This is a genomic window from Pseudomonas sp. Gutcm_11s, from assembly GCF_028649395.1.
Classification (GTDB): domain Bacteria; phylum Pseudomonadota; class Gammaproteobacteria; order Pseudomonadales; family Pseudomonadaceae; genus Aquipseudomonas.
In genome coordinates, this window is sequence record NZ_JAQSUW010000012.1 from 111960 (window position 1) to 198351 (window position 86392).

The 86392-nt window shown below is 66.9% G+C and carries 78 protein-coding genes and 1 pseudogene; 36 read left to right on the forward strand and 43 right to left on the reverse strand.

The genetic code is table 11. The features are described from left to right. Positions 1-10: 10 nt before the first annotated feature. Entirely contained in the window at positions 11-1498 is a 1488-nt protein-coding gene (locus PTT45_RS09445; RefSeq protein ID WP_273812921.1) for an amino acid permease, read from the reverse strand. Positions 1499-1883: 385 nt separating this feature from the next. Here PTT45_RS09445 and mpl point away from each other — a divergent pair, with 385 nt between their 5' ends. Genes mpl through PTT45_RS09460 form a run of 3 tightly spaced genes read left to right on the forward strand, consistent with a single transcriptional unit; the run spans position 1884 to position 4165 of the window. After that, positions 1884-3236 (forward strand): UDP-N-acetylmuramate:L-alanyl-gamma-D-glutamyl-meso-diaminopimelate ligase, encoded by a 1353-nt coding sequence (gene mpl / locus PTT45_RS09450; protein WP_273812922.1) that lies wholly within the window; start codon positions 1884-1886, stop codon positions 3234-3236. A 3-nt stretch (positions 3237-3239) separates the two neighbouring features. Further along, positions 3240-3872, forward strand: a complete 633-nt coding sequence (gene ubiX, locus PTT45_RS09455) for a flavin prenyltransferase UbiX (protein WP_273812923.1) — start codon at positions 3240-3242, stop codon at positions 3870-3872. Next, the gene (locus tag PTT45_RS09460; RefSeq protein WP_273812924.1) at positions 3872-4165 is read left to right on the forward strand and encodes a YceK/YidQ family lipoprotein; all 294 of its coding nucleotides are present in this window, start codon (positions 3872-3874) and stop codon (positions 4163-4165) included. Before ubiX ends, PTT45_RS09460 begins: the two co-directional genes overlap by 1 nt. Here PTT45_RS09460 and PTT45_RS09465 read toward each other — a convergent pair whose 3' ends face one another. The 5 genes from PTT45_RS09465 to PTT45_RS09485 form a co-directional block, all read right to left on the reverse strand. Beyond that, positions 4166-4633 (reverse strand): YbaK/EbsC family protein, encoded by a 468-nt coding sequence (locus PTT45_RS09465; RefSeq protein WP_273812925.1) that lies wholly within the window; start codon positions 4631-4633, stop codon positions 4166-4168. Between the two features lie 64 nt (positions 4634-4697). Continuing rightward, positions 4698-5309, reverse strand: coding sequence for a class I SAM-dependent methyltransferase (locus tag PTT45_RS09470; protein WP_273812926.1), 612 nt, complete (start codon positions 5307-5309; stop codon positions 4698-4700). Then, on the reverse strand, positions 5309-5950 hold the full coding sequence (locus PTT45_RS09475) for an oxidoreductase (RefSeq protein WP_273812927.1): 642 nt from the start codon (positions 5948-5950) through the stop codon (positions 5309-5311). Before PTT45_RS09475 ends, PTT45_RS09470 begins: the two co-directional genes overlap by 1 nt. A 69-nt stretch (positions 5951-6019) precedes the next feature. After that, entirely contained in the window at positions 6020-7723 is a 1704-nt protein-coding gene (locus PTT45_RS09480) for a C13 family peptidase (protein ID WP_273812928.1), read from the reverse strand. Positions 7724-7811: 88 nt separating this feature from the next. Next, complete coding sequence (locus tag PTT45_RS09485) at positions 7812-8267, reverse strand: MaoC family dehydratase (RefSeq protein ID WP_273812930.1); 456 nt, start codon at positions 8265-8267, stop codon at positions 7812-7814. A gap of 163 nt (positions 8268-8430) precedes the next feature. On the opposite strand from PTT45_RS09485, the gene PTT45_RS09490 reads away from it, so the two are divergent. The 3 genes from PTT45_RS09490 to PTT45_RS09500 are packed head-to-tail and all read left to right on the forward strand — an operon-like array spanning position 8431 to position 10107. Continuing rightward, on the forward strand, positions 8431-8793 hold the full coding sequence (locus PTT45_RS09490) for a CidA/LrgA family protein (RefSeq protein WP_273812932.1): 363 nt from the start codon (positions 8431-8433) through the stop codon (positions 8791-8793). After that, positions 8790-9506, forward strand: a complete 717-nt coding sequence (locus PTT45_RS09495) for an LrgB family protein (protein ID WP_273812934.1) — start codon at positions 8790-8792, stop codon at positions 9504-9506. Before PTT45_RS09490 ends, PTT45_RS09495 begins: the two co-directional genes overlap by 4 nt. 10 nt (positions 9507-9516) lie before the next feature. Beyond that, a complete protein-coding gene (locus tag PTT45_RS09500; RefSeq protein ID WP_273812936.1) occupies positions 9517-10107 on the forward strand; it encodes an LON peptidase substrate-binding domain-containing protein in 591 nt (196 codons plus the stop codon). A gap of 12 nt (positions 10108-10119) precedes the next feature. Here the strand turns inward: PTT45_RS09500 and PTT45_RS09505 are convergent, their stop codons facing one another. Both PTT45_RS09505 and PTT45_RS09510 read right to left on the reverse strand, forming a co-directional pair. After that, a complete protein-coding gene (locus PTT45_RS09505) occupies positions 10120-11436 on the reverse strand; it encodes a bifunctional DedA family/phosphatase PAP2 family protein (RefSeq protein ID WP_273812938.1) in 1317 nt (438 codons plus the stop codon). 2 nt (positions 11437-11438) lie between these two features. Further along, a complete protein-coding gene (locus PTT45_RS09510; RefSeq protein WP_273812940.1) occupies positions 11439-12119 on the reverse strand; it encodes a DNA-3-methyladenine glycosylase in 681 nt (226 codons plus the stop codon). Between the two features lie 172 nt (positions 12120-12291). On the opposite strand from PTT45_RS09510, the gene PTT45_RS09515 reads away from it, so the two are divergent. The 11 genes from PTT45_RS09515 to lipB all read left to right on the forward strand — a co-directional run bounded on the left by PTT45_RS09515 (position 12292) and on the right by lipB (position 22445). Continuing rightward, positions 12292-13557 (forward strand): glutamate-5-semialdehyde dehydrogenase, encoded by a 1266-nt coding sequence (locus PTT45_RS09515; RefSeq protein ID WP_273812942.1) that lies wholly within the window; start codon positions 12292-12294, stop codon positions 13555-13557. Continuing rightward, positions 13557-14207 carry a nicotinate-nucleotide adenylyltransferase gene (gene nadD / locus PTT45_RS09520; protein ID WP_273812944.1) on the forward strand — a complete coding sequence of 217 codons (651 nt, stop codon included), beginning with the start codon at positions 13557-13559 and terminating at the stop codon, positions 14205-14207. The genes PTT45_RS09515 and nadD overlap by 1 nt, the downstream gene beginning before the upstream one ends. A 7-nt stretch (positions 14208-14214) precedes the next feature. Beyond that, positions 14215-14574, forward strand: coding sequence for a ribosome silencing factor (rsfS, locus tag PTT45_RS09525; RefSeq protein ID WP_273812945.1), 360 nt, complete (start codon positions 14215-14217; stop codon positions 14572-14574). Between the two features lie 9 nt (positions 14575-14583). Continuing rightward, positions 14584-15051: a 23S rRNA (pseudouridine(1915)-N(3))-methyltransferase RlmH gene (gene rlmH, locus PTT45_RS09530; protein ID WP_273812946.1), complete on the forward strand. Its 468-nt coding sequence runs from the start codon at positions 14584-14586 to the stop codon at positions 15049-15051. A 10-nt stretch (positions 15052-15061) separates the two neighbouring features. Further along, positions 15062-16987, forward strand: coding sequence for a penicillin-binding protein 2 (gene mrdA, locus PTT45_RS09535; protein ID WP_273812947.1), 1926 nt, complete (start codon positions 15062-15064; stop codon positions 16985-16987). Then, on the forward strand, positions 16984-18132 hold the full coding sequence (rodA, locus tag PTT45_RS09540) for a rod shape-determining protein RodA (RefSeq protein WP_043308379.1): 1149 nt from the start codon (positions 16984-16986) through the stop codon (positions 18130-18132). Before mrdA ends, rodA begins: the two co-directional genes overlap by 4 nt. Further along, the gene (gene mltB, locus PTT45_RS09545) at positions 18129-19145 is read left to right on the forward strand and encodes a lytic murein transglycosylase B (protein ID WP_443218166.1); all 1017 of its coding nucleotides are present in this window, start codon (positions 18129-18131) and stop codon (positions 19143-19145) included. The genes rodA and mltB overlap by 4 nt, the downstream gene beginning before the upstream one ends. After that, positions 19142-20152: a septal ring lytic transglycosylase RlpA family protein gene (locus tag PTT45_RS09550; RefSeq protein WP_443218167.1), complete on the forward strand. Its 1011-nt coding sequence runs from the start codon at positions 19142-19144 to the stop codon at positions 20150-20152. The genes mltB and PTT45_RS09550 overlap by 4 nt, the downstream gene beginning before the upstream one ends. 94 nt (positions 20153-20246) lie before the next feature. Beyond that, complete coding sequence (locus PTT45_RS09555; RefSeq protein WP_273812949.1) at positions 20247-21422, forward strand: D-alanyl-D-alanine carboxypeptidase family protein; 1176 nt, start codon at positions 20247-20249, stop codon at positions 21420-21422. A gap of 127 nt (positions 21423-21549) precedes the next feature. Further along, a complete protein-coding gene (locus PTT45_RS09560; protein ID WP_137975044.1) occupies positions 21550-21828 on the forward strand; it encodes a DUF493 domain-containing protein in 279 nt (92 codons plus the stop codon). Continuing rightward, complete coding sequence (gene lipB / locus PTT45_RS09565) at positions 21828-22445, forward strand: lipoyl(octanoyl) transferase LipB (RefSeq protein ID WP_273812950.1); 618 nt, start codon at positions 21828-21830, stop codon at positions 22443-22445. Before PTT45_RS09560 ends, lipB begins: the two co-directional genes overlap by 1 nt. Before the next feature lie 72 nt (positions 22446-22517). Here lipB and lipA read toward each other — a convergent pair whose 3' ends face one another. The 3 genes and pseudogenes from lipA to PTT45_RS22325 all read right to left on the reverse strand — a co-directional run. Continuing rightward, a complete protein-coding gene (lipA, locus tag PTT45_RS09570) occupies positions 22518-23570 on the reverse strand; it encodes a lipoyl synthase (protein ID WP_273812951.1) in 1053 nt (350 codons plus the stop codon). Positions 23571-23747: 177 nt separating this feature from the next. Beyond that, positions 23748-24308 carry a methyl-accepting chemotaxis protein gene (locus PTT45_RS22320; protein WP_443218169.1) on the reverse strand — a complete coding sequence of 187 codons (561 nt, stop codon included), beginning with the start codon at positions 24306-24308 and terminating at the stop codon, positions 23748-23750. Continuing rightward, positions 24288-25064, reverse strand: a pseudogene (locus PTT45_RS22325) (PAS domain-containing protein); the annotation flags it as partial. The pseudogene PTT45_RS22325 and the gene PTT45_RS22320, both read right to left, overlap by 21 nt. Positions 25065-25199: 135 nt before the next feature. Here PTT45_RS22325 and PTT45_RS09580 point away from each other — a divergent pair. Then, a complete protein-coding gene (locus PTT45_RS09580; RefSeq protein ID WP_273812953.1) occupies positions 25200-26078 on the forward strand; it encodes a DNA-3-methyladenine glycosylase family protein in 879 nt (292 codons plus the stop codon). Positions 26079-26126: 48 nt separating this feature from the next. Here PTT45_RS09580 and PTT45_RS09585 read toward each other — a convergent pair whose 3' ends face one another. The 5 genes from PTT45_RS09585 to leuS form a co-directional block, all read right to left on the reverse strand. Beyond that, on the reverse strand, positions 26127-27416 hold the full coding sequence (locus PTT45_RS09585; RefSeq protein ID WP_273812954.1) for a lytic murein transglycosylase: 1290 nt from the start codon (positions 27414-27416) through the stop codon (positions 26127-26129). Between the two features lie 96 nt (positions 27417-27512). After that, the gene (gene arfA / locus PTT45_RS09590) at positions 27513-27680 is read right to left on the reverse strand and encodes an alternative ribosome rescue factor ArfA (protein WP_273812955.1); all 168 of its coding nucleotides are present in this window, start codon (positions 27678-27680) and stop codon (positions 27513-27515) included. 75 nt (positions 27681-27755) lie between these two features. After that, positions 27756-28790: a DNA polymerase III subunit delta gene (holA, locus tag PTT45_RS09595; protein WP_273812956.1), complete on the reverse strand. Its 1035-nt coding sequence runs from the start codon at positions 28788-28790 to the stop codon at positions 27756-27758. A gap of 54 nt (positions 28791-28844) precedes the next feature. After that, the gene (locus PTT45_RS09600) at positions 28845-29456 is read right to left on the reverse strand and encodes an LPS-assembly lipoprotein LptE (protein WP_273812958.1); all 612 of its coding nucleotides are present in this window, start codon (positions 29454-29456) and stop codon (positions 28845-28847) included. Between the two features lie 60 nt (positions 29457-29516). Beyond that, on the reverse strand, positions 29517-32129 hold the full coding sequence (gene leuS / locus PTT45_RS09605) for a leucine--tRNA ligase (protein WP_273812959.1): 2613 nt from the start codon (positions 32127-32129) through the stop codon (positions 29517-29519). A gap of 193 nt (positions 32130-32322) precedes the next feature. On the opposite strand from leuS, the gene PTT45_RS09610 reads away from it, so the two are divergent. Both PTT45_RS09610 and PTT45_RS09615 read left to right on the forward strand, forming a co-directional pair. Further along, complete coding sequence (locus tag PTT45_RS09610; RefSeq protein WP_273812960.1) at positions 32323-32772, forward strand: hypothetical protein; 450 nt, start codon at positions 32323-32325, stop codon at positions 32770-32772. A 24-nt stretch (positions 32773-32796) separates the two neighbouring features. Beyond that, entirely contained in the window at positions 32797-33564 is a 768-nt protein-coding gene (locus PTT45_RS09615) for a YdcF family protein (RefSeq protein WP_273812961.1), read from the forward strand. 15 nt (positions 33565-33579) lie between these two features. Here PTT45_RS09615 and lnt read toward each other — a convergent pair whose 3' ends face one another. The 5 genes from lnt to miaB form a co-directional block, all read right to left on the reverse strand. Further along, entirely contained in the window at positions 33580-35118 is a 1539-nt protein-coding gene (gene lnt / locus PTT45_RS09620) for an apolipoprotein N-acyltransferase (RefSeq protein WP_273812962.1), read from the reverse strand. Positions 35119-35237: 119 nt separating this feature from the next. After that, complete coding sequence (locus tag PTT45_RS09625) at positions 35238-36074, reverse strand: HlyC/CorC family transporter (RefSeq protein ID WP_273812963.1); 837 nt, start codon at positions 36072-36074, stop codon at positions 35238-35240. A gap of 27 nt (positions 36075-36101) precedes the next feature. Further along, a complete protein-coding gene (gene ybeY / locus PTT45_RS09630) occupies positions 36102-36563 on the reverse strand; it encodes an rRNA maturation RNase YbeY (protein WP_273812964.1) in 462 nt (153 codons plus the stop codon). Then, a complete protein-coding gene (locus tag PTT45_RS09635; protein WP_273812965.1) occupies positions 36556-37545 on the reverse strand; it encodes a PhoH family protein in 990 nt (329 codons plus the stop codon). The genes ybeY and PTT45_RS09635 overlap by 8 nt, the downstream gene beginning before the upstream one ends. A gap of 97 nt (positions 37546-37642) precedes the next feature. Then, positions 37643-38971, reverse strand: coding sequence for a tRNA (N6-isopentenyl adenosine(37)-C2)-methylthiotransferase MiaB (miaB, locus tag PTT45_RS09640; protein ID WP_273812968.1), 1329 nt, complete (start codon positions 38969-38971; stop codon positions 37643-37645). Positions 38972-39103: 132 nt separating this feature from the next. Here miaB and PTT45_RS09645 point away from each other — a divergent pair, with 132 nt between their 5' ends. Beyond that, the gene (locus PTT45_RS09645) at positions 39104-39427 is read left to right on the forward strand and encodes a DUF1820 family protein (protein WP_273812970.1); all 324 of its coding nucleotides are present in this window, start codon (positions 39104-39106) and stop codon (positions 39425-39427) included. 3 nt (positions 39428-39430) lie between these two features. Here the strand turns inward: PTT45_RS09645 and PTT45_RS09650 are convergent, their stop codons facing one another. From PTT45_RS09650 to PTT45_RS09670, 5 genes are all read right to left on the reverse strand, one after another. Then, positions 39431-40039 (reverse strand): tetratricopeptide repeat protein, encoded by a 609-nt coding sequence (locus PTT45_RS09650; protein ID WP_443218168.1) that lies wholly within the window; start codon positions 40037-40039, stop codon positions 39431-39433. A 92-nt stretch (positions 40040-40131) separates the two neighbouring features. Continuing rightward, positions 40132-40761 carry a hypothetical protein gene (locus tag PTT45_RS09655; protein ID WP_273812972.1) on the reverse strand — a complete coding sequence of 210 codons (630 nt, stop codon included), beginning with the start codon at positions 40759-40761 and terminating at the stop codon, positions 40132-40134. Continuing rightward, on the reverse strand, positions 40761-42044 hold the full coding sequence (hemL, locus tag PTT45_RS09660; protein ID WP_273812974.1) for a glutamate-1-semialdehyde 2,1-aminomutase: 1284 nt from the start codon (positions 42042-42044) through the stop codon (positions 40761-40763). The genes PTT45_RS09655 and hemL overlap by 1 nt, the downstream gene beginning before the upstream one ends. 15 nt (positions 42045-42059) lie before the next feature. Beyond that, positions 42060-42683 (reverse strand): thiamine phosphate synthase, encoded by a 624-nt coding sequence (thiE, locus tag PTT45_RS09665; RefSeq protein WP_273813016.1) that lies wholly within the window; start codon positions 42681-42683, stop codon positions 42060-42062. A gap of 22 nt (positions 42684-42705) precedes the next feature. Further along, entirely contained in the window at positions 42706-43503 is a 798-nt protein-coding gene (locus PTT45_RS09670) for a hydroxymethylpyrimidine/phosphomethylpyrimidine kinase (protein ID WP_273812975.1), read from the reverse strand. A gap of 188 nt (positions 43504-43691) precedes the next feature. On the opposite strand from PTT45_RS09670, the gene PTT45_RS09675 reads away from it, so the two are divergent. The 4 genes from PTT45_RS09675 (at position 43692) to PTT45_RS09690 (ending at position 48955) form a co-directional block, all read left to right on the forward strand. Then, a complete protein-coding gene (locus PTT45_RS09675; RefSeq protein WP_273812976.1) occupies positions 43692-46076 on the forward strand; it encodes a hybrid sensor histidine kinase/response regulator in 2385 nt (794 codons plus the stop codon). Positions 46077-46180: 104 nt separating this feature from the next. Next, positions 46181-46816 (forward strand): TetR/AcrR family transcriptional regulator, encoded by a 636-nt coding sequence (locus PTT45_RS09680; protein ID WP_273812978.1) that lies wholly within the window; start codon positions 46181-46183, stop codon positions 46814-46816. 1 nt (position 46817) lies between these two features. Continuing rightward, on the forward strand, positions 46818-48467 hold the full coding sequence (locus PTT45_RS09685; protein WP_273812979.1) for an acyl-CoA dehydrogenase family protein: 1650 nt from the start codon (positions 46818-46820) through the stop codon (positions 48465-48467). Positions 48468-48523: 56 nt separating this feature from the next. After that, on the forward strand, positions 48524-48955 hold the full coding sequence (locus PTT45_RS09690) for a PaaI family thioesterase (RefSeq protein ID WP_273812980.1): 432 nt from the start codon (positions 48524-48526) through the stop codon (positions 48953-48955). A gap of 1 nt (position 48956) precedes the next feature. Here PTT45_RS09690 and PTT45_RS09695 read toward each other — a convergent pair whose 3' ends face one another. The 4 genes from PTT45_RS09695 to PTT45_RS09710 form a co-directional block, all read right to left on the reverse strand. Beyond that, the gene (locus PTT45_RS09695) at positions 48957-49622 is read right to left on the reverse strand and encodes a YoaK family protein (RefSeq protein ID WP_273812981.1); all 666 of its coding nucleotides are present in this window, start codon (positions 49620-49622) and stop codon (positions 48957-48959) included. Positions 49623-49691: 69 nt separating this feature from the next. After that, on the reverse strand, positions 49692-50846 hold the full coding sequence (locus PTT45_RS09700; RefSeq protein ID WP_273812982.1) for an MFS transporter: 1155 nt from the start codon (positions 50844-50846) through the stop codon (positions 49692-49694). Positions 50847-50962: 116 nt separating this feature from the next. Continuing rightward, positions 50963-51106, reverse strand: a complete 144-nt coding sequence (locus PTT45_RS09705; RefSeq protein WP_273812983.1) for a hypothetical protein — start codon at positions 51104-51106, stop codon at positions 50963-50965. 72 nt (positions 51107-51178) lie between these two features. Further along, entirely contained in the window at positions 51179-51892 is a 714-nt protein-coding gene (locus tag PTT45_RS09710) for a hypothetical protein (RefSeq protein ID WP_273812984.1), read from the reverse strand. 162 nt (positions 51893-52054) lie between these two features. On the opposite strand from PTT45_RS09710, the gene amn reads away from it, so the two are divergent. Together amn and PTT45_RS09720 are read left to right on the forward strand one after the other, a co-directional pair. Next, positions 52055-53521, forward strand: a complete 1467-nt coding sequence (gene amn / locus PTT45_RS09715; protein WP_273813017.1) for an AMP nucleosidase — start codon at positions 52055-52057, stop codon at positions 53519-53521. A 98-nt stretch (positions 53522-53619) separates the two neighbouring features. Continuing rightward, positions 53620-54462 (forward strand): hypothetical protein, encoded by an 843-nt coding sequence (locus PTT45_RS09720; protein ID WP_273812985.1) that lies wholly within the window; start codon positions 53620-53622, stop codon positions 54460-54462. Here the strand turns inward: PTT45_RS09720 and PTT45_RS09725 are convergent. After that, entirely contained in the window at positions 54406-54876 is a 471-nt protein-coding gene (locus tag PTT45_RS09725; RefSeq protein WP_273812986.1) for a GNAT family N-acetyltransferase, read from the reverse strand. The two genes, PTT45_RS09720 and PTT45_RS09725, sit on opposite strands and share 57 nt — an antisense overlap. Then, a complete protein-coding gene (gene ahr / locus PTT45_RS09730; RefSeq protein WP_273812987.1) occupies positions 54873-55898 on the reverse strand; it encodes an NADPH-dependent aldehyde reductase Ahr in 1026 nt (341 codons plus the stop codon). Before ahr ends, PTT45_RS09725 begins: the two co-directional genes overlap by 4 nt. A gap of 224 nt (positions 55899-56122) precedes the next feature. Between ahr and PTT45_RS09735 the strand changes: the two genes are divergently transcribed. Then, on the forward strand, positions 56123-56656 hold the full coding sequence (locus tag PTT45_RS09735; protein ID WP_273813018.1) for a pseudouridine synthase: 534 nt from the start codon (positions 56123-56125) through the stop codon (positions 56654-56656). A gap of 114 nt (positions 56657-56770) precedes the next feature. Here PTT45_RS09735 and PTT45_RS09740 read toward each other — a convergent pair whose 3' ends face one another. Together PTT45_RS09740 and PTT45_RS09745 are read right to left on the reverse strand one after the other, a co-directional pair. After that, the gene (locus tag PTT45_RS09740; protein WP_273812988.1) at positions 56771-56989 is read right to left on the reverse strand and encodes a DUF2788 domain-containing protein; all 219 of its coding nucleotides are present in this window, start codon (positions 56987-56989) and stop codon (positions 56771-56773) included. A 94-nt stretch (positions 56990-57083) separates the two neighbouring features. Further along, positions 57084-57563, reverse strand: a complete 480-nt coding sequence (locus PTT45_RS09745; RefSeq protein WP_043308345.1) for an Lrp/AsnC family transcriptional regulator — start codon at positions 57561-57563, stop codon at positions 57084-57086. Between the two features lie 337 nt (positions 57564-57900). On the opposite strand from PTT45_RS09745, the gene PTT45_RS09750 reads away from it, so the two are divergent. Continuing rightward, positions 57901-58689, forward strand: a complete 789-nt coding sequence (locus tag PTT45_RS09750; RefSeq protein WP_273812990.1) for a GDSL-type esterase/lipase family protein — start codon at positions 57901-57903, stop codon at positions 58687-58689. Here PTT45_RS09750 and PTT45_RS09755 read toward each other — a convergent pair. Next, the gene (locus PTT45_RS09755) at positions 58573-58992 is read right to left on the reverse strand and encodes an MAPEG family protein (protein WP_273812992.1); all 420 of its coding nucleotides are present in this window, start codon (positions 58990-58992) and stop codon (positions 58573-58575) included. The genes PTT45_RS09750 and PTT45_RS09755 overlap by 117 nt on opposite strands. A gap of 252 nt (positions 58993-59244) precedes the next feature. Between PTT45_RS09755 and azu the strand changes: the two genes are divergently transcribed. Beyond that, positions 59245-59694 carry an azurin gene (azu, locus tag PTT45_RS09760; protein WP_273812993.1) on the forward strand — a complete coding sequence of 150 codons (450 nt, stop codon included), beginning with the start codon at positions 59245-59247 and terminating at the stop codon, positions 59692-59694. A gap of 33 nt (positions 59695-59727) precedes the next feature. On the opposite strand, the gene PTT45_RS09765 is transcribed toward azu, so the two are convergent. Next, a complete protein-coding gene (locus tag PTT45_RS09765; protein WP_273812994.1) occupies positions 59728-60603 on the reverse strand; it encodes a cation diffusion facilitator family transporter in 876 nt (291 codons plus the stop codon). A gap of 55 nt (positions 60604-60658) precedes the next feature. Continuing rightward, entirely contained in the window at positions 60659-61075 is a 417-nt protein-coding gene (locus tag PTT45_RS09770; RefSeq protein WP_273812995.1) for a polyribonucleotide nucleotidyltransferase, read from the reverse strand. 191 nt (positions 61076-61266) lie between these two features. Between PTT45_RS09770 and hrpB the strand changes: the two genes are divergently transcribed. Then, on the forward strand, positions 61267-63786 hold the full coding sequence (gene hrpB / locus PTT45_RS09775; RefSeq protein ID WP_273812996.1) for an ATP-dependent helicase HrpB: 2520 nt from the start codon (positions 61267-61269) through the stop codon (positions 63784-63786). Here hrpB and PTT45_RS09780 read toward each other — a convergent pair. Then, positions 63783-64511 carry a transporter substrate-binding domain-containing protein gene (locus PTT45_RS09780; protein WP_273812998.1) on the reverse strand — a complete coding sequence of 243 codons (729 nt, stop codon included), beginning with the start codon at positions 64509-64511 and terminating at the stop codon, positions 63783-63785. The genes hrpB and PTT45_RS09780 overlap by 4 nt on opposite strands. Positions 64512-64769: 258 nt before the next feature. Here PTT45_RS09780 and PTT45_RS09785 point away from each other — a divergent pair, with 258 nt between their 5' ends. Then, entirely contained in the window at positions 64770-65501 is a 732-nt protein-coding gene (locus PTT45_RS09785; RefSeq protein ID WP_273812999.1) for a substrate-binding periplasmic protein, read from the forward strand. A gap of 36 nt (positions 65502-65537) precedes the next feature. Here PTT45_RS09785 and PTT45_RS09790 read toward each other — a convergent pair whose 3' ends face one another. Together PTT45_RS09790 and PTT45_RS09795 are read right to left on the reverse strand one after the other, a co-directional pair. Continuing rightward, positions 65538-65972, reverse strand: coding sequence for a VOC family protein (locus PTT45_RS09790; RefSeq protein ID WP_273813000.1), 435 nt, complete (start codon positions 65970-65972; stop codon positions 65538-65540). 69 nt (positions 65973-66041) lie between these two features. Beyond that, complete coding sequence (locus PTT45_RS09795) at positions 66042-66716, reverse strand: hypothetical protein (protein WP_273813002.1); 675 nt, start codon at positions 66714-66716, stop codon at positions 66042-66044. A 110-nt stretch (positions 66717-66826) separates the two neighbouring features. Here PTT45_RS09795 and PTT45_RS09800 point away from each other — a divergent pair, with 110 nt between their 5' ends. Continuing rightward, a complete protein-coding gene (locus tag PTT45_RS09800; RefSeq protein WP_273813003.1) occupies positions 66827-67306 on the forward strand; it encodes an NYN domain-containing protein in 480 nt (159 codons plus the stop codon). A gap of 9 nt (positions 67307-67315) precedes the next feature. After that, the gene (locus PTT45_RS09805) at positions 67316-67921 is read left to right on the forward strand and encodes a 3'-5' exonuclease (RefSeq protein WP_273813004.1); all 606 of its coding nucleotides are present in this window, start codon (positions 67316-67318) and stop codon (positions 67919-67921) included. 65 nt (positions 67922-67986) lie between these two features. Here the strand turns inward: PTT45_RS09805 and PTT45_RS09810 are convergent, their stop codons facing one another. Together PTT45_RS09810 and PTT45_RS09815 are read right to left on the reverse strand one after the other, a co-directional pair. Beyond that, on the reverse strand, positions 67987-69570 hold the full coding sequence (locus PTT45_RS09810; RefSeq protein WP_273813005.1) for a peptide chain release factor 3: 1584 nt from the start codon (positions 69568-69570) through the stop codon (positions 67987-67989). A 142-nt stretch (positions 69571-69712) separates the two neighbouring features. Continuing rightward, positions 69713-73573, reverse strand: a complete 3861-nt coding sequence (locus PTT45_RS09815) for an autotransporter domain-containing protein (RefSeq protein ID WP_273813006.1) — start codon at positions 73571-73573, stop codon at positions 69713-69715. A 255-nt stretch (positions 73574-73828) separates the two neighbouring features. Between PTT45_RS09815 and PTT45_RS09820 the strand changes: the two genes are divergently transcribed. Further along, the gene (locus PTT45_RS09820) at positions 73829-74482 is read left to right on the forward strand and encodes a LuxR C-terminal-related transcriptional regulator (protein WP_273813007.1); all 654 of its coding nucleotides are present in this window, start codon (positions 73829-73831) and stop codon (positions 74480-74482) included. After that, positions 74479-76362, forward strand: coding sequence for a sensor histidine kinase (locus PTT45_RS09825; protein WP_273813008.1), 1884 nt, complete (start codon positions 74479-74481; stop codon positions 76360-76362). The genes PTT45_RS09820 and PTT45_RS09825 overlap by 4 nt, the downstream gene beginning before the upstream one ends. Before the next feature lie 27 nt (positions 76363-76389). Here the strand turns inward: PTT45_RS09825 and PTT45_RS09830 are convergent. Continuing rightward, on the reverse strand, positions 76390-86392 hold a 10003-nt coding region (locus tag PTT45_RS09830), incomplete at its 5' end, for an autotransporter-associated beta strand repeat-containing protein (protein ID WP_273813009.1).

Below are 86392 nucleotides of genomic sequence, written 5' to 3' on the forward strand. Positions count from 1 at the left end.
CCGGGGCTCATCAGCTATTGGTTTTGTTCTTTTCGCGCTGTTCCATGGCGAATTCCTCTTCTGGCGAGAGGATCAGGCGGTGGCGACCGACGATGGCGAAGTAGGTGATGCCGATGCCGAACCACACGGCCACCCAGAACACGCCGAGGGTGTAGGCCGGGTCGCCGGTGAGCTGGAAGTACAGGGTCACGGCGGCGATCAGCATGGTCAGCACCGCGCCGGGCACGCCCAGTGGGCTGCGGTAGGGACGCTCGATGTCGGGCATCTTGTGGCGCAGCAGGATGAACGACAGGGCCTGCATGAAGTAGGAGAACATGGCGCCGAACACCGCCATGTTGAGCAGGGTGCCGCCGATCACCGCGCCGCCCTTTTCCTCACCGAAGATGAACCACAGGGTCATCATCACTGCCAGTGCCATCAGGCTGCCGATCAGCATGGCCACGTGCGGGGTCTTGCGCTGGCCGTGGGTGATCGACAGTTGCGGCAGGAAGTAGCCGGCGCGGCTCAGCGAATAGATCTGCCGGCCCATGGCGAAGATGATGGTGTGGAAACTGGCCACCAGGCCGAGCACCGCCACCAGCGCCAGCAGCTTGGCGATGTCGTCACCGTAGATGGCCTTGAAGCCGTCCAGCAGCGGCTCGCCGGACGAGCCCAGGGCGTAGGCGCCGACGCCGGTCACCGCCGGGTTCAGCCAGAGAATCATGAAGGCCGAGAGGATCAGGGTGAACATGCCGAGGATGATGCCCTTGGGCATGTCGCGTTTCGGGTCGACCGACTCTTCCGCCGCCAGTGGTAGCTGCTCGATGGCGAGGAACAGCCAGACCGCGAAGGGCATCGCCGCCAGCACGCCGAGCAGGCCGTTGGGCAGGAACGGGCCATTGCCTTCCGGCAATTCGACACCGCCCGGGCCGACGTTCATGGCGAAGCGATTGAAGTCGATGTGCGGGATGGCGCTGATCCAGAACACCACCAGGCAGGCCAGCGCCAGCAGGGTGACCACCAGGGTGACCTTGAACGACAGCTCCACGCCGATCACGTTGAGCCAGATGAACACCACGTAGAAGCCGATCCACCATAGCGGCTGGTACTCGCTGGGCGTGCCGAAGATGCCGCCCATGTAGCTGCCGATAAAGAACACGATCACTGCGGGGGTGAGCACGTACTCGACGTTCTCCGCCAGGCCGGTGAGGAAGCCACCCCAGGGGCCCATGGCACTACGGGCGAAGGAATAGGCGCCGCCGGTGTGGGGCAGGGCCGGCGACATCTCTGCCAGGGAGAAGGTCAGCCCCAGGTACATGATGGCGATGATGATGGCGGCGATCAGCATGCTGCCCCAGCCATTGGCCAGGCCGAAGTTCCAGCCGGAGAAATGGCCGGAGATCACCGCGCCGACGCCCAGCGCCCATAGCGACCAGACACCGGCATAGCGGCGCAGGCCGCGTTGCTCGAAGTAACTCTTGTCGACGGTTGTGTAACTGACTCCCGATTGCTGCTTCATGGTCCTCTCCTGCATTTCGCGTTGGCTCGGGTTCTTGTAGGAATTGCGGCCTTGCTTGAAACGGGATGGAGCACAGCGGCTGACAGCAGGAGGATGTGTACGGAGGAGGGCCCGGACGGGCTCGGCAGCCATGCTCGGCATGGCAGATGGTTGTTCCCCCGAGGGCCGGGAGAGTTTCCCGGCGAGGTCGAAGCGCAGACGGACATCCGGTCGCTGACAGCTTGCGGGCATGGACGACGAGGAACCTCATGCCGTCTCGGTGTTCCGAGACTCCTGAGACTCTAGTCGAGATTTCGCGGGGTGGTACGGCAGCCTGTCAGGTGTCGCCCTGTGCTACCCTGCGGCCAGTTCTGCCGGGGCCTCCCGGCCTGTTTCGAGGTCATCGATGCACATTCATATTCTCGGTATCTGCGGCACCTTCATGGGCTCCCTGGCGGTACTGGCCAAGGAGCTGGGGCACCGCGTCACCGGTTCCGACGCCAGCGTCTATCCGCCCATGAGTACCCAGCTTGAAGCCCAGGGCATCGAGCTGATGCAGGGCTACCTGCCCGAGCACCTGCAGCCGGCCCCCGACCTGGTGGTGATCGGCAACGCCCTGAGCCGCGGCAACCCGGCGGTGGAGTACGTGCTCAACCAGGGCCTGCCCTACGTCAGCGGCCCGCAGTGGCTGGCCGACCATGTGCTGCAGGGCCGCTGGGTACTGGGCGTGGCCGGCACCCATGGCAAGACCACCACCACCAGCATGCTGGCCTGGGTGCTGGAGCATGCCGGCATGAGCCCGGGCTTCCTGATCGGCGGCGTGCCGCAAAACTTCGGCGTCTCCGCGCGCCTGGGCGGTACGCCGTTCTTCGTGGTCGAGGCCGACGAGTACGACAGCGCCTTCTTCGACAAGCGCAGCAAGTTCGTTCACTACCGCCCGCGCACGGCGATCCTCAACAACCTGGAGTTCGACCACGCGGATATCTTCCCGGACCTGGCGGCCATCGAACGGCAGTTCCACCACCTGGTGCGCACCGTGCCGGGCGAGGGCCTGATCATCCACCCGCAGGCCGAAGAGGCGCTGGCGCGGGTGGTCAAGATGGGTTGCTGGACCCCGGTGCAGACCACCGGTGCCGGTGGCCAGTGGCAGGCGCGCCTGCTCAGCGAAGACGGCTCGCGCTTCGAGGTGGTGTTCGACGGCAAGGTCGAAGGCACGGTGGAGTGGGAGCTGACCGGCCAGCACAACGTGGCCAACGCCCTGGCCACCCTGGCTGCTGCGCGGCATGTTGGCGTAGTGCCGGAACTGGGCATCGCTGGCCTGTCCTCCTTCAAGAGCGTCAAGCGGCGCATGGAGAAGGTCGCGGAAGTGAAGGGCGTGACCATCTACGACGACTTCGCCCACCATCCGACTGCCATCGCCACCACCTTAGACGGCCTGCGCAAGCGCGTCGGTGCTGCGCAGGTCGTGGCCGTGATCGAGCCGCGCTCCAACTCCATGAAGCTCGGCGCCCACCGTGACGGCCTGCCGGATTCCGTGGTGCAGGCCGATCAAGTGTTCTGGTACGCCCCGGCCAACCTGGGTTGGGACCTGGCCGCCACCGTGGCCGGCTCCAAGGTGCCGACCCAGGTCTGCGATTCACTGGAAGCGATCATCGAGGGCGTCAAGGCCGTGGCTGCGCCTGGCACCCAGGTGGTGATCATGAGCAACGGTGGTTTCGGCGGTCTGCACGGCAAGCTGGCCAAGGCGTTGGAGGAATAAGAAATGGCTGGTCCGGAACGCATCACCTTGGCCATGACCGGCGCCTCCGGCGCCCAGTACGGCCTGCGCCTGCTCGACTGCCTGGTGCAGGAAGACCGCGAGGTGCACTTCCTGATCTCCAAGGCCGCGCAGCTGGTGATGGCCACCGAGACCGACGTCACCCTGCCGGCCAAGCCGCAGGCCGTGCAGCAATTCCTCAGTGAATACACCGGCGCAGCATCCGGGCAGATTCGCGTGTACGGCAAGGAAGACTGGATGGCGCCGCCGGCCTCCGGCTCCGGCGCGCCCGCCGCCATGGTGGTGGTGCCATGCAGCACCGGCACCCTGTCGGCCATCGCTACCGGCGCCTGCAACAACCTGATCGAGCGCGCCGCCGACGTGGTGCTCAAGGAGCGCCGCCAACTGATCCTGGTGCCGCGCGAGGCGCCGTTCTCCAGCATCCACCTGGAGAACATGCTCAAGCTGTCCAACCTCGGCGTGACCATCCTGCCGGCCTCGCCGGGCTTCTATCACCAGCCGCAGACGGTGGACGACCTGGTCGACTTCGTCGTCGCGCGCATTCTCAACTGCCTGGGTATTCCGCAGGACATGCTGCCGCGTTGGGGCGAGCATCATCTGATCAGCGGCGACGACTGATGAAAGCCCGCGTTGTGGGTGGCGTGCTGCTGCTCTGCACGCTGCTACCCGGCTGCGCCAGCGTGCGCACCCTGGACGCGGCCAAGCCTGGCGCGCCGATCATCTATTCCGGCACGCGTCTGGATTGGTATTCGCTGCAGGGCGGTTGCTGCCCGGTGGAGCGCTTCGGCGCCGAGGCGCCCAAATACGCCGGCCTCGACCTGCCATTCAGCGCGTTGCTGGAAACACTCTTGCTGCCGTTCGCCGTGGCCGCCGAGCTGGGTATCGGGCTCGGCGTCAGCGGCGGTAACTGATCAGGCGACGGCCTGGCAGACGTCCACCCACTCGCCTTGCACCAATTCGGCCATGCGCTTCGGGCAGATGCGTACCGCGCTGTGGATGGCACCTGCCGCCGGCAGCACTTCTTCGTAGTCGAGCAGCGAACGGTCGCAGTACACCGCAAGGTCAGTGGCCAGGCCGAACGGGCAGACGCCGCCGACCGGGTGCCCGGTCAGCGTTACCACCGTCTCGGCGTCGAGCATCTTGGCCTTGGCGCCGAAGGCCTCCTTGAGTTTGCGGTTGTCCAGGCGGGCATCGCCGCGCGCCACCACCAACAGTTCTCGTTCGCCGATGCGGAAGGCCAGGGTCTTGGCGATCTGTCCTGGCTCCACGCCATGGGCCTCGGCGGCCAGGGCCACGGTGGCGGTGCTGGTTTCCAGCTCGATGATGGCGATGTCAGGGGCCTTGGCGGCGAAGAAGGCGCGGACCGATTCCAGGCTCATGGCGGTTTCCTTGGGCAAAAACGCCATGCTTGCCGGCCGGCCCGGACGAGTCAACCTGTAGGGATCAGTCGGCCCAGCCGCGCCAGACCCAGGTCATCGGTCGTGGGCCGGGCAGGTAGCTGCTGTGCATCTCGCGGATATGGAAACCGCCGGCCTTGAGCAGCGCGGGGATGTCACGGTTGAGATGGCAGCCGCCGGCCAGCGGCTTCCATAGTGGGGTGATGCGGTTTTGCCAGGTGCGTACGCCGGCATCCGGCGCGCGACCGTGTTCGCTGAACAGGAACTTGCCACCGGGTTTGAGCACCCGACGCATCTCCTGCAGCGCGGCCAGCGGGTCGGGGATGGTGCACAGGGTGAAGGTGCAGACGATGCTGTCGAAGCTGGCGTCGGCGGCCTGGATCTGCCCCAGCTCTAGGGCGACCATCTCCACCGGGATGCCGATGCTGGCCGCGCGCTGGCGCGCCAGGGTCTGCATCTGCGCGGCCGGGTCGACGCCGACTATGGCGCTGACCTTCTGCGCATCGTAGAAACTCAGGTTGAGGCCGGTGCCAATGCCGATCTCCAGCACCCGACCTTCCGCCATGGGCACCACCTGGGCACGGGTCTTCATCACGTGGCCCATGCCGCAGGCGAAGTCGATCAGGTGGGGCAGGATTCGGTCGTCGTAGAAGCCCATCAGCGTCCCAGACGGCGCAGTTCGTCGGACTCGACGACACGGATGCCGTCGCTCTCTTCCAACGCCAGGCGCCACAGTGCGCGCGCCAGGGCGGCGACCTCGATGCCGCGGTACTTGCCGGGAATCCAGCGCAGCAGCGGCGCCATCAGACGCTCGCCGAGACGGAATTCGCGGCGCGGGCCGAGCAGCAGGGACGGGCGCACGATGGTCAGCTGCGGCCAGTCCATCGCCTTCAGCGCCTCCTCGGTCTCGCCCTTGACCCGGTTGTAGAACACCGAGGAGCTTGGATCGGCGCCCAGGGCGCTGATCACCAGCAGGTGGCGGGTGCCCAGTTCACGGGCGCGGCGGGCGAAGGCCAGTACCAGCTCCTGGTCGACGGCGCGGAAGGCGTCCTGCGAGCCGGCCTGGCGAATGGTGGTGCCCAGGCAGCAGAAGGCCGCATCGATCTGCCCGCCCAGTTGTGGCAGCAGGTCGCTCAGCTGGCCGACCGGGTTGTCCAGGTGCGGATGCTCGGCCAGCGGGCTGCGGCTGGGCGCCAGCACGCGGCTGATGGTCGGCTCGTTGAGCAGGCGGTCGAGCAGGTGTTCGCCGGTGAGGCCGGTGGCTCCGGCGAGCAGGATGTGCTGGGGCGTCAGGTACATGCTTGTTCCTCCGCTATTAACTGTCAGCTTAGAGCGAATCGGCAGATCCGGGCGGAAATTGATCGCCAATTACGGCGCTTTCGTCGCCGCGGTCAGTGCCTGCTCGGCCTGTTGCTTGCGCAGTGTCTTCCAGTGCCCCAGTACGGCCTGCGGCGCCCACAGCTGCGGCTCGGAAGGCTCGAACTCCTCGGCCTGCTCACGCTCGGCGACCTTGGCCTTGGCCAGTTCGAAGGCGCGGCTCAGGTCGTCGGTCTCGTTGAAGGCTTCGGCGAACAGGGCGCGCCCGAAGTAGGTGAAGTCGTTCTCCTCGGAGCAGCCGAAGGACACCCGGTCGGCACGTGCGGCGGTCATCACTAGGGTCTTGTCGTTCTTCAGCGGCGGGATGAAACCACCCGAGTAGCAGGCCGAGATCACCACCACCTTGTGCCGGTCGTTCAGCGGCTTGAGCAGGGCGGCCAGCTCGCTCGCCGGCAGGTCGGACAGCTGCAGGCGTGGCTGGTCGATGCTCAGCTCGTGCTCGCTGGAACCGTGGCTGGTCAGGTAGATGAACACCAGATCCTCCGGGCCGCTGCGTTCGGCGAGGGCCTGCACGGCGCGGGTCAGGCTCTCGCGGGTGGCGAGTGGGCGATCGCTCAGGTGATCGCGGTGGTTGGTCAGGGTGACGTTGCCGCGCGCGCCGAAACGCTCGCGCAGCAGCTTGCTGACATAGTCGGCCTCGCGCAGGAACACGCTCTGCTTGCCATCGCCGGCCAGGGTCAGGCTGTACAGCTCGACCGCCGGGGTGGATGCGGGCAGGGCGTCCAGCGCCTCCTGCAGCAGTTGACCCTGGCGCAACAGGCCGAGTTCCAGCGGATCCGCTTGGGCGGTGCCGTCCTCGCCGCGCAGCAGTTCGCCATTGCTCCAGGTGCCTCGGGTGCGCTTGCCATCGAGTGCGGTGAGGGTACCTTCGCCGGCGTAGCTGCCATTGGCGAAGTGACCTTCATACACGCTGCCGTTGGCCAGGCTGAGCTTGCCCTGGCCGTGGAAGCGCCAGTAGCGGAAGTTGCCTGCGTAGTGGCGGCCATCCGCGCCGCGGAACTCGCCCTTGCCGGTCAGTGCGCCGTTGACGAAGTTGCCGCTCCATACCTCGCCGTCGCTGTTCTGGTAGCGGCCCTTGCCGTGGAACTGGTCGTTGCGGAAGCCGCCGGTGTAGCTCTCGCCGTCCTCGCCCTTGTAGCTGCCTTCGCCTTGCAGGGTGCCTTTCTTGAAGGTGCCGCTGAACTGGCCCTCGGCATTGCTGCGCAGGCCTTCGCCTTCTGGCTCGCCCCGTACGAAGCGGCCCTGGTAGCGGCTGCCGTCCGGCCATTCGAGGGTGCCGAGGCCGTGGTAGCGGTCGTCGCGGAATTCACCGCGGTAGCTCATGGCGCCCTGCTGCAGGTGGCCCTCGCCATGCATGCGGTTCTGCTTGAAGCCGCCCTGGTAGCGGGTGCCGTCGCTGTAGATCAGCTCGCCCTGGCCATCGAACAGGCCGAGGTGGAAGGTGCCCTTGTAGCTCTCGCCGCTGGGGCCGTGCCATTCACCGGGGCCTTCGAACTGGCCGTCCTTGAACTGGCCCTGGTAGTACATGCCGTTGGCGTAGTCGATGCGGCCTTCGCCCTGCAGGCGGCCGTCCACCACCTCGCCACGGTAGCGGCCGCCGTCGGGCAGCACGGCATCCGCCGGCAGCAGCGGTTCGCCATCGCCACAGGCGGCGAGCAGGAGGGCAAGAGTGAGGGGAGCTAGGCGGCGGGGCATGGCAGACGTCCTGGTCGATTTGTCCTGAGTATGCCAGCGGCAAATGAAAACGGGGCGCCTGAGCGCCCCGTCGGATACCGCTATTTGCTCAGACGAAGCAGAGCGACAGCGACTCGGCGATATAGGCCGGTTTCTCCTCGCCGTCGATCTCGAGGGTGGCCTCGACCTTGAACAGCCACTGGCCCGGACGCTTCTCGGTGACTTCCAGCACCTTGGCAGACAGGCGCACGCGCGAGTCGACCTTCACCGGCTGGATGAAGCGCACGCTGTCGAGGCCATAGTTGACGGCCATCTTCAGGCCTTCCGGGACCAGCATCAGCTTTTCCATCAGCACCGGGATCAGCGACAGGCTGAGGAAGCCGTGGGCGATGGTGGTGCCGAAGGGGGTGTGCTTGGCCTTGACCGGGTCGACGTGGATGAACTGGTGGTCGCCGGTGCACTCGGCGAACTGGTTGATGCGTTGCTGATCGATGGTCAGCCACTCGGACTTGCCGAGTTCCTTGCCTACGTAGTCAGGTAGTTGGGCGATGGGTACGGACGGCATGGTTCCTCCTTGAGGATGCGTGGTCGGTTGTTGTTCTTGGTAAACCAGGCTGGCCCTACAACATCACGACTGCGCGCCGTGGGTCAAGCCGAAAGTCGCGGTTTATAGCGCTCCCTCAGGCGTGCCTATAATGGTCGCCTTTTCCTAGCCGGAGCCCTCTCGCATGCTGCTTCGCGGCCTGACCTGGCTGGTGCTGTTCCAGTTGCTTGGCACCGCCCTCAACGTCCTGTTCCTGCCGATGCTGCCGGGGCCGATCATCGGCATGCTGCTGCTGTTCGGCTTCCTCCTGCTGCGCGGCGAAGTCGGCGAGCCGATGACCGAGGCCGCTGCCAGCCTGCTGCGCTACCTGCCGCTGTTGCTGGTGCCGCCGGCAGTGGGGGTGATGGTGTACGCCGAGCAGATCGCCGCCGACTTCTGGGCCCTGGCCGGTGCCTTGGGGCTGTCGCTGCTGCTGTCGCTGCTGTTCGCCGGCTGGCTGATGCAGAAGCTGATCGACCGCCAGGCGCGGCGCGGGGAGCGTTCATGAGTCCGGACTGGCAGGGCGCACTGCAGGCGGTATTGCACCATCCGCTGTTCGGCGTCGGCGTCACCCTCGCGGTGTACCAGGCCTCGCTGGCCGCCTACGAGCGCACGCGCTGGATGTTCCTGCAGCCGGTGCTGGTGTCGATGGCGGTGCTGATCGGCATCCTGCTGCTGGCCGAGCTGAGCTACCAGGAATACCGCGACAGCACCTTCCTGCTCAGCGTGCTGCTGGGGCCGACCACCGTGGCCCTGGCTGTGCCGCTGTTCCTCAATCTCAAGCGTATCCGCCAGCTGTTCTGGCCGACGCTGATCACCCTGCTGCTCGCCGGCGCCGTCGCCACAGTGCTGGGTGTGGCCCTGGCCTGGGCCTTTGGCGCCGAACGCATGATGCTGATGACCATCGCGCCGAAGTCGGTGACCTCGCCGATTGCCATGCTGGTGGCCGAGCAGATCGGTGGCGTGGCGGCCCTGGCTGCGGTGTTCGTGCTGATTACCGGAGTACTCGGCGCCATGTGCGGCCCGGAGCTGCTGCGCCGCATCGGCGTGCACCATCCGGCGGCCCAGGGCATCGCGCTGGGTATCACCGCGCACGCGGTGGGTACGGCGCGCGCATTGCAGGAGGGCGAGGAGAGCGGTGCCTTCGCCGCCCTGGCCATGAGTCTGATGGGTATGCTCACCGCCGTGGTGCTGCCGCTGGTCGTGGCCCTGGTCGCCTGAGGAGCTGTGCATGAACTTCCCGCTGTTTCCCCTCAATACCGTGCTGTTCCCGGGCTGCAATCTCGACCTGCAGATCTTCGAGGCGCGCTACCTGGATATGGTCAGCGCCTGCATGCGCCGCGGCGAGAGCTTCGGCGTGGTGACCATCATCGAGGGTACGGAAGTCGGTGAGGCGGCTCGGCGCTTCTCGGTGCTGGGCTGCGAGGCGCTGATCCGCGACTTCCAGCAGCGCTCCAACGGCCTGCTCGGCATTCGCGTCGAGGGTGGCAGGCGCTTTCGTGTCGGCGAGATCGTGGTGCAGCCGGATCAGCTGACGGTGGCTGAGGTGCAATGGCTGGAGGAGGGCGGCGATGCGCCGCTGCTCGCCGAACAGGCCGACCTGGCTGCTCTGCTCGGTGCGCTGGCCGAGCATCCACTGGTTTCCGAGCTGGGCATGGGTGGCGCGGTCGCCGGCCAGCAGGCGCTGGCCAACCAGCTGGCCTACCTGCTGCCGTTCTCCATCGAAGAGAAACTGCAGGTGCTGCAGCAGGACCTGCCGGTGCAGCGGTTGCAGCTGATCCAGCAGTTTCTCGACCAGCTGCAGGGCGAGATGACCGCCTAAGCGGTCGGCCAATCAATAGCGATACAGCTGGATCGCTTCCGGCAGCGCCCAGGCGCTGACCCCGCCGAGCAGGGCCAGGGTGGCCGGCAGGACCAGCCACCACACCCGCGCGCCCAGCGGGCGCATCGGTTCGCGGCGTTGTAGCCAGGCCAGGCAGGCGGCGCAGACGCTGCCGGCGAGCAGGGCGCCGGCGAGAATGTCGGTCGGCCAGTGCACTCCCAGATACACCCTCGAACCCGCGATACACAGCGCCGGCAGGCTGGCCAGCAGCAGCCAGGTCAGGCGCGTGCGCGCGCTGGCGCCGCGCCCGGCCAGCACGCCGAGGGCGAGGAAGAAGGCGAAGGCCGCCGAGCTGTGGCCGCTGGGCAGGCTGAAAGTCTCCAGTGGTTGCTGCAGTACCTCCGGGCGGGCGCGGGCGAACAGCTGCTTGAGGCCGGTGGTGGCAAGAGAGGTGAACAGCGTGCAGCAGGCGACGAACAGCGCGGCGTGGAAGCGCCTGGCGACCAGCAACAGCAGGGTGACCAGCACGGCGGCGGCGAGCTGGGTGCGGAAGTCGCCGAGGCCGGTGATCAGCATGGCCAGGCTGTCGACGCTGCTGCTGCGGTGCTCCTGGATCAGTGCGTTGAGGCCTTGATCGAGGGCGTCCAGATGCGGGATGCCGATCAGCAGGGCCAGCAGCAGACCGGCGCTGCTGCCGGCGGCCAGCAGGGTGGCCCAGCGCTGTTCGCGCAGGCTGCTGGCGATCACCAGGACCAGCATCAGGCCCAGTCCCGCGGCGACGATGCCGGCGGCGGTCCAGAAGCCTTCGGGTAGCGGCAGGCGCAGCGCGGCGCCGGTGGCCCAGCCCGGCAGCATGTAGGCCACGGCCCAACCGGCGGCGGCCAGCATGCTGACCAGGACGAAGCGGATGAACGGCATGTCGAGCATGCCTGCCACCAGCGGCAGCATCGGTCGCAGCGGGCCGATATAGCGGCCGACCAGCAGGCTGACCACGCCATAGCGCTGGAAATAATGTTCGGCCCCGGCCAGCCACTCCGGATGGTCACGCAGAACCGGCAGGCCGCGGATGCCCTGGTGGAAGCGCCGGCCCAGGCCGTAGGAGATCGCATCGCCGAGCAGACCGCCGGCATAGGCCAGCAGCAGGGTCTCGCCCAGGCTCAGGGCGCCGCTGCCGGCCATCACGCCGAGGGCGAACAGCAGCACCGTGCCGGGGATCAGGATGCCGGCCACGGCCAGGCACTCCAGGCAGGCGGCCAGGAAGATGCTCAGGCCCAGCCACTCGGGGTTGGCCTCCAGCCAGTGCGACAGGGCGGCGAACCATTCGCTCATGCTCACTCCTCGGGGTTCAGCAGAAAGTAGTCGCGACCTTCGACCTGGCCACGGCGCAAAGGGTTGCGCGTGCAATGGCGGGCGTAGTCGGCGTCGACGAAACGGTAGGGCAGTTGCTCGTCGCGGCCGCTGGGGATGCCCAGGCGAGTGGTCTGGATGATCCGTGTCGGGCGCTGGCCGACGTCATCGACGAACAACCGCTGCGGGTCGAAGCGCTGCGCGTCCCAGTCCGGCACCTTGAGGCCGAGGGCCTTGCACAGCAGGGTCTGGCCGGCGCACAGGCGCTCCGGGTGGCGGTGGTCGCCGGCGGCCGAGGGGTTGTTGGCCTGCATGCGCGGCAGGGCGTCCTCGGCGCAATGTTCGTCGAGCCAGGGCATGGCCGACTTGATCAGCACTGCATTGCCCGGACCGTGGGCGCTGAAGTTCAGCGAGTCACCGCCGCGGGCGTAGTACATGTAGATGTGGCCGCCATCGAGGAACAGCGCGCGGCGCTTCTCGGTGTAACCGAGAGAGGCGTGGCTGCCCTTCTCGGCCAGGTAATAGGCCTCGGTCTCGATGATCCGCGCCGCCAGCCAGTGCCCCTGATGGCGATGGCGGATGATCTTGCCCAGCAGCGCACGGGCGACGAGCTGGGCGTCGCGGTCGAAGAAGCTGTCGGGCAGCGGCTGGCGGGTGCTGGTCATGGATGGTCCGGCTCGGGAAACCGCGCGATCTTAACAATGCCGGGCGGTGGCGACGGTGAATCTTGTTCCGCGATGTTGCATGGGTTGCGCCATCCGCCCGGCAGTGCTGGGCGGGACGGGACGCGGTCGCTATAATCAGCCACTTTTTCCAACTGCCAGACCTTCGCCGACCATGACCGAGTCAGTGCTCGACTATATGACCCGCCTGGGCCGCGCCGCGCGCGATGCCTCGCGGGTGCTCGCCCGAGCCAGCACCGCGCAGAAGAACCATGCGCTGCAGGCCGCCGCCAATGCCCTCGACGCCGCCCGCGCCGAGCTGACCGCCGCCAACGAGCTGGACCTGGTCGCCGCGCGCGCCAGCGGTCTGGAGCCAGCCATGGTCGACCGCCTGGCGCTGACTCCGAAAGTCATCGACAGCATGATCGAGGGCCTGCGCCAGGTCGCCACCCTGCCGGACCCGATCGGCGAGATCCAGGGCATGCGCTACCTGCCGTCCGGTATCCAGGTCGGCAAGATGCGCGTGCCGCTGGGCGTGATCGGCATCATCTACGAGTCGCGCCCCAATGTGACCATCGACGCCGCCAGCCTGTGCCTGAAGTCCGGCAACGCCACCATCCTGCGTGGCGGCTCCGAGGCGATTCATTCCAACCAGGCCATCGCCCGCTGCATCCAGCTCGGCCTGGCCGAAGCCGGCCTGCCGGCCAGCGCCGTGCAGGTGGTGGAAACCACCGACCGCGCCGCCGTCGGCGCGCTGATCACCATGCCCGAGTTCGTCGACGTGATCGTCCCGCGCGGTGGCAAGGGCCTGATCGAGCGCATCAGCCGTGATGCCAAGGTGCCGGTGATCAAGCACTTGGACGGCGTGTGCCACGTGTACATCGACGTCGCCGCCGATATCGACAAGGCCATCCGCGTCGCCGACAACTCCAAGACCCAGCGCTACTCGCCGTGCAATGCCATGGAGACCCTGCTGGTTCACGAGGCCATTGCCGCCCGCGTGCTGCCGCCGCTGGCCGCCATCTACCGCGACAAGGGCGTGGAGCTGCGCGGCGATGCCGCCACCCGCGCGCTGCTCGGCGGTGATGTGCTGGAAGCGAGCGAGGACGACTGGTACGCCGAGTACAACGCGCCGATCCTGGCCATTCGCATCGTCGATTCGCTGGATGCGGCCATCGAGCACATCAACAAATACGGCTCGCAACACACCGACGCGATCATCACCGAGAACTTCAGTGATGCGCGGCGCTTCCTCACCGAGGTGGATTCCTCCTCGGTGATGGTCAACGCCTCGACCCGTTTCGCCGACGGCTTCGAGTACGGCCTGGGCGCGGAGATCGGCATCTCCACCGACAAGCTGCACGCCCGCGGCCCGGTCGGCCTGGAAGGCCTGACCAGCGAAAAGTACGTGGTGTTCGGCGACGGGCACATCCGCACCTGATGGCGCGACGTATCGGCCTGCTCGGTGGCACCTTCAACCCGGTGCACATCGGTCATCTGCGTGGTGCGCTGGAAGTGGCGGAGTTCATGGCGCTGGACGAGCTGCGGCTCATCCCCAGCGCCCGCCCGCCGCACCGCGAGGCACCGCAGGCCACGGCCGAGCAGCGCCTGGCCATGGTCGAACTGGCGGTAGCCGGCGAGGCCCTGCTGACGGTCGATGACCGTGAGCTGAAACGTGACAAACCGTCGTTCACCTACGACACCCTGGAGTCGGTGCGTGGTGAGTTGGCGGCGGACGACCAGTTGTTCCTCCTGCTGGGCTGGGATGCCTTCTGCGGGTTGCCGACCTGGCATCGCTGGCAGGAGCTGCTGGTGCATTGCCATATCCTCGTGCTGCAGCGGCCGGATGCCGACAGCGAGCCGCCCGAGGCGCTGCGCGACCTGCTCGCCGCGCGCAGTGTGACCGACCCGCTGGGCCTCTCGGGGCCGGGTGGGCAGATCAGTTTCATCTGGCAGACGCCCCTGGCGGTGTCTGCCACCCTGGTTCGCCAGTTGTTGGCACAGCAGCGCTCGGTGCGCTTCCTGGTGCCCGACGCCGTGCTGGCCTATATCCATGCGCACGATCTGTACCGTGCGAAAACCGATTCATGAGGTAACGATGCAAAACGAAGAACTGGTCAAGGTCGCCATTGCGGCCCTGGAAGACCTGAAAGGTCAGGACATCACCACCATCGATGTACGCGGCAAGACCAGCGTCACCGATTTCATGGTGATCGCCAGCGGTACCTCCAGCCGTCACGTCAAGTCGATGGCTAACGAAGTACTGGAGAAGGTCAAGGAACAGGGCGTGCGCCCGATCGGCAACGAAGGCCTGGACGGCGGCGAATGGGCCCTGCTCGACCTGGGTGACGTGGTCGTCCACGTGATGCAGGTTGCTACCCGCCAGTTCTACGACCTGGAGCGTCTGTGGCAGGGCGCCGAGCAGAGCCGCGCGCAGCACCAGGACCCGGCCGAGTAAGCCTGCGCCGTGCGTATCAAGCTGATCGCCGTCGGCTCGCGCATGCCGCGCTGGGTGGAGGAGGGCTGGCAGGAGTACGTCAAGCGCCTGCCATCCGAACTGCCGCTGGAGCTGGTGGAGATCCCGCTGACCACCCGTGGCAAGAACGCCGACGTCACCCGCCTGATCCGTCAGGAGGGCGAGGCCATGCTGAACAAGGTGCAGCCCGGTGAACGCATAGTGACCCTGGAGGTCACAGGCAAGCCGTGGAGCACCGAGCAGCTGGCCGCCGAGCTGGAGCGCTGGCGCCTGGATGCGCGCAACGTCAACCTGATGGTCGGTGGTCCCGAGGGGCTGGCTCCTGAGGTTTGCGCGCGCAGCGAGCAGCGCTGGTCGCTGTCGCCGCTGACCCTGCCGCACCCGCTGGTGCGCATCCTGGTCGGCGAACAGATCTACCGTGCCTGGACCGTGCTGTCCGGCCACCCGTACCACAAATAAGCAGTAGTCGATGCCGCAACCCATTCGCCTGAAGGACCACGAGAAGGACGCCCGCCTGGTGCGTCGTCGGGTCATCGTGGGCGGCGTCACCGTGCTGCTGCTGACCTGCGTGCTGATCGCGCGCATGTACTACCTGCAGGTGATCCAGTACGAGCACCACTCGACGCTGGCAGAGAACAACCGCATCCACGTGCAGCCGATCCCGCCGACCCGTGGCCTGATCTTCGACCGCAACGGGGTGATCATCGCCGACAACCGGCCGAGCTTCAGCCTGACCGTGACCCGCGAGCGCGCCGGCGACTGGCAGCAGGTACTCGACGCGATCGTCGAGGTGCTGCAGCTGACCCCGGACGACCGCGCCCTGTTCGAGAAGCGCATGCGCCAGGGCCGTCGCCCCTTCGAGCCGGTGCCGGTGCTGTTCGAGCTGACCGAGGAGCAGATCGCCCGTATCGCGGTGAACCAGTTCCGCCTGCCCGGCGTCGAGGTGGCCGCGCAGCTGGTGCGCCACTACCCGCAGAAGGGCCACTTCGCCCATTCGGTCGGCTATGTCGGGCGGATCAACGAGAAAGAGCTCAAGGAGCTCGATCCCACCGACTACGCCGGCACCCACCACATCGGCAAGACCGGTATCGAGCGCTTCTACGAAGACCTGCTGCACGGCCAGGTCGGTTACGAGGAAGTCGAGACCAACGCCCGTGGCCGCGTGTTGCGGGTGCTCAAGCACACCGACCCGATCCCGGGTATGGACCTGACCCTGACTCTCGACGTGCGCCTGCAGGAAGCTGCCGAGCAGGCCCTGGGCGGGCGCCGTGGCGCTGTGGTGGCGATCGAGCCGTCCAGCGGCGACGTGCTGGCCATGGTCAGCCAGCCGAGCTTCGACCCCAACCCGTTCGTCACCGGCATCGGCTTCAAGGCCTATGCCGAGCTGCGCGATTCCATCGACCGACCGCTGTACAACCGCGTGCTGCGCGGCCTGTATCCGCCGGGTTCGACGGTCAAGCCGATGATCGCGGTGGCTGGCCTGGACGCCGGAGTGGTCACGCCGCAGACCCGGGTGTTCGATCCGGGCTATTACCAGCTGCCGGGCAACACGCACAAATACCGCAACTGGAACCGCACCGGTGACGGCTCGGTGAACCTGGAGTACGCCATCATGCGCTCCAACGACACCTACTTTTACGACCTCGCCCACAAGATGGGCGTGGACCGCATGCACGACTACATGAGCCGCTTCGGCCTGGGCCAGAAGGTCTCGCTGGACATGTTCGAGGAAGCGCCGGGGCTGATGCCGTCGCGCGAGTGGAAGCGCGCGCGCTACCGTCAGTCCTGGTACCCGGGCGAGACGCTGATCCTCGGTATCGGCCAGGGCTACATGCAGACCACGCCGCTGCAGCTGGCCCAGGCGGTGACCCTGATGGCCACCCGCGGCAAGTGGATTCGCCCGCACCTGCTCAAGCGCGCCGAGAGCATGAGCCCGGAAGAGCTGATGGAGCAGGACCTGATGCCGCATGTGGCGACGCCGCCGGACATCAAACTGCGCGATCCGAAGTTCTGGGACTACAGCCGCATCGGCATGGAAATGGTGATGCACGGCCCGCGCGGCACGGCGGCCAAGGTCGGCGCCACCTCGCTCTACCGCATCGCCGGCAAGAGCGGCACTGCGCAGGTGGTGGCGATCAAGCAGGGCGAGAAGTACGACCGCAACAAGATCGCGGAGCGCCATCGCGACCACGCCCTGTTCGTCGCCTTCGCCCCGGCCGAGGCGCCGAAGATCGCGGTATCGGTGATGATCGAGAACGGCGAGGGCGGCTCCAGCGTGGCTGCGCCGGTGGCCAAGCAGGTGATGGACGCCTGGCTGCTGGGCGAAGACGGTCAGCTCAAGCCTGAATATCGCCCGGCCGTGCCGGCGACTGAGCAAGAGAGTGTGCAGCGATGAAGCGCCAGGAATTCGATCGCAACATCTCCCAGGAGGACGTGTTCAAGCGCCGCGCCACGCTGCTGCAGCGCCTGCATATCGACGGCTGGCTGCTGCTGATCCTGCTGGCGCTGTGCGCCGGCAGCATGTTCATCCTCTATTCGGCCAGCGGCAAGAACTGGGACCTGGTGCTCAAGCAGGGCTCCTCGTTCGGCATCGGCCTGGTCGCCGCCATCGTCATCGCCCAGTTCGAGCCGCGCTTCATGGCGCGCTGGGTGCCGCTGGCCTATGTGGCCGGCGTTGGCCTGCTCACCGTGGTGGAGATCATGGGCCACACGGCCATGGGCGCGACGCGCTGGATCAACATCCCCGGGGTGATCCGCTTCCAGCCCTCGGAATTCATGAAGATCATCATGCCGGCGACCATCGCCTGGTACCTGGCCCGGCACAACCTGCCGCCCAAGCTGAAGCACATTGCCATCAGTCTGGTGCTGATCCTGATCCCCTTCGTACTCATTTTGAAACAACCTGACCTGGGTACCGGGCTGCTGATTCTCGCCTCCGGTGCCTTCGTTTTGTTCATGGCCGGACTGCAGTGGCGCTGGATCATCGGCGCGGTCACGGCGGTGGTGCCGATCGCGGTGGGTATGTGGTTCTTTGTGCTGCGCGAGTACCAGAAACAGCGGGTTCTGACCTTCCTCGACCCGGAGAGCGACCCGCTCGGTACCGGCTGGAACATCATCCAGTCCAAGGCCGCCATCGGCTCCGGTGGCGTGTTCGGCAAGGGCTGGCTGCTCGGCACTCAGTCGCACCTGGATTTTTTGCCGGAAAGCCACACGGACTTTATCATTGCCGTGCTGAGCGAAGAGTTCGGTATGGTTGGGGTGTGTATCCTGCTGTTCGTCTACCTGCTGCTGATCGCCCGTGGGCTGGTGATCACCGCGCAGGCGCAGACGCTGTTCGGCAAGTTGCTGGCCGGCAGCCTGACCATGACGTTCTTCGTCTACGTATTCGTGAACATCGGCATGGTCAGCGGACTGTTGCCGGTGGTGGGGGTGCCCCTGCCCTTCATTAGCTATGGCGGAACCCATCTGGTGACGCTGTTGGCTGGGTTCGGGGTTTTGATGGCGATCCAGACGCACCGCAAGTGGATCGCCCAGGCATGACAAGAGTGCAGAATTTGAAGCAAGCAATGCGCAGCTGGGGAGTCGCCGTCGTGGCGCTGTTCGGCGTGGCTGGCCAGGTTCAGGCCGCCGGGGAATACCAGGGGTCGCCGCGGGTGGCCGAATTCGTCGCCGAGATGACTCGCGACTATGGCTTCGCCAGCGAGCAGCTGACCGTGCTGTTCGATCAGGTGGAGCGCAAGCAGGCGATCCTCGACGCCATCTCCCGCCCGGCCGAGAAGGTCAAGCCGTGGAAGGACTATCGGCCGATCTTCATCACCGAAGCCCGTATCAGCAAGGGCGTGGACTTCTGGAACAAGCACTCCGACGCCCTGGCCCGTGCCGAGAAGGAATACGGTGTACCGGCCCAGGTGATCGTCTCGATCATCGGCGTGGAGACCTTCTACGGTGGCAACACCGGCAGCTGGCGCGTGCTCGATGCCCTGTCGACGCTGTGCTTCGACTACCCGCCGCGCGCCGAATTCTTCTGCCAGCAGCTGCGTGAGTTCCTCATCCTGGCTCGCGAGCAGCAGGTCGATCCGCTCACCCTGAAGGGTTCCTACGCCGGTGCCATGGGCCTGCCGCAGTTCATGCCGAGCAGCTTCCGCGCCTATGCGGTGGACTTCGATGGCGACGGCCATATCGACATCTGGAACAACCCGGTGGACGCCATCGGCAGCGTTGCCAGCTACTTCAAACGTCATGGCTGGACCAGCGGCGAGCCGGTGGTCAGCCGCGCCCAGGTCAAGGGCGAGCTGGCCGACAGCGGCCTGACCCAGGGCCTCGATCCGGTGAAGAATGTCGGCGACCTGCGTGCCCTCGGCTGGAGCAGCGCCGACGTGCTGCGTGACGACATTCCGGTCACCGCCTTCCGCTTCGACGGCGCCGAGGGCCAGGAGTACTGGATGGGCCTGCCCAACTTCTACGTGATCACCCGCTACAATCGCAGTGCCATGTATGCGATGGCCGTTCATCAATTGTCCGGCGAGCTGGTCGCCAAGCGGGGTCGTCCTTGAAGTTCGTGCAGCGTGCGTTGACGGCGACCGCCCTCGGTCTGGCGCTGGTCAGCTGCTCCAACAACCGTGGTCCGCAACCGGTCGAGCCCGGCTCGCAGCCGATTTCCGGGCCTGGCGACTACAGCCGCCCGCATCGCGACGGCGCGCCTTGGTGGGACGTGGACGTGTCGCGCATCCCCGATGCCGTGCCGATGCCGCACTACGGCAACTTCAAGGCCAATCCCTACACGGTGATGGGCAAGACCTACTACCCGATCCGTGACAGCCGCCGTTACTCGGCTACCGGCACCGCCTCCTGGTACGGCACCAAGTTCCACGGCCAGGCCACCGCCAACGGCGAAGCCTACGACCTGTACGGCATGACTGCCGCGCACAAGACCCTGCCGCTGCCGAGCTATGTACGTGTGACCAACCTGGACAACGGCAAGACCGTGATCCTGCGCGTCAACGACCGTGGTCCGTTCTATTCCGATCGCATCATCGACCTGTCCTTCGCTGCGGCGAAGAAGCTCGGCTATGCCGAGAGCGGCACTGCCCGGGTCAAGGTTGAAGGTATCGACCCGCATGAATGGTGGGCCGCTCAGGGCCGTCCGGTGCCGATGGTGCTGGCGCAGCCGAAGATGGCCAGCCAGGGTGCCCCGGCCGTCGCCCAGCCGGTAGCCGTGGCCCCGGTCCAGCCGATCGAGCAGTACACTCCGCCGCCTGCACAGCACGCCGCTGCCGTGCTGCCGGTGCAGATCGATGTAAAAAAAAACGCTTCGCCCGCAGCATCTGGCCTGTATCTCCAAGTGGCCGCCTTCGCCAATCCGGACGCTGCGGAGCTCCTCAAGGCCAAGCTGAGCGAGACGGTGCCTGCCAAGGTGTTTATCAGCTCGGTGGTGCGCAACCAGCAGATCTTGCACCGGGTACGTCTGGGGCCGGTCGAAACCCAGGCTGAGGCGCAGCAGCTGCAAAACAGCGTGCGCCTGGCCAACCTCGGGGAACCCGCCCTGGTCAGACCGGACTAAAGACTTCGTTCGTCGCCCTTCGCCGGGCGGCGGTGAATGCAGGCGGGCTCCGGCCCGCCTGCGCCATTGTTGAACAGCTATTTCAGAGAGACGGATGAACATCTCCCGCTTTGCCCAACGCCTTGCCCTGCTTGCCACTCTGCTGAGCGCTTCCTTTGCTGCTTCCGCCGACTCGGCCATTCCCTCGCCGCCCCAGTTGGCCGCCAAGTCCTACGTGCTGATGGATGGCGCCAGCGGCAAGGTGCTGGTGGAGAACAACGGCGACCAGCGTCTGCCGCCGGCCAGCCTGACCAAGCTGATGACCGCCTACATCGCCACCCTGGAAATCCGCAAGGGCAAGATCGGCGAGCAGGACCTAGTCACCGTCAGCGAGCACGCCTGGCGCACCGGTGGCGCGGCCTCCGGCGGCTCCACCATGTTCCTGCCGATCAACAGCCAAGTGAAGGTCGACGACCTGCTGCACGGCATCATCATCCAGTCCGGCAACGACGCCAGCATCGCCCTGGCCGAGTACATCGCCGGTAGCGAAGACGCCTTCGCCGACATGATGAACGAGACTGCCGAAAAGCTCGGCATGAAGAACTCGCACTTCATGAACGCCACCGGCCTGCCGCACCCGGAGCACTACTCCAGTGCCCACGACATGGCCATCCTGGCCCGCGCCATCATCAATGAAGACCAGCAGCACTATGCGATCTACTCGCAGAAGGAGTTCTTCTGGAACAACATCAAGCAGGGCAACCGCAACCTGCTGCTATGGCGCGACAGCACCGTCGACGGCCTGAAGACCGGCCACACCGCCGAAGCCGGCTTCTGCCTGGTGGCCTCCGCCGTTCGTGACGGCGCGCGCATGATCACCTCGGTGTTCGGTACCGACAGCGAGAAGACCCGCGCCGCCGAGACCCAGAAGCTGCTGACCTACGGCTTCCGCTTCTTCGAAACCCAGACCTTCTACAAGGCTGGTCAGGAGCTGGCCCAGGCCCAGGTCTGGAAGGGCACCACTCGTCAGGTCAAGGCCGGTCTGGCCCAGGATCTGAGCCTGACCCTGCCGAAAGGCCAGGTGAAGCAGCTCAAGGCCAGCATGGTGCTGGAGCCGCAGCTGGTCGCCCCGCTCAAGGTCGGTGATGTGATCGGCAAGGTCGAGGTCAAGCTGGGTGACGAGGTGGTGCACAGCGCCGACCTGATCGCCCTGGAGCCGGCGGAGGAGGGTGGTTTCTTCCGTCGCCTGTGGGATAGCATCCGTCTGTTCTTCTACGGACTGTTCAACTAAGAGTCATCTGGCGGTCTTGAAACACCGCCGTTCGAGCCCCAGATAGGGAGCTGAACTGAAGACTCACAAGGACGCCCCGGAATCGGGGCGTTCGCATTTCACGGGTGAGCAACCCGGAGCGACCGCGATGACAGATACCGAAGTACAAGCCCCGAAAATCGAATTCCCCTGCGAGCGCTATCCGATCAAGGTGATCGGCGAGGCCGGTGAGGGCTTCTCCGATCTGGTGGTCGAGATCATCCAGCGCCATGCGCCGGGCTTCGACGTCGACACCCTGGTGGTGCGCGACAGCCGCAACGGTCGCTTCCTCTCCGTACAGGTGCTGATCACCGCCACCGGCGTGGAGCAGTTGCAGGCGATCCACCTCGACCTCAAGGCCACCGGCCGCGTGCACATGGTGCTCTAGTGGCAGAACTCGTCGTGCGTCACCTGGGGCTGGTGGAGTACCTGCCGACCCTGGAAGCCATGCGCAGCTTCACCGCCGAGCGTGATGAGTCGACTCCCGACGAAATCTGGCTGCTGCAGCACCCTCAGGTCTTCACCCAGGGGCAGGCCGGCAAGCCGGAGCACCTGCTGGCTACCGGCGATATCCCGGTGGTGCAGGTCGAGCGTGGTGGCCAGGTCACCTACCATGGCCCCGGCCAGCTGGTGGCCTACCTGATGCTCAATCTGCGTCGGCAGAAGCTGGGTGTGCGCGAGCTGGTCACCGCCATGGAGCTGGCGCTGGTCGACGTGCTGGCCGGCTATGGCATCGAGGCGGCGCCCAAGGCGGACGCTCCGGGTGTATACGTCGCCGGCGACAAGATCGCCTCGCTGGGCCTGCGGGTACGCAATGGCTGCTCGTTCCACGGCCTGGCGCTGAATGTCGACATGGATATGTCGCCGTTCTGGCGTATCAACCCTTGCGGTTATGCCGGCCTGAAGATGATCCAGCTGAAGGACCTGCTGGAAACGCCGCCCTCGCTCGACGAGGTGGCGCAGCGCCTGGCGCGCGCCCTGCGCGAGCGCCTGGGCTACGTCTGAGGTTGAGATAGACACCAAGCAAAAGGCCCTGGGGCGGATGCCACAGGGCCTTTTCTGTTTCTAGGCTGAGGGTCAGTTCAGGTTGAGCGCCGGAATCAGGCTGTTGTCCTGTTGCTGGCCCGGTACCGGAGCCGGTGCGGCCAGGCCCAGGTTGTTCTTCTCGAATACCCGGTCGGCGCGGTAGCTGGAGCGCACCAGCGGGCCGGCGGCGACCTCCATGAAGCCTTTTTCCAGGCCGATGTCACGGAAGCGATTGAACTCCTCGGGGCTGACCCAGCGCTGCACCTTGAGGTGGTTGCGCGTGGGTTGCAGGTACTGGCCGAGGGTGAGGATGTCCACGCCGATGGCACGCAGGTCATCCATGGTTTCCAGGATTTCCTCGTCGGTCTCGCCCAGGCCCAGCATCAGGCTGGTCTTGGTGATGACAGTGGGGCGGTGCTGCTTGGCGTACTCCAGCACCTTCAGGGTCTTCTCGTAGCCGGCGCGGGGGTCGCGTACCACGTAGGTCAGGCGCTTGACGGTCTCGACGTTCTGCGCGAAGACCTCCAGGCCGGAGTCCACCACGCGGGCGATGGCCTCGTGATCGCCGTCGAAGTCGGGCGTCAGGGCCTCGACCACCACCTGCGGGGTATTGGCCTTGATGGCTTGCACGCAGGCCGCGTAGTGGGCGGCGCCGCCATCGGCAAGATCGTCGCGATCCACCGAGGTCAGGACGATGTAGCGCAGGCCCATCAGCTCCACCGACTTGGCGGTGTTCTGCGGTTCTTCCAGGTCCAGCCAGCCATTCGGGTTACCGGTGTCGACCGCGCAGAAGCGGCAGGCACGGGTGCACACCGAGCCCATCAGCATGATGGTGGCGGTGCCGTTGGACCAGCACTCGCCCATGTTCGGGCAGTGGGATTCCTGACAGACGGTGCTCAGGCGATGTTCGCCGACATTGCGCTTGACCGCGTCGAAGCGGCTGCCGCTCGGTGCCTTGACCCGCAGCCAGCTCGGCTTGGGCTCGACGACCTGCGGTTCGGCCGAGGCGCGGCGCTTCTGGCCATCCTTGATCGCAGTGATCCCCTGGGGGGTGCGGAATTTCTCGCCGCTGGATACGGGCTTGGACGGGACGGTGTCGGACATCGAGATCTCGGCTCCGGTAGGAGGCTTCGGTAGCGGGCTTTTGGCCGGGTCGCAGTCTACCACGAATGGTCTGCCTAAGGCTTCCGGCCCTTGTCGGACGCGCTCTGCAGCCATAAAGGCACTGTCGATCCGGCGGGCGCGACCAGCTGCCTGGCCGCGCGGCGTTCCCGCGCCCGGTCAGGTCTTCAGCTGGCTGGCGAACTGCTCCACCGCCTGGACCACCTGCTTGGCGCCATCCTGGATCTCGACGATCACCGCACCGGCCTCGTTGGCCAAGCTCAGGCCCTGCTCGGCCTGCTGACGGCTGCTGGCCATGCTGTCCACAGCGCTTTGCGCCAGGTTCTGGTTCTTCTGCACCACCTCGACGATCTCTTCGGTGGCCTGGCTGGTGCGACCGGCCAACTGGCGCACCTCGTCGGCGACCACGGCGAAGCCGCGGCCCTGGTCACCGGCGCGAGCGGCCTCGATGGCGGCGTTGAGTGCCAGCAGGTTGGTCTGGTCGGCGATGCCGCGGATGGTCTGCATGATGGTGCTGATCAGCTGGGACTGCTTGCCGAGCGCCTCGATGCCGTCACTGGCTTCCTGCATCTGGCGGGCAATGCGCTGCATCACCTCGACCGTCTGGCGCACCACGGATGCACCCTTGTCGGCCGTGTCGTCGGTCTTCTGCGAGATGCTGTAGGCGATGTTCGCCGCCTCGGCGACCGCCTGTTCCTGCTGGACCTGGTCGGTGATCACGGTGGCGAACTTGACCACCTTGTACAGCTTGCCGTGGGGGTCGAGGATCGGGTTGTAGGAGGCCTCCAGCCAGACGACCCGGCCGTAGCTGTCGACCCGCTTGAAGCGTCCTGCGACGAATTCGCCGCGGTTCAGGCGCGCCCAGAAGTCGCGGTATTCCTGCGAGTTGTACTCCTCCGGCTCGCAGAACATGCGGTGGTGCTTGCCCTGGATCTGCTCCAGGCGATAGCCCATGCCGCCGAGGAAGCGGTCGTTGGCGGTGAGGACTTCACCGGCCAGGTTGAATTCGATCACCGCGGTGGAGCGCAGCAGTGCATCGATCAGCCCCTCGTGCTCGCGCGAGGTGGAGATGGTGCGGGTCAGGTCGGTGGCGCACAGGGTGAAGAAGGCCAGCTTGCCCTGGCTATCCAGCACCGGCTGCCAGATGCAGCGCAGCCAGGCTTCTTCGCCGTTGCCGCGCAGCAGACGATAGGCGCCCCAGATGTGCTCATGATTGCGCAGGGCGCGCTGCAGGACCTGGTAGTTGGCTTCCTGATGGAAGGACGTCGGGATCAGCGACTCCAGGGTGCGCCCGATCAGGGCCTCACGCTGGTAGACCATCTCCTTGAGGAAGTGCTCGTTGGCATAGCGTACCCGGCCGTCCGCCGCGATCTCGATCACCAGCATTTCGGCGTAGACCGAGTCCCTGATCTGGCGCAGGCTGGTGAGTTCTTCACGCAGCTCGGCCAGCTCCTCTTTCAGCTTCTTGTTGAACATCGGCAAGGCACCTATGGGTGGAAACCTGAGGGCGGTGATGATGTGGAAACCGCGTTTCTATTTATCGGTCAGCGGCAGGAAAACCATAGTCCTGCAGTGTAGCCTTCGACCTCCACCCGCTCATGATGAGGAAATATGTCGCGCATCGAGCTCGAACTGACGCTGCCGGATGACTATCGGGTCACCGATCTGCTGGCTTTCCATCGCCGGGATGCCCAGGCGCTGGCCGAAAGGGTCACGGATGCTGGTCTGGAAAAGGGCATTCTCTGGCGCGGGCAGCCGGCCTGCCTGGGGCTGCGTTTCGCCGACGGTCGTGTGCGGGTGAGCCTGCAGGTAGATGGTGAGGCGGGTGATGCGCAGGCGCTGCGTGGGCTGGTCGAGCGCATGTTGGGGCTGACTCAGGCGGTGCAGGCCTTCGAGACCGCTCACGCCGATCACCCGCAGATCGGGAGGTTGCTCCTGGCCAATCCTGGCCTGCGGGTGCCGCAGTCGGCTACCCCCTTCGAGGCGCTGAGCTGGGCCATCAGCGGCCAGCAGATCAGCCTGCCGGTGGCTATTTCGCTACGGCGCAAGCTGATCCAGCTGGCCGGCCTGCGTCATTCCAGCGGCCTGTTCTGCTACCCGGATGCGGCGGCGGTGGTGGAGCTGGACGAGGATGCCCTGGGCCAGTCGGGCTTCTCCCGGGCCAAGACTCAGGCTCTGCTGCTGCTCAGTCGCGAGATCGAGGCGGGGAGGCTGCCGCTAGACGCCTGGCTGGAGAGCGAGCCGGCGGAGGCTATCGGCGAGCGCCTGCTGGCGCTCAAGGGCATCGGTCCTTGGACGGTGGACTATGCGCTGCTGCGTGGTTTTGCCCGGCTGGACGGCTCGCTGCACGGCGACGCCGCCGTACGCCGGCAGCTGCAGCGCCTGCTGGGCGCTGAGGAGAAACTCAGCCAGGCCTTCGTGCGCGACTGGCTGTTGCCCTTCGCGCCCTGGAGGGCGCTGGTGGCGGCCCATCTCTGGGCCATGCCGTAAGTTCTCAGCGCTCGCGCAAAGGCCCCTCCGACGACCAGCAGCCTTTGCTCAGCGAAGCTGTTGCAGCAGTAGCGGGGTCGGGTAGCCGTCGGCCGGCAGGCTCAGGCTTTGCTGGAAGGCGCGGATGGCGCGACGGGTGTTGGCGCCGATGATGCCGTCGGCCGGGCCCGGGTTGTAGCCCCTGGCGGCCAGGTTCTCCTGCAGTTCGATGCGCTCGCTGCGGCCCAGTGGGCGCTCGTCCTTCGGCCAGCTGGCCAGCAGCGGCCCGCCGCCATCCAGGCGCTTGCCGAGCAGGCCGACAGCCAGGGCGTAGGACGAGGAGTTGTTGTAACGCAGGATGGCGCCGAAGTTGCGGAACACCAGGAAGGCCGGGCCGCGGTGGCCGGCCGGCAGCAGCAGGTAGCCGGCATCGTTCGGGTCGACATTGGTCGGCGTGCCTTTCACCCCGAGTTCGTACCACTGGGTGTAGGTCTTGCGGATCTCGCTGTCGGCCAGCGCGTAATCGAAGCCACTGGGCAGCGCCACCTGGATGCCCCAGGCGCGGCCCTTCTGCCAGCCGGAGGCCTGCAGATAATGGGCGGCCGAGGCGAGGGCGTCGGCGCTGGAGTTCCAGATGTCGCGGCGGCCGTCGCCGTCGAAGTCCACGGCGTGGGTCAGGTAGGTGGTGGGGATGAACTGGGTCTGGCCCATAGCGCCGGCCCAGGAGCCGCGCAGGCCGCCGACGCTGATGTCGCCGCTCTGCAGGATCTTCAGGGCCGCCAGCAACTGGTCTTCGGCGAACTGCGGGCGGCGCCCCTCGTAGGCCAGGGTGGCCAGCGAGCGGATCACCGACTGCTCGCCCATGAACTGGCCGAAGCTGCTCTCCATGCCCCAGATCGCCACCAGCGTCTCGCGGTCGACGCCATAGCGCTGCTCGATGGCGTCCAGGGTGGCGGCATGCTCGCTCAGCAGGGCCTGGCCCTTGCGTACGCGCACCGGCGAAATGGCGCCATCCAGGTATTCCCACACCGGGCGGGTGAACTCGGGCTGCGCACCGTCGGCCTTGACCACGCTCAGGTCCGGGGCGACGCCGCTGAAGGCCTGGTCGAACAGGCCAGGGGAGATGCCCGCCTGCACGGCCTTGAGGCGGAAGCGCTGGCGCCATTCCTCGAAGCTCTGGGCTGGCTGCACCTGGCTCTGGGCCTGCGCTGCGCTCGGCGCAGTCTGCTGTGGCTGGCTGCTGGGGGCGCTGGCGGTCAGCTCGGGCGTGGGGTTCGGGGTTTCGGCGCAGGCGCCGAGGAACAGGGCGGCGCCGGCGAGCAGGCAGCTCAGGCGACCGTTGGCGGAGAGGTGGAACATCGTGCGGTGTCTCGGTCTTGCCAAACAGACCGCGACCTTAACATGTCGGGCGGGTTTCAGAACCCTGGTGGGGGCTCGGCGATGGTGCGGGAGTGCTCAGGCGGCGAGTTTTGGCGGGGCCATAAAACAAGAAGCCTCCCAGTGGGAGGCTTCGCGGCGGTAGCTGCCTTTGCCTTTCTTCGGCTGTTCCTGGCGGCTGCGGAACAGGGGCTGGGCGACTATGGACTTGGCCTTGTTCGGCCGCTTGGGGGCTTTCTTGCTCATCGGAATGGTCCTCGTACACCCGCGAGATTGCGAGCGGCGCGGACTATGCGCCGCTGTACGAAAATTGTCCAGCGGCTATTCGCTGAGTGCCAGGCGCTGGCCGGCCATCAGCAGGGCCAGGCGGCTCAGGCTGCTCCAGGCGTCGCCGGCGGCCTGGCCCTTGACCTGGGCGTCGATGCGCTGGGCGTCGATCAGCAGCTGGTTCCAGCGTGCCGCCGTATGGCGTTGCAGGGCCTTGCTGATCAGCGGGCGGCGCTTGTCCCAGACTGGCGGGCGGGCGCTGGCGAAGGCCTTCTCCAGCGGCACGCCCTGGCTGAACTGCAGGGCCAGGCCGGCCAGCTGGCGTAGCTCGCGCGCCAGCATGACGACGATGAACAGCGGCTCCACCCCTTCGCCGCGCAGGCCTTCGAGCATGCGCAGGGCGTGGCTGGCCTCGCCGTTGAGTACTGCGTCGATCAGACCGAACACGTCGTAGCGGGCGCTGTCGGCCACTGCGGCCTGTACGGTGCTGGCGTCGATCTGGTTGCCTTCGGCGAGCAGCTTGAGCTTCTCGATCTCTTGCGCCGCGGCCAGCAGGTTGCCTTCGACTCGCGCGGCGATCAGCTCGACCGCCTCCTGGCTGGCGGCCAGGCCGGCCTGGGCCATGCGCTGGCGAATCCAGTTGGGCAGCTGGGCGACTTCGTTCGGCCAGATCTGCAGGAACTGGCTGTGCTGCCCTTCGATCAGGGCCTTGGCCCACTTGGTCTTCTGCGTCGCGCCGTCGAGCTTGGGCACGCTGATCAGCAGTGTGGTGTCTTCCGGCGGGCGCGCCAGGTACTCGAGGATGGCGGCGGTGCCCTTGTCGCCAGGCTTGCCGTTGGCGATGCGCAGCTCGATCAGGCGCTTCTCGGCGAACAGCGACAGGCTGGCGCCGGCCTCATAGAGCAGGCCCCAGTCGAAACTGGCCTCGGCATGGAACACCTGGCGCTCGCTGACGCCCTGTGTGCGCGCGGCGCTGCGGATGGCGTCCTCGGCTTCCTGGCACAGCAGCGGTTCGTCGCCGCTGACCACGTAGACCGGGGCCAGGCCACCCTGCAGGTGCTTGCCGAGTTGTGCGGGGTTCAGTTTCATCGAGAGCCGGGCTTAGTCGCTTGTGAAAAGGGCCGGTTGCCCGGCCCTCTCGTCTTACTGCTTGATCGGCAGCTGAATCGGCGATTGCAGCGGTGCCGACTCCTGCTCGGCGCGGCGCGCGGCGGCTGCAGCTTCCGCTTCGGCCTGGGCACGGGCTTCCGCTTCCTGCTGCAGTTGCTCCAGCTGGGCCGGAGTCATCAGTTGCAGGCGCATGGACAGTTGCTGAATCAGCTCGCGGCGCATTTCCTGGCGCAGCTGATTGGACTCCTGGCCGGAGCCGATCAGGTTGTTCTCGTCGTGGACGTAGACGCTTTGTACTTCCAGCTTGTCCTGCAGCAACAGCAGGTTCTTCTCGCCACGGATCTCGTAGTCCAGGCGGGTGGTCAGCTCATACTCGGCGCTGCGCGCGCTGCTGGTGACGCTGGCGGTGCGCTGGTCTTCCACTTCGTTGGCGAGGAACAGGCGGAAGGGGGCGCCGGTGTGCACGTTCACGCCGCTGTTTTCCAGCAGTTGCTTGAGCTGCTTGTAGGTTTCGCCGTAGGCATTGCGTGCCTGCAGGTCGATTTCCTTGATGGCGAATTCGGCGCTGCCGGTGCCGCGCAGCTGGAAACCACAGGCGCTGAGCAGGACGGCGAGGCCGATGACCAGCATGTTCCGTTTCATCATTGTTTTTTCCCCTTGAGAGACCCGGCGCCTGGGCGCCGGGCTGAATCAGTTGGCTGCGGTTCAGTTGGCGACGATGTTGACCAGCTTGCCCGGCACGACGATGACCTTGCGAATGGTCACGCCCTCGGTGAAGCGCAGCACGTTCTCGTTGGCGCGGGCGGCGGCCTCGACTTCCTCGCGGGAGGCCGATGCCGGCACTTCGATCTGGCCGCGCAGCTTGCCGTTGACCTGGATGACCAGGGTCAGGTTGTCCTGCACCAGGGCGGATTCGTCGACCTGCGGCCACTGTGCGTCGATGACGGCGCCGGCCTTGCCCAGCTGCTGCCACAGTTCGTGGCAGATGTGCGGGGTGATCGGTGCCAGCAGCAGGGCCACGGCTTCCAGGCCTTCCTGCAGCAGGGCGCGGTCCTGTGCTTCTGCGCTCGCGGCTTTCTCCAGCACGTTCATCAGGGTCATCACCTGGGCGATGGCGGTGTTGAACTTGTGGTGCTGGCCGACATCGTTGCTGGCCTGCTTGATGGCCAGGTGGATGGCGCGGCGCACGGCCTTCTGCTCGTCGTTCAGGCTGTTGGTGTCGAGGCTGCCTGGCAGGCCGGCGCTGACATGGCTGTGGGCCAGGCGCCAGACGCGGCGCAGGAAGCGGTTGGCGCCTTCGATGCCGGCGTCGGACCATTCGCAGCTCATGTCGGGCGGCGAGGCGAACATCATGAACAGGCGGCAGGTGTCGGCACCGTAGGCGTCGATCATGGCCTGCGGGTCCACGCCGTTGTTCTTCGACTTGGACATCTTCTCGGTGCCGCCGATTTCCACCGGCAGACCGTCGGACTTCAGCTTGGCGCCGATGACCTTGGCCTTGGCGTCACGCTCGACTTCCACGTCGGCCGGGTTGAACCAGTCCTTGCCGCCGTTTTCCAGGGTGCGGTAGTAGGTCTCGGCGACCACCATGCCCTGGGTCAGCAGGTTCTTGAACGGCTCGTTCGAAGAAACCAGGCCTTCGTCGCGCATCAGCTTGTGGAAGAAGCGCGCATACAGCAGGTGCAGGATGGCGTGCTCGATACCGCCGATGTACTGGTCCACTGGCAGCCAGTGGTTGGCGGCCTGCGGGTCGACCATGCCGCCCTCGTAGTTCGGGCTGGCGTAGCGGGCGAAGTACCAGGAGGACTCGACGAAGGTGTCCATGGTGTCGGTTTCGCGCTTGGCCGCGGTGCCGCATTTCGGGCAGCTGCACTCGTAGAACTCGGGCATCTTGGCCAGCGGCGAACCGGAGCCGTCCGGCACCACGTCTTCCGGCAGCACGACCGGCAGCTGGTCTTCCGGCACCGGCACGTCGCCGCAGCTCGGGCAATGGATGATCGGGATCGGGCAGCCCCAGTAGCGCTGGCGGCTGATGCCCCAGTCGCGCAGGCGGAACTGGGTCTTGCGCGCGCCGTGGGCGCTGGCTTCTAGGTCGGCGACGATGGCGTCGAAGGCCTCGGTGAAGCCCTTGCCGTCGTACTTGCCGGAATTGATGGTGACCAGGCCTTCCTTGTCGCCATACCAGGCTTGCCATTGGGCGGCATCGTAGGCCTTGTCCGCGGCAGCGTAGACCTGGGTGATCGGCAGGCTGTACTTGTTGGCGAATTCGAAGTCGCGCTCGTCATGCGCCGGCACGGCCATCACGGCGCCTTCGCCATAGCCCCACAGCACGTAGTTGGCGACGAACACCGGCAGCTTGTCGCCGGTCAGCGGATGGATGACGAACTGGCCGGTGGCCACGCCCTTCTTCTCCATGGTGGCCATGTCGGCCTCGGCAACCGATCCGGCCTTGCACTCGGCGATGAAGGCCTGCAGTTCGGCGTTGTTCTCGGCCGCGCGCTGGGCCAGCGGATGCTCGGCGGCCACGGCAACGTAGGTGGCACCCATCAGGGTGTCGGGGCGGGTCGAGTAGACCTTCAGCTGGCCTTCGATGCCGATGCTGGCGACGTCATAGTCGAAGGCGATGTCGGCACCGAAGCTCTTGCCGATCCAGTTGCGCTGCATGGTCTTGACCTGCTCGGGCCAGCCCGGCAGCTCGTCCAGGCTGGACAGCAGCTCTTCCGCATAGGCAGTGATGCGGAAGTAGTACATCGGAATTTCGCGCTTCTCGACCAGGGCGCCGGAGCGCCAGCCGCGGCCGTCGATGACCTGCTCGTTGGCCAATACGGTCTGGTCCACCGGGTCCCAGTTGACGGTACCGTTCTTGCGGTAGATCACGCCCTTGGCGAACAGCTGGGTGAACAGCCACTGTTCCCAGCGGTAGTAGTCCGGCTTGCAGGTGGTGACTTCGCGGGTCCAGTCGATGGCCAGGCCCAGCGATTTCAGCTGGGACTTCATGTAGGCGATGTTCTCGTAGGTCCACTTGGCCGGGGCGACGTTGTTCTTCATCGCCGCGTTCTCGGCCGGCATGCCGAAGGCATCCCAACCCATCGGCTGCAGCACGTTCTTGCCCTGCATGCGCTGGTAGCGGGCGATCACGTCACCGATGGTGTAGTTGCGCACGTGGCCCATGTGCAGCTTGCCGCTCGGGTAGGGGAACATGGACAGGCAATAGAAGGTGTCCTTGCCCGGCTGTTCACTCACGACAAAGGATTTCTGCTCATCCCACTGGGATTGGGCGGCGGCTTCGATTTCACGGGGCGAATACTGTTCGTGCATGGGCTTTCGGCGCTAGAAATGGGGGCTTGCGAGAAACGCCGTAGCATACATGACCCCCCTCGATTCAGGGAAACCCTGATTACGCCTCGTCGCCCGCTGCGCCGCCGTTTGTCGCGGCGCCCGGCCTCGCTGCAGTGCGGCGCTAAGCTTTGCAGATAGAGGCGCGCAGGTAGGCGCCCGGTCGAGGTGATGGATGTCTGAGTTGCGACGTGCGGAAGCGGGAGGCGGGCTGTATGAACGGCTGCTGCAGCGCCTCGCGCTGGCCTTGCAGGAAGCAGACACCGCAACCAATCTGCACGATACCCCCCCGGATGAACTGGAACTGCGTGGCCTGACCCCGGCCGAGCTGGAGCTGATCCGCGCCTATCTGGATCGTGACCTGCACTGGCTGCGCGGCTGGCACGCCGCCGCCGAGGAACTGGCGGTGATCGAGCAGCTGCCGGCCCCTGCGAGCAAGCCCGCCGGCAAGCTGCCGTCGCGTGTGGTGAACAAGCCTGTGCCGCGTGGCAAGGCGATGCTCAAGAAGCGCCGGCAACTGTGCTGCGCACTGTGCGGTGCCGTGGCGCAGATTCAGCGTGGCGAAGGTGTGCAACCCTGCAGTGCCTGCGGCTCCAAGCTGTTCCGGGCGGGCCAGGCGCGCTAGTCTCCGCGGGCACTGGAGGTGCCCATGGAACTGCGCTTCATCCTCAAACAACTGATCCTTCCCCCTGGCGGCCTGATGCTGCTGATCCTGCTGGCCTGGCTGCTGTGGGCCTGGGCGGGGCGGCCGCGCTTGGCGGCGCTGTGCATGACTTTTGGCTTGGGCGGGCTGTGGCTGCTCAGCCTGCCCGTGGTGGTGGAGTGGGCCTCGCGGCTGATCGAGCGCGAGCCGGCGCTGGCCGAGGCCGAGTGGTCGCGGCTGGGCGAGCGTGCCGAGGTGCTGGTGGTGCTCGGTTCGGGTCGCGAGGAGGCCGATCCGGCCTGGGGCAGCGACCAGCCCAGCGTCACGGCTATCGAGCGCCTGCGCTACGCGGCGCGCCTGCAACGAGCTTCGCAGTTGCCCATCCTGATCAGCGGCGGCCTGCATTATGGCCAGCCGCCCAGCGAGGCGGCACTGATGGCCGAGTCGCTGCAGCGCGACTTCGGCGTGGCGACCCGCTGGCAGGAGGCGCGCAGCCGCAATACCTGGGAGAACGCCCAGTTCAGCGCTGAAATGCTCAAGGCCGAAGGTATCCGTCGCGTGGTGCTGGTGACCCAGGCGGCGCACATGCCGCGTGCGCGCTGGTGTTTCGAGCGCGCCGGGCTGGAGGTAGTGGTGGCGCCGCTGGGCTTCCTCGGTGTGGCCAATGAGCGCCCGTTGGGCGGCTGGCTGCCGGCGGGCAAGGCCCTCTGGCAGAACACCCGCTTGCTCAACGAGGCGTTCGGCCTACTGGTTTACCCGCTGTTCTATCGCTAGACGCGCCGCCTGAGGTCAGGCGGCTTGCAGGGCGGCACCGCGCGCCTGACGGCGGCGGGCGAGGAAGGCCCAGGCCAGGAGTGCGACGCACAGCACGACCAGTGGCCAGGCGCGCCATTGCAGGTAGGGCGTCAGCCCCTGCATCGGCTGCACTTCGCCATAGAGGATGGCTTGCTGGAACTGCGGGATCTGCACGCTGATGCGGCCTTGCGGGTCGATCAGTGCGGTGACGCCGTTGTTGGTGGCGCGGATCATCCAGCGCCCGGCTTCCAGGGCGCGCATCTGCGCCATCTGCAGGTGCTGCAGCGGGCCGATGGAGGTGCCGAACCAGGTGTCGTTGCTCACCGTCAGCAGCAGGTCGCTCTGCGCGGCCAGGCCGGCGGCGAATTCCGGATACACGACCTCATAGCAGATGAAGGGCGCGATCTTCAGGCCCTTGGCCTGCAGCAGGGCCTGGTCGGCCGGGCCGCGGGCGAAGTCGGACATCGGCAGGTCGAAGAAGGCGATCAGCCCGCGCAGAAGGTCCTGCAGCGGCACGTACTCGCCGAATGGCACCAGCTTCTGTTTCAGGTAGGTGCCTTCGCCCCAGCCGGTGACGGTGATCGCGTTGTAGTAGCGCTTCTCGCCGTGCTGGTTGATCTGGCGCAGCGGTACGCCGGTGATCAGCGCGGCGTCGCGGTCGGCGGCGACGCGGCCCATCACCTTCAGGTAGCCCTCGGCGAATTCCTTGAGTACCGGCACGGCGGTTTCCGGCCAGACGATCAGGTCGGCCGGCTGGCTGGTCAGGGTCATGTCGCGGTACAGGGCCAGCTGAGCATCCAGCTGCTTCGGATCCCACTTCATGTTCTGCTCGACGTTGCCCTGCAGTGCCGCGACCTTGAACGGCTCGCCCTTGCTGGCGGTCCAGGCGTGGTCCTTGAGTGCCAGGCCGGCGAGCCAGGGCGCCAGCAGCAGAGCCACGCCGGCGGCCAGTTGTACCTTGCTCTTGAGCAGGCGCGGCAGGTTGACCAGCAGCGCGGCGGACAGCGCCAGGGTCAGGGAGAGCAGCCACATGCCGCCGAGCGGCGCCAGGCCGGCCAGCGGACCGTGCAGCTGGCTGTAGCCGGCGTACAGCCAGGGGAAGCCGGTGAGGAACCAGCCGCGGAAGGCCTCCTGGGCCAGCCACAGGGCGGCGAACGCGAGGGCGTCGGTCACCGGTGCATCATTGCGGCGCAGCCAGCGTGCCCAGAGCCAGGCGGGCAGGGCGAAGAACAGGGCGATGCCGGCGCAGAAACCGAAGGTGAGGAAGCCGGCCAGGGCCGGCGAGGCGGCGCCGTAGTCGTGGATGCTGACGTAGATCCAGCTGGTGCCGGCGAGGAACAGGCCGAGGCCGTAGCACCAGCCGCGCAGCAGCGCCTGGCGCGGGTTCAGCTCGCGCAGGCCGAGGTAGAAGATGGCGATGGCCAGCAGGGCCAGCGGCCAGATATCGAAGGGAGCCAGGGCCAGGGTGGTGCAGGCGCCGCCGGCGAGGGCCAGCAGGTTGCCCGGCCAGCCGGGTTGGGTGATCCAGCGCATCATGCGTCCTTGATCGGGAATCAGGCGGGCAAGGGTACTGGAAGGGCGGGAGGCGGGGTAGGGTGCGCAACGCGCACCCTGTATCGGCGGATAACCGCAGGGCGCGTGCGCCCCGAGGTCTAGCGCTCCAGCGGGGTCAAGCGCAGCAGATGTACCCGGCGGCTGTCGGCGTTGAGCACGCGGAAGCGGTACTCGCCGATCTCGGTTACTTCGTTGCGCTTGGGCAGATGGCCGAAGGCGTTCATCACCAGGCCGCCGACGGTATCGAACTCGCTGTCGGGGAACTCGGTGTCGAAGGCTTCGTTGAAGTTCTCGATCGGGGTCAGCGCCTTGATCAGGAAGTCGCCGGACGGCAGCGGCTTGATGTAGCTGTCCTCCTCGACGTCATGCTCGTCCTCGATGTCGCCGACGATCTGCTCCAGCACGTCCTCGATGGTCACCAGCCCGGCGACGCCGCCGTACTCGTCGATGACCACGGCCATGTGGTTGTGGTTGGCGCGGAACTCGCGCAGCAGCACGTTGAGGCGCTTGGACTCCGGCACGAAAGTGGCCGGGCGCAGCAGCTGCTTGATGTCGAACGGCTTGTCGCCGTTGATGATCAGCGGCAGCAGGTCCTTGGCCAGGAGGATGCCGATGACCTCGTCAAGGCTCTCGCCGATCACCGGGTAGCGCGAGTGCGCGGAGTCGACGATGGCCGGGAGGAATTCGGCCGGGCTCTGGCTGGCCTTGATGCTGATCATCTGCGAGCGCGGCACCATGATGTCGCGTACCTGCAGGTCGGCGACCTGGATGGCGCCCTCGACGATGGTCAGGGCTTCGCTGTCGAGCAGCTTGTTCTGGTGTGCATCGCGCAGGACTTCCAGCAGTTCCTGGCGGTTTCTCGGCTCATGAGCAAAAGCCTGGGTCAGCTTGTTGAACCAGGACTTCTGCTCGTTGCTCGATCGATCTTCGCTCATGGTGAGTCTCGGGGCCTTCTCTGGCAGTTATTCTTCGTCGGCGGCGTAAGGGTCGGGATGACCCAGTTCAGCCAGCAATTCCCGTTCCAGCGCTTCCATCTCCTCGGCTTCATCGTCGTCGATGTGGTCGTAGCCGAGCAGGTGCAGGCAGCCGTGGATGACCAGGTGCGCCCAGTGGGCCTCGCTGGTCTTGCCCTGTTCACGGGCCTCGCGCTCGACCACTGGTACGCAGATCACCAGGTCGCCGAGCAATGGGATATCGAGGAGTTCATCCGGCACGTCGGCCGGGAAGGACAGCACGTTGGTGGCGTAGTCCTTGTGTCTCCAGGTGTGGTTCAGCTCGCGGCCTTCTGCTTCGTCGACCAGGCGGATGGTCATTTCCGAGTCGGCGGTGCGCTGGCGCAGGGCGAGCTCGCACCAGCGGCGCAGCTGTTCCTCGCCGGGCAGATCGGTGGCGCTGGAGGCGTTCTGCAGGTCCAGTTCAAGCATTGCTGTGGCCTTTGCCTTCCTGTTGCTCTTCGAAGCGCTCGTAGGCTTCGACGATGCGCTGCACCAGTGGGTGGCGGACCACGTCCTTGGGCTTGAAGTGGGTGAAGCTGATGCCCGGTACGTCCTGCAGCACGTTCATCACGTGGGCCAGGCCGGACTTGGTGCCGCGTGGCAGGTCGACCTGGGTGACGTCGCCGGTGATCACGGCGGTGGAGCCGAAACCGATACGGGTAAGGAACATCTTCATCTGCTCGAGAGTGGTGTTCTGACTCTCGTCGAGGATGATGAAGCTGTTGTTAAGGGTACGACCGCGCATGTAGGCCAGCGGGGCGATCTCGATCACCTGCTTCTCGATCAGCTTGGCCACGGTTTCGAAGCCGAGCATCTCGTACAGCGCGTCGTAGAGCGGGCGCAGGTACGGGTCGATCTTCTGCGCGAGGTCGCCGGGCAGGAAGCCCAGCTTCTCGCCGGCCTCGACCGCCGGGCGCACCAGGAGGATGCGTCGTACCTGCTCGCGCTCCAGCGCGTCCACCGCACAGGCCACGGCCAGGTAGGTCTTACCGGTACCGGCCGGGCCGATGCCGAAGTTGATGTCGTTGTCGAGGATGGCCTTGACGTAGCGCTGCTGGTTGGCACCGCGTGGTTTGATCGCGCCCTTCTTGGTGCGCAGAGTCACGCCGGCGTCGGCCTTGCCGCTGTCCAGCGCTTCCAGGCCGGACTCCTGCAGGTACAGGTGGACCATCTCCGGCGACAGTTCGGCGCTCTTGGTCTCACGGTACAGGCGGCGCAGCAGGTTCTCGGCGGACTGGGTGTGCTTGCTCGGGCCGACCAGCTCGAACTGGTTGCCGCGGTTGCGGATCTCGATGGACAGGCGTTGTTCGATCAGGCGCAGGTGCTCGTCGAATTGTCCGCAGAGGTTGGCGAAGCGGCGTGCTTCGTAGGGTTCGAGGGTGAAGCGATGCGGTTCTATGGGAGCGTTCAATGGTGTCCGGTTGCCGCTGTGCGGCGGGAGTGATGGTCGAAGGATAACCCCAGGCGCCCGAGGGTGAAAGTTCGGGCGCCCGGCAATGGGCTAGCCGTTAGTCGATAAGGGTGCCGCGCAGGGAGTTGGGCAGTGCCTCGTAGATTTCCACGTCGACGAACTGGCCGATCAGGCTCGGGTTGTCGCAGTGGAAGTTGACCACGCGGTTGTTCTCGGTGCGGCCCTGCAGTTGGCCCGGGTCGCGCTTGGCGTAGTCGCTGACGAGGATGCGTTGGACGGTGCCGACCATCCGTCGGCTGATCTCGAAGCCCTGCTGGTTGAGGCGGCTGTTGAGAATCAGCAGGCGCTGCTTCTTCACCTCGTCCGGGGTGTCGTCGACCAGATCCGCTGCTGGAGTGCCCGGGCGCGAGCTGTAGATGAAGGAGAAGGAGAAGTCGAAGCCGACATCCTCGACCAGCTTCATGGTCTGCTCGAAGTCCTTCTCGGTCTCGCCGGGGAAGCCGATGATGAAGTCCGAGCTGATGCAGATGTCCGGCACCGCCGCCTTCAGCTTGCGGATGCGCGACTTGTATTCCAGTGCCGTGTGGTTGCGCTTCATCGCCGCCAGCACGCGGTCCGAGCCGGATTGCACCGGCAGGTGGATGAATTTCACCAGCTGCGGGATATCGGCGTGGGCCTGGATGATGGCATCGGAGAACTCTAGCGGGTGGCTGGTGGTGTAGCGGATGCGCTCGATGCCGTCGATGGTCGCCACCGCGTAGAGCAGGTCGGCGAAGTCGGCGATGTCACCGTCCGGGGTCGCGCCACGGAAGCCGTTGACGTTCTGCCCGAGCAGGGTGACTTCCTTGACGCCTTTCTCGGCCAGCTGGGTGATCTCCAGCAGCACGTCGCCGAGCGGGCGGCTGACCTCTTCGCCGCGGGTGTAGGGCACCACGCAGAAGGTGCAGTACTTGCTGCAGCCTTCCATCACCGAGACGAAGGCGCTGGGGCCGTCGACGCGCGGCTCGGGCAGGCGGTCGAACTTCTCGATCTCGGGGAAGCTGATGTCGATCTGCGCCTGCTTGGTGTTGCGCGCGGCGTCGATCATTTCCGGCAGACGGTGCAGGGTCTGCGGGCCGAACACCACGTCGACATAGGGCGCGCGATCGCGGATGGCGGCGCCTTCCTGGCTGGCCACGCAGCCGCCAACGCCTATCACCAGATTCGGGTTCTCCAGTTTCAGCTCGCGCCACATGCCCAGCTTGGAGAACACCTTTTCCTGAGCTTTTTCGCGAATCGAGCAGGTATTGAGCAGGATCACGTCGGCTTCCGCCGGGTTCTCCGTGACTTCAAGGGCCTGGTGTTCACCCAGCAGGTCGACCATGCGCGAGCTGTCGTACTCGTTCATCTGGCAACCGTGGGTCTCGATATAAAGCTTCTTGGCCATCTGCGTGCGTCGGTGGTTCTGAATCGGACCGCGCATTATAGGGAGCAAGGCGCATGCTTCCTAGGCTTGCCGGTCCGGAGGCTGTGCTAACATCGCGCCCCCGAATTTCAGCCGTCCTCTATTCTCCTATCCATGAGCAAGCGCGAACCCATCTACAAGGTGATTTTCCTCAACCAGGGCCAGGTGTACGAGATGTACGCCAAGCAGATCTACCAGAGCGATCTGTGGGGCTTCCTGGAGGTCGAGGAGTTCGTCTTCGGCGAGCGCACGCAGATGGTCGTCGACCCCAGCGAAGAGAAGCTCAAGGCGCAGTTCGAGGGCGTGGTGCGCAGCTTCGTGCCGATGCACTCGATCGTGCGCATCGACGAGGTGGAGCGCCTGGGGACGCCGAAGATCAGCGAGGCCAAGGGTGGCGGCAACGTGATGCCGTTCCCCATGCCGATGCCGGAGAAGTAAGCCTCAGTTGGGCGCGAAGGCCGGCACCTGCGGGCTGATGCCGGAGCCCGGCAGGCCCGGCGTCGGGTTGTAGCCAGAGCCGGAAGGGCTGGTGTCGATGTTCTGCAGCTCCAGCAGGTAACTGCGGAAAATCTGCCCGAGCACCTGGCTGGCGACCTGCAATTCCTCCCGCCCCATGCGCTCGGCCACCTGGTCGGCGCTGTCCATGGCCTCGTCCGAGCCATTCACCGCCGCCATCTTCAGTACGATGTAGGCCTGCACGTTGTTGGCCTGTACGCCTTCGCCCTGGGAGAACATGTTGCCCAGGCGTAGCTGGGCCTGGGCGTTGCCTTGCAGCGAAGCCTGTTCGAACCAGTGCAGGGCCTGGGGCAGGTCGCGCGGTGCGCGCTGGCCGTCGTAGAAGAATTCGCCGAGTTCGTACTGGGCCTGGGAGTCGCCCTGTTGGGCCAGACCCTGGCAGGCGCTCACGGCCTGGGGCAGGTCCTCGGGAGCCAGATTCAGCGAGCAGCGGCCTTCGGCCGGCACCAGCAACGAGTTGTCGCCTGCGTGGGCCAGCAGGGGAGAAGCGAGCAACAGGCAACCGAAGAACAGGTTGCGGCCGGTGCGGTTCATGGAAATCGGAACGCCTCGCGGAACGGATCGGGCCTCATGCCCAGCCGGCTGAATGCGCCGGCCATCACATTATGTGATAAGCCGGTGCGTCCTTACAAAGTCTTTACCGGGATTTCCTCGCGAGCCGGCATGCGCAGTGTCAGCAGCAGCCAGGCCAGCAGCGGATAGGCCGGGGTCAGCAGGGCATGGAACAGGTCGACCCGGAGTAACGGACCGATAAAGCCTTCGGTGCCCACGACCAGGCCGGCGACCAGGAACAGACCCACCACGCCGATGGCCTGCAGGCCCGGGCGCAGCTGCGGCCAGCGGCTCAGACCGGCGTAGAGGATCAGCAGCAGCGTCACCAGGCTGAGGGCCAGGCGATAGTGCTGATCCATCCCCAGCACGCGCGCGCCGATGAACAGGCCGACCAGCACCAGTAGCCATACGGTCCAGATCGAGCGGGCCCAGGTCAGGCCGCGAGATAGCGCGAATGCAGCCAGGCCCAGCAGCGGCAGGCCGAGGGCGGCGCTGAGCTGGGTGAAGGAACGGTGCTTGTCGATCCAGCTCGGGTCCAGGCCGTAACGCACCGCGCCGCACAGCGCCGCCGTGGCGGTCAGACCGAAGCCCAGCAGCAGGGCGCGCAGCACCGGCTGGCCGGTGAAGGCCGGGCGCAGCCAGAGCAGGCTGGCCAGACAGGCCAGGGCCAGAACTCCATCACTGAGTGCGGTGCTGTACTGCATCACTTGAGCCTGGCGAAGGCGCGCTCGGCGGCGGCGAAGGTGATTTCCAGCTCCTTGTCGCCATGGGCGATGGAGGTGAAGCCGGCCTCGAAGGCGCTCGGGGCCAGGTACACGCCGCCTTCCAGCATCAGGTGGAAGAACTTGTTGAAGCGCGCCGCGTCGCTGGCCATCACGTCATTGAAGGTGACGATGTCGTCGGCGCCACTGAAGTACAGGCCGAACATGGCGCCTGCCTGGGTGGTGACGAAGGGGATGCCGGCGGCATCGGCGCGCTCCTGCAGGCCTGCCAGCATGCGGCTGGTGAACTCGGACAGTTCTGCGTGGAAGCCCGGGCGGCTGATCAGTCTGAGGGTGGTCAGGCCGGCGGCCATGGCCAGCGGGTTACCGGACAGGGTGCCGGCCTGGTAGACCGGGCCGAGCGGGGCGATGCACTCCATGATCGCGCGCTTGCCGCCGAAGCAGCCGACCGGCATGCCGCCGCCGACGATCTTGCCGAAGGTCGACAGGTCCGGCACCACACCGTAGTGGGCCTGGGCGCCGCCGAGGGCGACGCGGAAGCCGGTCATCACCTCGTCGAAGATCAGCACCACGCCGTGCTTGTCGCACTGCTCGCGCAGGCCTTCGAGGAAGCCCGGCGCCGGCGGTACGCAGTTCATGTTGCCGGCCACCGGCTCGACGATGATGCAGGCCACGGTCTTGCCGACTTCGGCCAGGGTCTTCTCGACGGCAGCCAGGTCGTTATAGGGCAGCGTCAGGGTGTGCTTGGCGAAGTCCGCCGGCACGCCGGCCGAGCTCGGTACCCCCTGGGTCAGCAGGCCGGAGCCGGCCTTGACCAGCAGGCTGTCGGAGTGGCCGTGGTAGCAGCCCTCGAACTTGATGATCGCGTCGCGGCCGGTGTGGCCACGGGCCAGGCGAATGGCGCTCATGGTCGCCTCGGTGCCGGAGCTGACCATGCGTACCAGCTCCATGGACGGCACGATGGAGCAGACCAGCTCGGCCATCTCCACTTCCAGTGCGGTCGGTGCGCCATAGGACAGGCCGTGTTCGAGCTGCTTGCGCACCGCGTCCAGCACCTGCGGGTGGGCGTGGCCGAGAATCATCGGGCCCCAGGAGCCGACGTAGTCGACGTAGCGCTTGTCATCCTCGTCGATCACATAGGCGCCTTCGGCATGCTTGAAGAACAGCGGGGTGCCGCCGACGCTGCGGAAGGCGCGCACCGGCGAGTTGACGCCGCCGGGAATGTGTTTCTGGGCGTTGGCGAACAGGACTTCGGAACGGGACATGGCGGTCTCTCTAAATCAGGAATTGGCGAACAGCGCGCTGAAGGCGCGGGCGCGGGCCTCCACCTCGGCGGCGGAGGGCGCGGAGAACAGGGCGTGGATCACGGCCAGCAGGTCGGCGCCGCGGGCGATCAGCTCGGCGCCGTTTTCCAGGCTGACGCCGCCGATGGCGGTGATCGGCAGGTTGAAGCGGCCGCTGGCCTGCTCCAGCAGCTCCGGCGTGGCGCTCGGCGCGCCGGGCTTGGTCTGCGAAGTGAAGAAGCGGCCGAAGGCGATGTAGCTGGCGCCTTCGCGGGCGGCCTGTTCGGCCAGCTCCAGGCTGGCATGGCAGGTGGCGCCGATGATCGCCTGGCGACCGAGCAGGGCGCGGGCGGCGGCCAGCGAGCCATCGCCCTGGCCCAGATGCACGCCGACGCCAAGGCGGGCGGCCAGTTCGGCGTCGTCATTGATCAGCAGGCTGGCGCCGTGGCGGGCACACAGCTCGGCCAGCTGCGAGGCTTCGCGCAGGCGGCGGGCCTGGTCGTCGGACTTGTCGCGGTACTGCAGCAGACGTGCGCCGCCCTTCAGCGCCGCTTCCACGTATGGCAGCAGCTTGCCGCCTTCCAGCAGCTGGCTGTCGGTGATGGCATACAGGCCGCGCAGTGCAGCGCTCACGAGCAGCTCTTCATAGTGAGAAATCCAGCGGCAGGCGGCGCGGTACGTACTGGCCGCGGCCGGGCTGTTCGGCATCGCGCAGGGTGCGCCAGGTGTAATCCAGCGCTGAGCGCACGGCGCTGACGGTGTCCTCGCCGAGGGCCAGGCGCCCGGCCAGGGTGCTGGCCAGGGTGCAGCCGGAGCCGTGGTAGCTGCCCGGCAGTCGCGCGCAGGTATAGGTGTGGCTCTGCCCGTCGCGGACGTACAGGCGGTTGTGTACCTCGGCCTCGTCGCCGTGGCCGCCGGTGATCAGCAGGTGCTGGCAGAAGGGTGCGAGCTTGGCCGCACACTCGTCCGCCGTGCCTTCCGGCAGTTCGGCGAGGATGCGCGCCTCGGGCAGGTTCGGTGTGGCCACGGCGGCGATCGGCAGCAGGCGCTCGCGCATGGCGTAGCCGACATCCTCCTTGCCCAGCGAACCGCCGCCGCCGGCGCGCAGCACCGGGTCGCAGACCAGCGGCACGCCAGGCAGGCGCTGCATGATCTCGACCACGGTATCGACCATCTCCACCGAGCCGAGCATGCCCAGCTTGACGGCGGCTACCGGCAGGTCGGTGATGATGGCGTCGACCTGGGCCAGGACCCAGGCGCGATCCAGCACGCGGAAGTCGGAGACGTCGACCGTGTCCTGCACGGTCAGCGCGGTAACCGCCGGAGCGGCATGGCAGCCCTGGGCGAGCAGGGCTTCGATGTCCGCCTGCAGGCCGGCACCACCAGATGGGTCGTGGCCGGACAGGCAGAGGACGACGGGACGGGAGTTGTGTCTGTTCATGGCCGGCGAGCTTACCACCTGGCGGCGAAGTGGCCCAATCGATGTATACAACTTGGCCGGATAGACGGATTCCTCCGTACTGGCCCTGTGCTAGAGTGCCGCTCATACCAATCAGAAGGATTCTGTGTGCCGTCCCCAGAGGAGAAGAGGGCTCCCGGACGGCTGCACGCGAATCTATGCGGGGCTGCATGCGTGTCTTTCTATTCCTGATGCTGTTCGTCGTGGGCGGGCTGGCGCACGCCGTCACCTTCGACGAGCAGACCCGCTACCTCACGCTCGGCCCGCAAATGCAGGTGTTCGAGGACGTGCGCGGCGATGCGACCATCGAGCAGGTCAGCTCGGCGGCGCTGGATGGCAGCTTCCGCATCAATGGCAAGCCGGTACTCAACGCCGGTTACTCGCGCTCGGTGTTCTGGCTGCGCGTCGACCTGGACTATCAATCGAGCAACGCGGCGGCCAAGCACTGGCTGCTGGAATTGGCCTATCCGCCGCTCGACAAGCTGGACCTGTACCTGCCGGACGGCGCCGGCGGTTATCGCCTGGCGGTGCGCACCGGCGACTCGTTGCCCTTCTCTAGCCGGCAGATCAAGCAGAACAACTACCTGTTCGACCTCGAGCTGACGCCGGGGCAGCCGCAGCGCGTCTACCTGCGCGCGCAGAGCCAGGGTTCGATGCAGATGCCGCTGGGCCTGTGGGCGCCGGACGCCTTCATCGAGGCGCAGCCGGCGCGCATTTATACCCTCGGGGTGATCTACGGCATCCTGTTGGTGATGCTGATCTACAACCTGTTCATCTTCGTCGCCGTGCGCGACACCAGCTATCTCTACTACATCCTCTACATCGCTTCCTTCGGCCTGTACCAGATCTCCGTGAACGGTGCCGGTATCCAGTATTTCTGGCCGGACAGCCCCTGGTGGGCCAACGCCTCCACGCCGTTCCTGATCGGCGCGGCGGCGCTGTTCGGCTGCCAGTTCGCGCGCAGCTTCCTGCACACCGTGGAGCACAGCCTGTGGGTCGACCGCCTGCTGCGCCTGCTGATGGCCACTGGCGCGCTGGTGATGGTGCTGGCGCTGACTACCAGCTACGCCACCGCCCTGCGCCTGGCCACCTACCTGGCCCTGGCCTTCACCGTGGTGATCTTCGCCGCCGGCATACTGGCCTGGCTGCGCGGCATGCGCGTGGCGCGCTACTTCATCATCGCCTGGACCGCCTTCCTCGCCGGTGGGGTGATCAACACCCTGATGGTGCTGGGCTTCCTGCCTTATACCTACCTGACCATGTACGCCAGCCAGTTCGGCTCGGCGCTGGAGGTGGGTCTGCTGTCGCTGGCCCTGGCCGACCGCATCAACGCCATGAAGGAGGAGCGCACGCGCATCCTGCAGCAGGCCGGGCGCGAGCTGGAGGTGCTCAACTCCGAGCTGGCCGACAGCAACCGGCTCAAGGACGAATTCCTCGCCACCGTCACCCACGAGCTGCGCACGCCAATGAACGGGGTGATCGGTTCGCTGGAGCTGATGCAGACGGTGAAGATGGATGTCGAGCTGGAGCAGTACCAGCGCACCGCCGCCAGTTCGGCGCGCGACATGATGCGCATGGTCAACGACATCCTCTCGCTCACCGAACTGCAGGCCGGCAAGCTCTACCCGCGCCGCGAGCCATTCAGCCTGCGCGGCCTGGTCGACAGCCTGCGCGCCCAGTACGGCGGGCGTGCCGCGGACAAGGGCCTGAGCTTCCGCGTCGAACTGGAAGATAGTCTGCCCGATACCCTGGAAGGCGACGCGGCCAAGCTGGCCCAGGCCATGGGCTATCTGTTGGACAACGCCATCAAGTTCACCCACCAGGGCGGTGTGGTGCTGCGCGTGGCCGCCGCCGGGCCGCTGGCGGGCAGCATGCCGCTGCGCCTGGAGGTGCAGGACAGCGGCATCGGCTTCGTGACCCCCGAGGGCGGCAAGCTGTACCAGCGTTTCCGCCAGCTGGACGGTTCCATGACTCGCCAATACGGCGGTCTGGGCATCGGCCTGGCGATCTGCCGGCAACTGGTGGACCTGCTCGGCGGCAGCCTACAGCACCAGTCACAGCCGGGGCGCGGCAGCGCCTTCGCGATCAGCCTGGCGCTCGACCTGCCGGTGCAGCACCCGAGCGTCGCCCCCGCCACCCGGCGCAGCGGTGGTGCTCCGCGCCGCCACGCCGAGCAGTGCACCGTGCTGATCGTCGAGGACAACGCGATCAACCAGCTGGTGACCCGAGGCATGCTGCTCAAGCTCGGCTACCGCGTGCGCACCGCCGACAACGGCGCCGAGGCCCTGGAAGTGCTGCGCAACGAGCCGATCGACGCCGTGCTGCTGGACTGCCAGATGCCGGTGATGGACGGCTTCGCCACCTGCCGTGCGCTGCGCCAGCTGCCGGGCTGTGCCGAGACGCCGGTACTGGCCATCACCGCCCACAGCCACAGCGGTGACCGCGAGCGTTGCCTGGCTGCTGGCATGAGCGACTACCTGGCCAAGCCGGTGAAGTTCCTCGAGCTGCAGACCCTGCTGCACGACTGGGTGCTGTGTCGCAGCAGCGACGCCTGATGTCGTTTTGTCATTGATCCGGCCGATTTTTGGCCGAAACGTCATTTTCGCCAAGAAGTGAATCGTGATTCACTGAGCTGAATTCATGAACACGGATTCAGCTCATGGCCTATCGCACCACCGCCGCACGCCTCGATCGCGCCCAGGAGTTGCGCGATCGTATCCTCGCCTGCGCCCTCGCCAGGGTCGTCGATGGCGGCTTCGCCAACCTGACCATGCAGGCCCTCGCCGAGGATGCCGGCATCGCCACCGGCAGCCTGTACCGCCACTTCAGCGGCAAGGGTGAGCTGGCCGCCGAGGTGTTCAGCGGCGCCTGCCGCATCGAGGTCGACGCCCTCGCCGAGATTCTCGGTGGCCCCGGCAGCGCCTCCCAGCGCCTGTCCGCCGGCCTTGAGCAGTTCGCCGCGCGCGCCTGGCACAGCCGGCGCCTGGCCTTCGCCCTGATCGCCGAGCCGGTGGACCCGGAGGTGGACGAGCAGCGCCTGCTGTTCCGCGAGGCTTATGCCGAGCTGTTCGTCGACCTGCTGGAGGAGGGCGTGCGTGGCGGCGAGTTCCGCGTGCCGCAGGTCAATCTGATCGCTGCCTGCCTGGTCGGCGCCATCGCCGAGGCCCTGGTCGGCCCGCTTTCTCCACCCGCCCGCGCGGCCCGCGATGCTGGCTTGGCGGCGCCGGACCTGGCCACCGTCAGCCAAACCCTGATCACCTTCTGCCTGCGCGCCGTCGGCGCTTCGGAGTCCTGATATGTCCTTGCAGCAATTCGCCGAAACCCACGAAGTGTTCAACCAGGTGCCGTCGCTGGACGGCGCCAATCTGTACCGCCTCGACCTGCCGCTGCAGGAATGGACCCGGCGCTTCGGCGGCGGCTGGGCCGAAGACCGTCTCAACAGCTACGGCGCCCTGGCCGGCGGCGCGCTGATGCAGGCCGGCTTCCTGGCCAACGAGAACAAGCCGGTGTTCAAGAGCCATGACCGTTATGGCAACCGCGTTGATCTGGTCGAGTTCCACCCGGCCTATCACGAGCTGATGCGCACGGCCATCGAGCACGGCATTCCGTCGCTGCCCTGGACCGACCCGCGCGAGGGCGCCCAGGTGGCCCGCGCCGCGCTCAACTACATGCACAACCAGGCCGAGGCGGGTAACGCCTGCCCGCTGACCATGACCTACGCCGCCGTGCCGGCGCTGCGCCTGCAGCCCAACCTGGCCGAGATCTGGGTGCCGAAGATCCTCGCCACCGAGTACGACCCGCGCAACGTCGGCATCGAGCAGAAGGCCGGCGTCACCATCGGCATGGCCATGACCGAGAAGCAGGGCGGCACCGACGTGCGCGCCAACACCACCCGCGCCTACCCGGTGGGTCTCGGCGGCCCCGGCGAGGCCTACGAGCTGGTCGGCCACAAGTGGTTCTGCTCGGCGCCGATGTGCGACGCCTTCCTCACCCTGGCCCACACCGACAAGGGCCTGTCCTGCTTCCTGCTGCCGCGCCATCGCCCGGACGGCACGCGCAACCAGTTCTACATCCAGCGCCTGAAGAACAAGCTCGGCAACTGGGCCAACGCCTCCAGCGAGGTGGAGTACCGCGGCGCCCTGGCCTGGATGGTTGGCGAAGAAGGCCGTGGCGTGCCGACCATCATCGAGATGGTCTCGCTGACCCGCTTCGACTGCATGATCGGCTCCAGCAGCCTGATGCGTCAGGCCCTGACCCAGGCCGCCCACCACTGTGCGCACCGCAAGGTCGGTGGCCGCGTGCTGGCCGAGCAGCCGCTGATGCAGAACGTGCTGGCCGACCTGGCACTGGAGAGCGAGGCTGCCCTGGCCCTGACCTTGCGCATGGGCAAGGCCCTGGACAACCCGCACGACGAGCAGGAGGACAAGTTCGCCCGCCTGGTCACCGCCATCGGCAAGTACTGGATCTGCAAGCGTGCCCCGGCAATGATCAACGAGGCGCAGGAGTGCATGGGCGGCGCCGGTTATGTCGAGGAAACCATCCTGCCGCGGCTGTACCGCGAGGCGCCGGTCAACTCGATCTGGGAAGGCTCGGGCAACGTGCAGTGCCTGGATGTGCTGCGCGCCCTGTCCAAGGAGGCCGGGGTGCTCGACGCGCTGTTCGCCGAGCTGGGCGACGGCCATGGCGATGCGCGCCTGAAGGCGCATATCCAGCAGCTGCAGGCGGACTTCCGCGACGCCGCCGACATCCAGTACCGCGCCCGCCAGCTGACCGAGGACGTGGCTGTGGCCCTGCAGGCCAAGCTGCTGCTGGAAGCCGGCAACGCCACGGTGAGCGATGCCTTTATCGCCAGCCGCCTGGACAGCGGTGGTCGCGTCTACGGCACCCTGCCGCGCGGCGCCGATGTCGAGGCGCTGGTGGCGCGCAGCACGCCGCACCTGGTCTGACCGTGCAATGTCCCGCGGCCATCCGGTCGCGGGCGTCCCGAGAAAAGGAATCCTCCATGCAGGCCCATCCGCGTTACCGCGAGCTGGTCGAACAGGGCTTCGCCGCCGCCAACTTCATCCAGGACCTGGGCATTCGCCTGCTCGACTGCGGTCCCGGTTGGGTCGAGGCCGAGCTGGACATACTACCGCGTCATCTGCAGCAGAATGGTTTCATCCACGCCGGGGTGCAGACCACCCTGGCCGACCACGCCTCCGGCGCGGCTGCCGCCACGGTGCTGGTCGAGGGCTTCACCGTGTTGACCCTGGAGTTCAAGGTCAACCTGCTGCGCCCGGCGCGCAGCGAGCGCCTGCTGTGCCGCGCCGAAGTGCTCAAGGCCGGGCGCCAGGCCACGGTGGTCGAGGCCGAGGTGTTCGGCTACGAGAAGGGCGAGCGGCGCCTGTACAGCAAGGCCAGCGTGACCATGGCCGTGGTGGATATTCCCGCCTGACTCAGCCTGCCTGCTGGCGCCGCCAGTAGGCCAGGTAGACCAGCGCCAGCAACGCGGCCAGGGCGGTCGGGCCGAGTAGCGCTCGGTAGTGCCAGTGCAGGTAGCCGAAGGCGCCGAGCACACCGCCGCCGATGAAGCCGGCGATCAGGATCAGGTACAGCAGGATGCGTCGGCGGTCCGCCGGCTGCCCGCGCAGCTTGAGGCCGAGCATGATGCCGAGGTCGGTGAACAGCCCGGTGACGTGGGTGGTGCGCACCACTGCGCCGCTGTAGGTGCTGGTCATGGCGTTCTGCAGGCCGCAGGCGGCCGAGGCCAGGTAGTGGCCGAGGTCGCTGCCGCGCTCCAGCATCAGCATCGCCAGCAGCAGGGCCAGGCTCTCCACCAGCAGCGCGGCGCCGTAGCGGCGGCCGAGCTTGAGCGACTGGTTGCCGATCACGCAGCCGCTGACGGCGGCGCCGAGCACGAAACTGAGCAGGATCAGCAGCAGGTGCAGGGCCGCGCCCGGCTCGCCCTGGGCCAGCTCCACGCCGAGCAGGCTGGAGCTGCCGGACAGGTGCGACACGCCCTGGTGGTTGAAGCCGAGCAGTGCGATGGCATTGACGCTGCCGGCGATCAGCGCCAGGCAGAAGCCGCCGACCTCTACCCAGCGTGGCAGTTGATGGATCATGCGAGACGCCTCCCCCGGTCGTCGTCGCCTTCCGTTATGCCGCAATCGCCGGCGGCTTGCCATCAGTCCTTAGGAGAACACCCGGCGCGTCAGCGGCAGCGCGCCGAAGGCGGCCACCACGAACAGGCTGGCGGCCAGGCACAGCGCCAGCGGCAGGCCCTGCGGGCCGGTACTCATCAGCGCGCCGCTGAGCAGCGGGCCGAGCAGGCTGCCGACGCCCCAGAGCATGCCCACGCAGGCATTGGCGGTAACCAGGTCGGGGCCGCGGAAATGCTGGCCGATCAGCACCAGCGCCAGGGTGTAGATGCCGCCGGCCGCCGCGCCGAGCACCACCAGCGCCGGCCACAGCAGGCTGCCCTGGCCGATCAGCCAGGGCAGGGCCAGGCCGAGCGCCAGGGTCAGCACACCGCAACCCAGGTGCAGGGCGCGGCGGTCTACGCGGTCGGACAGCCAGCCCAGTGGCACCTGGAACAGCATGTCGCCGCCGAGGATCACGCTGGCCATCAGCGCTGCCACGCCCACCGCCCAGCCGTGGCTGCTGGCGTACACCGGGAACAGCGACAGCACCACCGCATCGAAGAAGGCGAAGAACAGCACGCCCAGGCAAAGCGCCGGGGCGATGCGCACGAAGCCGAGCAGGGAGAAGCGCCGCGGCGCATCTTCGGCGGCTTCCACCAGGTCCGCCGGCAGGCTGCGCCAGACCAGCGCCAAGGCCAGCAGGTTGGTCGCCAGCACCAGCCACACCGGCCAGGCACTGGCTGCGCCGAACAGGCTGATCATCGCCGGGCCGCCCAACTGGCAGCCGGTGAAGCAGGCGGCGTAGAGCGCGACGATCTGGCCGCGCTTGCGCTCGTCGCACAGCTCGTTGACCCAGGACTCGCCGAGGATCACCAGCACGCCCATGCCGACGCCGAGCAGCAGTCGCGCGCCGGCCAGCACCGCCAGTGGTGCCTGGTCCGCCAGCAGGGCGGCGCAGCCCAGCAGGCACAGGGCGAAGCAGATCAGGTACAGCTGGCGGCCGCTGAAGTGGCGGCACAGGCGATGCACCAGCAACGCGGCGAGGATCATGCCGGCCGCCGGCAGGGCCGACATCAGGCCGATGGCCAGGCTGCCCGCGCCGGCGCCGTGCAGGCGCAGGGCGACCAGCGGCAGGGTGGCGCCCATGCTCAGGCCGACCACGGACACGGCGAAGATCAGCACGCCGAGCAGATAACGGTTGTTCATTTCTCTCTCCAGCCCGTTTGCGGCCCGGGCGCGGCCAAAAAGCGACAGGTGCCCACGCGTGGTGGCGGGGCGGGTGCTAGGCACGAAGGACGAGTCGCGGCTTGGCGCCGGCGAACTCAGAGAGACGCGGAGGGAGGCGAGAAGGTGAAGGCGAACAGCACGCTGCGTCGGCGCTTGAGCTTGGCGTCACGCGGCCAGGTGCGCGCCAGCAGCCGCGGATCGGGCTGGGCAGAGCAGGGCAGGTGGGCGGACAGCAACATGGCTAGCGATTTCGGTCATACAGCGGGGCGCGCAGTCTAGGGCGCGGGCTGTGGTGGGTCAACGCGGCCCGCTCAACGGCGCTGCCAGATCATCCGCCCGGTGTTGCTCTCGGTCACCAGGTAGGGCGTATCGAAGCGGTAGTGCGCGGCCGGCTGGAACTCCGGTGCGCCCTTCAGCTGTACCAGCAGCAGGCCCTTGTCGCTGCGCCAGCGCCCGCTGTACTGCAGCTCGCCGGGGCGGTCGTAGCTCCATTCGCTGCCGCCGGCCACGCTGCGTCGCCACTGTTCGATGCTGCCGTCGGAGCGGATGCGCAGGGTGGTGACCATGGTCAGCGAGGCATACTCCAGCCCCTCGCTGTTGGTCATCTGCTCGTACACCCAGGTGCCGATCAGCGCCGGGTCCTTGTTCGGGTCCGGTGGCGGCGGGGGGGGTGCCACGCGCTGGAACATCGTCTCGCGCAGCAGCGTCTCGCCGTTCTGCGGGCTGCGCGCGGCCAGGCTGGTGGCGAGCATGTCGTTGGCGTAGTTGGCATTCATGTTGGCCAGCACCTGGCCGGAGGCGGGCTCGCTGATCTGCGCCTGCAGGGTCTGGCCGTCGAAGCTGCCGGTGACGCGGAAGCGCTGCTGGCCTTCGAGGTATTCGCCTTCCACCTGCTGCTCATGGCTGCGCAGGATCAGCTCGACCGGGCGCTCATCCAGGCTGCCCTGGTAACGGCCGTCCAGCTCGGCGGCCAGGAGTGGTGAAGTGCTGCAGACAAACAGACAGATGATCGACAGGGCGCGCACGACGGCTCTCCTCGAAACCCATGGGGCAAGCCTAGATGCTCAAGCGTAGCCGTGCCGCGTAGCCGCCGAGTGGCAGCAAAGTGCCACTCGACTGGCGGCTGTCGGGCCGATGGGCGCAAGATAGAGCGGTGATCCCAGCCAGGAAGCTGCCTCGTGACTGCCATGCCCGCCACCGATTTCATCGTTGCCACTACCGCCGAAGAGGCCGTCGAGCGGCTCGCCGAGCTGCATCGCCAGGCCGCCGGCGCTCTCAGCCTGGCGCTCAAGCGCTACCTCAAGGAGCGCGCCCTGCCGGGGCAGGCCGAGCGCGCGCTGTTCCGCTACCCGGAGCTGCGCCTGACCTACCACTGCCAGGGCGAGGTGCCGAGCAGCGTGCGCGCCTATGCCAAGGTCCAGGTGCCGGGCACCTACCGCGCCACCGTGACCCAGCCGGAGGCCTTCCGCGGCTATCTGCTGGACCAGCTGCGGCCGCTGATGGAGGACTTCTCGGTCACCGTCGAAGTGGGCTTCAGCCAGCAGAACATCCCCTATCCCTATGTGGTCGACCAGGGCGACGAGCTGTCCGGCTCCGGGGTGACCGCTGCCCAGCTGGCGCGGGTGTTCCCCAGTACCGACCTGTCCGCCGCCACCGACTCGGTGGCCGACGGCCTGTACGGCTGGGGCGATGACAGCGACCTGCCGTTGGCGCTGTTCGATGCGGCGCGTACCGACTTCTCGCTCAAGCGCATCCAGCACTACACCGGCAGCGACTGGCGCCACGTGCAGCCGTGGATCCTGCTGACCAACTACCACCGCTACGTTGATCAGTTCATCCGCCACGGCCTGGAGCAGCTGCGCAGCGACGCGCGCTTCGTGCGCATGGTGCTGCCGGGCAACGTGATCATCGAACGCGACGCCAGCGAGGAGGCCGCCCAGGCGGTGGCCGATGCGGTGGTCTGGCACCGTTACCAGATGCCGGCCTACCACCTGATCGCCAACGACGGCCATGGCATCACCCTGGTCAACATCGGTGTCGGCCCGTCCAACGCCAAGAACATCACCGACCACCTGGCCGTGCTGCGTCCGCACTGCTGGCTGATGATCGGCCACTGCGGCGGCCTGCGGCAGTCGCAGACCATCGGCGACTACGTGCTGGCCCACGCCTACATGCGTCGTGACGGCATCCTCGACCGCGTGCTGCCGCCGAACATCCCCATTCCGGCGCTGGCCGAGGTGCAGCAGGCGTTGCAGGAAGCGGCGGCGCAGGTCACCGGCGAGCGCGGCGAGACCCTGAAGAAACGCCTGCGTACCGGCACCGTACTGACCTACGACGACCGCAACTGGGAACTGCACTGGGCCCACGAGCGACCGCTGATCAACCTGTCGCGCGCCGTGGCGGTGGACATGGAGAGCGGCACCATCGCTGCCCAGGGGTACCGCCTGCGGGTGCCCTACGGCACGCTGCTGTGCGTGTCGGACAAGCCGCTGCACAGCGAGATCAAGCTGCCCGGCTCGGCCACCGGCTTCTACCAGCGCGCGGTCAGCCAGCACCTGGCCATCGGTATCACCGCTCTCGACCTGCTGCGCTGCCAGCTCGACTCGCTGCACTCGCGCAAGCTGCGCAGCTTCGACGAGCCGCCGTTCCGCTGAGTTCGTCGACTCACGCACAGCGCGTCATCCTCGTAACGCGCCGCGTGTGAGCTTGGGTTAGGCTGCGCGGCTCTCGTCCACGACAAGGAGTGTCGCGCATGGATCAGGCGCAGATCCTGCTGAATGGCCTGTGGGAGCCATTCAGTTTCCTTCCCCTGTTCGGCTACGCCAGCCTCGGTCTGCTGCTCGGCGGCGTTGCCGGCCTGTTGCTGGTGCTGCAGTTGCAACGCCGCGGCTGGCTGGCTCGCCAGCGGCGCTGGCACCACTGGCTGCTCAAGCTGTACTTCCTTCTGCTGCCCCTCGGCGGCGCCTTTCTCGGCGTGCAGGGCGGTCTGCTGTATGGCGGCCAGCAGCAGGTGAACAAGCACCTGGATACCTACGCACCGCTGTTGCAGGTGGTGGCGGATGGTGTGTGGCAGGGCTTCTCGGGCTACCTGCAGGAGCAGGACCAGCAGGCGCTGCTCGACGAGCTGCAGGCCAGCAGCGTGCAGCAGCTGCTCAACCACCTGGCCGCGCAGTACCTGCAGGAACAGTTGCTGGCGCGGCCCGCCGAGTTGGAAGACGCCTCCTGGACCGAGCGTATTTCGCTGAGCCTGCTCGACCACCTGCAGGTGGCGCTGCTCGGCGAGCTGGTGCGCGATACGGCGATCGAACAGGCCAACAAGTACACCGGGGTGGATCGCAAGGTGATGCTGCAGGTGCTGGACGCGCGGGTGGAGCAGCTGTTCCAGGCCGATTTCCTGGTCGGCCTGTTCAAGCGCCAGATCAGCCAGGTGCTCAAGCCCTTCTACCTGTCGCTGCTGGCGCTGGCGGTACTGCTGTTGGTGCTAGTGGGGCTGGAGCTGGGTGTGTCGCGCTGGCTGCGCCAGTGGCGCGCGCAGGCGTCAGCGCAAACGCAGGTGCAGCAGGGGGAAGGGCTTGTCGGCGCCGTCCAGCGGTGAGCGGCCGATCTGTTCGAAACCCTGGCTGAGGTAGAAGGCCGTCGCGCCGGGGTTCTGTTCGTTGACGTCGACCAGGCGCACGCCCTGTTGCTCGATGGCGTGCTGCAGCAGTGCCTTGCCGAAGCCACGCCCATGGGCGGCGGGATCGACGAAGAGCATTTCCAGGCGATCCTCGGCGGTGCCGGAGAAGCCCTGTACCCGACCCTCGGCATCACGCAGGCAGGTCAGGTGCACCAGATCGAAGTACTGCTCGCCGATCATGCGCCGGTAGAACTGGATGTCCTCCTCGCCGAGGAAGTGGTGGGTGGCGCGTACCGCCGCCTCCCACACGTCCAGCAGGCGCGGGCGGTCGGTACGATCGACCGCGCCCAGGTGCCATGGCGCGTTGCGCCGCCAATGGAACAGGTCACTCATTTGCTGGCGTCCAGCACCACGCGGTAACGCGCCTTGCCGGCACGCAGGTGGTCCAGCGCGGCATTCACCTGGCTCATGGGGAATTGCTCGACCTGCGGCAGGATCTGGTGGCGGGCACAGAACTCGAGCATGGTCGCCATGGTTTTCGGCGAACCTACCGGCGAGCCGGACAGGCTCTTCTGCTGCGGGATCAGGCTGAACACATGGGTGGGAATGGCGCTCGGCACGATACCGACGAAGTGCAGGCGGCCCTTGCCGCGCAGGGTGGCGAGCAGGGCATTCCAGTCGAGGTCGGCGCTGGCGGTGACCAGCAGGAAGTCGAGGGTGCCGGCAATCGCCTTCATCGCCGCGCTGTCGGTGGAGGCCACCACCTTGTGTGCGCCCAGGCGCTTGGCCTCGTCCTGCTTGCTCAGCGACGAGGTGAAGGCGGTGACCTCGCAGCCCCAGGCGTTGAGGAAGCCCAGCGCCAGGTGGCCGAGGCCGCCGATGCCGACCACACCGACGCGGTCGGTGGGCTTCACGTCGAATTCCAGCAGCGGGCTGAAGACGGTGGAGCCGGCGCAGAACAGCGGGCCGACCAGAGCCGGGTCGAGGCCTTCCGGCAGCGCCACCGCCCAGGCCCAGTGCGAGCGCAGGCGATCGGCGAAGCCACCGTGGCTGCCGACGATGGTCGGTTTCACAGTGCGGCAGAGGTTGTGCGAGCCTTCCATGCAGGAGCCGCAGTGCATGCAGCTGCCCTTGTACCAGCCGATGCCGACGCGCTGGCCGAGCTTGAGGCCGCGCACCTGATCACCGACACGGACCACGGTGCCGACCACTTCGTGGCCGGGGATGAAGGGGTAGCGGGCATTGCCCCATTCGTTGTCGATCATCGACTGGTCGGAGTGGCAGATACCGCAGTACTCCACCGCCACTTCGACCTCCTCGGCGCCCAGTGGGCCTGGGTCGTAGCTGTGGCGTTCGAGAGAGGCGCCCGGTGCGGTGGCGGCCCAGCCGGTGAAGGTGGCGAGTTCGTTGCTCATGGTGCATCCCCTGCGGTCGATTCGATGCGAGCAGCATAGCCGCAGCGCCTGCTTCTGCGTGCATCATCAGCGCCATTGATAGCGCTCGGTTAAACTGCCGCCTCCTTCGTCTGCGTGACCTGCCCATGCCGCGTCCTCCCCGCACCCCTGCGCCGCGCCGTAACAGCGCCGCTCCCGCCCCACGTCGGGTAGCCAAGGCGCCGCCTGCCGAGCCGCGGCTGATCATGCTGAACAAGCCGTTCGACGTGCTCACCCAGTTCAATGACGAGCAGGGCCGCGCCACCCTCAAGGACTTCGTCGCGGTGCCCGGTGTCTACCCGGCCGGGCGTCTGGACCGCGACAGCGAGGGCCTGTTGCTGCTGACCAATGACGGCCGCCTGCAGGCGCGCATCGCTGACCCCAAGCACAAGCTGGCCAAGACCTACTGGGTGCAGGTGGAGGGCGAGCCGAGCGAGGAACAGCTGCGCCAGCTGCGCGAGGGGGTGCAGCTCAACGATGGTCCGACCCTGCCGGCCGAGGCACGGCGCCTGGAAGAGCCACAGCTGTGGGAGCGCAACCCGCCGGTGCGTTTTCGCAAGAGCGTGCCGACCTCCTGGCTGGAGCTGGTGATCCGCGAGGGGCGCAATCGCCAGGTGCGGCGCATGACCGCCGCCGTGGGCCTGCCCACGCTCAGGCTGGTGCGTGTGCGTATCGGCCCCTGGGTGCTCAGTGATCTGGCGCCGGGACAATGGGTCGACCTGCCGGCGCGCCTGGACTGAACGGCGCCCGAGATATCCCCGATAGCTGTGGATGACTCTGTGGGTAGTCTGGGAGCCGATGGCTCCCGGCGAGCAATGGCGCTGCCTGGCGCCGGCTGGTCAGTAAATCGGCACTCAGCCGTGGATGCCGCGGCTGACTTCGATGATGTAGGTGATCAGCGGCTTGGCCAGGAAGGCGAACAGGCACAGGCCCAGGCCGAGGAACAGGATGGCGGTGCCGAGGCGGCCGGCCTTGGACTTCTTCGCCAGGTCCCAGATGATGAAGAACATGAACAGCATCAGGCCGCCGACCAGGACGTACATCATCAGGTTTTCGAACTGTTCGGTTTCCATGGCGACCTCGCGGGAATGACTGGGACTGCGGCGGGGCGGCGATTATACGCGCGCCCGCGCTGCTCGCAGTAGACGCCGGTCGGCCCTGCGACGTTCAGCCGCGCAGATGTTCCAGCGGCAGCTCGGTGCTGGACAGCACCTGGTTGAGCACGAAGCTGGAGCGCACGCTGGTCACGCCTTCGATGCGGGTCAGCTGGCCGAGGAGGAATTTCTGGTAGTGGTCCATGTCCGGTACCACCACCTTGAGCTGGTAGTCGGCGTCCATTCCGGTCACCAGGCTGCACTCCAGCACCTCCGGGCACTGGCGGATCACCGACTGGAAGTGCTCGAAGCGTTCCGGGGTGTGGCGGTCCATGCCGATCAGCACGAAGGCGGTCAGCGACAGGCCGAGCTTCTTGCGATCCAGCAATGCCACCTGGCGGGCGATGTAGCCGTCGTCCTCCAGCTGTTTGACCCGCCGCGAGCAAGGCGAGGGCGACAGGCCGATGCGTTCGGCCAGCTCCTGGTTGGAGATGCGCGCGTCGCGCTGCAATTCGGCAAGAATGCGCAGGTCGTAGCGATCAAGCTTGTTCATGGAAGTGTCTTTTTGTTAATTGATTGCTGTGCGAACTCTATCAAGAGTGAAAAATTGCGCAAGTTGTTTGCTGGTGAGCAATTTTAGCAATCCTGTGCCGGCGCTGCGCCGTTAAGCTTTCCCTCAGTTTCAAGGCCCGGACGTAGTTGTCCACCCGCGACGCCCAATCAGGTGCCGCGGCGCCGGCGGTCCCACCGGATCGTGCAGGCTCCCGGGTCCGCACTGCCCAACCAGGTAGGCGAGGAAAGAAGCGGTGACAAAATTGCACGCGACGGACAAGAAAAAGGGGAGGCCTTGAGCCTCCCCTTTTTCTTTGCGCCTGCGGCAAGATCGACCCATGCGCCTTTCCGCCGATCTCCGCCGTCGTGCCGGCCTGCTGCTTCTGGCCGCGGTGCTGTTGTTTGCCTGCTATAAGGCGCTGGACGCCGGGCGGCAAAGCGCGCCGCCAGTCAGCCGCGAGCAGCGGGTGGCGGCCGCCTACGCTGCTCTGCACGCCGCTGAGGGACGCGGCACGCTGGTGCTGCTCGGCGACTCGATCACCGCCGGCCGCCGCTGGAGTGCCGGCCCCGGCTGTCCGTTGCCGCTCAATCTCGGTGTGTCCGGTGCTACCAGCGGCGAGCTGCGCCAGCATCTGCAACTGGCCTCCCGCGCCGGCGCCGAACGGGCGCTGCTGATGATCGGCATCAACGACCTGCGCAACGCCGTGCCGCTGAGCGAGCTGGTGGCCAACTATCGGGCGATTCTTGCGAACCTGGCGGCGGCCGGTATCACCCCGATCCTGCAGTCGACCCTGCGGGTGACGCCGCTGCAAGTCGACCACCAGGCCATCAACCGGCAGGTGGACGAGCTGAACCAGCAGTTGCGCCAGTGGGCGCGCCAGCAGGGCTGGCGCTATCTGGATGTGCAGGCCGTGGTGACTCCGCGCGGCTACCTGGGCGATGGGCTGCACCTCAATGCCGAGGGCTATGGCGCCTGGCAGCACCTGATCGACCCGCTGCTGTGTGCCGGCTCAGAGCAGCCCGGACAGGCGCAGCAGCCACCAGGCCAGGACCAGCATCTGCACCAGCAGGCCGGCGAAGCGCAGCCAGACGAACAGCGCGCTGGTGCTGATCAGGTGCGCCAGTGACTGGAAGATGCGCGCGCCGAGCAGCACGCAGGCCAGCGGGTCGGTGATCGCGGTCTGCCCGGCCTGCAGGGCATAGAGCAGCACGGCGGCCTGCAGCGGCAGGTTCTCCAGGCTGTTGGCGTGGGCGCGGATCACGCGCTGGCCGAAGGCGCTCGGCGTGTTGCTGCCGTCCGGGGCGAAGGCATTGACCCGCATGCGCCCGCCCAGCACCAGCAATCCGCGCTGGTTGATGATCAGGAACAGCAACAGCAGGGTCCAGGCGACCAGCCCGAGCAGGGTGATGGCGGTGGGGGAAAGGTTCATGAAGGCTCCTTGTTGTCGTTATTGGGCGCCGTCAGTCTAGGTTGTTTAGAGTAATTGCTCTAGATGCGCTGCGCGCTTTTGTCGCGCTGTGCTCGCACGGTCATGGAAGAGCAGGGAAAGGCCCGTCGTTGTTGGTCTTGCGCGTGATTCTGTGGCTCGCCGGTCGGCCTGTGACCGGTTGCCGCAACCCATGGGCAGTGCCCCTCGTGGGTGGCAGTCTGCAGGTGCTAACTGCCCATTAGGAGAAAGTCGATGTTGCGTAAATTCGTGGTCGCTTCTGCCATCTGCCTGGCCAGCCTGCCGGTACTCGCCGCCGAGTGTGCGGTGGAAGTCCACTCCACCGACCAGATGACGTTCGAGACCAAGTCGATCGACGTCAGCAAGAGCTGCAAGAGCTTCACCGTCACCCTCAAGCACACCGGCACCATGCCCAAGACGGCCATGGGCCATAACTGGGTGCTGAGCAAGACCGCCGACGCACAGGCGGTGGCTACCGACGGCATCTCCGCCGGCCTGGACAACGACTACCTCAAGCCGGGTGACGAGCGGGTGATTGCCCACACCAAGGTCATCGGTGGTGGCGAGAGTGCGACGGTCAGCTTCGAGGTGGCCAAGCTGGAAGCCGGCACGCCCTACGAGTTCTTCTGCTCCTTCCCTGGCCATATCGGCCTGATGAAGGGCGAGCTCAAGCTGGTCGACTGATCTGCATCGGCCCGGCGTTCGCCGGGCCTTCTTTCACGCCGGTCGTGGGTCGGCGTGCACCAGCACTTCCGCACGGGGAAACTCGTTGCGGATCGCCCGCTCCACCGCCACGCACCGGTCATGCGCCTCGCGCAGCGACAGTTCGCCGGGCAGCTCCAGATGCAACTGCACGAACCAGCGGGTCCCCGAGATGCGCGTGCGCAGGTCGTGGGCGCCGAGCACCCCGGGCACGGCGCAGGCCAGCGCGTGCATGCGTTCGCTGACGTCGGGTGCGAGCTCCTCGTCCATCAGCACCGCCACCGCCTCGCGCACGATGCTCAGTGCGCTCCACAGGATGTAGGCGGCGATGCCCAGGCCGAACAGCGCGTCCAGTTGCTGCCAGCCATAGGCCGCCAGCACCAGGGCGAGCAGGATGCCGGCGTTGAGCAGCAGGTCGGAACGGTAGTGCAGCGAGTCGGCGCGAATTGCCGTGGAACCGGTGACGCGCACCACATGGCGCTGGAACAGCAGCAGGGCGACGGTCATCGCCAGCGATAGCAGCATCACCGCGATGCCCAGCGCCTGGGCGCCGAGTGGCTCGGGGTTGTGCAGGCGCTGCCAGGCCTGCACGGCGACCAGCACCGCGCTGGCACCGACGAACAGTGCCTGGGCCAGGCCGGCCAGGGCCTCGGCCTTGCCGTGGCCGTAGCGATGATCCTCGTCGGCCGGACGCAGGGCGTAGTGCACGGCGATCAGGTTGAGCAACGAGGCGGCGCCATCGAGCAGGGAGTCGGTGAGGCCGGCCAGCAGGCTGACCGAGCCGCTCAACCACCAGGCCACGGCCTTGGCGCTCGCCAGCAGCAGCGCGGTGGCCAGGGCTGCTGCCGTGGCCTGGCGCAGCAGACGGGCGTGGTGCGGAGCGATGGTCATGGGGATGTGTACGAGGGAGAGGGGCGCCGCACCCAAGTGGCGGGCGCCCTGGGCATCAGGCTGCCGGGCGCAGGCCGTAGGCGGCCAGTTGCTCGACGCTACCGCTGTGCTGGATCAGGCGTGGGTCGTCCAGCGGCAGGTCGCGGCCCAGCTCGCGGTAGAGGATGGCCTTGAGCTTGGCGTTGTCGACGCGGCCGTCTTCGCCGATGGCGTCGCGCAGTTTCTCGGGGGCGACCGAGTACTGATTGTTGGGCAGGTAGATGGCGCCGGTGGCGAAGTCGATGCCGAAGGCGATCAGGCCGGGGATCACGTAGAACAGGATGCCGATGGCATCCAGACCGACCACCACCGGGTCGACCTGGCCTTCGATCTGGCCACGGCGGTCGGGGAAGAACAGCGTGCCGCAGGCGGACAGTTGGGTCAGCAGGGTCGCGGCGAGAACGCCGCCAATAACGCGGGAATGCATGCGCATGGGCACCTCCTGGAAATGGTGCGGCACTATACCAAGGCCGTCATTGCAGTTGGATGCCCGGCACCGCGCTTCGGTTCGACCTGCTGCTGTTTCCGTTTCATTCGCGACCTCCTGCTGCGGACCACACAGCAACGCGTTTGGCGAGTGAGGCGGGAACAGGCCCTATAATCGCCGGCTGTTTCGGAGAGCCCATGAACCGCCTGCCCATCGACGATGTATTGCCCGCCCTGCGCACCGCCCTGGCCGAGCGCCACGAGGCCGTGCTGGAGGCGCCGCCCGGCGCCGGCAAGACCACCCGCGTGCCGCTGGCCCTGCTCGATGAGTCGTGGCTGGCCGGGCAGAGAATCCTCATGCTTGAGCCGCGGCGCCTGGCCGCGCGAGCCGCCGCCGAGCGCCTGGCCAGCGAGCTGGGCGAGAAGGTTGGCGAGACGGTCGGCTACCGCATCCGCCTGGACAGCAAGGTCGGGCCGAGTACCCGCATCGAGGTGGTCACCGAGGGCATCCTCGCCCGCCGCCTGCAGGACGACCCGGCGCTGGAAGGCGTGGGCCTGGTTATCTTCGACGAGTACCACGAAAGGTCTCTCGACGCCGACCTGGCCCTGGCGTTGACCCTCAACGGCCGCGAGCTGCTGCGTGACGAACCGCTCAAGGTGCTGCTGATGTCCGCCACGCTGGAGGGCGAGCGCCTTTCGGCACTGCTCGGTGAGGCGCCGGTGGTGTCCAGCCAGGGCCGCATGCACCCGGTGGAGATGCGCTGGGGCGCGCCCTGGCAGCCGGGCGAGCGCATCGAACAGCGGGTCACCCAGACCGTGCTGCAGGCGCTGGCCGACGAGAGCGGCAGCCTGCTGGTGTTCCTTCCTGGCCAGGCCGAGATCCGCCGGGTGCACGAGCAACTCGAGGAGAGCCTCGCTGGCCGCGTGGAGATCCTGCTCTGCCCGTTGCACGGCGAGCTGGAGCTTTCGGCCCAGCGCGCCGCCATCGAGCCGGCACCGGCCGGCAAGCGCAAGGTGGTGCTGGCCACCAACATCGCCGAGACCAGCCTGACCATCGACGGCGTGCGTGTGGTGGTGGATGCCGGCCTGGCGCGGGTGCCGCGCTTCGACCCGGCCAGCGGCATGACCCGCCTGGATACCCAGCGCATCTCCCGCGCCTCGGCCACCCAGCGCGCCGGCCGTGCCGGGCGCCTGGAGCCCGGTGTGTGCTATCGCCTGTGGTCGCAGACCCAGCACGAACAACTGGCCGCCTACGGTGCGGCGGAAATTCTCCAGGCTGATCTGGCGGGTCTTGCCTTGCAGCTGGCGCGCTGGGGCGTCGAGCCTGCCGAGCTGGCCTGGCTCGACCTGCCGCCTGCCGCCGCCTTCACCCAGGGCCGCGACCTGTTGCAGCGGCTCGGCGCGTTGGATGAACGCGGCGCGCTGAACCATCACGGCCAGGCCATGGCCGAGCTGCCGGCGCATCCGCGCATCGCCCACCTGCTGCTGCGTGGCCAGGCCCTCGGCCTCGGCGCGCTGGCGGCGGACCTGGCGGCACTGCTCGGCGAGCGCGACATCCTGCGCGGTGGCGGTGCTGACCTGCACAGCCGCATGAGTCTGCTGACTGGCGAGTCGCGCGCCGCCGGCGGTTCGCGTGGCGGCGTGCAGCGCGCGCGACAGCTGGCCCGCCAGTTCCGCGGCTATCTGCGTGGCAAGGCCGACGAGGCCGTGGCCGACCCCGAACATCCACGCTGGCTCGGCGCATTGCTGGCCTTCGCCTACCCGGATCGGGTCGCTCGCCAGCGCAAGGCCGCCGGTGGTGACTACCGCCTGGCCAACGGCCGCGCCGCGCAGTTCGGCGAGCCGGATGCGCTGATGAAGCACGAATGGCTGGTGATCGCCGATCTCGGCAGTCGCCAAGGCCAGCGCGAGGAGCGTATCTACCTGGCGGCTGACCTCGACCCGGCGCTGTTCGACTCGGTGCTGGCCGAGCAGGTGAGCGTGCGCGAGGAGCTGGAGTGGGACGAGCGCGAGGGCGTGCTGCGCGCCGAGCGCCAGCGTCGCGTCGGCGAGCTGGTGCTCAGCCGCGAGGCGCTGACCGGGCTGGACGAAGCCGCACGCGGTCGCGCGCTGCTCGGCCTGGTGCGACGCAAGGGCCTGGAGCTGCTGTCATGGACGCCCGAGCTGCGCCAGTGGCAGGCGCGGGTAGCACTGCTGCGCGGCCTCGACTTGGAGCAGAAGGGCGACAGCGAATGGCCGGACCTGAGCGATGCCGCGCTGCTGGCGACGCTGGAGGACTGGCTGCTGCCGTATCTGGGCAAGGTCAGCCGGCTCAGCCACTTCGCCAATCTCGACCTGCCGAGCATGCTCGCCGGCCAGTTGCCCTGGCCGCTGCCGCAGCGCCTGGATGAGCTGGCGCCGAAGCACCTGCAGGTGCCGTCTGGCTCGCGCATCGGCATCGATTACAGCGAGTCGCCGCCGGTGCTGGCGGTGCGTCTGCAGGAGTTGTTCGGTTTGGCGGCGACTCCGCGCATCGCCGGCGGCCGGCAGATCGTGCTGCTGCACCTGCTGTCGCCAGCGCGGCGCCCGGTGCAGGTGACCCAGGACCTGGCCAGCTTCTGGGCCAACACCTATATCGAGGTGAAGAAGGATCTCAAGGGGCGCTATCCCAAGCACTACTGGCCGGACGATCCGCTAGTGGCCGAGCCGACGGCGCGCGCCAAGCCGCGCGGCACCTAATCCAGTCGCAGGTCTTCGCCGCGGGTCTGCAGCTGCTCGTAGGCCTGATCCAGCTCGTCCAGAAGGCGCTGGCTGCCCTCGGCTTGGCGCGAGGCGATCAGGCGCAGCTGCATGCGTTGCAGCACGGTGTAGGGCAGTGGTGACAGGCCCAGCTCCCGCCGTACCTGTTCCACCGGTGCCTGGTAGTCGAGCAGGTAGTCGCCGCGCTTGCGCAGCAGCATGGCCAGTGCCGAGGCATGGGTGCTGGTGCGGTGGGTGCTGATCTGCAGCGCTGGGTCGGCCAGCAGGTCGTTGATCGACTTCCAGTAGCTGTAGCCGCTGATGACGATCACCCCGCGCTCGCGCAGGCCATCCGGAATGTCGGGTGGCGGGGTGTCCTGGCGGTGGTAGAGGGCCAGGGCGAACTCGCCGATGGCATGGCGGGCTTCGAACGTCTGGCCAGCCAGTTCTTCCTTGCCGCCGGCACCGGGCCATAGCTGCACGCTGCCGTCACGCAGGGCCGCATACAGGCGCGCATTGGGTAGTGAGCGGTATTCACCGCGATAGCCGGCGTGGCGTAGCAGGCGTTCGGTCAGGGTGAGGATGGAGCCGCGGGGCTTGCCGTCGCCGTCGGTCCAGGAGTAGGGCGGAAACTCGTAATAGCCGACGCTGACGGTCGGCTCGGCGGCCTGGGCGCCGGCACAGCACAGCCATGCCAGCAGGGCAGGAAGGAGGATTCTGCGCATTGTCTACCGCGCGGCTTGAGCCGTCTTGTTGTTCGTTCTGGGCCTGAGCATGGCGGCAGCCACGGCCTTTGTCCAGAGCCTGCAGGCGGCCTCCGGCAGCCGCTCCAAGGGGCTATGTAAAGCCTCGTGAACGAGGCTGAGCGCAGCGGCAGCATGCTGGGTTACCATGCCAGGCAGAATCGGGAGAGCCCATGAGTCGCCAGCCATTCGCCTTGCAGTCCGCGCGCGTTACGCCGCCCCGGCCGGTCCGCTGAGACCATGCTGCGCGCACTCGTTCTCCTGTTGTTCAGTGGCTGCGCCTGGGCCCAGCAGGTCGGCGAGCCGCTGCGTGTGGTCACCGATTACTGGCCACCGTTCCGCATGCAGGGCTCGGGCGGCAAGCTGGAAGGCCTGGACATCGATCTGCTGGATGAGCTGCAGCGGCGTACCGGCCTGCGTTTCGAGGTGCGCCTGCTGCCCTGGGCACGGGCGCTGGAGGAGATGCGCCTCGGCCAGGCGGATCTGATGACCGGCCTGGCGCGCACCGCCGAGCGCGAGCAGTTCATCGACTATCTGGAACCGGCCTACCACGCCTGCGCGCCACGCCTGTACGGCGCCCCGGAGCGGGCCGCCGCCATCCGTCAGTACGCCGAGCTGGATGGCCTGCGCATTGGCTACGTGCTGCGCTCGGCCTACTTCGAACCCTTCGACTCGGATACCAGCCTGATCAAGATCGGCGTGAAGAACGAAGAGCAGCTGCTGCAGATGCAGCTGCGCGGACGGGTCGAGTTGATGATCGGCACCGACTGCCAGGTGGACTTCCAGCTGCGCGACCCCGCGCTGGCCAGCCAGCTGACCAAGCTGGCCTATCAGCCTCCCGTGCAGACCCGCCTGTATGTCGGCCTGTCGCGGGCCAGCGCGCGCAAGGCGGAGCGCCAGGTCCTGGCGCGGGCCCTGCAGCAACTGCTGCAGGAAGGCAGGATGGCCTCGGTCGCGCGGCGCTATCGCTGAACCCTTCGGCCTCAGGGCTCCGCATCGCCAGCGTGCTCAGTGCTCGTGCGGGTCGACGTACAGCTCGTAGACCATCTCCATGTCCCAGTAGGCCGCCTCGATCTTGTGCCCATCGAGGTCGCGGACGAAGCAGCCATAGTAGGGCTCGCCATAGTGCGGCCGTGGCCCGGGCGGACCATCGGGGCTGGCTCCGGCTGCCAGCGCGGCATCGTAGAAGGCGTGCACCGCCTGCTTGTCCGGGGCGACGAAGCCGAAGTGGGTGCCGTTGCCGACATTGGCCGGCTGGCCGTCGATCGGCGTCTGTACCCAGAACTCCGGATACTCGCGGCCCCAGGCCACGGCGCCGGGGTGTTCGAGAATGCGCTTGCAACCGAGGGCGGTCAGCACCTGATCGTAGAAGGCCACGGCCTTGTCGAACTGGTTGGTGCCGATGGAAACGTGGGACAGGATGCTGGGGTTCTGCTCGGACATGGCCGTTCTTCCCTGGATGGTGGACGCCCCAAGCCTAGCAGCCGTCAGCGGGTTTTCCTGGCGCAGCGGTCAGCTGCTGTGGCTGTCCTCGGTCGGCTGCTGGCTGCACAGCATGAAGCAGCGGAACAGCACCACGCTGGAGAACAGCTGTAGGAAGCCGTTGACGATGTCCAGCAGCAGGCTGCCGACCATGTCCGTTTGCTCGCCGAGCAGTTGCAGGGTCCAGTCGTCCAGCAGCCACAGCGGCACTATCACCAGCAGCACGCAGGCCAGCAGCGACCAGAAGTGGCCGACGCTGAGCATGAAGCTCTCGCGCATGGCCTGCAGGGGCGAGGCGCCGCGCAGCACCAGGAAGTATTCGGCGAAGGCCAGCTTGACCATCACCCACAGCGCCAGCGGCAGGAACAGCGCGCCGCTGAGCATGATCAGCAGGGTGGTCAGCCCGGCCAGCACAGCGAAGGGCGGCCACATCTGCACGGCGGCCGCCAGCAGGTTGCGCGCGCTGGGGCGCTGGCCCTGGCTGCGGGCATCGAGATAGAGAATCAGCGCGGCGCTGTACAGCGGATAGAAGAACAGCCCGACCAGCAGCTCATAGGCCGGCACATGACCCGCATCGGCCAGCCCCGAGACCAGCGCGCGTACCAGGCATTCGACGGCGATCAGCGGCAGGCACAGCGGCGCAATGCTGACCAGGTGGCGGCTGAAGAAGTGGAAGGCATCACGCAGAACGGTCAACGGATTCATCGGCAGGCATCGCGGTAGTACTTCATGAAGTCACTTTAGCCGATGGCCGGGGGCGACGAACATGCTGGCCAATAGCGCATAATGCCGCTCCCTTTTTGCCAGGCGTCGCCGTGAAGAAGATCGCCCTGTTCGCCGATGTGCAGAACCTCTATTACACCGTGCGCCAGGCGCATGGCTGCCACTTCCACTACGCCGAGCTGTGGCGCCAGGTGGCGGCGCTGGGCGAGATCGTCGAGGCGCGCGCCTACGCCATCGACCGTGGCGACGCCAAGCAGCGCCAGTTCCAGCAGATCCTGCGCAACCTGGGCTTCGAGGTGATGCTCAAGCCCTATATCCAGCGCAGCGATGGCTCGGCCAAGGGCGACTGGGACGTGGGCATCACCTTGGATGTGATGGAGGCCGCCGAGCGTGTCGACGAGGTGGTGCTGGCCTCCGGTGATGGCGACTTCGACCTGCTGCTTGAGCGCGTGCGTGTCCGCCGTGGGGTGAGTTGCACCGTGTATGGGGTCGATGGGCTTACCGCCCATTCGCTGATTCGCGCCGCCGACCGCTTCGTGCCGGTCGAGGGCAACCTGTTGTTGAAGAGCTGAGGCAGACCGATGGCTGAACGTATCGCCGTGATCGACTTCGAGACCACCGGCATGTCGCCGGCCCAGGGCGCGCGCCCGACCGAGGTCGGCGTGGCCATGATCGAGGATGGGCGCATCGTCGCGCGCTACCAGAGCCTGATGAACGCTGGTGCCTGGGTATCGCCCTTCATCGAGCAGCTCACCGGCATCAGCAACGCCATGGTGCGCAGCGCGCCGCCGGTGGCGCAGGTGATGGCCGAGGCCGCCGAGTTCATCGGCGATGCGCCGCTGCTGGCGCACAACGCGGCGTTCGACGCGAAGTTCTGGGATGCCGAGTTGGGTCTGCTCGGCCGGCGCCGCGGTCGTGACTTCGCCTGTTCGCTGCTGCTGTCGCGGCGCCTGTTGCCGGAGGCGCCGAGCCACAGCCTGGGCAATCTCAACCGCTGGGTCGGGCTGCCCAGCACCGGCCAGGCCCACCGTGCGCTGGCCGATGCCGAGATGGCGGCCAACCTGACCCTGCACCTGCAGGCGCTGCTGTGGGAACGCCACGATATCCGCGCCGATCACGATTACCTGTGCGGCCTGCAGAAACTCTCGGCGGCCAAGGTGCGCGCGCTGCTGCGCGCCAGCGTCTAGCACGCCCAGGTGTTCGCAAACAAAAAGCCCCGGCGGTGCCGGGGCTTTTTTGCAGCTGCTGCGGATCAGTGGTGCTCGCGAGTAGCGCGGAATTTGATGTCCGGCCAGCGCTCTTCCATCAGGCTCAGGTTGACCCGGGTCGGCGCCAGGTAGGTCAGGTGGCCGCCGCCATCCACTGCAAGGTTCTCGAAGGCCTTGTCCTTGAACTCCTTGAGCTTCTTCTCGTCGCTGCACTCGATCCAGCGGGCCGACCAGACGGTGATCGCCTCGTAGGCGCACTCGACCTTGTATTCCTCCTTCAGGCGGCTGGCGACCACATCGAACTGCAGCACACCGACGGCGCCGAGGATGATGTCGTTGTTGCGCTCGGGGAAGAACACCTGGGTGGCGCCTTCCTCGGCCAGTTCCTGCAGGCCCTGGCGCAGCTGCTTGGACTTCAGCGGGTCCTTCAGGCGTACGCGGCGGAACAGTTCCGGGGCGAAGTGCGGGATACCGGTGAAGCCCAGCACTTCGCCTTCGGTGAAGGTATCGCCGATCTGGATGGTGCCGTGGTTGTGCAGGCCGATGATGTCGCCGGCGTAGGCCTCTTCCAGCTGCTCGCGCTCGCTGGAGAAGAAGGTCAGGGCATCGGCGATCTTCAGGTCCTTCTTGATGCGCACGTGGCGCATCTTCATGCCCTTCTCGTACTTGCCGGAGCAGATGCGCATGAAGGCGATGCGGTCGCGGTGTTTCGGGTCCATATTTGCCTGGATCTTGAACACGAAGCCGCTGAACTTCTCTTCCACGGGCTCGACTACGCGCTCGTGGGCGGCACGCGACAGCGGCTTGGGCGCCCAGTCGACGATGCAGTCGAGTACCTGGTCGACGCCGAAGTTGCCCAGCGCGGTGCCGAAGAACACCGGGGTCATCTCGCCCTTGAGGAAGGCGGCCTGGTCGAACTCGTGGCAGGCACCCTGGACCAGCTCCAGCTCGTCGATGAAGCGCTCGTAGAGGTCACCTAGGTGGGCGCGGGCTTCATCGGAGTCCAGCTTGTCGATCACCTTCTGCTCGGTGCGCTCATGGCCGTGGCCCGGCGTGTAGACGATGATCTTGTCCTGGGCCAGGTGGTAGACGCCCTTGAAGTCCTTGTAGCAGCCGATCGGCCAGGTGATGGGCGCGGCCTTGATCTTCAGTACCGCCTCGATCTCGTCGAGCAGCTCGATGGGGTCGCGGATATCGCGGTCCAGCTTGTTGATGAAGCTGACGATGGGCGTGTCGCGCAGGCGGCAGACTTCCATCAGGGCGATGGTGCGTGGCTCAACGCCCTTGCCGCCGTCGAGCACCATCAGGGCGCTGTCCACCGCGGTCAGGGTGCGGTAGGTGTCTTCCGAGAAGTCTTCGTGGCCGGGGGTGTCCAGCAAGTTGACCATGTGCGCCCGGTAGGGGAACTGCATCACCGAGGTGGTGATGGAGATACCGCGCTGCTTCTCCATCTCCATCCAGTCGGAAGTGGCGTGGCGGTCGGATTTACGCGACTTCACCGTACCGGCGACCTCGATCGCCTTGCCCATCAGCAGCAGCTTCTCGGTGATGGTGGTCTTACCGGCGTCGGGGTGGGAGATGATCGCAAACGTACGGCGTTTGGCGACTTCGGCGGCCTGGATGGTCATGTATGGGTGCCTGACTGGAATCGTTGGCGGGCACCGAGCATGGCCGGGCGCCCCGAAAAGCGCGGGATTATAACGGGAATCGCGACGCTTGGCCGACAAGGCGCCGCACGGTATTGCACCGGCGGCGCCGTTCGGGCCAGGGTTAGAAGGCGACGTTCAGGCCCAGGCGTACGCCGTGTTCATTGTTGCCATCGCCGAACTGGCCGGAGTAACCCAGCTGCAGGTTGGCCTGCGGTGCCAGCTGCAGGCCGAGGCCGAGCTGGGCCAGAGCGCCGTCTTCGGCCACCGGCACGCCCTTGACGGTGAAGCTGTCGTAACCGGCCAGGCTCAGGCGGCTGTCTTCGCTCGGTTCGTCGAAGGCATGCTGCCAGGCCAGGCTGGCGTGCAAGTTGAGCGGCAGGCCGGCGATATCCCCCAACGGCGTTGCCGCGCGCAGGCCGAGGCTGGCGTAATCGATGCTGTCGTCCTCGCTCTCGCCGCTCAGCGCGGTGTCTCCACCGTGTTCGGCGAAGCCGTCGCTGTCGACCTCGACATGGGCCAGTCCGGCGAAGGGCTCCAGGGTCAGCTCGCCGAGCTGCAGGGCATAGCCCAGCTCGCCGAAGACCTGGGTGGTGTCGGCGTCGTAGCCGGCCTTCACGGTTTCACGCAGGGTGCCGACCTGGACGTCGCGCTTGCTGTCCACCTCGTTCCAGGTACGGGCCACGCCCAGGCGCAGGCTCAGGGCATCCCACTGGCCGCCGAGGTAGGTGGTCAGGGTGGTGCTGTCGATATCCGCCGAGGACTCGCGGCGGCTCACGTCGAGGTCGCTGGTGCCGTACCCGGCGGCCACGCCCAGGCGCCAGGTCTGGTTCAGTGGCAGGTCGAGGCCGATCAGCGTGCCGCGGCTGTCGCGGTCCAGGCCGGCAACGTTGCTGTCGCCGTCCTTGTCGCTCCAGTTGCCATAGCTGCTGAGCCAGAAGGTCAGGCCGCTGTCGGCATCGCCGTGCAGCACATCGCCGGAAGCAAGGCCGGACTGGCCGCCACGCAGGCGCTCGGTGACCGCTTCGCGGACATGGCGACTGTCGTCGAACAGCGCGCCACGGGTGCTGGCGTGGATCTCGCCGGAGAGGCTGTCATAGGCGGCACGGGCCTGTTCGGCGCTCAGCACCTCGACGGAGTCATACAGGCTGCCACCACCGGCGGATTCCAGGGCATCGGCCACCGCGCGCTGGTTATAGGTCTCGGCCACCGAGACGTAGCTGATGTCGTTACGCGCCATGGTCAGGTCGACGCCGGTAGCCGAGTAGCTCAGCTCTGGCGTGAGGAACGCCAGGTTGCTGCTGACACTGCCGAAGGTGCCGTTGAGGCTGGCGGCCTGGACGATGCTGTAGCTGGTGCTGGGTGACCAGCTGCCGGCACCGGCAAGGATGTTCAGGGACGATCCGCCAAGGCTGACGTTGCCGGTGGAGATCAGGCGGTCGGAGGTGCCGTCGGGATTAGCCTCGATCTCCAGGGTCGAGCCGGAGGTGAAGGTGACGTCGCCGTCCACCGTCAGGGTGCCGATGGAGTTGCCAGGTGCCAGGCTGGCACCGCTGGCCAAGTCGACATTGCCGATGATGCGGCCGTGACCGCCGAGCAGGGCGCCGCTGGCTACGTCTACATCACTGGTCAGGCTGGCGCTGGAGCCGGCGTTACCGCCGACGACCAGGCTGCCGCCGTCGACACGGGTATCGCCACCGATGCTGGATATACCTCCGAGCACCAGCTTGCCCGCGCCGAGCTTGGTCAGGCTGCCGCTGCCGCTGATATCGCCGGCATATACCGAATCGTCAGTACGGTTGAACACCATTGCGGCGTTGTTCAGCACATCCCCGGTCAGGCTGCCGCTGGTGCCGCCATTGCCTATCTGCAAGGTGCCGGCGCTGAGCGTGGTCAGGCCGGTGTAGGTATTGCTGCCGGTGAAGGTCAGGAGGTTGTTGTCGACCTTGTTCAGCACCCCACTGCCGGAGATATCGAAGGCGTAGGTGTAGTCGGTGCTGCTGTCGTGGTTGAAGCTCAGGGCGCCGTTGTTGAGGATGTTGCCGGCAATGCTGCCGGAGAGGCTGCCGTTGCCGATCTGCAGGGTGCCGGCATTGATGGTGGTCAGGCCGGTATAGCCGTTCAGGCCAATCAGCGTCAGGGCGCCAGTGCCGTTCTTGGTCAGGCCACCGGTGCCATTGATAGCGCCACTGAAGGTGGTGCTGCTGTTATCGGCACCGACGCCTAGGTTGGCGCTGCCCAGCGCCACAGTGCCGCTGCCGGCTAGCGAGCCGATGTTCTGGTTAAAGTTGCCCAAGTCTAGCGTGGTACCGCTGCCGAGGGTGAAGGTACTGGTCGAGGCAAGGGCCCCTGTGCTGCCTGCCTTCAGTGTGCCAGCGTTGATTGCGGTGGCTCCCCCGTAGTTGCTGCTGCCGCTCAGTGTCAGGGTGCCAGTGCCGTTCTTGGTCAGCCCGCCTGTGCCAGTGAGCGTGCCGGAGAAGGTGGTGCTGGCATTGCTGCCTCCAGCACTTAGTGTGGCGCTGCCGAGTTGCACCGTACCGCTGCCGGCCAGCGAGCCGATGCTCTGGTTGAAACTGTTCAGGTCAAGGGTGGTGGTGCTGGCCAGGGTGAAGTCGCTGGCCGAAGCCAGGGCTCCCGCGCTGCCGGCTCTCAGCGTGCCGGCACTGATCGTAGTAGCGCCGCTGTAGTTGCTGCTCCCGCTGAGCGTCAGGGTGCCGCTGCCATTCTTGGTCAGCCCGCCCGTGCCGGTGATGCCACCGCTGAAGGTGGTGCTGCTGTTGTCGCCGCCAGCACTGAGCGTGCCGCTGCCCAGAGTCACCGTGCCGGCACCGGCCAGAGAGCCAATCGTTTGGTTGGAGTCATTCAGGTCGAGGGTGGCGCCGCTGCTGACGGTGAAGGCGCTGGCGGAAAAGAAGGCCCCCGCCCCGGCGGCTTGCAAGGTGCCGGCGCTGACCAGCGTGGTACCGCTGAAGCTGCTGGCACCGGCAGTCAGGCTCCAGGTGCCGCTGCCGGTCTTCTCCAGCGCGCTGAAACCCTGGTACTGGCTACCCAGGTCTGCGGCGTCGAAGCTGGCGTTGGTGTTGCCGCCCAGGTTAAGCACGTTGTCTGTGCCGGTAGCGACCACATTGCCGCTGATGATGCTGCCAGCGAGCAGTTCCAGGCGATTGTTGTTGCCGATCAGCTGGATGGCATCGCCGCCAGCCAGGCTCATGTAACCACCCGATCCACCGCTGATGGCGCCGGCATTGCTGATGGTGTTGCCATCGCCCTGCAGGAAGATGCCGTGGCCGCCACTACCGCCTGCACCCGTGCTGGCGCTGCCGCCCCCACCATTGCCGCCGCTGATGGTGGCGCTAGCGTTGTTGGTTATCTGCGAACCGTTGCTGCCCGTCAGGGTAATGCCGTTACCGCCACCGCCACCACTGCCGTAGACGCCGTTGGGGACGGCGCCATTGCCGCCATTGCCACCGCTGATGGTGCCGTTGTTGGTGATGGTCGAGGCCCCGCTGTCGATGATGCCGCTGGCGCCGCCGCCACCACCGCCGCCACCGGCTTGCCCGGTGATATTGGCGAAGCCACCTGCGCCGCCACCGCCGGTGGCTCCACCGCTGGTGCTACCCAGTCGGCCGCCCTGGCCGCCGCCTGCGCCGTCGCTGCCGTTGGTGCCATCGGCGAAGGCGCTGCCGACGCCACCGTTACCCCCGGTGCCCCCGTTGCCGGAGCCCATGCCAGCACTGCCGCCGGCTCCGCCAATGTCGTTGCTGCCATCGGCGCCGTTGCCACCGGCGATGGTGGCGTTGTTGGTGTGGGTGATTGCTGCGACTGCTGGCGTGCTAAGGCAGAGGGACAGCAGCGTGCCGCACAACAGTCGTTTTGTTGGCGACGCAGAGCTTGAGGCGCCGCCCCGCGATGTCTTTGTGGTTTCGCCAACTACCTGGAGCTGACCCAGGCTGCGGTTGAATACGGTGCGATAGATGCGGTTCATGCGATTGCTCCCCAGGCGCTCTGCGGCGCTCTTTTCCCTAGATTGGCAAATGGAGCAGTGTGCGGTGGGGAGGGTAGGCTGTCTGTCCCTCAATCGAGGGACAAGCTGAGGGTGGGAAACATTGTGGAATGGCGGTACGTAAAGGCCCAATCTTCGCCTGGGTTAAGCATCTGGCGACTTGTCTGCCTCCAGAATTAGCGACAAGCTAGTCCACACCGGGGCGCACTGTGTGCTGCCGCACAAGGAGGGCGCGCAATGATCGGTGTGGTGCTGGTGGAGGACGATCCGCTGTTCCGTGAGACGGTGCGCGATGCGCTGGCGCAGGTCAGTGACATCGCTCTGACCGCCGAAGCCGTGACCCTGTCTGCGGGGCTGGAGTTGCTCTCGGGACCTGCAGCGCAGGTGCTGTTGGTGGACCTGGGGCTGCCGGATGGTTCCGGCATCAACATGATCCGCGCCGCCCGCCAGGCCTGGCCGGATTGCGCGATCATGGTCGCTACGCTTTTCGGCGACGAGGAGCGGGTGTTCGCCTCGCTGGAGGCCGGTGCCAGCGGCTATCTGCTCAAGGACGCGCTGGCCAGTGGCATCGTCGACGATATTCGCAATCTGCATGCCGGTGGCAGCCCGATCAGCCCATTGATCGCGCGGCGCCTACTGCGCCATTTTCAGCCCCCCGCGACACTCCGGTCCGTGCCGGATATCGAGCTGTCGGTACGGGAACGGCAGGTGCTGGAATTGATTACCCGCGGCTACTCGGTGGCCGAGATCGCCGAACACCTGCAGGTGTCGCCCTGGACGGTGCAGACCTATGTGCGGCGGGTGTACGAGAAACTCGGCGTGCGCTCCAAGGCGGCGGCGGTGAGTGCGGCCCACCGTTTGGGCCTGTTGGACGCGGGCGATTCTGCATGAGGCCCTGGCTGCTCGGTCTGTGGTTGCTGGCCTGCGCCTCCACGGCAGTGGCCGAGGCCGAGCACCGCACCCAGGTGGAGTTCCTCGCCTTGGCGCCCGTCGCCGGTGGCTTCAACGAACCACCGGCCCGGCAGGGCATGCCGCCGGGTACCTGGCAGTCGGTGAACCTGCCGCATGTCGCCTCCCTCCGTGAGCTGGGCTTTGGTGCCGAGCAGGTGAGCACCCGCTTCTACCGTCTGCCGGTGCCGGCCTCCGCGCAGCCATTGTTCCTCTATCTGCCGCGCTGGCAGACCGTCGGCCAACTGGCCATCTACGGCGATGGCCGACTGCTCTGGCGCTCCGCTGGTGACAAGGTGTGGAACGGTTTCAATGTGCCGCTGTGGCTGGCGCTCGATGGTCTGGATGGCCAGCCGCGACCACAGCAGCTGCTGCTGCGCATGGACAGCGCGGCCGGCCTGGGCGCCGGCCTCTCCAGCCTGTGGCTGGGCAGCGAGGATGAGTTGCTGGCGGACTACCGCGTGCGTCTGCTCGCTCAGGTGCTGCTGCCGGCGGCCATCGGCATGGCGGTGCTGGCGCTGGGGTTGTTCGCCCTCGGCGTATGGAGCCAGCGCCGCCACGAGCCTATCTATGGGTTGTTCTTCGCGGCGGCCGTACTCTACTGCCTGCGCATCCTGCATTACCTGGGGCCGCTGGATACCCGCCTGATTGCCGCCGACTGGTTTGGCTGGATCACCATCAACTCGATTGGCTGGATGGTGGCGATCAACCAACTGTTTACCCTGCGCCTGTGTGAGAAACGCATGCGCTGGCTGGAGCGGGGCCTACTGGGCTTCATGGGGGCCTCGACCCTTCTGACGTTGCCGCTCTGGCAGTCGGCTGAACACCTCGCCGCGCTGGCCGCAGTCTGCTATCTGGGCGGCGGCATCATGTTCCTGATCTCGGTGCCGCTGGTGATCCTTGCCGCCCATCGCAGCACCTCGCGTCTGGCCCGCTGGCTGGCCTGGGGCAACCTGCTGGCGCTGGGCGTGGGTACGCACGACTGGTTGCTGCAGAACTACCACATGAGCCTGGATGCCCTGTATCTGGTGCCTTACTGGCAGATCACCTTCTGCTTGCTGTTCTGCCTGGTGTTGGGCCAGCGCTACCTGGCCAGCATCCACGGCCTGGAGCGTAGCCACGAGGTACTCGCCCGGCGCCTGGCCGAGCGTGAGGCGGAGCTGCAGGAGAGCCATCGCCAGTTGCGTGAGGTGGAGCGTCGCGAGGTGCTGGCCGGTGAGCGACAGCGGCTGATGCAGGACATGCACGATGGTCTCGGCTCGTCGCTGACCGGTGCCCTGCGCCTGGCCGAGGGAGCCAGTGGGGCGGCTGATCTCGAGCATGTGCTGCGCGAGTGCATGGATGAGTTGAAGCTGACCATCGACTCCCTGGAACCCATGGAGGCCGATCTGACGCTGTTGCTGGCCACCCTGCGTTACCGCCTGCAGGCACGGCTCGATGCAGGTGGGATCCGCTTGCGCTGGCAGGTCGGCGAGTTGCCTGAACTGGCATGGCTGACCCCGGGCAATGTCCTGCACGTGTTGCGCATCCTGCAGGAGGTCGTGACCAACATCCTCAAGCATGCGGACGCCAGGGAGGTTGCCCTCAGCACACGGGTCGAGGCGGAGGGCGTCCTGATCCAAATTGTCGATGATGGCTGTGGCTTCGTACCCGGCGAGACGAGTACTGGTCGCGGTCGCGGGATCGGCAACATCCGCAGTCGTGCCCAGGCTCTCGGCGGGTCGGTGCAGTGGGCTGTGGAAGGCCTGGATCAGGGCAGTCGTTTCAGTCTGTGGTTACCGCGTAGCCGGGTAGCCTCTGGCGGTATTCAGGCGATGATCTAGTCGCGCACTGTCGCCGGTGGTCGCTCCTCAGAAGCGATGGCTGAACTCGATGCGCATCTCGTGGTTGCGGCCCTCGTCGGCGAGCTGGCCGTTGTAGCTCATCTGGACCTTGCTGTTTTCACCGATGTTCAGCTCGACGCCGGCCTCGACGATGGCCGCGTCCTGGGCGATCGGTGTGCCCTGGATGGTGAAGCCGGCACCGGTTTCGGCGAAGGCCATGTCGGCATCGGGGATTTCATCGTCGAACGCATGTTGCCAACCCAGGCCTCCACGCAGGACCAGATCGGTTTCTCGGCGCAGATTGATGTGTTTGGCGACGCGTATGCCGAGGATGCTCGAGGTGGTGTCCTGGTCGACCTTGGAGTCGAGGCGCGCGACGCCGCCTTTCTCCTTGATGGTGTCGGTCTGGTAGCGGGTGTAGGCCAGGTTCAGGTAGGGCTCGACGTTCAGCTCCTCGTAGTCGAGCAGGTAGCCGACTTCGCCGAAGGTCTGCCAGGTCTGCGCGTCATAGTTGGCCTTGAGGCGCTCATTGAATCCGCTGAAGGTGACGTTGCGCTTGCTGTCGATATCCTGCCAGCTGTACAGCGCGCCTGTGCGCAGGCTGAGCGGGCCTTCTCTATAGCTACCGTAGACGCCGAGGTGGTAGGCATCGATGCTCAGGTCGCTGTCGCGCGAGTCGACGCTGGTGGAGCTGTTGCTGTAGCCGCCGGTGACCCCGGCACGCCAGTTCTGGCCGAAGGCGCGGTCATAGCCGAACATCATGCCCTTGGTCGAGCGCTCCAGCTCGGCGGCGTTGTCGTCGCCGTCCTGCGTGCCCCAGCCGCCGATGGCGTAGGCCCAGGCCGAGCTCTGGGCGGTTGGGGTGTCATCGAGGGTCAGGGCCAGCGGCATCAGCGGCATGGGGTTGGTGACCGCACACTGCTGGCAGGTCTGGCGCATACGGGCCTCTACGGCCTGGCGAATCATCAGGCTCTCGGTTTTCATCGCAGCCAGGTTGCTGGCATAGATCTCGCCCGACAACTGATCGTAGGCATGGCGAGCCTCGTTGGCGTCGAGGCTGAGGATGGCATTCTGCAGCGCGCCACCATTGGCCTGCTCGATAGCGTTGGCGACGGCCGCCTGGTTGGGGGTGAACGCGACGGAGCTCAGGCCCTGTTCGTTGCGGGTGATATCCAGGATGACGTCGTTGCTGTCATAGCGGATAGCCGTGTCGAGGAAGGCAAATTCCGGCAGCAGCGTCTGTGAGAACCGACCGCTGATACCTTCGTCTGCCGAGAGCAGGGTGAGGCGGTTCACGCCACCGGCATAGCTGATGTTGCGTACTTCAAGCGCTCCGTCCAGTTGCGCTGTCTCTTCGACAGACAGGTTGCTGATGCTGGATGTATGCAGGTTGACCAGGAGCCGCGAGGTCGGGCGGCCAACATAGGCGCCATTCACGTTGAGCGTACCCACGCCTTCGTATCCGGGGGCCACGGTGCCGCGATTGTCGAGGTTGTTGATCGAGCCCGTGCCGCTGAGGGCGCCGTTTGCGCCGACGCTGATATTGGCAGCCAGGCGGTTATCGGAGCCGCTGGCATCGCCGATCTGCAGGCCGCCTGCATCGATCTGTACATTGCCGGTGAAGTGCTGATCGTCAATGAGCAGCAGCGTGCCGCTACCGGATTTCAGCACGGTGCCATTACCCCAGAGTATGCCGCCGAATACCCCGTTGGTGTCCTGCTCGAAGGCCAGGGTCGCATTGTTCAGGATGTCGCCCCGCAGGCTGTCGGTGTCCCCCGTGAGGGTGCCTGCGCTGACGAGCGTACCGCCGGTGTAGCTGTTGTTGCCCGAGAGGGTCAGGTTGCCGCTGCCGCTTTTCACCAGTTGTCCCGCGCCGCTGTAACTGCCGGCATAGGTGCCTGCGCCGGCCTGCTCGAACTGCAGGGTGGTGCCGCTGCTACTCAGTACGTTGCCTTGCAGGCTGCTGGCATCGCCGAGCAGGGTGCCGCCCTGCAGCAGAGTGCCGCCGCCATAGCTGTTGTTGCCGTTCAGGGCTAGCGTGCCCGCGCCGCGCTTGGTCAGGCTGGCATTGCCGGACAGGGCCTGGTTGACGTTGAAGGTATGGCCGGCGGCCTGGATATCGAAGCCGCCACCTTGGCTGCCCAAGGTGATTGCGCGATTGGTGCTGGCGAAGGTCGTACCGCTGATACCGAGCACGCCGCCGTCGAGGGTCAGCCCCTGGCCATTGGCGCCCAGGGCGCTGTCGGCGGCAATCTGGAGGGTGCCGCCGCTGACGGTGGTGCCGCCGCTGTAGGTGTTGCTACCGCCGAGGACCAGGGTGCCTGCTCCGGTCTTGATCAGGCCGTGGCTGCCGCCGATGGCGACATCGACAGTGGCTTTGCTGCCGCTGTCGACGATGATGCGTGGGGCATTGCCATTATTGTCGGCCATGGCGGTGAGAGCGGCTGCCGAGCCACTCTGCAGGTGGTATCCGTCAGTCAGGAACTGCATGCCGGTGAAGTTCTGCGCGCCGTTCACGGTCACGTTCCCGGCGCTGCCGGCAAACGCGGCGAAGCGGTTGTTCCAGGCCAGGTTGCTGCTGCCGTTGGCGTTGGTCCAGTTGGTCGCTACTGCATCCCAGGTGCCGTTGCCGCCGCTGATGACGTTGTCGTCGGCGGTGCCGTTGCCGTCCCAGAACTGGATTTCTCCCGGGGTTCCCTCGAGCAGCAGGTTGACCTGGCCGCCGATGGCGGTCTGCAAGGTGAAGTCGCTGGCATCGTAGCCTGGGGGCAGGTCGCCATAGACCAGGCCATGGTTGGTCAGTTGGCCGCCGTAGCTGAACAGCCGGTAGATACCCACGCCCAGGCCGCCGGCATTGGCGATGTTGAGGGTGCCGTCGAGGGTCAGGTTGCCGCCGACGCTGATCAGGGTGATCGGGCTGTTGGGGATGCCCAGCTGGAAGTCGAGTTCGCTGCCGGAGGAAAGCTGCAGGTCGTCGGCGAAGCTCAGCGGCGTCAGGTAGGTGCCGGCGACCAGATGGGCGCCGTTGTCGACGGTGACGTCGCCGGAGATGTTGCCTCCGCCACCGAGCGAGCCGCCGGCACCGATGAGGATGTCGGTGCTGCTCAGGCTGCCATCTACCACCAGCGCGCCATTGTTGATCACGGTATTGCCGGCGATGTTGCTGGTGCCGGTCAGGTTGAGGCTGCCGAGGCCATCCTTGATCAGGTTGCCGGTGCCCGAAAGGGAGCCGCCGTAGGTGCCGTCGATGAGCTGATCGAACACCAGGTTGCTGCCATTGTTGAGCTGGATGTTGCCCTGCAGGCTGCCGGTGTTGCCGGTCAGCGTGCCGCCACTCACCGTGGTGCCGCCGGTGTAGCTGTTGACGCCGGTGAGGGTCAGGTTGCCGCTGCCATGCTTGATCAGGCTGCCGGCGCCGCTCAGGTCGCCGCTGTAGGTGCCAGCCTGGTTCTGGATGAAATCGATCAGGGTGCCGATGGCAGTGCTGATGTCGCCCTGCAGGCTGTCGCTGTCGCCGGCCAGGGTGCCTCCGTTGACGGTGGTGCCGCCGCTATAGCTGTTCGTCCCACTGAGCGTCAGGGTGCCGCTGCCACTCTTGACCAGGCTGCCGGCGCCGTCGATATCACCGGCCAGGCCGAGATTGTTGGCGCCCGCATTGACGGTCAGTTCGGCCAGCAGGTGTGTGTCGTTGTTCAGCACCAGGCCGGGGGTGTTGCTGCTCAGGGTAGACTCACCGGTGACGCTGAGGTCGCCGCTGCCGAGGGCTCCGGCGTTGCCGACGGTGAGTGTGCCGTCGGCAAGGGTGGTGCCGCCCGCATAGGTGTTGGCGTTGTTCAGGCTGAGGTTGGCATCGCCGTGCTTGATCAGGCCACCACTGCCGTCGACCACGCCGTTGAGGACCAGGGCATGGCTGCCGATCACCGTCAGCGGTCCGCCGAGATTGACGGCGTTGCCCAGGCTCACCGCCGTGCTGCTGTCGAGCCTGGTGCCGCCTGCAGCGTTCAGCTCGCCCTGGCCGAGCGCCGTGTTGCTGCCGACCACCAGGGTGCCGGCGTTGAGTTCCGTATCGCCGTTGTAGCTGTTGTTGCCTCTGAGGGTCAGGGTTGCTGCTCCGTCCTTGATCACGCCAGCGTTGCCGCTGATCACGCCCGCAAGGGTCAGGTCGTGGCTGCCGAGCACCTGCAGGTCGCTATTCAGGCCCACGGCGTTGCCGAGAGTGACTCCGGTGCTGCTGTCTAGCGCACCGCCGTTGACCGTCAGCGGGCCGCTGCCCAGTGCGCCGTTGGCACCGACTATCACGTTGCCATCTTCGAGTACGGTGCCGCCGTTGTAGGCATTGCCGCGGTTCAGCGTCAGGCTGGCGGCGCCATCCTTGGTCAGGCTGCCGTTGCCGGTCAGCGTGCCGTTCAGGGTCAGGTTGTTGCTGCCATCCACGGTCAGGTTGCCGCTGACCACCACGGCGTTGCCCAGGGCAACGTCATGGCTGCTGTCGAGGTGGGTGCCGGTGGCGGTACGCAAGGTGCCGCTGCCCAGGGCGGTGTTGCTGTTGACCACCAGGGTACCGGCATTGAGGTCGGTACCGCCGCTGTAGCTGTTGGTGTTGGTGATCTCCAGCACCTCGCTGCCGTTCTTGATCAGTCGCCCGCTGCCGCTGATCACGCCGGTCAGGGCCAGGTCGTTGCTGCCGCCGATGATCAACCCGCCGTTGAGCACGATGGCGTTGTCCAGGCCGGTGCCCGCCGTGGCGGCCAGGCCGAGGTCGATGCTGTTGTCCAGGGTGCCGCCGAGCACGTACAGCGTGCCGCTGCTGATGCCTTCGGCGTGGCCGAGCACCAGGGCGCCGGCATTAAGGTGCGTGCTGCCGGCGTAGCTGTTGTTGCCGTTGAGGGTCAGCGTGCCGTTGCCCAGCTTGGTGAAGTCGCCACTGCCGGACACGCTCTGGCTGAGCACGATGTTGCGTCCGGCGTCCTGGATATCCAGGCTGCCGCCGGCGCTCTCCAGGGTGATCGCCCGGTTGCTGGTGGCGGTGCCGCCGACACCGGTGACGCGCAGGGTGCCGCCGTCGAAGGCCAGGGCACCGCTGGCCTCGCCGAGGCGTGCGTCCGAGTCGATCACCACCACGCCGCCGGCGAAGCGGGTGCCGCCGGTATAGCTGTTGTCACCGCTGAGGATCAGCGTGCCGCCGTCCATCTTGTTCAGGCGCCCAGCGCCGCTGATGTCGGCGTCGATGGTGGCGGTCACGCCGCTGTTGACGCGGATGTCGGTCGTGCCGCCGGCGCCATTGTTGGCAACCAGGCCGCTGCCTGGCTGCGTGCCGGACTCCAGCACATAGTCGTTGAGGAACTGCAGGCCGATGATCTGCTGCGGCCCCTCCACGGTGACGGTGCCGGCCGCGCCGCCGAACACGGCGAAGGCGCCTGGCGTCCAGTCTGTGGAGAGATCGCCATTGAGGTTGGTCCAGTTGGTCGCGCTGCTGTCCCAGGTACCGTTGCCCCCAACGATGCCCTGGCCCGGCACCGGGCTGAGCACCGAGCCATTCCAGAACTGCACCTGCCCCGTGCTGTTCTCCACCAGCAGGTTGACCTGGTTGGCGAAGCCGGTCTGCAGGGCATAGGAATTGTTCTGCAGGATGGGCGGCAGCGCGCCGAAGGTCAGCCCGTTGTTGGTCAGCTGGCCGCCGTAGGTGAACAGGTTGTACACGCCCAGGCCCATGTTGCCGGCATCGGTGATGTCGAGCACGCCGTCGAGGGTCAGGTCGTCGGCGACGTCGACCAGTGCGGCGCCGTTGGGCGCGCCCAAGGTGAAGTCGAGTTGCGAGGCGTTGTTCAGTACCAGGTTGCCCAGCGACAGCGTACCGCGGGTCTGGTCGGCAGCGAGGGTACCGCCATCGTCCACGGTCACGCTGCCGCTGAGGTGGCCCAGGCCGGCGAGGGTGGCGCCGTTGCGTACCGCGACGCTGGCGCTGTGCAGGGTGCCGTCGACCTGCAGGGTGCCGGCCTGGATGTCGGTCGGCCCGCTGAGATTGCTGCTGCCGCTGAGGATCAGGGTGCTGGCGTTGACCTTGTTCAGCTCGCCCAGGCCATTGATGCTGCCGGCGAAGGTGCTGGTGCCGTTCAGGGCGCCGAGGTTGAGCACCGAGGTGCCGGCAGTGAGCAGGTCGATGGTGCCGCTGCCACTCAGGTTGCGCAGGGTTTCGCTGCCGCCGATGCCCAGGGTGGCGCCACCGTCGACATCGACCTGACTGGCGCTGCTGATCACGCCGTCGCCGCTGGTCAGCAGGGTGCCGGCCATCACGTCGAGCAGGCCGGTGAAACTGTTGGCATCGACCAGGGTCAGCGCGCCGCTGCCGGACTTGGCCACTGTGCCCGCGCCGCTGAGCACGTCGGTGTAGCTGCCGTCATTGTTCTGGCTGAACTCGACGCGGGCGCCGCCGGCGACGTTAATGTCGCCATTCAGGCTCAGGTAATTGCCGTACAGGGTGCCGGCGTTGACCTGGGTGCCGGCGTCGTAGTCGTTGACGCCGCTCAGGGTCAGGTCACCGCTGCCGTTCTTGATCAGCCGCCCGGAGCCATCCAGGTCGCCGCTGAGGGTCAGGTTGTTGCTGCCTTCCACGGTCAGGCTGAGGGCATTGGTGAAGTGGATGTCGTTGGCCAGGTTGCGCACCGCGCTGGCATCGATGCTGCCGTTGCCGGACACGGTGAGGGCGCCGCTGCCGAGGGCCAGGTCGTCACCCAGCACGAGCAGGCCGCTGCTCAGCGAGGTGCCGCCGCTGTAAGTATTGGCGCTGTTCAGGGTCAGGCTGCCAGCACCGCTCTTGCGCAGGCCACCGAGGCCGCCGATGACACCGTTGAGGGTCAGGTCGTCGGCGCTGGTCAGGGTCAGCTGGCTGCCGCCGGCGAGGTCCATGGCGTTGTTCAGGCTGAGGTCGCCGTTGCTGGTCAGCGTGGCGTTGGCATTCACGTCGAGGGTGCCGGTGCCCAGCGCGGTGTTGGTGCTGATCGCCAGGTTGCCGGCATTGATCTGCAGGCCGTTGAAGTTGTTGTTGTCGCCATTGAGGGTCAGGGTGCCGGCGCCGTCCTTGATCAGCACGCCGCTGCCGCCGATGGTGCCGTCGAGGGTCAGGTTCTGGGCGCTGGCCAGGGTCAGGTCGTCGCCCAGGTAGATGTTGTTGGCAAGGGTCAGCGGGCTGCTGCCGGTCAGGCTGGAGGCCCCGAGGATCAGCAGGCTGCTGCTGCCCAGCGCATGATCGTGGCCCAGTTGCAGGGTGCCGCCGGTGATGCGGGTATCGCCGCTGTAGCTGTTGTTGCCGGTCAGCTGCAGGGTACCGGCGCCGCTCTTGCTCAGGTTGCCGGCGCCGCCGATCACTCCGCTGAGGGCGATGTCGTCACCGCTGGCGGTGAGCAGGTTGAGGGTCTGGCTGGCGGCCAGGTCGATGACGTTGTCCAGGCTGCGGGTGCCGGGCGTGGTGCTGCCGAGGCTGGTGTTGCCAGTGACGCTGATGCTGCCGTCGCCCAGCGCCTGGTCATCCCCGAGCAGCACGCTGCCACCGGCGAGCACGGTGCCGCCCTGGTAGGTGTTGGCGCTGTTCAGGGTCAGGCTGCTGGCGCCCTGTTTGATCAGCCGGCCGCTGCCGTCGACCAGTCCGTCGAGGGTCAGGGCCACGCTGCCCGGTAGGGTCAGGTCGCTGCCCAGGTTGATCGCGTTGCCCAGTTGCAGGCTGCTGCCAGTGCCATCCAGGCGCGAGGCCGCGGTCACGCTCAGGGCGCCGCTGCCCAGCGCCGCGTCGTTGCCGAGCAGCAGGCTGCCGCCACCCAGTGTGGTGCCGCCGGCATAGGTGTTGGTGCCGGTCAGGGTCAGGCTGCCATTGCCCTGCTTGATCAGGCCGTTGCCCGCGCCGCCGCTGATGGTGCCAGCGAGGCTCAGGTCGGCGGAGCTGGGCAGAGTGAGGTCATCGTTGAGCACGATGGCATTGCCCAGATTGCGTGCGGTGAGGCTGTCCAGGGTCGCCGCGCCATCGACGGTGAGGGCGCCGCTGCCCAGTGCCGTGTCGTGGCCCAGCAACAGTCCGCCGGCTTGCAGGCGGGTGCCGTTGCCATAGGTGTTGGCGCCGTTGAGGGCGAGGACGCCGGCGCCACTCTTGTCCAGGCTACCGCTACCGCCGATCACGCCGTTCAGAACCAGCGTGTCGGCGGTGTCGACGCCGAGTACCACGCCGTTGCCCAGGCCGATGGCATTGCCCAGGCTGGACAGCCCGCCGTCGCGCAGGATGGCGTTGCCGGTCACGCTCAGCGCGCCGCTGCCCAGGGCGCTGTTGCTGCCGAGGATCAGGTTGCCGCCGGCCAGGCTGGTGCCGCCGCTGTAGCCATTGTTGCCGTTGAGGGTGAGGTCGGCGCTGCCGTTCTTGATCAGGCTGCCGCTGCCGCCGAGGTTGCCGTTGAGGGTCAGGTCGAAGGCACCCGGCAGGGTCAGAGCGCTGTTCAGCTGCATCAGGTTGGCCAGGGTGCGCGCGGCGTCGCTTTGCAGCACGGTGGCGCCGCCGATAGTCAGGATGCCGTCGCCCAGCGCATTGTCATGACCCAGTTGCAGCGTGCCGCCGTCGACCACCCGCAGGCCGCCGTCGAAGCCGTTGGCGCCATTCAGGATCAGGGTGCCGGTGCCGCTCTTGCTCAGGCCGCCGGCGCCATCGATCACCCCGTCGAGAGTCAGGCTGTTGCCGCTGCCGTTGAGCAGCGCCAGGGTGGTGCCGGTGTCCAGGTCGATGGCGTTCTGCAGGGTGCGAATCGGCGCGGTGCTGCGCAGGCTGGCGTTGCCGCTGACCTGCAGGTTGCCGCTGCCGAGTGCGCCATCGTTGCCCAGCAGCAGGCTGCCGGCGTGCAGCTCGACGCCGCCGCTGTGGGTGTTGGCACCGTTCAGGGTCAGCGTGCTGGCGCCGCGCTTGATCAGGCTGTTGCCGGCAGCGCCGCTGATCACGCCGTCGAGAACCAGGTCGGCGCTGCCGGGCAGGGTCAGGTCGGCGTTGAGGGTGATGGCGTTGTTCAGGGTTTTGCCGGTGCTGCTGTCCAGGCTGCTGGCGCCGTTCACCGTCAGGCCGCCGCTACCCAGGGTGCCGTTGTTGCCTAGGGTCAGGCTGCCGCCGGCCAGTACGGTGCCGCCCTGGTAGGTGTTGGCGGCGTTGAGGGTCAGATTGCCGCTGCCGGCGCGGATCAGCGCACCGGCGCCACTGACGATTCCGTTGAGGGTGAAGTCGGCGGCGCCGATCAGGCTCAGGTCGTCGGCCAAGTCGATGGCGTTGTTCAGGCTGCGCGCGCCGTTGCTGCTGCCCAGGTTGGCGGCGCCGGTGACGTCGAGCGCGCCAGTGCCAAGCGCGCTGTCGTTGCCGAGCAGCAGGGTGCCGGCATCGAGGCTGGTGCCGCCGGCGTAGGTGTTCACGCCGTTGAGGGTCAGGGTATTGGTACCCTGCTTGATCAGGCTGTTGCCCGTGCCGCCAGTGATGATGCCGTTGAGGGTGAAGTTGGCGCTGCCGGGCAGGGTCAGGTCATCGCCGAGGGTGATGGCGTTGGCCAGGGTGCGTGCGCTGGCGCTGTCCAGGTTGCTGGCGCCGGCGATGGTCAGGCCGCCGGTGCCGAGTGCGGTGTTGCTGCCGAGGGTCAGGGTGCCGCCACCGATGGTGGTGCCCCCTGCGTAGGTGTTGGCGTGGTTGAGGGTGAGGTCGCCACTGCCGCTGCGGTTCAGGGCACCGGCACCGCTGATCAGTCCATTGAGGGTGAAATCGTCACCGGTCAGGTTGAGGCTGGTGCCGGTGTTCAGTACCAGGGCGTTGGCCAAGGTGCGGTCACCGGCGGCGCCGAGGTTGCTATTGGCAGTTACGTTCAGGGCGCCGCTGCCGATGGCGCTATCGTTGCCGAGGATCAGGCTGCCAGCATTCAGGCTGGTGCCGCCGCTGTAGCTGCTGGCGCCATTGAGTTGCAGGGTGCCGGCGCCGTCCTTGCTCAGCCCGCCGCTGCCGCCGAGGCTCTGGCCGAGGGTGAAG

Excerpts from the sequence above, each read along its gene's own strand:
- PTT45_RS09555 (WP_273812949.1), top strand. The coding sequence starts at position 20,247 with ATGAACATCTCCCGCTTTGCCCAACGCCTTGCCCTGCTTGCCACTCTG.
- PTT45_RS09670 (WP_273812975.1), bottom strand. The coding sequence starts at position 43,503 with ATGAACAGACACAACTCCCGTCCCGTCGTCCTCTGCCTGTCCGGCCAC.
- PTT45_RS09810 (WP_273813005.1), bottom strand. The coding sequence starts at position 69,570 with ATGACCATCCAGGCCGCCGAAGTCGCCAAACGCCGTACGTTTGCGATC.
- PTT45_RS09625 (WP_273812963.1), bottom strand. The coding sequence starts at position 36,074 with ATGAGCGAAGATCGATCGAGCAACGAGCAGAAGTCCTGGTTCAACAAG.
- PTT45_RS09470 (WP_273812926.1), bottom strand. The coding sequence starts at position 5,309 with ATGGGCTTCTACGACGACCGAATCCTGCCCCACCTGATCGACTTCGCC.
- PTT45_RS09785 (WP_273812999.1), top strand. The coding sequence starts at position 64,770 with ATGCTGCGCGCACTCGTTCTCCTGTTGTTCAGTGGCTGCGCCTGGGCC.
- PTT45_RS09485 (WP_273812930.1), bottom strand. The coding sequence starts at position 8,267 with ATGCCGTCCGTACCCATCGCCCAACTACCTGACTACGTAGGCAAGGAA.
- PTT45_RS09735 (WP_273813018.1), top strand. The coding sequence starts at position 56,123 with ATGCTGAACAAGCCGTTCGACGTGCTCACCCAGTTCAATGACGAGCAG.
- PTT45_RS09580 (WP_273812953.1), top strand. The coding sequence starts at position 25,200 with ATGTCGCGCATCGAGCTCGAACTGACGCTGCCGGATGACTATCGGGTC.
- PTT45_RS09690 (WP_273812980.1), top strand. The coding sequence starts at position 48,524 with ATGCAGGCCCATCCGCGTTACCGCGAGCTGGTCGAACAGGGCTTCGCC.
- PTT45_RS09500 (WP_273812936.1), top strand. The coding sequence starts at position 9,517 with ATGAACTTCCCGCTGTTTCCCCTCAATACCGTGCTGTTCCCGGGCTGC.
- PTT45_RS09790 (WP_273813000.1), bottom strand. The coding sequence starts at position 65,972 with ATGTCCGAGCAGAACCCCAGCATCCTGTCCCACGTTTCCATCGGCACC.
- PTT45_RS09685 (WP_273812979.1), top strand. The coding sequence starts at position 46,818 with ATGTCCTTGCAGCAATTCGCCGAAACCCACGAAGTGTTCAACCAGGTG.
- PTT45_RS09720 (WP_273812985.1), top strand. The coding sequence starts at position 53,620 with ATGGATCAGGCGCAGATCCTGCTGAATGGCCTGTGGGAGCCATTCAGT.
- leuS (WP_273812959.1), bottom strand. The coding sequence starts at position 32,129 with ATGCACGAACAGTATTCGCCCCGTGAAATCGAAGCCGCCGCCCAATCC.
- nadD (WP_273812944.1), top strand. The coding sequence starts at position 13,557 with ATGGCGCGACGTATCGGCCTGCTCGGTGGCACCTTCAACCCGGTGCAC.
- PTT45_RS09480 (WP_273812928.1), bottom strand. The coding sequence starts at position 7,723 with ATGCCCCGCCGCCTAGCTCCCCTCACTCTTGCCCTCCTGCTCGCCGCC.
- miaB (WP_273812968.1), bottom strand. The coding sequence starts at position 38,971 with ATGGCCAAGAAGCTTTATATCGAGACCCACGGTTGCCAGATGAACGAG.
- lnt (WP_273812962.1), bottom strand. The coding sequence starts at position 35,118 with ATGCGCTGGATCACCCAACCCGGCTGGCCGGGCAACCTGCTGGCCCTC.
- mltB (WP_443218166.1), top strand. The coding sequence starts at position 18,129 with ATGACAAGAGTGCAGAATTTGAAGCAAGCAATGCGCAGCTGGGGAGTC.
- PTT45_RS09750 (WP_273812990.1), top strand. The coding sequence starts at position 57,901 with ATGCGCCTTTCCGCCGATCTCCGCCGTCGTGCCGGCCTGCTGCTTCTG.
- PTT45_RS09585 (WP_273812954.1), bottom strand. The coding sequence starts at position 27,416 with ATGTTCCACCTCTCCGCCAACGGTCGCCTGAGCTGCCTGCTCGCCGGC.
- azu (WP_273812993.1), top strand. The coding sequence starts at position 59,245 with ATGTTGCGTAAATTCGTGGTCGCTTCTGCCATCTGCCTGGCCAGCCTG.
- PTT45_RS09820 (WP_273813007.1), top strand. The coding sequence starts at position 73,829 with ATGATCGGTGTGGTGCTGGTGGAGGACGATCCGCTGTTCCGTGAGACG.
- PTT45_RS09770 (WP_273812995.1), bottom strand. The coding sequence starts at position 61,075 with ATGCGCATGCATTCCCGCGTTATTGGCGGCGTTCTCGCCGCGACCCTG.
- hrpB (WP_273812996.1), top strand. The coding sequence starts at position 61,267 with ATGAACCGCCTGCCCATCGACGATGTATTGCCCGCCCTGCGCACCGCC.
- hemL (WP_273812974.1), bottom strand. The coding sequence starts at position 42,044 with ATGTCCCGTTCCGAAGTCCTGTTCGCCAACGCCCAGAAACACATTCCC.
- PTT45_RS09645 (WP_273812970.1), top strand. The coding sequence starts at position 39,104 with ATGAGCAAGCGCGAACCCATCTACAAGGTGATTTTCCTCAACCAGGGC.
- amn (WP_273813017.1), top strand. The coding sequence starts at position 52,055 with ATGCCCGCCACCGATTTCATCGTTGCCACTACCGCCGAAGAGGCCGTC.
- PTT45_RS09780 (WP_273812998.1), bottom strand. The coding sequence starts at position 64,511 with ATGCGCAGAATCCTCCTTCCTGCCCTGCTGGCATGGCTGTGCTGTGCC.
- PTT45_RS09795 (WP_273813002.1), bottom strand. The coding sequence starts at position 66,716 with ATGAATCCGTTGACCGTTCTGCGTGATGCCTTCCACTTCTTCAGCCGC.
- ahr (WP_273812987.1), bottom strand. The coding sequence starts at position 55,898 with ATGAGCAACGAACTCGCCACCTTCACCGGCTGGGCCGCCACCGCACCG.
- mrdA (WP_273812947.1), top strand. The coding sequence starts at position 15,062 with ATGCCGCAACCCATTCGCCTGAAGGACCACGAGAAGGACGCCCGCCTG.
- PTT45_RS09705 (WP_273812983.1), bottom strand. The coding sequence starts at position 51,106 with ATGTTGCTGTCCGCCCACCTGCCCTGCTCTGCCCAGCCCGATCCGCGG.
- mpl (WP_273812922.1), top strand. The coding sequence starts at position 1,884 with ATGCACATTCATATTCTCGGTATCTGCGGCACCTTCATGGGCTCCCTG.
- rsfS (WP_273812945.1), top strand. The coding sequence starts at position 14,215 with ATGCAAAACGAAGAACTGGTCAAGGTCGCCATTGCGGCCCTGGAAGAC.
- PTT45_RS09745 (WP_043308345.1), bottom strand. The coding sequence starts at position 57,563 with ATGAACAAGCTTGATCGCTACGACCTGCGCATTCTTGCCGAATTGCAG.
- PTT45_RS09695 (WP_273812981.1), bottom strand. The coding sequence starts at position 49,622 with ATGATCCATCAACTGCCACGCTGGGTAGAGGTCGGCGGCTTCTGCCTG.
- PTT45_RS09805 (WP_273813004.1), top strand. The coding sequence starts at position 67,316 with ATGGCTGAACGTATCGCCGTGATCGACTTCGAGACCACCGGCATGTCG.
- ybeY (WP_273812964.1), bottom strand. The coding sequence starts at position 36,563 with ATGCTTGAACTGGACCTGCAGAACGCCTCCAGCGCCACCGATCTGCCC.
- PTT45_RS09680 (WP_273812978.1), top strand. The coding sequence starts at position 46,181 with ATGGCCTATCGCACCACCGCCGCACGCCTCGATCGCGCCCAGGAGTTG.
- PTT45_RS09825 (WP_273813008.1), top strand. The coding sequence starts at position 74,479 with ATGAGGCCCTGGCTGCTCGGTCTGTGGTTGCTGGCCTGCGCCTCCACG.
- PTT45_RS09490 (WP_273812932.1), top strand. The coding sequence starts at position 8,431 with ATGCTGCTTCGCGGCCTGACCTGGCTGGTGCTGTTCCAGTTGCTTGGC.
- PTT45_RS09460 (WP_273812924.1), top strand. The coding sequence starts at position 3,872 with ATGAAAGCCCGCGTTGTGGGTGGCGTGCTGCTGCTCTGCACGCTGCTA.
- PTT45_RS09505 (WP_273812938.1), bottom strand. The coding sequence starts at position 11,436 with ATGAGCGAATGGTTCGCCGCCCTGTCGCACTGGCTGGAGGCCAACCCC.
- PTT45_RS09725 (WP_273812986.1), bottom strand. The coding sequence starts at position 54,876 with ATGAGTGACCTGTTCCATTGGCGGCGCAACGCGCCATGGCACCTGGGC.
- PTT45_RS09465 (WP_273812925.1), bottom strand. The coding sequence starts at position 4,633 with ATGAGCCTGGAATCGGTCCGCGCCTTCTTCGCCGCCAAGGCCCCTGAC.
- PTT45_RS09600 (WP_273812958.1), bottom strand. The coding sequence starts at position 29,456 with ATGATGAAACGGAACATGCTGGTCATCGGCCTCGCCGTCCTGCTCAGC.
- PTT45_RS09445 (WP_273812921.1), bottom strand. The coding sequence starts at position 1,498 with ATGAAGCAGCAATCGGGAGTCAGTTACACAACCGTCGACAAGAGTTAC.
- PTT45_RS09510 (WP_273812940.1), bottom strand. The coding sequence starts at position 12,119 with ATGACCAGCACCCGCCAGCCGCTGCCCGACAGCTTCTTCGACCGCGAC.
- PTT45_RS09655 (WP_273812972.1), bottom strand. The coding sequence starts at position 40,761 with ATGCAGTACAGCACCGCACTCAGTGATGGAGTTCTGGCCCTGGCCTGT.
- PTT45_RS09610 (WP_273812960.1), top strand. The coding sequence starts at position 32,323 with ATGTCTGAGTTGCGACGTGCGGAAGCGGGAGGCGGGCTGTATGAACGG.
- ubiX (WP_273812923.1), top strand. The coding sequence starts at position 3,240 with ATGGCTGGTCCGGAACGCATCACCTTGGCCATGACCGGCGCCTCCGGC.
- arfA (WP_273812955.1), bottom strand. The coding sequence starts at position 27,680 with ATGAGCAAGAAAGCCCCCAAGCGGCCGAACAAGGCCAAGTCCATAGTC.
- PTT45_RS09765 (WP_273812994.1), bottom strand. The coding sequence starts at position 60,603 with ATGACCATCGCTCCGCACCACGCCCGTCTGCTGCGCCAGGCCACGGCA.
- PTT45_RS09615 (WP_273812961.1), top strand. The coding sequence starts at position 32,797 with ATGGAACTGCGCTTCATCCTCAAACAACTGATCCTTCCCCCTGGCGGC.
- PTT45_RS09700 (WP_273812982.1), bottom strand. The coding sequence starts at position 50,846 with ATGAACAACCGTTATCTGCTCGGCGTGCTGATCTTCGCCGTGTCCGTG.
- PTT45_RS09495 (WP_273812934.1), top strand. The coding sequence starts at position 8,790 with ATGAGTCCGGACTGGCAGGGCGCACTGCAGGCGGTATTGCACCATCCG.
- lipA (WP_273812951.1), bottom strand. The coding sequence starts at position 23,570 with ATGTCCGACACCGTCCCGTCCAAGCCCGTATCCAGCGGCGAGAAATTC.
- PTT45_RS09515 (WP_273812942.1), top strand. The coding sequence starts at position 12,292 with ATGACCGAGTCAGTGCTCGACTATATGACCCGCCTGGGCCGCGCCGCG.
- PTT45_RS09740 (WP_273812988.1), bottom strand. The coding sequence starts at position 56,989 with ATGGAAACCGAACAGTTCGAAAACCTGATGATGTACGTCCTGGTCGGC.
- PTT45_RS09650 (WP_443218168.1), bottom strand. The coding sequence starts at position 40,039 with ATGAACCGCACCGGCCGCAACCTGTTCTTCGGTTGCCTGTTGCTCGCT.
- PTT45_RS09475 (WP_273812927.1), bottom strand. The coding sequence starts at position 5,950 with ATGTACCTGACGCCCCAGCACATCCTGCTCGCCGGAGCCACCGGCCTC.
- rodA (WP_043308379.1), top strand. The coding sequence starts at position 16,984 with ATGAAGCGCCAGGAATTCGATCGCAACATCTCCCAGGAGGACGTGTTC.
- PTT45_RS09755 (WP_273812992.1), bottom strand. The coding sequence starts at position 58,992 with ATGAACCTTTCCCCCACCGCCATCACCCTGCTCGGGCTGGTCGCCTGG.
- PTT45_RS09815 (WP_273813006.1), bottom strand. The coding sequence starts at position 73,573 with ATGAACCGCATCTATCGCACCGTATTCAACCGCAGCCTGGGTCAGCTC.
- holA (WP_273812956.1), bottom strand. The coding sequence starts at position 28,790 with ATGAAACTGAACCCCGCACAACTCGGCAAGCACCTGCAGGGTGGCCTG.
- PTT45_RS09560 (WP_137975044.1), top strand. The coding sequence starts at position 21,550 with ATGACAGATACCGAAGTACAAGCCCCGAAAATCGAATTCCCCTGCGAG.
- PTT45_RS09675 (WP_273812976.1), top strand. The coding sequence starts at position 43,692 with ATGCGTGTCTTTCTATTCCTGATGCTGTTCGTCGTGGGCGGGCTGGCG.